This window comes from Ferrovum myxofaciens (assembly GCF_013181415.1).
GTDB lineage: Bacteria > Pseudomonadota > Gammaproteobacteria > Burkholderiales > Ferrovaceae > Ferrovum > Ferrovum myxofaciens.
The window spans coordinates 571,926-687,268 of sequence record NZ_CP053676.1 but is presented as its reverse complement, the minus strand read 5'-3'; the positions used below and the strand labels follow the sequence as shown (position 1 = coordinate 687,268).

The following is a 115,343-nucleotide window of genomic DNA, read 5'->3' as shown; positions in this document are numbered from 1 at the left end:
GATGTTTCCATAGGAAGTATAGGTAGTCATTCCGGTCAAACCTGCGATATTTTGATTTCCTGGGTTTACTCCGCCCAGCAGAATCCCCCCAGGGTATGCCCCTTGAACTGTGGCCGTTGTACCATTGGGGTTGTATCCATTCATGGCATCGTGGGTATAGGTCGTGGTATATACCTTGTTGTCGATTTTCCAGTCGCCAAAGCGGGTTTGCAGACCAATATAGTCGAAGTTTGTAGTGAAGTTATCGTTGTTATACCCAACGTAGGCACTGCTCAGGGGATTCTGGTTCAATCCGTAGTGAGAACCATATTGGGCTATCTGTGGTGCTGTGGCTCCTGGCGAATCATTCTGGTAGGTGTGATTTTGCATGGCCACCACGGTGATGGCGGTGTTTTCACCGAGGGGTTTGATGAACTTGGCAAAGATGTTGCCCCGCCGTTCATTGTCATTAGTCAAGGCACCATCGGTCTGGTAATGGTTGTAGTCGATGAAACCGCTGGCATCCCCGTAGTTCTGCATCACCCCCGTGTCATACTGAAACCCCACCAGGCGCGAGTTGAAACTGCCGATCTGGCTCCGTACCGTTGACGTCGGGTCCCCCAAAGGATCGTTGGAGCGAACCGCAATGGTCCCCCCATAGGTGGCATCTCCCACTGTGCTGGCCTGTCCTGGGCCCCGATCCACCGTCACTTCCCCCGTATCCTGAGCCAGGAAGTAACTGTTGACATGGTGTGTGAAGTTGGCACCATCGACAAAGGGAATTCCGTCAAAGGTGACATTGTATTGTCCATCGACGAAGGAGCGTAGGGTCAGGGCGGGGTTCTCATTGCCTCCGGGACCGTTGGGGCTATAGGCCCAGACCCCCGGTGCAATGGCCGCACTATCCACATAGGTGGAGGCCCCGGTTTGGGTATTCTCGATGTAGTTACGGTTGATGACGGATTGAGGTTCGGTGGCGGTCAGGGATCCCTGGGTGGGGGCGTTGGCCGAGGCCGACTCGGCGGGCGGGATGGCTTCGTTGCTGTTGCCTGCACCGCTGGATACCGAGCCCAGATCGTAAGCCCATAGGGTTCCCGGCAAGGCCGTTAGCATGGAGGCGTGAAACAGTCCGGAGATGAGCGGCTTCAGATGAAAATTCTTGTACATGGTGTATTCCTGTCAGTCATGTGAATGGGCGGGACATGCCGCTCTTGATTTGCAAATGATATTCATTATCATATAGCAAATAAGAATCATTATCAATAACTAACTAAAAAATCCGAAACACAAGGGATAACGAATAAGGTTAGATCGTGCGCAAGCCACGATCTGAACCTGGGGTTACCAAGTGAGGTGAAGGGTGGTTCCCAATGAAGAGGATGAGATGTGCAGAGTAATTCCCAATTGTTGGGCGCGGCGGTAGAGGTGCGGTAATCCACGTCCTGGTCGCGTGGTTACAGTATCAAAGCCCTCCCCGTCATCGCGGACTTCCAGATGATGAGCGCCTACACTGAAAAACACATGGCAGGCATGGCTGTGTTTGGCAATATTCGTGAAGATTTCCTGAACCATGCGCATCAATTGCAACGTGTTGGAGGTGCTGGGGAAAGGTAGCCTGGGTGAATCCTCCACTTGCCAATGCAAAACAGCTCCACTGGATTCCATGAGAGATTCCAGGCGTTCGCGCAGACTTCCCATCTGAGTCGCAAGATCCGTGGGGTCCCCATCCAGGGAATCGATCATGAGGCGCAAATCTTCCAGGGCAGAGCGCAAAGTCTGTTGAAGAGGCACTAATAGAGGCGGATGACGTTCAGCCTGAACCAGAGCACTTACCAGATAACCACCCAGTCCGTCGTGCAGATCGCGCATGATGCGCTCTCTTTCTCCAAATACAGCCTGACGCATCTCCAGGGTCTGGCGTTCCTGATAACTTTGCGCCAGAGTTCGGCTCTTTTCTGCCACCATGGAATTCAAGTCGCGATTCAAGGTTTCGAATAAAATCAGGGAACGGTCAAAGCGCAGGAGCAGGAGGAATGCAATGGCGATTCCCAGAATGGTGGAACCCCAATAAAAGATGAAGACCGGGATCTCATGCTGGGCATGGAGCATATAGGCCAAGTCATGATATCCCGTCAAGGCAGAAAACAGGATGGAAAAGAACAGAAGCCAGGTTTCGCTGGGCAGGCATTGATGGCGATACCGGTAAATGGTGAACAAAATGTACAGGGAAATCGCGCTATACCCCAGACCCAGCAGACCGAATCCGCGAAATAGATAGGACGGAGGGATCAGTAAGATCAGAAATGGGCCCACGATCGTATAAATCAGGAAAAACTTTTCGAGAGAAGTGCGCTGAACTTTGACGAAACGGTGAATCAGGAGCATGAGGCAATAGATGTAACACATGATGGCGGTCAGTTCCATCCATAACCATTGATGGTGGGTCAACCAAGGGACTTCCTGAATGAAGAAAACAGCTGTGTAGAGGGTACAGAATCCCCCACACAGAGCGAACATGAGGTAGAGGGTTTCATGACGTCGTCTCAACCAGATGATGAACAAAATGAAAGAAAGCAGCAGGAGCAGGGTGAAGGAGATGGTGGGGACAATGACCGCGCGAAAATACAGAGAATTGTAGGTGGGTTTCAATGCGGTGGCGGGACCTATCTGGAAGGTGCCCAGACCGGATTCCTCCTGGGCGTAGCCAAGGAGATTCAATGCGATCTGATTCTCTCCGGCGTGCAGGAGCAGTCCTGGAAAAACAAAAAATAGAGGGCGATAACTGTTGTGGCTGACGGGTTCGGTAAAGCTTCCTCCTGAGCCGACCAATTGTCCATTGATGAATACCCGGGCATTGACGCTTAAATGCGGAAGATAGATGGCCCAAAGGTCATCGGGTGAATGGTCGAGCGTGAGAGAAAACCGATACCAGCCGAAGCCCCCGCGGAAGGGATGACTCAGATCCCAGTTGTCCGGTAATTGGATGGGCGTCCAGCGGAATTGGGGCAAGGCGGGGGGAGTCTGGCTTTGATCAAAGATAAACTCCCCATGATCCAGTTGTTGCGACTCTGCTTTGGCGTCCGACAGCAGTAGACCCATGACGAAAAGGAAGCCCAAAAGAGGGCCCCAATAGAAGAGACTTGCGGATGGCTTTCTGGACATCTTTGTCGGGACCGGGTTATCTCCTGTTTTTGATGAGTCCCAGTTGTACCGCTTCCTGAGTGGCTTCAATATTCGAGTGCACAGAGAGTTTCTCATAAATCCGGCGTATATGGGTACCGACGGTATTGTTGCTGATGTTGAGCAGAGAGGCTATCTCGTTGCGTTTATACCCCTTGGTGATCAGATTGAGGATATCCTTTTCCCGTTCTGTCAGAGTTACCTGGGGAGTCGTAGGAGTGGATTTTTCCCATTCACCAAACTGACTGAGAAGGAAACGGGCGACCTTGGGGTTGATGGGACTTCCGCCGTCGATCAGCATGAGTAAATTATCGGCGATGGTGGTGAAGGAACTGTCTTTGAGAAGGTAGCCGCGCGCGCCCGCTTTGAGGGCATTCACCACATGCTGTTCATCACCGAAAACAGTCAGGACCAGGGTCTCCGTCAGACTCTGGCTGTCATGAATCTGACGAATTAGGTCGAGCCCCGAGCCATCGGGGAGTCCCAGATCGATCAGTGCGACGCGCGGGGGGTGTGCAAGAAAAGCTTCCTGTCCTGCGCGCAGTGATCCTGTGGCAGCAATGACTTGAAGTAGTGGGTGAGCGCTGATGGCCTCAACCAAACGCTCTCGGGTGATGGGTTCATCCTCGACGATCAGGACGGAATTGCGTTGGGTGGGCGGGATCATGACAGAAGTCCAAAGAGGGAAAATGCAGTTGGTAGAGGAAAAGCATAATGGCTCAATGACTTTCTGACCATCACCGGAACAGGTGATTCGAAAAATTTTGGTCAAACGGCCATGGGTGCCGTCAAGGAAGGATGATGCTGGTATGCTTCCAGTATGAAATCTTCAGGTTGGATCTGCTCCAGCCATTCAGGCGTGTACTGTCCCGTTTCGGCATAGGAAGGAATGCGTGGGGAAAGAGATAGACGAGGAGCGGGGTAGGGCGCTCGTTTCAGTTGGGTTTCCAGCATGGGCAGATGATTTTCATAAATATGTGCATCTCCAATGAAATAGGTGAACCAGCGTGGGCGATATCCGCTCAGATGGCCCATCAGAGTCAACAGGGCTGCGCCCTCAGCCAAATTGAAAGGTGCGCCTAATCCTAGGTCATTACTGCGGATATACAGACAAAGGGAGAGTTCACGGGTTTCGGGGTTGGCTAGAAACTGATAGAGCAGGTGGCATGGAGGGAGCGCCATTTCGTCCAGTTGCGCCCAGTTCCAGCCATGGAACAGGATACGGCGGCTGGTTGGATCGGACATGAGCGTATCAAGACAGGAGCGTAATTGATCGATAGCCTTGTAGAGTAGGAGGCGGGGATGACCCGCAGGATCGGATAGGGTACATAGAGGCTGGAAACCCTGAGCCTGGGCACGTTGAGTTTGAGCTTCATGTTGCGGATGGGTCAGGTCGATTTCCTTGTACGCAGGCCAGGCACGCCATTGAACGCCATAAAGAGGGCCCAGATCATCCACCCCCAGGCGGAAAGGGTTATTGAGCCAGAGGGCATTGTCATTGGCATTCTGGTCCCATACCCGACATCCCAGGGAGCGAAAGTTTGCTGCATTGCGGTAGCCTCGTAAAAACCCCACCAATTCTCCCATGGCCGAACGGAAGGCCAGTTTGCGAGTGGTCAAGGCAGGGAATCCCTGAGTCAGGTCAAAACGCAACATGGCCCCCGGCAAACTCAAGGTGCGGATACCTGTACGGTTGGACTGCCAGGTTCCCTGGGCCAGAACGGTACGAATGAGGTCAAGATAAGACTGCACGATGGAACCTCTTGTCATGGATGTGCCCATGATACCATTGGCAATCATTCAGAATCCTGTGGTTGCCTGCCATGCCCCTGTCTCACGTTTCACCGACTGCTGATTTTTCCGTCCTCCCTGAATTGAATGGATTGACCAAAATTCCTCATTTTACGGTGGCCCCATGGACTCCGGTGGAGTGGGCGAAACAGGGCGTATTCCATGTTCTGGTCGTATTGCCTGCCGCGCCAGAGGATGGGGGGACTGGTCCGGGTCAGGAGACTTTGAATGCACTGCTTCAGCGGCGGGCCCAGTCAGAAGTTTGCGCGCATCGCAAAAACAAAAAGAAGGGATTTGAACCCCATGTGGCCATGTTGCCGGATGGAGTCCTTATCTCCTGGGTATGGTTGGCAGGAGCATCACAGAACTTTGAACGGCATACCCGGCTTCGGCGGGCTCTCCATCCCTTGCTCGAAGAGAAACCCACCCACCTAGCAGTTTGGTTCAGTGGTCAGGAATCCTCTTCCGAGCGGGAAGAGATACTCTATACCCTGACGCTCAATGGTCGATCTTTACCGACCGCACAACGGGACGCCTGGGGCGGGGTAAAAGCGTGGTTTTTGCTGGGCTCAACTCCCTCCCCTGATTTTTCTGAGCGTCCGGTTTCCCTGGCGCTTGCCAATACCCTGACGCGGGCCTTGACGGTTCTGCCTCCGAATCGGCTGACTCCGGCAAACTATCGCGAATTCCTTCGACAGTGGGCACTGGAAGAACATTGGGACTGGGAAGAATATGGGATGGAACGTTTGCAGACCTTGGGGGCAGGGGCATTTTTGGCAGTGGCACAAGGCAGTGCAGAAGCCGATGCGGCGATTGTTCATTTGGCATGGTCTCATCCCCAGGCAACCCATCGGGTAGCTCTGGTGGGGAAGGGGATCTGTTTTGATACCGGTGGTCTCAATCTTAAACCGGCACGTTACATGCAGGGCATGCATGGGGATATGAATGGTTCGGCTGTAGTCCTTGGGATCATGCAGGCCATCACCCGCCTGCAGTTGCCACTGGTGGTAGACGCCTGGTTGGCGATTGCCCAGAATTCCGTGGGTCCTCGGGCTTATCGCCAGAACGAAATCGTGACGACGTTGGAGGGAACTACCCTGGAAGTGGTTCATACCGATGCGGAAGGACGAATGGTTTTGGCGGATACCCTGACCTTGGCTGCACGACAGAAACCCGACTTGATCGTGGACTTTGCTACTTTAACCGGGAGTATGCATACCGCATTGGGAAGCCGGTACAGCGGGTTGTTCACCACGTCGGAGGTACTTGCCCGTCTGGCGGAAGAGGCGGGAAAGAGCAGTGGTGAGCGTGTATGGGTATTTCCTCAGGACGAAGACTATGATGAGGCATTGGAAAGTTCGGTGGCTGATCTCAAGCAGTGTACTTTGGAGGGGGAAGCCGACCACATTCTTGCTGCCCGCTTTTTATCGCGCTTCACGGCACAGTTGCCTTGGGTCCATGTGGATCTCTCCGCTTCGCTCCATCCTGAGGGGCTGGGTGCCGTGGCGACGGAAGTGACGGGCTTCGGGGTGCGCTGGGGGGTTGAATTTCTGGACAAGTGGATACAAAATCCTTTATAATCTCTAGGATTGAGTAGGGTGGTGTCTCTGCAGTGGGCCTCGGGCCCTTTTTTTATTTGTGTGATTTTAGGGAATAGGTTACCGAACGAACATGGATCTCGTGGGATTAGTGGAAAAAACCGTGACAGGGCTGGGCTATGAGTTTGTGGAACTCGAACGCGCAGGTCGAGGTTTGTTGCGTGTTTTCATCGATCATTCCAATGGGATTGGTGTAGAGGATTGTGCTACGGTCAGTCATCAATTGACCCGTCTGTTCGGTGTGGAAGAGGTACCCTATGAACGGCTCGAGGTATCCTCCCCCGGCTTGGACAGACCGTTGAATAAAACCGCCGATTTCGAACGGTTTTTAGGACGGGAAGCCAAAGTCAAACTGCGCATTCCTTATGCAGGTCAGAGAAATTTTTCGGGGCGTCTTGAAGCAGTGACTGAACAGACCCTTACCTTGGCAACCTCGGCAGGGTTGTTGGATATGGCGCGCGAGGATATCGAACGTGCCCGTCTCGTGCCGGAATTGTGAGTGGAGAGAACAGAATGAGCAAGGAAGTACTGTTGTTGGTCGATGCGTTGGCGCGGGAGAAAAACGTTTCCCCCGAGATCGTGTTTGTGGCACTGGAACAGGCTCTGGCGTCGGCTACCCGCAAAAAGCATGGGGAGGAAGATATCGATGTGCGGGTCAGCATCGATCGTCATACCGGTGATTTCCAATCCTATCGGCGCTGGCGCGTCGTGGAGGATCAGGAATGGCTGTCTGAATTCCAGGAATTGCCTCTGTCACAAGTCCGTGCAAACAATCCGGAAGCGCAAGCCGGGGAGATCATCGAAACTTCTTTGGAGCCCATCGAGTTTGGGCGTATCGGGGCACAAGCTGCCAAGCAAGTGATTTTTCAGAAAATCCGGGATGCGGAACGGGAACAGATTCTGGCGGATTTTCTGGAACGACAGGACAATCTGGTCAGTGGTCTGGTCAAGCGTCAGGAACGTGGGAATTACATCGTGGAATCCGGTCGGGTTGAAGCTCTGTTGCCCCGCGATCAGTTGATTCAACGGGAAAATTTGCGTATTGGAGATCGGGTGCGTGCCTACTTGCTCCGGGTCGAGCGGGGAGGGCGGGGGCCACAGGTGATACTGTCCCGAGTGGTTCCGGAATTTCTGATCAAACTGTTTGAACTGGAAGTGCCGGAAATCGAAGAAGGGTTGTTGGAAATCAAGGCGGCGGCTCGTGATCCCGGGATCCGCGCCAAGATTGCCGTGCATTCTCGGGATCGACGTATCGATCCCATCGGAACTTGTGTGGGGATGCGGGGATCACGGGTGCAAGCCGTGATTTCAGAACTGGGAGGAGAACGCGTAGATATCATCTTGTGGTCGGAAGACCCCGCTCAGTTTGTGATCAATGCGCTGGCTCCTGCGGAGGTCAATTCTATTCGCGTGGATGAAGAGGCCCATAGCATGGACGTGGTGGTGGACGAAGATCATCTGGCGCAGGCAATCGGCCGGAATGGACAGAATGTTCGATTGGCTTCGGAATTGACAGGTTGGTCTCTCAATATCATGACCGAAGATCAAGCCCAGGAAAAAGACAAAGAGGAAACGCTGCGCTTGCGCAATTTGTTTGTAGCCCGCCTGGATGTGGATGAAGAAGTGGCAGACATTCTGATTCAAGAGGGATTTTCCAGTTTGGAGGAAGTCGCTTATGTACCTAAACTGGAGATGCTGGCGATTGCTGCCTTCGACGAAGATACAGTGAATGAGTTGCGGAGCCGGGCGCGCAATGCTTTGCTGACAGAAGCGATTGCCACAGAAGAAAAGGTTGAACATGCAGTGGAAGATTTGAGACATATGGCGGGAATGGATCCCGAAACTGCGGTTTTATTGGCTTCAAAGGGAATTCATACGGTGCAGGATCTGGCAGATCTGGCGGTGGATGAACTGGAAGAATTGACGGGACTGACGCAAGAACGCGCCAGCGCCCTGATCATGGCGGCGCGCGCTCCGCTGTTTGAGTAATCAGGAGACATCAACCATGACGCACTCCACCGTGACGGATCTGGCTACAGAATTAAAAATGACGCCCTCGGCGTTGCTCGATCAATTACAAGCGGCGGGTATTCAAAAAACGGCGCAAGACACGCTGACCGAACGAGATAAGGCCGTTTTGCTGGAACATCTACGCGAGCAGCATGGTCGCGCAGAGCCAAAAACACGGATTACCCTGACACGACGTCAAACCAGCGAAATTCGCAAGGCAGATAATACGACGGGTAAGGCACGCACCATACAGGTGGAAGTTCGAAAAAAACGCGTCTTGATCAAACGGGATGTGGCAGAAAATCAGCCAGAAGATGTTTTGGAAGTTTCTGAAAGCATTCCCCCTGTCATGGGGAGCGAGGAAGAGACATCGGATGTCGGGATGGAATCGTCACTGCACGAAGAAGTGCAGGTCACAGAATTGCCTGAAGTTCAGGACACGGATCTTCCTTTGCCGCTGATTTCGGAGAGTGAGGAAGATAATAAGAAGGAAGAAGAAAAAGAAGAAGAAGAAGAAGAGAGTCAGGGCGTGGACACGGTGGTGTCAGTTCCTGATTTGGAAGTTCCTCCGGAAGAAGAAGTTGTTTCCGTACCGACTCCTGCCGAGCCTCCTCTGTCACAACGGACGCTCCGTATTTCGCCCATCGATGAGGAACAGCGAGCCATTCGAGAAATGGAAGCACGTCGTCAGGCTGAATTGCGTTCCAGGCAAGCGGCTGATGCACTGGATAAAATGGAACGGGTACGGATCCGCAAGGAGACCGAAGAAAAGGCCGAGGCCACCCGAGTGGCCGCTTTAGCAGCCAGCATCAAGCCAGTGGTGGTGGAGCCGTCCCGTTCTGAAAAAACAGGAACCCTTCATCGACCTGCGGTGGTGGCTGCAACCACGGATGCGGGCGGTGTGCGTAAACCGGCAAAGAAAACAGAAAAACAACCGGCCACGGCTTGGACCGATGATGGCGCCAAACGTCGAGCGCTCAAGACGCGCGGAGAAACCGGAGGGACGGGGTGGCGTGAACCTCATGGTCGGCATGGTAAGGGACATAAGGGGGATTCCTCTCAATCCCATGCTTTTTCGGCGCCCACTGAGCCCATCATCCATGAAGTTCTGGTGCCTGAAACCATCACTGTTGCTGTGCTGGCACAAAAAATGGCTGTCAAGGCCGCCGAAGTGATCAAGACGCTGATGAAAATGGGCATGATGGTGACCATCAATCAGATACTGGATCAGGAAACGGCCATGATCGTGGTACAGGAATTAGGTCACATGGCCAAACCTGCCAAGTTGGATGATCCGGAAGCACTGCTTGCGGAAACCGGGACTGTCCATGTAGATGCGATCCTTGAACCCCGTGCTCCGGTCGTCACCGTTATGGGACATGTGGACCATGGCAAAACCTCGCTTCTCGACTACATTCGTCGGACCCGTGTGGCCAGTGGTGAAGCAGGAGGGATTACCCAGCATATCGGGGCATATCATGTGGAAACACCGCGCGGCATGGTAACTTTTCTGGATACCCCAGGGCATGAGGCATTTACAGCGATGAGGGCTCGGGGTGCCAAGGTTACGGACATCGTGATTTTGGTGGTGGCAGCAGACGATGGAGTCATGCCCCAAACCATTGAGGCCATCCACCATACCAAGGCGGCACAAGTGCCTGTGGTGGTGGCAGTTAACAAAATGGACAAACCCGATGCAAATTTCGATCGGATCAAGAATGAGTTGGTCACCCAAGGGGTGCTTCCCGAGGAGTATGGCGGTGATGCACAGTTTGTTGCTGTTTCCGCAAAATCCGGCATGGGAATCGATGAATTGCTCGAATCCGTACTGCTTCAGGCCGAAGTTCTGGAACTGAAGGCTCCTCGCAACACCCCCGCCAAAGGGATCGTCATCGAAGCTCGTCTTGACAAGGGACGCGGTCCCGTGGCGACAATTCTGGTGCAATCTGGTCAATTACGGCGTGGGGATATGGTTTTGGCCGGGGCGGCATATGGGCGGGTACGGGCCATGTTGAACGAAGCAGGACAGCCGGTGGATAGTGCCGGACCTTCGATTCCCGTAGAGATTCAGGGATTGACCGAAGTGCCCGTGGCCGGTGAAGATGTCATGGTTCTGAATGACGAACGTAAAGCGCGAGAAATCGCCCTATTCCGTCAGGGTAAGTTCCGTGACGTGAAGTTGGCCCGTCAGCAGGCCGCGAAGTTGGAAAACATGTTTGAGCAGATGGGAGAAGGTGAAGTCAAGACCCTGTCGCTCATCATTAAATCTGACGTGCAAGGGTCCTACGAAGCACTTTCCCAATCCTTGCTCAAGTTGTCCAACGAAGAAGTCCGGGTCAATATCGTCCATGCGGCGGTGGGCGGGATTACCGAGTCGGACGTCAATCTGGCTCTGGCCTCCAAGGCCGTGATCATTGGCTTCAACACTCGTGCGGACACGACGGCGCGTAAGTTGATCGCTTCGGCGGGGGTGGATGTGCGGTACTACGACATCATTTATAACGTGGTGGACGAAGTCAAGGCCGCGCTCTCCGGGATGTTGGCGCCTGACCGAAAGGAAAATATCCTGGGATTGGTGGATATTCGCGAAGTGTTCCGTATCTCGCGAGTGGGAACTGTGGCTGGATGTTATGTTCTGGAAGGCGTGGTCAAGCGGGGTGCCCAGGTTCGATTGCTGCGGGATCAGGTGGTGGTTCACACCGGCGAACTGGACTCTCTCAAACGCTTCAAGGATGATGTTCGTGAAGTCAAAACAGGCTTTGAATGCGGTTTGTCCCTGCGTAACTATAACGATCTTCAGGTGGGGGATAAATTGGAAGTCTTTGAAATCGTAGAAGTCGTGCGGAGTCTGTGAGTTCGGTATGAAACATTTTCCGCGCCAGATACGGGTGGCCGATCAGATTCAGAAAGAGTTAGCTGATTTGCTCCGACGTGAATTCAAGGACCCGCGCGTGGGCATGATTACCTTCACAGCGGTGGAGGTGGCGGGGGATTATGCCCACGCCAAGGTTTATGTCAGTTCGCTTCAGGGGGAGGAGGTATTGGCCCGTTCCCTGGAGGCATTGCGCGATGGAGCGGGGTTTCTGCGTCATCACCTGGGACGGCGTCTGACCTTGCATACCCTGCCTCAGTTGCATTTTTTGGCAGACACTTCGGCGGATCGGGCCTTCGTTCTGACCAATCTGATCAATGCCGCGCGGGCGGCCGATGAAGCATTCCCAAAATCCTGAACGCTCGGAGCGGCGTGCGCTCACCGGCGTCATTCTGTTCGACAAGCCGTTTGGCTTATCGAGCAATCATGCCTTGCAGCGCGTGCGCCGTCTTTTTCAGGCGCTCAAGGCAGGACACACCGGCACTCTGGACCCCCATGCCACGGGATTGCTCCCTCTTTGTTTTGGAGAAGCCACCAAGTATTCAGGGTGGATCCTCGATGCACCAAAGACTTATCACGCCACCCTGACTTTGGGCCAGACCAGCAGTACGGGGGATGGAGAAGGTGTATTGAATCCCGGGCGCCCGTTTCTGGGGAACGAGATGACCCTGAATGCCACACTTGATGGGTTTCTGGGCACTCAAACCCAGTTACCCCCCATGCATTCGGCCCTCAAGGTTCAGGGGCAGACGTTGTATCAGTTGGCCCGCGCCGGTAAGGAAGTGGAACGTACCCCTCGAGCCATTCATGTTCATGAGATACGTCTTCTCTCTTGGCAGGAGGATCAGGTGGTTATCGAGACCAAGGTTAGCAAGGGCACCTACATTCGGGTCTTGGCCCAGGATATCGGTATTGCCCTGGGGTGCGGTGCCTACCTGAGTGGTTTACGGCGGACGGCCACCGGTCCCTTTGACTTGAACGAAGCGGTGACCCTGGAAAATCTAGAGGGAATGACTCAAGCCCAGCGTGATGCCTGTCTTCAACCAGTGGACAGTCTGCTGGCTGGATTGCCACGCCTCGATCTGCCCCTGACTCAGGGGCGTTCCCTGAGTCAGGGGCAGATCGTCATGGGGAATTTCCCCTGGCCAGAATCGCTCTATCGGGTTTATGCCAAGAATCAATTTTTGGGATTGGCCGAGTCGGATGCCACGCACAGCAACTTGGTGCCACTACGCATGATGGGTGACTTGCCTTCCTTGTGTTTTCAGGAATCTGGTACCCTGTGAGACCTCATCCCCCCTCCTCTTCATCTTCCGTACCCCATGCGTTTGCAGCAGGAGATTGGCGTGCCATTCGTGGGCTGATGCCGTATTTACTGGCATTCAAGGGAAGGGTTGCCTTGGCGTTGTCCTGTCTGGTGCTGGCCAAGGTGGCCAATGTGGGCGTACCCTTGCTGCTCAAAGAGATCATCGATCGTCTGGCACCCGGAAAAGGGGTACTCATGGTTCCGCTGGCCTTAGTCCTGGCCTATGGGGCATTGCGCTTTTCGACCACCCTGTTTAATGAGTTACGGGATGGGATCTTTGCCAAGGTGACACAGCGTGCCATTCGAAGCATTGCCCTGTCTGTGTTTCAGCATTTGCATGCCCTGAATCTGCGTTTTCATCTGGAACGCCACACAGGGGGGCTGTCCCGCGACATTGAAAGGGGCACGCGCGGCATTGAGAGTTTATTGCGTTTCACCCTTTTTAGTATTTTTCCTACCCTGGTGGAAATGGCCATGGTGGCGGGTATTCTGGCCTGGAAATACGATATCTGGTTTGCCTTGATTACCTTGGTGACGTTGGTGATTTATATTGCGTTGACGGTGGTGATCACCGAATGGCGCACCCATTTCCGGCGGCGCATGAACGAACTGGATTCCAAAGCCAATGCCCGCGCCATCGACAGTCTGATCAATTATGAAACGGTCAAATATTTCGGGAATGAGGCCTGGGAAGCGCAACGCTATGATCAGAACTTGGCTCGCTGGGAAGAGGCAGCGGTCAAAAGCCAAACTTCTCTGGCTTTGCTCAATGGAATTCAAAGTCTGATCATCGGGGTGGGCGCAGTCGCACTGATGCTGCGGGCAACGGCAGGGGTGTCTGCCGGACGCCTGACCGTGGGTGATCTGGTGTTGATCAACGCTCTTTTATTGCAACTCTACATGCCCCTGAACTTCCTGGGGGTGGTGTATCGCGAAATCAAGCAGTCCTTGGCGGACATGGATCGCCTGTTTCGATTGTTGACGGTGGAAACTGAGATTCGTGACTGTCCCGATGCTCAACCCTTGAAAGTTGGGGGCGGTGTCGTTCGTTTTGAAGCGGTGGACTTTGCTTACGACGAACGACGCGCCATTCTGCATCATGTGGATTTCGAGATTCCGGCGGGACATAAAGTGGCGGTGGTTGGGTCGAGCGGGGCCGGAAAATCTACGCTGTCTCGTCTTTTATTCCGCTTCTACGATGTGCAACAGGGGCGCATACTGATCGATGGTCAGGACATCCGCCAGGTCACCCAACAGTCTTTGCGTGCCGCGATCGGTATCGTGCCTCAGGACACGGTATTGTTCAACGATACGATCTATGCCAACATCGCCTATGGACAACCTGACGCTGCCCGCGAGGACGTTCTGCGCTGTGCTCAAACCGCTCATATCCATGCATTTATCGAAAGTTTGCCCGAAGGGTATGAAACCCAGGTGGGGGAACGGGGTCTCAAATTATCCGGGGGGGAAAAGCAGCGCGTCGCAATCGCTCGTACCCTGCTCAAGGCTCCGCGTATTCTGGTATTCGATGAGGCTACCTCGGCACTCGACTCTCACTTCGAGCGGGAAATCCAGGAAGAGTTATCCTCCATGGCGCGGCACCATACCACTCTGGTGATTGCTCACCGTTTATCCACCATCATCGATGCTGATCAGATCATGGTCATGGAAGCGGGGAACATCCTGGAACGGGGTACACATCTCGAATTATTGTCCAGGAATGGACGATATGCGGAACTATGGGCCCTGCAGCAGTCGGAAGAGGTTCAATCCGGGTAAAAAGCAGAGCAGAAAAACCAACGGCTGGACACATCAGGTCACCAGACCAGTGACCCGGATTTAAAGGGCAACGCCCGATTTTTGAACGGGTTTGGCCGACAGCAATCCCAAAGTGGTCTGATCCTGGACTTCCAACCAACGCCGTACCCGATTGGCATCAGAAAAGCGGGCATGATGACCACGGGAATCCAGCAGGACGATGATAGTGGGACGCTGATGGATGGTGGCTTGCATCACCAGACATTGTCCCGCTTCGTTGATGAAACCGGTTTTGGACAGACCGATTTGCCAGCCTTCCTGAGCGACCAAGGGATTGGTATTGTGCAAGGTAACCAACCGCCCCCCCCGACCGATGGGAACCTGAATCTCGGAGCGGGTAGTGATCTCGTGAATCAGGGGGACTTTGACGGCAGTACTTACCAGCACGGCCAAGTCCTGGGCCGTAGCGACATTGGCGCCGTTCAGTCCACTGGAATCTTCAAAATGAGTATCCTTCATGCCCAACTTCTGGGCTTGCAGATTCATCTGTTGAACAAAGGCCGCGGTGCCCCCAGGAAAGTTCCGGGCGAGGGCGGCGGCGGCACGATTTTCAGAGGCTACCAAAGCCATGCGCATGAAATCGAGACGGGTCGCCTGAGTACCCACGCGCAGGTGGGAATGACTGTAACGCAACGTATCCACATCTTCCTGACTTACGGTCAGGATTTCTTCCATATTCTGATGATTTTGAATGACTACCAGTGCCGTCATCAACTTGGTGATGGAAGCGATGGGGTGGGTAGGTTCGGGATTTTTGGCATAGACAACTTTCTGGGTCTGTTCATCCACGACCAGAGCCGTGACCGACAGGAGTGCTATGTGCCGGGGGTCTGGATCGACGGGGGCCCCATGATGGTGGTGATGCAGGTGGTGGTGTACCTGTGCTTCTGCCAATGGAACATGGGCGACGAAGAGGGCCATGAACCCTGTGAGGACCCAAGAGCGCAAAGCAGAAGAGGATAAAAACATGGGTGAACTCCAAGGTAGATGATACATTTCAACGATACAAAAAAAAACCTTGAAATGCAAGGGGATTATCCTGATTTACCCAACTTTTCCCAGATTTTTTCAAGACGGGGTACGGAAACGGGGTGAGGCGTTTTCAGTGATTGGGCAAAGAGTGCACAATGCAACTCTTCCAGCAGCCAGCGAAACTCTTCCAACTCCGGACTGGGTCCCCGCCGCTGGAGGGTATCTGTCCAGCGCCGTTCCAGGCGCGTCAGATCGGTATTCTTGCGGATATCTCCGGCAAGATCGCGGGGTAACTTCTCCAGACGAATTTCCATGGCGTGAAGGTAGCGCGGAAAATGGGCCAGTTTGGCGGGAGGAGTGGTGCGCAGCGTGGTGAAATTCATCAGACGTTGACGACGATGCTCCAGTTCTTTCAAGGGACCTGCCAGGTCCGGTTGGCGTGACAGTTGAGTCAGACGTTGGACTACATTCCGATGCCGTGTGAAAATATCGTGGAACAAGGCCACCTGGATTTTCAGGGATTGACCCAGATTTCCCTTGAGGGACTGGAGACGATGCTGGAACTCGGTGCGCGTGTGTGGCGGAACACCTTCATCCGGCAACCATTGGCGCAGCACCTGCTGCAGCAACAGTTCAAAGAGGGTGTCTGCCGTGACCGGATCCCCATTTTGAGTCAGACGGGCAAACTCTGGTAGGAGGGGTAGGAGGTCGGGTAGGGTATTTTGCCCTTTGAGTCGTAGCGGAGCCAAGCTCAAATGGGCCAATCGGCGGATTCCCGCACGGGTACTGGTGAGTGCTTCTTCCTGATCATCGAAGGCCATCAGGTCCACAGTTTGACCCCGATCCACCAAACCGGGATAGACCGTAAGGATGATGCCTGCACGCACCAGCGTCTGTGGGCCGGAAAGTTCTTCGAAATCCCAACGGGTCAGTCCCTTTTGTACCCAGTCCGGGTCTTTTTCGGGACTCAAAGTGCGATGGAGCGGGTTGTTCCATTGAGCCCGCAGCAGGTCGAGGTCACGGCCACTGGCGATTTCCTGGCCCATTTCATCGGTCAGGCGCAGACGCATTTTCAGGTGTTCTGGGGGTGTGGCCCAATCCTCGGGGGATACCGCCTGCCCACTGCGCTGGCGGACAAACTGATTCAGTTGGGGAAGAAGTGCGCCTCGAGAGGGATCATGACGCTCCAGAAAAGTCGTGACGGTAGGCGGCAGGGGCACCAGAGTGCGACGCAGGGTGCCAGGCAGTTTTTTTAAGAGAAAGGTGATTTTTTCGCGGATCAGTCCGGGTACCAACCAATCCAGCGGAGCATTGTCCAACAGGGACAGTACGGGCAAAGGCAGGGTCAGGGTGACTCCATCGAGGGGATGCCCGGGCTCAAAACGATAGGTCAGAGGCCAGTCTTGGCCCCCCCAGGAAAAGTGGTCAGGAAATTGAATTTCAGTAATGTCTCCAGCGGCATGGCGCATCAGAAATTCACGGGTCATGAGCAGTGGGTCTGCGTGACCCGGAGTCCGTTCGCGTAACCAATGGGTCAGACGTTGAGCGCTCCATACCTCGAGAGGCAAACAATCTTCATAAAAGGCGCAGAGGTCTTCTTCGGGAATTAGAACACCCTGGCGCCGCCCCTTATGTTCCAACGCCAGTACTTCGGCCATGGCGGCCAGGTTATGCACCAGAAAAGGAGGCGGTGTCTTCAATTCACCCGCGACGAGGCCATGCTGGATGAAGACTCGCCGCGCTTCGTGGGGCGCGATGGGACCATACCGTACAGGGCGACGGGCCACCAGAGTCAGGCCATAGAGTGTCACTTTTTCGTAGGCATTGACCTGCTCGCCCTGGGGGTCCCAGTAAGGATCGCCATAGCTGCGTTGAACCAGTGATCCGGCGGCGGCTTCGATCCATTCCGGTTGGAGGGGGGCCAGCAGACGGGCCTGGATGCCTTCGGTTTCTGCCAGTTCGGCGGCCATGACCCAGCGCGGACGTTCCTTGCCCCGCACACCAGAGGAGACCCGAAAACGAATACCCCGCGGGCCGAGATAATTCTGTGCTTCTCGATCCCATTGTCCGATCTGGCCCAGTAATCCGCAGAGCAGGGCGCGGTGGACATTTTCTGGCGGGGCAGGGCTTTCGTTCGGCAGCCACTGTCGTTCAGTTATCAACCCCACCAGTTGACCGTGTAATTCGCGCCATTCGCGCACCCGTGCCGGGGAAAGGTAATTGCGCTGGCAGAAGTGCACCAGTTGGCGTCCTGATTTGCGGTGTCGAAAGGCTTCCTGTACTTTGTCCCAGATTTGGAGAAGGGCCAGGAATTCTGAACCGGCTTGGAGGAATTGGGCATGGTGGGCATCGGCTCGACTGCGATCATCGGAGGGGCGCGTGCGCGGATCTTGCACGCTCAGGGCTGCCACCAGGACCAGGATTTCTCGCAGGCAACCCAGGTCACGAGCGGCGAGAACCATGCGACCCAAACGCGGATCGAGGGGGAGAGGAGCCAGTTCACGGCCCAACGGGGTGAGTGCGTGGGCTTCGTCCATGGCACCCAGTTCATGCAGGAGTCGATAACCTTCTTCGATGGCGCGTGGGGTAGGACTGTCGAGCAGAGGAAGGGTATCCAGACAGCCCAAGCCCAGGTGGGCCAGACGCAGGATGACGCTGGCAAGGGAGGTACGAAGAATTTCGGGCGTAGTGAAGGGCGGGCGGGCAGAAAAGTCTACCTCGTCATACAGCCGAATACAGATTCCGGCCGCCACTCGCCCACAACGCCCGGCACGTTGGCGGGCTGCAGCCTGGGAGATCTTTTCCACGCGCAACTGGGTAACCTTGGTGCGCAGACTGTACCGATTGACGCGGGCCAATCCCGTATCGATGACAAAATGGATGCCCGGCACGGTCAGTGAGGTTTCGGCCACATTGGTGGCCAACACGATGCGTCGTCCCGTACCCGCTTGAAAAACCCGATCTTGCTCGGTTTGAGATTGACGGGCGTAGAGTGGCAAAATCTCTGTATGTGGTGGATGGTGTTTACGTAAGGCTTCAGCGGTTTGTCGGATATCCCGTTCTCCCGGCAGAAAAATCAGAATGTCCCCCCGTGCATGCAGATCTCCCAACTCGTCCACAGCATTCAGCAACGCCTGGAGGCTCTGGTCTTCATCATCGTCGGTTTCTTCCTCGGTGGGTGCCTCGATGGGCCGCCAACGGATTTCCACCGGCCAGGTTCGCCCTGAGACCTCGATCACTGGAGCTTGGTCGAAGTGGGCCGACAGTCGTTCAGCTTCGAGGGTGGCGGAGGTCAGAATTACTTTGAGGTCGGGGCGACGGGGGAGCAGACATTTCAGATAGCCCATCAGAAAGTCCATGTTGAGACTACGCTCATGCACTTCATCGAGGATCAGGGTGTCATAGCGACGAAATTCTGGATCATGGGCGATTTCGGCCAACAGGATTCCTTCGGTCATGACCTTGATGAAGGAACGGTCCGATACCTGGTCGTGGAAACGAACCTGATAACCCACGGCTTCGCCCAGACGGGTTCCCAGTTCCTGGGCAAGTCGTTGTGCTACGCTGCGCGCCGCTACACGGCGTGGCTGCGTGCATCCGATCAGCCCCCCCACCCCCCGCTCAAGAAGCAGGCAGAGTTGGGGGAGTTGAGTGGTTTTCCCCGATCCGGTTTCTCCACAGATAATGGTGACGGGATAGCGAGACACGGTGGACAGTATTTCTTCCCGTGCCGCCAGCACCGGCAGATCGCTGGTCAATGATGGACGCGGCAAGGTCTCCCGACGCCGGGCTTGAACGGCGGGAGAAAAGGGTTTGTACCTCATCGGGCCGAGCGGGTCAGGAGGAGGAATCGTTCATTCCGGTCCCCAGGACGTTCTGCACTCCAGCGCAGGTGCCAACCTTTGGGCACCAAAAAGGCATTCTGCCCATTGGATTGCACCAGCCATAGGGAACACTGGACACTAGGATCCAGTTCGCGCCGTTCAGTATGAAGGTCGAGGGTATCGTCCAGCAATCCGCGCTGGGGTTCGCCCAGTCCTGTACTCATGATGCAGCCATGGGAGTGGGGCAGTGCTTTTCCCAGGGAAAGCATGACGCCCTCATAACTGCGTGAAGCTTCCACATAGGGCAACCAGAGGGACATGACCAGCATCCAGGAAACCGTCATGCCCACCGACCAGTTGATCAGTGCGCGTCGAGGAGAAGGATGGGAATGAAAAATAGTGAAGGCCCAAAGTAACGTCAGAAATAGGGAGAAAGCAAAGGGCAGTGCCTGGAAATGCGTGTGAAAGTCAGGAAGTTGGGCATCTAGGTAATGTATGATGCCAACAGGCCAACCCGTCATCTGGGCAATCCAGCCCAACCACAGCAAGGTGGTCAGAAGCCCGAAAGTCAGCATGCCGAACCAATCCAGTGCGCTGGTGGCTCCCCGTCGCAATCCGTCCAGTCCACCTGTCGCCAGCAAGGTAAAAGGAAGGAGGAGGGGAAGGGCATTGCCTTCACGGGGAGAAGTGCATAAACCCAGAACAAGTAGCCAGAGCCCCAACATCAGCAACAGAAAACGGGTCTGAGGTTTTTCCCAGGTTCGTTTTCCTCCGGTCCATAGTACCCCCAGAGCCAAAGGGGCTGCTGGCCAGGCAAACCAACTGGAAACGACCAGATAGTATAGGGGGGAAGCATCGGCGACCAGCCATGTCTCTGGATGCAGGAAGGGGCCGAACAACAGGGGTTTCCAGAGAACATAGGTGGCGGGATGATCAAGCGCCAGAAGGGTAGGCCAGATGACCAGAAAGGGAATGGCTCCTATGGCCCAGAAAAGTGTAAAACGTCCTGCCTGAGGAGGACGAAATTCATGAATCAGAGCGGGGGCTAGAATCAACAGGGGCAAGAGCAAGGGGAACGCCAATGTGCCCTGGGATAAAAACGCCATGCCGAATCCGATTCCCCCCATCAACCCCCCCCGGACGGTTTGAGTCCGTCCCATGGGAAGAGCGGCCACGACCCATGAAACACCCGTCAACCAGGACAAATCTGTACTCATTTCATGGGCGCGGATGACCAACCCCACGCTTCCGATGAAGATCAGGATGGCTAATCGAAGGGTTCTGGGACCGTAGAGATGACGGGCGGCCAGGGCAATCCCCGCAAAGGTTCCCACCATGAACAATCCACTGGCCAGACGTGCTGAATCGTGAGGAGGCACGAGATGGAAGGAAAAGCGTACCAGAATCGCCCCCAGCCAATAGTACAGGGGAGGGTGCGCAAGGTAGGGTTCACCCGCCAGGGTAGGAGATAACCAGGATCCTCCACGCAGCATTCCGTGGATAATCCCTTGGCTGACGGCTTCATCGTACTTCCAAGGGGTATGTCCTGTCAGGCCCGGAAGAAGCCAAGCGAGACAGATGAGAATAAAGAGTACGATCTTTAGAGGTGTGGCGGTCCCGTCGAAATTGAGGGTTTTATCGATTAACGATCCGGAAGCCACAGTGATCCCTTTGCATTTCCACCCCCAAGTCTCAATGATGAGGCTTGGGGGGATGGATTACTTGCGGGCGTATTTTTGACGGAATTTCTCGACCCGACCGGCAGTATCCACGATTTTCTGTTTACCGGTATAGAAGGGATGACAGGCTGAGCAGACTTCCACGGAAAGGGCTGGCTTGCCCATCGTGGAGCGGGTGATGAAAGAGTTACCGCAACTGCAGGTTACGGTGAGGTCATTGTAGGCGGGGTGAATATCAGCTTTCATGAGCGTTCCTGTACGTGAGCCGGGGTATACGGCACCAAACCCGAAATTATGCACCAAAACTAGATTCTATGCAAGTCATTGGCGGGCGGTTAACCGCGCCGCATGGAGTCGAAGAAGTCGGCATTATTCTTGGTGGCTTTGATCTTGTCGAGCAGGAATTCGATGGCTTCCATTTCATCCATGGGATAAAGCAGTTTGCGCAGTACCCAGATCTTTTGCAAGACGTCTTGCTTGATGAGCAACTCTTCTCGTCGGGTTCCCGAACGGTTCACGTTGAGTGCCGGGTAAATGCGTTTTTCTGCCATGCGTCGGTCAAGATGGATTTCCATGTTTCCCGTGCCCTTGAACTCTTCGTAGATCACGTCGTCCATGCGGGATCCGGTATCGACCAAGGCGGTGGCTATGATGGTCAGCGACCCTCCTTCTTCGATATTGCGTGCCGCGCCGAAGAAACGTTTGGGACGTTGCAGGGCGTTGGCATCCACACCACCCGTCAGTACCTTGCCTGAGGAAGGAACCACCGTGTTGTAAGCACGGGCCAGACGGGTGATGGAATCGAGCAGGATGACGACATCGCGCTTATGTTCCACCAGGCGCTTGGCTTTTTCGATCACCATTTCGGCAACCTGGACATGGCGGGTAGCGGGTTCGTCGAAAGTGGATGAAACTACTTCACCTCGCACCGAGCGTTGCATTTCCGTGACTTCCTCGGGGCGCTCGTCGATCAGCAATACAATCAGGGTAGCATCGGGATTGTTGGCCGAGATGGAATGAGCGATATGTTGGAGCATCACTGTTTTTCCACTCTTGGGACTGGCCACCAGCAAGCCCCGTTGTCCCTTGCCGATGGGGGCGACGATATCGATGACACGCCCCGTAATATTTTCTTCGGCACGGATGTCCCGTTCCAAGGTCATGGGCTGAGTGGGAAAGAGAGGCGTCAAGTTCTCGAATAGGATTTTGTTCTTGGCATTTTCCGGAAGTTCGCCATTCACCGAATCGACCTTGACCAATGCAAAGTAACGTTCCCCTTCCTTGGGTATTCGGATTTCTCCTTGAATGCTGTCCCCTGTATGCAGGTTGAAGCGGCGGATCTGGGAGGGGCTGATATAGATATCATCCGGACTGGACAGGTAGGAGGTTTCTGGCGAACGAAGGAAGCCGAAGCCGTCCTGAAGGACCTCCAGTGTGCCTTCTCCGTAAATGCTTTCGCCTCGTTTGGCTTGGTTCTTGAGCAGGGCAAAAATCAACTCCTGCTTGCGCATACGATTGGCGCCTTCAATTTCGAATTTGGTAGCCATGTCCACCAATTCGGTGACATGGTGGGTTTTAAGATCAGAAAGGTGCATGGATCAGGTATCAGAAAGGGAAATGATTCGGTGGATGTGCACTGGGGGCCCCGCAGGAGCGAGGTACAGAGCGAGTTTGGTGAGGGTGGTGGAGCATTATACACGTGCGCCACCTGAGTGATCTCAGGGGCGCAGAGTAACGCGTTTAGAGGTGACTGTCAATGAATGCGTTCAATTGTGACTTGGAGAGTGCACCGACCTTGGTGCCTTCTACGCTTCCATTCTTGAACAGCAACAGGGTAGGAATACCCCGCACGCTGTACTTTCGTGCCGTTTCCGGGTTGTCGTCCACATTCAGTTTGGCGACCTTGACCCGTTCGCCATAATCTTTCGCGGCTTCTTCCAGTATGGGGCCTATCAATTTGCAGGGACCACACCATTCAGCCCAAAAGTCCAGTAATACGGGAATGGGAGACTGCAGAACGTCCTGTTCGAAGGAACGGTCGGTGACATGATGCACATTACTCATGGAAAACCTCAACCAGATTGGGATGAAAATTTTTACAACGTCAAGAACGACCAAAAATCATTGGGAGATCCGTGAAGATATCCTAAACCAAAATTCGGCGAAACGCAAAACCAACCTTACCGGTTCTTGAACAGATCAGTTAAAATCACATTCTTTTCGTCGGTGGATCATTCTAACCAAGGAGACTCTATGACTTATGTAGTGACCGAATCCTGCATACGCTGCAAATATACGGATTGTGTGGATGTCTGCCCGGTGGATTGTTTTCGGGAGGGGCCGAATTTTCTCGTGATCGACCCGGACGAGTGCATCGACTGTACCCTTTGCGTGGCTGAATGTCCTGCCGAAGCCATCTTTGCTGAGGATGACGTTCCTGAAAACCAGCGCGCTTTCATCGCCATCAATGCGGAACTGGCCAAGAACGAGCGCTGGAAACCCATCATCGAGCGTAAGGAAGCCCCAGTCGATGCGGATGAGTGGAAAGGGGTGATGCCCAAAGCACATCTGCTCGACCGAGGGTGACCCACCTCGTCCGAAAGGCTCGTTTTGATTACTGCTCGGGCTTGCGTGCGATCATGCCGATGAGCGCCGAAGGGCCATGGTGTCCTGAGCCTTCACTGAGGGTGTCTTCATACGTTTCCAGATATTCGATGGTGTAATCCTTCCATGCTTGGCGCAAGATTTCTTCCGTATAGAGGTTTTCTACGGCAGAAGGTCCCCCGGTTTTATATTCCAGTTGCTTGGGAGTATACCCCTGCAACAGTATCTGTCCTCCCGGTTTCAGCAGTGTGCGAATTTGTTCAAACTGGCGCTGACGCAAGACCGGAGGAGCAAACTGGATGAAAATTCCCACTACCCAATCGAACAGGGCAGGGGTCTGAGGGGTTCGCCACTCCTCCGTCAGCATGTCACCACAACAAAAATCCACGGTCACCCCGCGCATTTTTGCCAATCGACGTGCTTTTTCCACTGCGACGGCAGAAATTTCCACAGCACTGACCTGTAGTCCCTGGCTGGCCAACCACACGCTGTTACGACCTTCTCCATCGGCTACGGACAGGACTTTTTCGCCTGGGATAAAACGCTCCTTCTGGTTGGCCAGAAAGTGATTGGGTTCGGTGCCAAACAGAAAATTTTGTCCTACTTCTTCATAGCGGGTACTCCACATCCTGTTTTGTTCTGCAACAAAGTCATCGTTCATGGTCAGGGTCTCGTTAAAAAAGTTGGTTTCTTCAAAGGAACTCCATCATTTTCCCTAATAACGGGCTTCTTCGGTCCTCTATCGCCGGATTTCAAGAATTCTATATGAATATCATTCATGGTTCGAATTTCTGACCTGGAACAATCCCTTCGGTTTTATTGCGATGCACTGGGTTCCTATATTTCCCTGCACATTTTTAGCAGCATCTGAAGCCGTAGTGTGCGGTGTCGCACAGACGCCACAGGGGGGAGTGACGGACAATCCCGGAAGAGATGGAAGTAGTGATCGTAGCGGGATTTTTGGTCAGTGGCCGAAGAGTCCAATCGCACAGGAGCAACGTAGTAATTGTGCGGATATACAACCAATTACAATTTATTAGGGGTGTATTGATGAAAGCTCAAAAAATATTATCTGTCCTGCCATTGGCAGTGATCGGCGCGCTTTATGGCGCTTCGGCATGGGCGACACCTTTTCTGGGCTCGGATTTGGCAAGTTTTACGGTTCTGGGTTCCTCGACAGTGACCGATGTACCTACGAGCGCTATTGACGGGAGTGTGGGTGTCTGGTCAAGCGGGGGGGCAAATGCAATCACGGGCTTTAACTCATCCCCCGGCGTTGCCGTGTCAGATCCACAAGTGACTGGAGGCACGGTACAGGCAGGCGGGTCTGTGGCGCAGTTGGCCCAGTCTCAACTCACTACTGCTCTCACAAATCTTGGTTCTCTGGGGCCAGGCACCACCCTCTCTGCGGATCTGACAGGACTCACGCTTGGGCCGGGCGTTTATACAGTTCCTGCGGGAACGACCAATTTGTCGGGGGCGCTCACGCTTAACGGTGGGGGTAATGCCAACGCGGCCTGGGTTTTCGAAATGCCGAGTACCCTGATCACCTCGTCCAACTCGGTCGTGAATGTGATCAATACCGGTTCAGGTGCTGGCGTGTATTGGGATGTCGGTAGTTCCGCGACCATCGGTACAAACACGGCATTCCTGGGGAATATTCTCGCACTCACCAGCATCACCATGAACACCACCGCAACAGATCTTTGCGGTAGAGCCTTGGCGAGCACTGGTGCCGTAACTTTGCAGAAGAACAGCCTGTCCGGCGCTTGTACAGGCGTGATGGCAGGAAGCAGTGGTCTGAGTGGCGGCCTTTATTATGCTTCTGGCAGTAGTGCAGCCACTTTTCTCCCGTACGCCTCTGTCAATGGGACTGTTCCAGAACCCGCCACACTGCCACTGTTGGGACTGGGGCTCGTGGGGCTTGGATTGACAAGTTTACGTTGGCGTGTTTGAGGTAAATTCATCAAAAATTATTTTCGGTGGAGAACGCCCGTTCACGGTAATAACTGGTCAGACATTTTGTCTGATGAAGAACTTCCGTTGCGCTCAGAATTATTTAGCGCAGAGCAGATGGCGCAGCATGGAAAAACTTGTGCAGCATCGCACCGTTTGGCTTCGGGGTATGGATCGGATCAACTTCTGGCCCGGCTGACGGAAAACGAGAGCGCGCTGGTTGGCGTGTGCAACTTGCTGACGGGGGCGGTAACATCGAAGCGCCGTATTACGCCAGCCGGGGAATGGTTACTCGACAATTTCCATCTCATCGAAGAACAGATCAGAACAGCCAAGAGACACCTGCCGAAGGGGTACAGTCAGGAACTTCCCTGCCTGGCATCCGGCCCATCGGCTGGGTACCCGCGGGTATATGCCATTGCTCTCGAGCTCATTGGGCATGGTGATGGTCGGGTTGATACGGAAAGTCTCTGTAATTTCGTGACCTCCTACCAGACCGTTACGGACCTCAAATTGGGTGAGTTGTGGGCTATCCCGATCATGCTGCGATTGGCAGTCATCGAAAATCTCCGTCGGGTCAGCATACGGATCGCCGCACGGTGGCATGAGCGAGACAGGGCTGATTCCTGGGCGGACAAGATGACGGAGACCGCAGAGAAGGATCCGAAAAGTCTGATTCTCGTGATTTCCGACATGGCACGTTCAAACCCACCCATGGTCAGTCCGTTTGTCTCGGAACTTGCACGCCGATTGCGTGGACGAGGGCCAGCTCTGGCTTTGCCCCTGACCTGGATTGACCAGAGTCTCTCCGAATCAGGACAGACCATCGATCAGTTGGTACAGTCGGAAAACCAGCAGCAAGCTGGCGATCAGGTTTCCATCAGCAATTGTATCGGCAGTCTACGGGTTCTGGTTGCGATGGACTGGCAAGAATTTGTGGAGAACATGAGTGTCGTTGAGCAGATCCTTCGTGAGGACCCTGACGGTGTCTACAGCAGGATGGATTTCTCCACCCGTGATCGTTATCGCCACGCAACAGAAAGGATAGCGAAGAAAGGTCGTCGCACGGAAAGGGAGGTGGCTTCCATAGCCATCGATTTGGCGCGCACCAGTAGTGTATCCACGCTTGTTGAGCGTGCGCGGCATGTCGGCTTTTATCTGATCGACAAGGGAGTGCCGAAGTTGGAGCGTGCGGCCGAAGTTCGCTTCTCCAGATTTGAAACCTTCACGAGAGCGGTGCGTCGGCACCCCTTGTGCCTCTATCTGGGCGGCATCGCTCTGATCGCAATGACACTCACGGGGATCTTGTCATTTCAAGCAGTTGCCAATGGAATGCCGGCTTGGATGCTGGCGCCCCTCTGTATTCTATTGCTGCTGGTTTCCAGCCAACTGTCCGTGGCCTTGATGAACTGGCTGGCAACATTACGGGTAAAGCCCGAAGGGTTGCCAAAAATGGACTTCTCCAAAGGAATCCCTCCGGGGTGCCGAACGTTGGTGGTAGTTCCTTCACTCCTGACGAGCGTTCAGGATATCGAGAAACTGGTTGAAGCACTGGAAGTCAGATTTTTAGCAAACCGCGATGATCACCTGCATTTTGGCCTATTGACGGATTATTGTGATGCACCACAGGAATTTCTCCCGGAAGACAGTTCCCTGGTACAACGGGTACATACGCGAATAATCGAACTAAATGAAAAATACAGCAGTGTCGGTGATGGAACCAAGAGCAATATTTTCTTTCTGTTCCATCGTCCGAGACGATGGAACCCGCAGGAACGGATCTGGATGGGTTACGAACGCAAGCGTGGCAAACTTGCGGACTTGAATGTTCTGCTGCGCAGTAGCGAGTCGGGTGTTTCCGGGGATACTTTTTCACTCGTCGTCGGGGATGTCTCGATTCTGTCCGGTGTGAAGTTTGTCATAACTCTCGATGCAGATACACAGTTACCGCGCGATGCTGCATGCCAGTTTGTTGCAACGATGGCGCATCCGCTCAACCATGCTCACTATGATGAAAAAAAACAGCGCGTGACGGAAGGCTACGGCATTCTGCAACCGCGTGTGGCGATCAGCATTCCCGGAGTGAACCGATCACATTACGCCCGACTGTACGGAGGTGAACCCGGGATTGACCCCTACACCCGCGTCGTTTCCGACGTCTATCAAGACCTTTTCGGAGAGGGTTCGTTCATCGGCAAAGGTATATACGAGGTCGATGTTTTCGAGCGCGCACTCAGTGGACGCTTTCCGGAGAATCGTATCCTCAGCCACGATCTTCTTGAAGGGTGTTATGCGCGGGCAGGGTTATTGAGCGATGTACAGTTGTATGAAAGTTATCCATTGCGTTACAGCGCCGATGTAAGTCGCCGTCACCGCTGGATACGCGGAGATTGGCAGATTGCGGGATGGCTGCTGCGCTATGTGCCCAAAAACCGGGCGGGTGACACTCGTTGCAATCGAAAGAATAGGTTGTCTCGACTGTCGCAATGGAAATTGTTCGACAATCTTCGGCGTAGCCTCGTCCCTCCGGCATTAGCATTGCTGTTGTTGTTGGGGTGGATGCTGCTGCCGTGGGCCTGGTTGTGGACCTTGTCAGTTCTGGGTAGTTTATTGATTCCTATATTCTTTTCTTCGGTCTTCGACTTGTTTCGCAAACCGGAAGAGGTGTTGTTGAGGCAGCATCTCAGGGCAGTTACTCGCTCGGTTACTCGACGTTTTATGCAAGCCGGATTTGAGCTTACGTGCCTCCCCTATGAAGCGTTTTTCAGTTTGGATGCCATTGGGCGCACGACTTGGCGGATCTTGGTGACACACAGACGACTGCTGGAATGGAATCCCTCCTTTGAAGTCGATCAAAAGTTGGATAAACAGGAGCACAGTGATCTCATTTCCTGCTTCCGGGAGATGTGGATTTCCCCCGTGGTTGCCGTTTCAGCGGCGATTACCTTGATCGCATCGACCCCTGCAGTGCTGGTGCCGGCAGGGCCGATTTTATTCTTGTGGAGCATCTCGCCCGTCATTGCTTGGTGGATAAGCCTTCCTCTGGCACGTCGCAAGGCCGCCTTGACGAATGAACAAATGCTTTTCCTGCGCATGCTTGCACGCAAGACCTGGGCCTTTTTTGACCACTTTGTGGGGGAGGAAGACCATTGGCTCCCTCCCGACAACTTTCAGGAGTATCGTCCTGTCTCGGTGGCTCATCGCACATCACCGACCAATATCGGGTTGGCGCTATTAGCCAATCTGTCCGCCTATGATTTCGGATATATTTCGGCTGGAAAACTGATCGAACGCACGAACGATACCCTGCGTACGATGGAAGGTTTGCAGCGTTATCGAGGGCACTTCTACAACTGGTATGACACGTTGACTTTACAACCGCTGCTGCCCTTGTACGTATCGACGGTGGATAGCGGAAATCTGGCTGGCCATTTGCTGACGTTGCGTGCAGGTTTGCGCGTTCTTGCGGATGACAGAGTTTTTGGAATGAAATTGTTGGATGGTCTGCAAGATACCCTGATGATTTTTTTGGATACGATGAATGGGAATTCTGCGGATCTGATGGCAGAGTTGCGGAATGAACTGGAAACTCTGGCCGCTGCACCACCCAACACTACTGGGGAACTGCGCGCGTATCTATTGCGGTTGGAGGCTGGTGTTTTCATGCTCGTCAAGGGAGCCGAGGTCGATACCGAGGGAGAGAGCGAATCGTCCTGGTGGGGGCAGGCCCTGACCCGTCAAATCCGTGCAATCCTGGATGAGTTGAACCATCTCATTCCGTGGGTTTTGCTGCCGGAAGTACCGGGTGGGTTGGAAGCGTTTGCAAATCTGGACAGAATTCCGACATTACATGAACTGGCACGGTTGGACGAAGATCTGCGTCCAGTTATCGAGTTTTGGCTCAATGAGGGACTCACTCCTTCCCAGTACGATTGGCTCACCGACTTACAACGGCAGATTGGCAAAGGGAGCCTGCGTGCCAGAAACAGGATGGCTACCATCGAATCCCTGATCTTTCAATCCGAAGATCTAGCCCGCATGGAGTATGAATTCCTGTTCGACAGGAGGCGCCATTTATTGACCATTGGCTATAATGTGAGTGAGCGGCGGGTGGACCCGGGTCACTACGATCTGCTGGCTTCCGAGGTGCGTTTGTGCTGTTTCGTGGCCATTGCACAAGGGCAACTACCGCAAGAAGTCTGGTTTTCTCTGGGGCGTCTGCTGACTGCTGCCGGAGGGGAACCGGTTCTCTTATCGTGGAGCGGTTCGATGTTCGAGTACCTGATGCCGCTCCTGGTCATGCCCACCTATGATAATACCTTGCTCGATCAGACCTGCAAGGCGGCAGTGAGCAGTCAGATCGAGTATGGAAGGCAACTCGGCGTGCCTTGGGGTATGTCGGAATCGTGCTACAACACGGTGGATGTGCACCTCAATTATCAATACCGTGCCTTCGGCATACCTGGCCTGGGGCTAAAGCGTGGACTGGCCGAGGATACGGTCATCGCTCCTTACGCCTCGATGTTGGCGCTGATGGTTGCACCTGAGGAGGCGTGCGTGAATCTGCAACTTCTCTCGACCGAAAGGCTGATCGGGCGGTTCGGTTTCTTTGAGGCAATAGATTACACGCCGGCACGGCAACTACGTGGACAAGTCGGTACGGTGGTCAGATCCTTCATGGCCCACCATCAGGGAATGAGTTTGCTCTCTTTGGCCTATCTGATTCTGGACCGGCCGATGCAGCGGAGGTTTGAATCGGAGCGGATGTTTCAGGCGGTTATGCCCCTACTCCAGGAGCGAATTCCCAAGGCCACGGGGTTGTTTTCACATACGACGCAACTATTAGGTGCTCGTTCGGTGTCAGTTGCCACGGAGATGCCGGTTCGTGTCTACGGAACGCCTGACACGCCGGTACCCGAGGTTCAGTTGTTATCCAATGGTCGTTACCATGTGATGATTACCAGTGCTGGCGGTGGTTACAGTCGCTGGAAAGACATTGCTGTTCTGCGTTGGCGTGAAGACAGCACCTGCGACAATTGGGGTTTGTTCTGCTACATCCGCGCAGTGGCGAGCGGGGTATTCTGGTCGACGGCGTATCAACCGACGCTCAAGCGTCCCAAGAGTTATGAAGCGATTTTCTCCGAAGGCCGCGCCGAGTTTCGTCGTCGTGATTTTATCGGGGTGGACGACGGCGATTTCGAAACGCATACCGAGATCGTTGTCTCACCGGAAGATGATATCGAATTACGCCGGACCCGCATCATCAACCGGTCGCGACAAAGCAAGGAAATAGAGATCACCAGTTATGGCGAAGTGGTGATCGCTTCACCGGCTGCGGATACGCTCCATCCAGCCTTCAGTAATTTGTTCGTGCAGACGGAAATCTTGCGGGAACGTCATGCGATCCTGTGCACGCGTCGTCCCCGTTCTCTTACTGAACAGACACACTGGATGTTTCATTTGATGACTGCCTATGGCGCAAAGATCATCGAAGTGTCCTACGAAACTGATCGCCTGCGCTTCATTGGGCGCGCAAGAAGCGTCGTCAATCCTTTGGCCATGAGCAGCAATTCAGCAGCGCTCTCAGGTACCGATGGCTCGGTGCTGGATCCGATCGTGGCCATCCGTTATCGCATCATGCTCGATCCCGAACAGTCAGTTACCGTGGACATGGTATCCGGCATTGGTGACAACCGGGATATGGTCTTGAATTTGATCGATAAGTATCAGGATCGGTACCTCTCCGATCGTGTCTTTGACCTGACCTGGCCTCACAGTCAAGTGGTATTGAGGCAACTGAATGCCACCGATGCTGATGCTCAACTCTATGCAAGACTGGCTGGTTCCATCCTCTACGCCAATGCTTCCTTGCGTATCGATGCGGCCGTAATCATCAGGAATCGTCGTGGTCAGTCAGGTCTGTGGGGTTATGCCATCTCCGGAGATTTGCCAATCGTCCTGCTACAGATCGGAGACGAGGCCAATATCGATCTTGTGCGCCAACTTGTGCAAGGCCATGCTTATTGGCGCATGAAAGGTCTGGCGGTGGACATGGTGATCTGGAATGAGGATCATCTGGGGTACCGTCAACGATTGCAGGAACAGATCATGGGACTGATCGCATCGGGCATCGAAGCCGCTGTGATCGATCGGCCAGGGGGCATATTCGTAAGGACAGCAGAACAGATATCCAGTGAGGACCGTATTCTGCTTCAGTCGGTTGCGCGCATCATCCTCACGGATGGACAAGGAACGCTGGCGGAACAACTTGGTCGTCGCAGCCTTGTGGTACCGCGCATGCCTAGGTTCAAGCCGACACGTCTGCAGGATCCCGATATTTCTCCCGATATTGTGATGCCGCGCACGGATCTGACTCTGTTCAATGGATTGGGAGGTTTTACTCCGGACGGACATGAATATGTCATTGTGCTTGAGTCTGGCGCAGTGACGCCCGCACCCTGGGCGAATGTTCTGGCCAACCCATATTTTGGAACGGTCCTGTCGGAAAGCGGGGTTGCTTATACCTGGAGTGAAAACGCGCATGAATTTCGTTTGACACCGTGGTACAACGACCCGGTGGGTGATTTGAGCGGAGAAGCGCTTTATCTTCGTGACGAAGAATCCGGATATTTCTGGTCACCCACCCCGCTCCCTGTTCGTGCATCGGCACCTTATGTTGTCCGCCATGGATTTGGTTACAGTGTTTTCGAACATAGATCGGGCGGGATTTACTCGGAGTTGTGGGTTTACGTGGCGATGGACTCTTCCGTCAAGTTTTCCGTATTGAAAGTGAGAAATGAATCAGGCCGTACGCGCAAACTCTCGGCCACTGGCTATGTCGAGTGGGTGCTGGGAGATCTTCGTGAAAAATCGGCCATGCATGTTGCCACTGAAATCAATGCACGGAACGGCGCACTATATGCGCGCAACCCCTACAACACAGAGTTTGCCGACCGTGTAGCCTTCTTTGATGTGGATGACGCTGCGCGCGGAGTAACTGGTAACCGCATGGAATTCATTGGACGCAATGGTTCACTGAAAAATCCTGCAGCCATGCATCGGTCAGGCCTTTCAGGCAAAGTGGGGGCTGCTCTGGATCCTTGCGCCGCGCTTCAGGTGAATTTCGATCTGGCCGACGGACAACAGCGTGATATCGTGTTTCGACTTGGGGTTGGTCGTAATGTCGAGGAGGCTGACCAACTCGTGCAGCGGTTTCGCGGTGATTTGGCTGCACGCAGTGTGCTTGAAGGGGTGTGGCACCACTGGAACCACACATTGGGTGCGGTACAAGTCGAAACGCCTGATGCATCCCTGAATATACTCGTCAATGGCTGGTTGGTCTACCAGACATTGGCTTGCCGTCTTTGGGCTCGTAGCGGTTACTACCAATCGGGGGGTGCCTTTGGTTTTCGCGACCAATTACAGGATGTGATGGCGCTCGTTCATGCCGAACCAGAGTTGGTGCGCGAACATTTACTTTTATGCGCGAGTCATCAGTTCGAGGAAGGAGATGTACAGCACTGGTGGCATCCACCATCCGGTCGAGGGGTGCGTACCCATTGCTCGGACGATTATCTCTGGCTCCCTTTGGCGGTCTGCCGTTATGTGACGAGTACGGGAGACCGGGGTGTGCTGGATGAACTAGTGCCTTTCCTGGAAGGTCGATCCATCGGACCCGAAGACGATTCCTACTACGACTTGCCTGGGCAGTCCACCGATGTGGCCAGCCTTTATCAGCACTGTGTCCGGGCCATCCGGCGGGGAATGAATTTCGGCGAACATGGATTGCCTCTGATCGGTTCCGGCGATTGGAACGACGGCATGAATCTGGTGGGAATACATGGCAAGGGCGAAAGTATCTGGTTGGGGTTTTTTCAGTGTGAAGTGCTCAGGCAGTTTGCTGCAATAGCAGAGGCGTATGGGGACTCCGCATTTGCAGACCTATGCCGGGAGACGCGAGTTCGGCTGAGCGTCAGTATTGATGAGCAGGGTTGGGATGGAGAATGGTACTTGCGTGCTTACTTTGACGATGGTACTCCTCTAGGATCCGGGAGCAATGAGGAATGCCAGATCGATTCGATTTCTCAAAGTTGGTCCGTGCTGTCCGGGGCAGGGGACCCAATTCGTTCCAGAAAAGCCATGAATGCCCTGGACGAACGGCTCCTACGGCGCTCTGACGCACTCATTCAATTGCTTGACCCACCTTTCGACAAGTCGAACCTGAATCCGGGATATATTCGTGGGTACACCCCCGGAGTGAGAGAAAACGGGGGGCAGTACACCCATGGGGCCGTCTGGGCTGCCATGGCCTTTGCCGAATTGGGTGATGTCAAGCGTGCATGGGAGTTGTTGACCATGATCAACCCGATAAACCATACGAACTCAGCCGAAAAAAACGCGGTCTATAAAGCGGAACCCTACGTCATCGCCGCGGATGTTTATGCCAGTACACCCCATATCGGCCGTGGGGGATGGAGTTGGTATACGGGTTCAGCAGGCTGGATGTATCGGCTGGTTGTGGAATCCTTGCTGGGTCTCAGGGTCAAGGGGGACACGTTGAGTTTTTCTCCTCGTATGCCTGAAGGTTGGCAGTCCTTCAAGATGCACTACCGGTATCGCGAGACTGTCTATCACGTCACTGTATCGCAAATGCGTGCCAATGATGATCCATCGAGTACCGGGGTGAAGGTGATGTTAGATGGTGTCGATCAAGGGGACGGAATCATTTCCATGGTAGATGATCATTGCGATCATCTGGTGGAAATAATAGCTTTGACCCCTTTACCCAACTGAAGCAAGGATGGGCATATCTGCCAGCATTTACCCTCCGGGGCACAACCGTTTCGAAAAAAACCGCATTGATCAAGGCGTGCGTTACCGCACAGAGTTTTTTTGACCTAAGAGCGACAATCACACGGCATGTAGTAAGTCGAACCTAGATTTTTGGAGTGTGAATCTGCCCGAGTTAGTGGGCAGGCCGAGGAGTTTCAATTTGTTATCTGGTCTGGAGTAGAAAAAATGCTCGAAACTGTTGCAGTCATCTTGATTGTCCTCTGGTTACTGGGTATAGTTTCCTCGTATACCATGGGCGGGTTCATACACATTCTCCTGGTCGTGGCGATTGTGGTGATATTGATACGCGTTGTTCAGGGTCGTCGCCTGTAGTGTGGCTCCTGTTGATTTTTTCCTTCAGCACACTGCGGGTCGTGGCTTTGAATTTTTTGGTCATAAAAGAATAGGAATTCACCATGAACACGATAGAGTTGGAACCAGAGAAAAGCATGAAAAAATTATCCGATGAAGTCACCAAGGAGCAACTGATTGCTGATTTCATGGTGGTATTAGCGGATGCCGAAGCGTTGCTGAAAGTTTCTGCCAATCAGGGTGGCGAAAAACTGGCTGAGGTTCGCGCCAAGGCTGAAGAGTCATTCAGAATGATGAAAGCCAAGATGTCTGGGACGCAGGATCTACTGCTTGCCAAAACCAAAACGGCCACTGATGCAACGGACGCTTACGTTCACGATAATCCTTGGAGCGCCATCGGCGTCTCTGCCGGTATTGGCCTGTTGATCGGCTTGCTCATTGGTCGTCGCTAAACAGGGCGCGTCATGACTGAAAAGACATCCGGCGCACGCGCCGGGCTGTTCACTTCCCTGAAAGTTCTTGTAACAACGCTGATTGCAGTCGCACATACGCGCCTGGATTTGTTGTCCACAGAACTGGAAGAGGAACGAGAGTATTTTCTGGCGCAACTGATTTTGATCCTGATGGCACTGTTTCTCCTCGGGGTTGGAGTGGTTCTGGCAACGATCCTGCTTGTAATCGCTTTCTGGGATACACATCGTCTCCTTGTGTTGGGCCTTTTTTCCGGATTTTTTCTAGTGGCTGGCATGATGGCGTGGGGCGCAGCTTGGCGCAAAGCGAAGGTAAAGCCAAAGCCATTTTCAGCAAGTTTATCGGAGTTGTTCAAAGATCGACAACAGGTTGATATTCGTTGATGCATGATAAATTAGCCAGACTGGAAAAACGTCGCGAAAGCCTGGTTGCCCAGGCGATAGTGCAACGCAGGATATTGACGCAGAATGTCAAGCCGTGGCTTGTACCTTTGACGCTGGCTGATCAGGGGCTGTCCGTTCTGTATTTTGTCAAGAAGCACCCTGTTTTGATAGTCGGCGGCGTTCTGCTTTCGGCGTTTCGTTCTAACCCCCTTGGAAAATATTTGAGACAGGGCTTGGTAACGTGGCTGGCCATCCGTAACCTACTGTGATTTAAAGACGGGGTTAAGTTGCAGAGGGTGCGATCAATGCCAGAATTCGATCACCGCTCACCGGAGCAATAGTCTCATCGGCATGTAGTACGCGCAAAATATGCTCCCCAGTGATCATGAAGAGGGGTAGGAAGCCGGCCTTGTGTTGTTCCTGGTAAGACACCCAGGAAAAGTTTTCGCTCAGGAGAGTGGTATGGATTTTCCAGCCGTTATCCAAAAGTTGGGAGAGTCGTGAGTAGGTCACATCTCCCCCAAAAAGATAACTTCCTCGGTAGGGTGCTGCCACCTGCTGTCGGTCGCGCCCAACCATGGCGTTTTCGTCGGTCAGGATAAAGACATGGTCCAGGCCAAACTCTGGTTTATAACGCATACTTGCAATGATGTTGAGGGAGTGATCTTCGGCCAGGCCGAGCATGTAGCCAAAGTCGAGTAAATCGAGATAACGATCTGCTTGCACGGAAACAGGATGGGCATAAAAAGTGTTGATGCCTGTTGCGCGTGCTTTACGGATTTGAGCGAAGTCATTATCCAACAACAGGCAGGCAAAGCCCGCCTGATCCAAGGTTTTGGCAATGATCTGAGCGACAGAATTGGCACCAATGATGAGGATGCTCTGTGGTTCTTTCTCGTCCACATTCAGTAATTTGGCCAAAGGTCTGGCCGTGAGGCTGGGCAGAAGGACGCTGGCGATAATGAGCGCGAAGGTCAGGGGAACGAAGAGCGAAGCATGGGGATAGTGGACCGCCTGCAAGGTTTGTCCGAGCACCGCCGCAGTGGCCGCAGCAACGATGCCGCGCGGTGCGATCCAGGCGACGAGGACCCGTTCCCGCCAATGCAACTCCGATCCCCAGGAGGCGAGGGCGACCTTGATGGGTTGTGCGACGACTTGGATGACCACGAGCAGACCGAGTCCGGGCCCCAGCACCGCACGAATCTCCGTGAGATTCAAACGTGCCGCCAGAATGATGAAGAGCAGGGAGATCAGCAGGATGGAGAGGCTTTCCTTGAAATCCAGGATATTGTCCAAGGGTACGTCACGCATGTTGGCGAGCACCATTCCGATGAGGGTGACCGCCAGCAGGCCAGAATCTTTGACCAAGACATCGGACAAGGCAAAAATCATGAGCACGCTTGCCAAGACGAGGAAGGGGTGCAGATAGTCTGGTACTACCCGGCGTCGTAGTACCCATCCCAGAGTGAAGCCACCTGCCACCCCTAGGGTGGTACCCGCTGCCACGATGCGCAGAAAGTTCAAGCTGGCCTCCCCCAGGGATGCGGTGGCGGAATTGTGGGCTACCAGCGCTTCGAATACGATCACACTGAGGAGTACCCCAATGGGATCGATGAGGATGCTTTCCCAGCGTAATACCTTGGCAATCTTGGCGTTCGGGCGGACGCTACGCAGGATGGGCGCAATGACTGTGGGGCCGGAAACTACGGTGACCGCACCAAAGAGAACAGCCATGGGCCAAGGGAAATGCGCAAGCCAGTGGGTAGCGATACTGATAATTGTCCAAGTGCTGAATACGCCCAAGATCAATAGGCGCTGGATGACCGTGCCGAGACCACGGAGTTCGCTCAAACGCAGCGATAGGGCACCCTCAAAGAGGATAATGGCCACGCACAGAGAGACGGCGGGGAAGAGCAGTGGTCCAAAAATCGCATCTGGTCGTAGCCAGCCGAGAATGGGTCCAAGCAGAATGCCCAGTATCAACAAAAAAAGAATGGCGGGTAATTTGATCCGCCAAGCGATCCACTGGCTGAGAAGACCGAGGAATAACAGACTGGCAATGAGGAAAACAACGCCAAAGTTGACGTTCATTGATGGTGTGTTGGCGCCGACCGAAACTCTGAAAGACGCCGCACCGCATCAAGGCCTACCTTCGCCTTGAACTCGGGGGTGTGAACTTTCCTCTTCTTCGCTTCGCTCATTTCGCTCATCCTTTATGACAGCGTACAGCATAAACTACTGTCTTGATTTCAGGGTCCACCATAGTTTGCACTCATCTAACTTAACCTTAACGCCAGAATAGAAAGCACTTGAGGGGAATGGGTGCGATCACGCGGTTACTTGGGGAATCTCTGCCCAGTGGGTGGTGTAATTGGGGGATTTGAAACCGCGCCGCATGCGCCAACTGTTCTCAATCCCCGAGGAGGCCAGTTTTAGTGTGTCCTGCCCCATGCGATGGTTGATGGTGTCCATGACTTTCATGAGTCGGGATGAACGGGTTTCTGCTGCGGGATCATCAAATAGGGTGGGGTGCAGGGTGGCCTTAGCTTCCAGTGCCATCAGGACCACCCCGGCCTTCTTGTATTTGAATCCTGACCGGTAGAGGTGCTGAAGTCCATGCAGGGCCGCTTGAGTCAAATAGCGCGTGTCATCCGTGGACTTGACCAAGGGGACCACCTGAGAAGGATGGTACTGGGGTGCCTCTGGGTTGAAAGGGTTGGTCTGGATATGAACTCCGACAATCCCTGCCACGGAGTGTTGGGCGCGCAGTTTCTCGGCAGCTCGGCTCATATGGCTGCTTACGGCCTCCCTCAGATTTTCCAGAGTTTCCACGGGTCTGCCAAAGGATCGGCTGGAAATGATCTGTTGCTTGTTGGCACTTTCTTCTTCCAGTTCGATGCAGGGCAGGCCATTCAGTTCGGCCACCGTGCGCTCCAAGGTGATGGAGAACTGTTGGCGAATCCAGCGTGGGTCGGCATGCTTGAGTTCCTGCACCGTTCTGATATTCAGGGTCTCCAGACGGGGGGTGAGTTTGCGTCCCACGCCCCATACCTCGGAGACTGGGAGGCTTTTCAGAAGATCGTCAAGTTCCCGAGGGGAGAACCGACCAAAATCGCAGACCCCTCCATAGCCCTCCCGTTTCTTGGCCACATGGTTGGCGAGTTTGGCTAGGGTTTTGGTGGTGGCAATGCCGATACTCACGGGAATGCCCGTGCCTTGCTTGATCCGGCGGCGGATTTTTTGACCATAAGCGATGAGATCCCAGTGTTCAAAACCAGCCAGACCTAAAAAACACTCATCGATGGAATAGATTTCCTGCTGGGGAGAGAACTGGCTCAATAACTGCATGACTCGGGCTGACATATTCCCGTATAAGGCATAGTTGCTGGAGTAGGCGAGGATGCCATGGCGTTTGGCCATCTTTTCGATCTGGAACCAGGGTACTCCCATGGGAAGGCCCAAGGCTTTGACTTCATTGCTCCGGGCCACAACGCACCCATCGTTGTTGCTCAAAACGACAATGGGTTTGCCTTCCAGTTTTGGGTTGAACGCCCGTTCACAGGAGGCATAGAAGTTATTGCAGTCCACCAGAGCGATGGAAGACACCATGACTCTCCTCAGTCGAACCTGCGAATGGTGGAGGTGACCACTCCCCAGCATAAAAGCTCCTGGCTGTCGCGGAGAACAATATCCTTGAAGTGGGGATTCTGGGCTTTCAGCACGGCGCGCCCGTCCTCGAATGCCAGACGCTTGACGGTCAACTCTCCATCGATGACGGCAACGATGATTTTGCCGGGCACGGGTTCCAGGCCACGGTCCACCACCAGCATATCGCCATCAAAAATTCCAGCTCCCGTCATGGAATGGCCTTTGACCTTCACGAAAAATGAGGTGGCCTTATGGGGAACCAGGTATTCGTTGAGGTCGAGGTTGGTCTCGATATAATCATCCGCGGGGGAGGGGAACCCGGCCGGGACCTTATGGGCATACAAGGGTAATGCTTGATGCGCAGGTTCCGGGGCGGGATGAAAAACCTCGGCGGAGGCAAGAACCTGACTCAGGCGGTGTTGGGCCTGACGGAACGACAGAAATTCCTTGATTACGCCCAGGGTGCTAACCGGGATACGAATGGTTTGGGTGGGTTCCCCGTAGAGACCGGTTCCGTGCTTGCGCCCAGAACCGGAACGGGTGCCACCCCAAGTAGGCGATTTCTCTTTCATATCGCTATTGTGACGATAATCAAGATGGCTGGCAAGAGGAGTGTGATGTTTCAACCTCCTCCAGTTGTGATCACCATGGACAGGTTCTCCCTCGGGTATTTTGTACTGTGGGACCTAAAATGCAAATGACTACAGGCGACCGCTTTTCATCCAAGGCGGTTGTCCGCTGGATGATATAGCGGGTCTTCCAATACGTTCACCTCGATCATGCCTTTAGCTTTGTTGAGCAATTCCAGGCAATCGGGACTCAGGTGGCGCAGGTGCAACTTCTTTCCTCGTTGAGCGTAGCGAGCAGCCAATAGGTCGATGGCTTCCAGTGCAGAATGATCTTTGACGCGGGCATTCTTGAAATCAATTACCACCTCAACAGGATCGTCCTGAGGAGAAAACAGCGCAATAAAATTTTGTGTCGATGCGAAGAACAGTGAGCCATGCAGGTCATACACTTTCCAGCCATCCCTAGGTGTCAGGATACATGTCGCCTGAAAGTGTGATTTTTTGACAAAGACCAAGGAGAGCCGGTCTGGAATTTTTGGACAGGTCGTTAAGTGATGATATTGAACATTTCTTGCCTATCCGGTTGTTTCCCACGCTGGATGATGCTATGATTTTTACCCATGACAATGGACATCCATCAACGTGACGATCTGCCGTTCCCGCACTCGCTGCCGGAATTCCAGCGGCTTTTTCCAGATGTTGGGGCGTGTGCTGCTTACCTGGAGAAGTTGCGTTGGCCGGACGGTTTTGTTTGCCCGCATTGCGAGGCAGGCGGTGAGCCACTTCGGTTTGCGAACCGTCCAAACGTGTTTCGGTGCCGCGAGCGTCGCAGGGATACCAGCTTGAAAGCCGGAACCGTGATGGAGGGGTCGCATACGCCGCTTAACATCTGGTTCTGGGCTGCCTATCTGGGTTACCAGCCAGACGCCCGGCATGTCTGCCGTGCAGTTCCGGCGGCAACTTGGGCTGCCCAGGTATGAGACGGCATTCCAGATTCTCCACAAGCTCCGGGCAGGCATGGTGCGCCCCGACCAGGATCGGCGGCAAGGCCCATGAACACGTAGAGGTCGACGAAACCTATGTCGGCGGCAGGACGCGCGGCAAAGGCAGTGGCGTCCACGACATGAACCTTGTCGCTTGTGCTGTTGAGGTGCATCAGCGCAAGCCGGGCGGCAAACTCGACAAGCGGAAGAACGGCAGGTACGCGGGGCGAATACGGCTCGCTGTCGTGCCGGACCGCACCACCAAGTCGCTTTGCGGCTTCGTCGAAAGGTCGGTTATGCCGGGCACGCTTATTGTTACCGATGACTGGAAAAGCTATTACGATCTCCCCAACAGAGGGTACAAGCACATGCACGTCGTCGAGCGCGGCGACCCGCAGGTTGCCGATGAGTTCCTTCCGATGATCCACACCGCCTTCGCCAACTTGAAGTCCTGGATTAACGGCATTCACCACGGGGTAAGTGATCAGCATTTACAAGCGTACCTCAATGAATTCACGTTTCGGTTCAACCGGCGCTTTTACCCGTTCAACGCTTTCCGCTCCCTGATGGGCATCGCCAGAGAGGTTGCTGCTCCTACATACGCCGAACTTTATTCCGGTGTTTGGACTCATCCTGGTGCTAATGAACGTGGCGGGGAAACAACCGGATAGGCAAGGAACATTTGTCCGCGCATTCCCCTTGCTAGGTGAGTTCCGATGCCAGAGGCACGCACAGCGCCCAGCATTGCACCAGCAGGGGGTCAAGCGGACGATTTTGTTTTTGACGTGGCTTTTGCCGCTGATTTTCTTGCGTGTTCTGCCGTTCCTTGAGCGTCCACGTAGGCCCGAACTGTCTCAAGCGTTGCGCCACCCACTGAGCCTACGAAGTATGCCCGGTGCCAGAATAGTGGCTTACTGTCCGGGCAGTATGCCCCGATAGACCAGCAATACAGCCAGTTCAAGACCGAACTCACACCCTGGTTGTCCGAAGTGCCCGGCGTCGTGCTGCGCAATGGCGCAGTGTTGTGGAAACAGGCTTATGGTCGATACTTCTCCAAGTTGGGCGGTCGCCCGGTTATTCACCAGCGGCACGGCAAGCAATCGGTGTGGCTCACTTCGGAAGTGTTCAAGTTTGTACCAGTCGTGGCTACCGACACTGGCGAAATCACCGGGTATCAGTTGCATATCGGCACCAGGAAATTTCCGGTAGGGGTTTTGGCATTCAAAGCGCACAAGGATTTCAAGATTCCTGCCTCGCTGCATATCAGCATTCATTCCGGACGTTGGCATGTCTCGTTCAACTACGATGATGGTATTCAAGAGCCGACCGAAAACTGACCCACCCTGCCGACTGAATATTGACCCAGGACCGATCGTTGCTTTTTAAAGTCCCCTATAGGGGATCCGTAAATCCCTCGCCTTTAGGCGAGGGGCGTTAACCCGGACACTGGTGAGGTTGAGTAAGTTATTGGATCGGTGTTATGCGGGTCACTTGGTACTGATCCTTCGCAGACTGGACCAGATCAAACTTGATCTTCTCGCCTACGATGATCTGATTGAGTTGTTTCTCGTTCTGCACAGCAAATGTCATGGTCATGGCTGGCCACTGAATACTGGGGATAGGTTCATGGGAAATGGTGATCCGGCTATTTGCCGTATCCACCTTCCGGACGATTCCAATCGCATGATGAACTTTATTGCTCATCGGTTCAGCCATCGAGTCCGACATTGGCATGTTATTCATATTCATCCCATTCATATTCATGCCGTCGGCATGAGAAAGAGGCGTAACGGACAGCAAGGTGAGCAGGGCAAGCGTGGTTGAAGGCATTGTTTTCATGGTGGGTCATTTCCTTTTGGTTGAGTTGGTCGTGCGGTTGAATAAAGTCCATCGTCTGCCTGGACTGCGTGGCGAACGCAGCAACTGGTAAGCGGCCGGGATGATGAACATGGAAAGCAATGGGGCGGTGAGCATGCCCCCCGCCATAGGGGCCGCGATGCGGCTCATGATTTCGGAACCCGTTCCGCTCCCCCACAGGATAGGCATGAGCCCCGCCAGAATGACCGCCACGGTCATGGCCTTGGGACGTACCCGGAGCACGGCACCCGCACGGATGGCCTCCTCGAGAACCGTGCGGGTCAGGGGAACATGGGTCGTCAAGTGTGCATCCAGTGCTTGCCGAAGATAGAGCAGCATGATGACGCCAAACTCGGCGGATACCCCGGCCAGCGCGATGAATCCCACCGCGGTGGCGATGGAAAGATTGTAATGCAAGAGATATAACAGCCAGAAGCCGCCTGTTAGAGCAAAGGGCAAGGTGCCCATGATCAGGATGGCCTCATCGATACGCCGAAATGTGAGGTACAGCAGCACGAAGATGATCATCAGAGTAGCCGGCACAACCACCTTCAAACGTGCATTGGCACGCTCCATAAACTCAAACTGACCCGAATAGGCGACGCTCACCCCTGGAACCAGACGGACATCATGGGCTATGGCCCGGCGCAGGTCCCTCACCACGGAAGCCAGGTCTCGATCCCGCACATCGATATAAACCCAACTGGTCAGCCGTGCGTTCTCGCTTTTCAGCATGGGTGGGCCTTCAGCATACTGGAGATCGGCTACGGTCCCCAGCGTGATCCACTGTCCACCAGTCGTGACAAAGGGCAATTGACGCAACGCTTCCAGAGTATTTCGATCAGAACGAGGATAGCGTACGTTGATGGGATATCGGGCCGTCCCTTCCACGGTTTCCCCCACCACTTCGCCGCCAATGAGGTGGCTGACCACGGACTGGACGTCACGGATGTTGAGTCCATAACGTGCAGCCCTCTCCCGGTCGATATCGACCGTGATATAACGACCTCCGGAAAGCCGTTCGGCAAATGCGGAAGAAACTCCAGGCACCGATTTGGCCACTTGTTCCACCGCCAGTGCAACGCTTTCGATGGTGGCGATGTCGGAACCGGAAATCTTTACCCCGATGGGACTTTTGATTCCGGTGGCGAGCATGTCGATGCGATTGCGAATGGGGGGGACCCAGATATTAGAGAGCCCTGGCACCTGAACGACCCGGTCCAACTCGGCCACCAGCGATTCCGGGGTCAATCCCGGACGCCATTGGTCACGGGGTTTGAACTGGATCGTGGTTTCGAACATTTCCATGGGCGCCGGGTCAGTGGCGGTTTCAGCGCGTCCTGCCTTGCCAAACACATGAGCCACTTCCGGCACGGTCTTGATCAGGCGGTCCGTCTGCTGGAGCAGTTCGGCGGCCTTGGCTGCGGATAATCCGGGCAAGGCAGAAGGCATGTAGAGCAGGTCTCCTTCATTCAGAGGGGGCATGAATTCACCCCCCAGTTGTGAAATCGGCCACAGCGTGGTAGCCAGAAACCCCAACGCGATCAGCAAAGTGGTTCCGGGGTGGCGCAGCACCGCATCCAACAAGGGACGATAGGCCGCGATCAGCCAACGATTGAGAGGGTTACTCTCTTCATTCGGAATATGACCACGGATCAAATAGCCCATCAGGATGGGAATCAGAGTCACGGCCAACCCGGCTGCGCCTGCCATGGCATAACTTTTGGTAAAAGCCAGAGGTGCAAACATTCGACCTTCCTGGGCCTCCAGAGTGAACACGGGAAGAAAGGAGAGGGTGATGATGATCAGACTGAAAAACAGTGCGGGACCCACTTCTACAGCGGCATCGGTGACCACCTGCCAGTGTTCCGGCCCTTCCAGAGCATGCCCTGGGTGCTGCCGATGCCAGGCTTCGATTTTTTTATGGGCATTTTCGATCATGACCACTGCCGCATCCACCATGGCACCCACGGCAATGGCAATGCCGCCCAGAGACATGATATTGGCGTTGATTCCTTGATAACGCATCAGAATGAAGGCGGTGAGTACGCCCAGAGGGAGCGAGATGATGGCCACCAACGCAGATCTGAGGTGCCACAGAAAGAGTCCGCAAACTGTCGCTACCACGATAAATTCTTCAATCAGTTTGTGGTCAAGATTTTCCACGGCACGATCGATGAGTTGACTGCGATCGTAGGTGGTGACGACCTCTACTCCTTGGGGCAAACTTTTTGCGAGGGCAGCGAGTTTGGTTTTGACGGCGGCGATAGTTTCTCGCGCATTCTTGCCGGAACGCAGGATGATCACGCCCCCCACCACTTCACCCTGACCGTCCAGTTCGGCAATACCTCGGCGCATCTCCGGACCCAGCCGAACCCGTGCCACATCGCCCAGATACACCGGGATGCCGGACTTGGGCAGGGCCACCGGAATGTGGCGAAAATCCTCCAGAGTTTTTAAATAGCCGGTGGCGCGCACCATGTATTCTGCCTCGCCCTGTTCCACCACGCCCCCGCCAGCCTCCTGATTGCCGTTGCGGATGGCCTCGATCAACTGGTCGGAGGTGATATGGTAAGCCGCCAGTCGCCCGGGGTCAGGCACGATCTGGTACTCGCGCACCATGCCACCCACCGAAGCCACTTCAGCCACATCCGGAACACTTTTCAATTCATACTTGAGAAACCAGTCCTGCAAACTACGCAATTCGGCAAGATCGTGCCGGCCAGTCCGATCCACCAGCGCATATTCAAAAATCCAGCCCACCCCCGTGGCATCCGGTCCAAGTGCGGTCCGCGCTCCGGTGGGCAGTTTTCCCTGGATCTGATTGAGGTATTCCAGGACCCGGGAGCGTGCCCAATAAAGATCCGTTCCATCCTCAAACAGCACATAGATGAAGGAATCTCCAAAAAACGAATAACCGCGCACCGTTTTGGCCCCCGGTACCGAGAGCATGGTGGTGGCCAGCGGATATGTGACCTGATCTTCGACGATTTGAGGGGCTTGGCCCGGCCACGAGGTACGGATGATGACCTGTACATCGGAGAGGTCTGGCAGCGCATCCACTGCGGTCGTGCGTACCGACCACACGCCCCAGGCGGTCAGGGCCAAAGTGGCTAGCAATACCAGAAAACGGTTGCGCACGGACCAACGGATGAGATGGGCGATCATTCTGGTTTTCCCGACTTTTCCATGCGTGCCAACACCCCTTTGAGGCTGGCCTCGGAGTCGATCAGGAACTGGCCTGAGACCACGATTTGTTCCCCAGGCTGCAGTCCGGCAAAAATCTCCGTTCTGCCGCCATCTTCGTGGCCCACCATCACTTCCGCCGGACGAAAATGCCCCCCTTCCTCAGCCACGATGACCACATTCCGTTGGCCTGTGGCAATGATGGCTTCAGAAGGGATCAGCAACCTGTCGGGCCCCAAGGCTTTCTGGAGATGGACCTGGGCATACATGCCTGGGCGCAACCTGCCCTCCGGGTTAGACCATTCCGTCCTGACTTGCAGGGTGCGCGTATCCTGTTCCAGAGCTGGCAGCAAGGCACGGATCTGGCCTGTGAACACGCGTCCCGGCCAGGTCGTGAAAGTGGCCGATACCGGTTGACCCACGGCCAATCCTGCCGCTTGCGCTTCCGGTACTTCGGCATCCAGCCACACACTGTTCAGGCCATTGATGCGTGCCAATGTCTGGCCGGGCAGGATGGTCATGCCGGCACGGAGGTCGAGTTCCAGCAGTACCCCGCCCTGCGGTGCTGTTATGGTCACCACAAGCCGTGGTGACCCGGATTTTTCTATTTGAGCCACCAGAGATTCACTCATGCCCAATTGCAGCAATCGCGTGCGCGCCGCGCCCGTCAATCCGGGGTCCCCGGACTGGCGCAGAGACAGGTATTCCATCTGGGCTCCATACCACTCTGGTACACGCAGGTCGGCAAGGGCGGCTCCGGCCGGGATCACATCGTTGGGGGCGCGTGCGTATACCCGCTCCACCAGTCCTCCCGTGCGTGCTTGTACCACCGTCACCAGACGATCATTGAAGGCGAGTATCCCGACGACTTCCAGTCCGCGCGCAAGTCGGCCTTTCTCTACCGTGGCCAGCCTTACCCCCGTGTTCTGCGTCAATCGGGAGTCGATGTGTACGCCACTGTCCATCATGTTTTCCCCGCCATACATGGGAACCAGATCCATATCCATGAAGGGAGATTTACCAGGTTTGTGAAAATGTTGATCCGGCTTCATGGGATCGTACCAATACAGAACGGAGTGTCCAGAGGCCTCTGCAATGGGCGTTTTTGCAGGTCGGGTCATGGCGAATCGGTAACCTGCGCCGGCTCCCAAGGCAATCAAAGCCACAACGCTAGCGCCCATCAAAATCGTTCGTTTTGGATTCATGGTTGCATTTCCTCGGACAGATAACTCAACTCTGTTTCTATGGCAGCGCGCCGTGCCGCCAGATCAATGCGTTTCATGCGGGTATCGATGAGAAACTTGCGCGCATCAAGAACCGAGGTCAGCGGTTCCTGCCCTGAACGATACTCTGCCAGAGTCAAATCGACTTTCTGTTGTCCCAGCGGTAACCAGTCTTGATCAATTCGATCGATCTGGCGCACCAATGCGGTCTGTTCTGCCAACAAGGCTTCCAGTTGGGCCATATGATCACGCACCATGCTTTCCCGTTCGGCACTGACGCGTTCGAGTTCTTGCTCACGAGCAGCGATTTGAGGGTTCTGACGGGTCTTGGCAAAAATGGGTAGGTCGAAGGTAAATTGAATCGAAATCATGTCGCCAAAGAGGGGGGCGCGATGTTCATAATCCAGTTCTACCGCCCAGTCGGATTTTTTGGCTGCTTTAGCCAAGTTCACTTCAGCCCTTCCCGAATCTTCCTGGATCCCGAAAATGGCTATATCGGGATGACGATCCAGATTATGTCGTAAATGTTCCGGATTGGGGGTATATGCAGGGGGAGGGCCGGTCAAGGGTTCTGTGGCAATTGCACCCACCCAGCGGGCCAAATCGGCGCGTGCCTTGCTCAAGTCCCGCTCCAGATCGTCGCGCCGGTCCTCCAGAGCGATGGATTCCTGACGAGACTGCAAACTATCGCTCCCCTTGCCTTGCCCTGCGGCTAACCGCGCCGTAACAGCGGTGCTGAGCATATGATTTTCTGCTTCGATCTGGTCCAGAAGAGCCTGCTGCTGCTGTAAAAAATAGACCTTGAGCCAAGCCAGTCGGGTTTGACGCTTGACAGACAACCGTTCAATCTCCAATTCGGCGTCAGCCCGGGCGACCTTGGTATCCGCCAACTGTCGCACGGCCTCGCGCTTGTCGCCATTGGTGACTTCCTGCATAACTCCAACGCGCTGCATGGTCATGAAGTCACGGGTGGTGCTCCAGGCCTCGGAGCCCTGCACTGGCAAGTTATCCACACCCATCACCAGTTTCGGGTCAGGCAATTCCCCTGCCGAGATGCGTGCTGCCTGGGCAGCAGAAACGGTATTTTGGCGGGCCTTCAGTTCCGAAGCGCGGGATTCCGCGATATCCAGGGCTTCCTGGTAGGTCAGTGCATGGCAGACCGGGGCCCAAGTCGCCAGCAGAATTGCCGGCACGAGTGGCCAGCGAGGGGTAATCCATGATTTGGACATGATGATCTTGTCTCCAACAAGCAACAGAAATTCGTGTCGCGAACCGATGCGACACGACCTGAACCTGCAGGGAAGATCTAGATTCGAAAAACCTGATACTGGATGCGGAGTGGCGGAGAGCCCTCCGTCAAGAAAAGAAGAGGAGGGTGAAGCAAGGGAGCGGACAATGAGCCACGGGAGTCCACTGAAGAGATTTCAAAAAGCGCCACCAGACTCACCGAGGGAAGGTCAGGAACGGATGCTTGATGTGATTGCGAAGATTGTTCACAATGGGCGAGACAGCACTGAGAGGGGGGGGTTTCTGTCCCGGATGAATCACCCATTCCATTGCAGTCGGCCCGCTGGGTGGCAGACATTTTAACTAGATCGCCTGCCGCAGGCGACAGCCGGGAACAGGCATGCGCCGCAACCATGAACTGGCTCCAAGCCAGCAGTATGATGGCGAATAGTGAAACTTGTAGACTAATTTTTTTTCTGCGCATTGTGGTGAATAGTATAGCAGAAATTCAATCACAATCCACTCCTTCATAAAAGTACCCCATGTTGTTTGCCATGAGGTAACTCTACAGGGCTCTATGCTCCTACATAAGGGTGGGTCATTTTTATTGGCCACAGATGGGTCAGTTTACTTGGCCACTGACAGGAGTCTTGCCAACCTAGTGGCATTGTTGCGCATGAACCTGTTTACTCATTGCCACTTGACGGACTGGCTCGATCAACCGTTTACCACATCACCCGATCCTCAGGATAATCCACAAACCGATTTGGCTTTTGTTTGATCTTGGACAGCATAAGGAGGCACGATTTTGAAAACTGATTTTTACCCGCCCAGAACCCGCGTCAAATCAAGGGGGCGTCCAATGAATTTGTCCTGTTTCGGACAGCAGTGACGAAAAATCTCTAATGAACAATTTGGGATAAACTGAACTGAAACGGTTTGGTCTGATTGGAGTTGATCACGCACACCATCATCCGACGGCCTCCACTCGCCCCTTACACTGGAGTACCCATGAAAAAACTGGCTTATATCAAACGCAGCAATGGTCGTCACTGGGTCGGTGATGGATTCCCCGTACAGAACATCTTTTCCTATCACGACATCGCGGAAGACATCTCCCCGTTTCTGATGCTGGATTACGCGGGGCCTGTTAACTTTCCTCCGACCCAGAAAAAACTGGGAGTGGGACAACACCCTCATCGGGGGTTTGAAACGGTAACCCTGGTCTATGCCGGGGGAGTGACGCACCGCGATTCCACCGGGGCCGGTGGCACCATTGGTCCCGGCGACGTGCAGTGGATGACTGCTGCGTCGGGAATTCTTCACGAAGAATTTCACAGCGAAGCCTATGCCAGACAGGGCGGTCCGTTCGAAATGATTCAACTCTGGGTCAATTTGCCCCGTCACGACAAAATGTCCCCACCGGGCTATCAGGATATCTCCGCCGCTCAAATCCCTTCCATCAACCTGTCAGACCAAGCAGGGACGGCACGCATCATCGCCGGCAACCACGGCTCAGTCACCGGAGCGGTGCATACTTTCACCCCCATGCAAGTCTGGGATTTGCGCTTGAAAGTGGGGCATACCCTGTCCATCGAACTGCCCGACAACCACACCACCGCGCTGTTTGTTTTACACGGCCAGTTGCAGATAGACGCGCAAGCCATACAGGCCGCAGAAATGGCAGTCATGGAACGTGCCGGAACCCGACTGCAAGCCGCCATCGTCGAGGACAGTATTGTCCTGCTCCTGTCCGGCCAACCGCTCGATGAATCCATTGTCGGTCACGGACCTTTTGTCATGAACACCCAGGCGGAGATCGTCCAGGCCATGGAAGATTTCAACAACGGGAAATTTGGACGAATTCCTCACTGACTTGGAGGCAGCGGGCAACCCAACGCAGTTAATCCTCCCTTCTTTCACTCAAATCCCGGAATTTCATCATGAGAATATTGCATACCATGCTGCGCGTCGGTCACCTTGAACGTTCCATCGCCTTCTACCGAGACGTGCTGGGCATGCAGGAATGGCGTCGTCGCGACTACCCGGAAGGCCGCTTCACGCTGGTATTCATGGGCTATCAACCCGAACAGGAAGGAGCGGTTCTGGAACTAACCCACAACTGGGACACTCAACAGTATGACTTGGGAAACGGCTACGGACATATCGCCGTCGAAGTTCCCAATGCGGCCGCCGCCTGTCAGGCGGTGCGTGAAAAGGGAGGGAAAGTCACTCGTGAAGCGGGGCCCATGAAACATGGAAACACAATCATTGCCTTTGTCGAAGATCCCGATGGTTACAAAATCGAATTCATTGAACGCCACCGCCCAGAAATTCACTGAGCCCTTGCCCATGCGATACAACTCGCCCTATTTATCTTGGTCATGGTTGGCGTATTTACTGGTATTGCTGTCATTGCCTGCCCTTGCTGCCAGTGGCCCCCTGCAAAACGACTTGACGCATCTCAGCGATCAATGGACCTATGGCAGTTATCAACTCCCCCCGGATCAACGCGATGATTTCTTTGCTTCCCTTCAGCCAAAAGCCCATCAGTTGGTCATGGCCTATCCCGGACATGCCGAACCGTTGATCTGGGAAGGAATCATCACGGCCACCCATGCCAAATATCAAAACCCGTTTTCCGCCCTATCCAGCGCACGACAGGCGCGGGATCTCTTGCTTCAGGCTATCTCACTTGATCCCAAGGCCATGGATGGTTCCGCTCTGATCACCTTGGGTGCCTTGTATTTCAGGGTCCCCAAACTGGGCTCCTTCGGTGATACTGACAAGGCCAAACAATACCTGAACCAAGCCTTGACCCTCGATCCGGACAATATCGATGCCAATTACTTTTACGGTAAATTTCTGCTGGAACAAGGCGACCATCAGGCCGCATTGCCCTATCTCAAAAAGGCCGCTGCCCTTCCTCCGCGCCCGCAAAGCCTGACAGCCGACCGCTTCCGTCACGATGAAGTTGTGCAACTGCTCAATGGTGGCGAAACCCCGGAATGATTGGCCCCCCACTCTTTTTCCACCCGGCTTGCTCATGCATATTCTGATTACTGGCGGAACAGGCTTGCTGGGAACCGCTCTGATCGAGTACTGGCTGGAGCAAGGCCATCAAGTGACATTCCTCACTCGTCGCCCGCAACGTGTCCATGCCCTATGGCAAGGTCAGGTTCGTGCCCTGACCACATTGAGCCCCAAGCAACCCGATCCACCCTATGATGCCATCATCAATCTGGCCGGGGCTCCAATTGCAGATCGACCCTGGAGCCAAAGCCGTCAAGCCATCCTGCGCAGCAGTCGAGTCACCTTTACGCAGCAATTAGCGGAATCACTCAGCCACTGGACCCGTCCTCCGTCGGTATTGCTCAGCGCTTCTGCCATTGGCATTTATGGCGCCCTTTCTCCCATAATCACAATGGACGAGGCCACTCCGGCGGGACATGATTTTGCGGCACAGTTATGCCGTGACTGGGAGAATGCCGCCAGCATGGTCCCTGCAGGTCGATGCTGTCATCTGCGCACCGGCCTGGTCTTGAGCCCAGCGGGTGGCATCCTGCAACGCCTGATCCTACCCGCGGGTTGGGGGATACAGATGGGTGCAGGCACGCAGGGATTCAGTTGGATTCATATCAGCGACTGGGTCAGCGCCGTGGACTGGTTACTCCATCATAGCGCTGCACAGGGACCCTATAATCTGACGGCGCCACATCCTGTATCCATCATGGCATTCATGGAACAACTGCAACGATCACAACATATCCGACAAACCCTCAAGCTCCCGGTTACGCTGGTCAAGGCACTGTTTGGTCGGCGTGCCGCCTTGCTGCTCGAAGGACCGCGGGTTCTCCCCCAACGGTTGTTGCAAGCGGGATTTGCGTTTCAGTATCCCGATCTGGAGAGCGCGTTACCCGTCCTGTTGCCGCGGTAGTTCACATTAGTCCGGTTGCCACCCCATTCTTGATGAGGCTCCACCCCATGTCTACGATAAACCATCACACCCAAACGCCAAATTTACCCCGCATTTTCCTGATCCGGCATGGAGAAACCCAGTGGTCTCTCACCGGGCAACACACCGGACAGACCGATATTTCATTAACGCCCCACGGCGAAACAGAGGCTCGCCAATTGGCTTGTTTACTGACCAATATTTCGTTTTCTCAGGTGCTCTGCAGTCCGTTAAAACGCGCACGCCAGACCTGTATGGCCGCCGGATTGGGAGAAAACCCGCTCACCGTCCCCGAACTGGCCGAATGGGACTATGGGGATTACGAGGGGCAACGTTCCGCCGATATTCATCAACAACTCCCCGACTGGAATGTTTACCAGGATGGCTGTCCCCGGGGCGAGAGTCCGGAACAGATTTCGGCACGAGCGGATAAACTCATTGCGCGCCTACGCCAGTCGGAGGGAAATATCGCGCTCTTTACCCATGGACAAATAGGTAGCGCCATAGCTGCTCGCTGGATCGGCCTAGCAATCATTAACGCACAACACCTGTCGCTTAGCACTGCCTCGCTCAGCATCCTTTCCTTTGACCCTCATCACCCAAGTGTACCCATCATTGCACTATGGAATGCAACAGCCCTCAGCATCACCCCTTAATCCGGAGACATAACCGAGGCTATCTGTGAAAGAAAATGAAAGAGGATAGCTGACCGGAAACTGATCAAGCCCAAAAATCCGTCCTGCCCCCATGGGTTGTCATCCTTATCCGCAGACTTGTCCACAGATTTTGTGGGTAAGTACCGGGGCGCGCCAGCTGCAACAATATCCGGCGTGAACCCATATCTAGCCCATCTGTTCGAACAACTGAGTGAGCTCCGTGCCCGTCATGGGAACACCGGATTCTCCGGCACCCGCCAGAATTCCTTGGGCCAACTCTTTCTTGCGTTCCTGCAAAGCGAGAATCTTTTCTTCCAGGGTACCCTCGGTCAGCAGTTTGTAAACGAATACTGGGTTTTCCTGACCAATGCGATGTGCCCGATCCGTGGCCTGATTTTCCACAGCGGGATTCCACCATGGGTCATAGTGAATCACAGTATCGGCTGCCATTGGAATCAGCAGCGCGCCTGAAAACATCTACCAGTTACCTGAATCCGTGTTCGTTATTGAAAAACTTTCACCCAAGACCGAATCGACATGAATTTGACCGGCCAGTCTTTCAAAACCTCAACGAATTTCCATTCGGCTGAGTTTTTGTCGCCCGGTTTTTGTCTTCAGATCCGTAGTTTCTGGTCAAAATTCCCATTTTCATCTATTCAATTCAGCATCACTCCTTCCCGTGTAAGGAATTTGAGGGTACTTCATGGTTTTCCTCGATTACCGTGGTCAGGTTTACCCGTAGGACACCGCCTTTTTCAACAAGGCTTGCAATTCCATGAAGATATTGGCGTGCACAGCCACTCCACGGCCAAAATCCAATATGATTTTGCGGGCATGTTCGATCATTCTGGCGGCCCGATACATGATTTCCTGCAATACCGTCTTCAGTCTCCTGCGCTTGGCGGGGTGCCGGATGGGGGAAATCTCTCCGGTCAATCCCAGTTGTCCCAGAAAACGCAGACAGTTGTAGGCAAAAGAAGCCAGATGCACGATGGCATCGTTGGTGTCGAATTTGCCCGAGGGCAAACGCTCCAGGTCCAGATCGCTTTTGAATTCGGAATGAAATTGCTCATGGGTGCCATGGTGCTTGTAGAGTTCGATGACTTCCGCCGTAGGCAAGTCCAGACTACTCCACCATCCTTCCAACTCGATCTCCGGCACCAACAGGTGTTGCCCCCTCTTGTCGATGGTGCGCTCGATCACGCGCACATGCAAGACGAAGTCACGCTGACTCCCCTGCCAGGCACGAGTGACCGTCATCTTCATCAGGGCCACCCGCTTTCCGGGGCGTTGTTCTTCAAAGGCCCCCGCTGCTTCAGCCTTATCCACCCACTCGTCCTTGTTTTGTTTGCGGGGGTTCCACTTGGTCAGAAAGTCGAAATGCTGTCCCTTGAGTGCCCAGCGATCCTTCTCCTGCGCTTTCATAAACAACAGCCGGACCGAATCAAAACCACTGTCATCCCGCCACAGAACGCTTTCCCCGCGGCAACACAGGCGTTGAACCCGCGGAAAAACCCGTTCCAGGAAATAGTCGGTTTCGCAAGCCGAGTGTTGGGTCCCCGCGCGCAATTCCAACCCGATGTTCCAACCCTCATTCCCAATATATGCAGCAATCGGGGTATACCCATCCACCCCTTGGTAGGTCCGACCCACTTCTTCCTTCCGGGTGTTGCTGTTGTCCATCACAAAAGTATCGAGATCAACACTATAGTGGACCCTGAAATCAAGACAGTAGTTTATGCTGTGCGCTGTCATAAGGGATGAGCGAAATGAGCGAAGCGAAGAAGAGGAAAGTTCACACCCCCGAGTTCAAGGCGAAGGTAGGCCTTGATGCGGTGAGAGGGGTAAAGACGATCAACGAAATTGGTCTGGATTACGGAGTTCATCCGGTGCAGGTAGGGCAGTGGAAGAAGGAAATTCAGGAGCAAGCCAAGACGCTGTTTGAAGGAAAGCGAGGGCCAAAGCCGACGGCTGAGCATCGTGAGCCGGAACTGCTGTACAGCGAGATTGGCCGGTTGAAGGTAGAACTCGATTGGCTTAAAAAAAAGTCCGGGATCAGCCTGTCATGATACGGCAGGGGTGGATTGACCACGGTGATGGGGTGTCTGTGGTGGGGCAATGCGCTTTGGTGGGGGTATCCCGCGCCACTGTCTATGCCCACCAGAAGCCGAAGATGGTGGACGAAAGTGACCTGCTGTTGAATTGTCTGATTGACGAGGAGTACACACGGCATCCGTTTTATGGCAGCCGCAAGATGGTGATATTTCTCAAGGGGCTTGGCCACACCGTCAACCGCAAGCGGGTACAACGCCTGATGCGAGGGATGGGGTTGGCTGGCATGGCACCGGGGCCAAACACCAGCAAAGCGCATCCTGAGCATAAGGTATATCCCTACCTGCTGCGTGGTGTCGCGGTGGTCAGACCTAACCAGGTCTGGAGTACGGATATAACCTATGTCCGGCTGGCGCATGGCTTCGCCTACCTGGTGGCGATCATCGACTGGTACTCGCGCCGGGTACTTGGCTGGCGGATCAGCAACAGCATGGAAGCGGTATTCTGTGTCGATTGCCTGGAGGAGACTATGCGCACCCACGGCAAGCCGGAGATTTTCAATAGCGATCAAGGTTCGCAGTTCACCAGCGAAGCCTTCACCAGCGTATTGAAGCGCGAAGGCATTGTCATCAGCATGGATGGGCGGGGGCGAGCATTCGACAATATCTTTGTTGAGCGGCTCTGGCGTAGCGTCAAACATGAGGATGTGTACCTGAAGGGCTATGCCTCGATGGGCGAGTTGATGGTGGGCCTGACCGAGTACTTTGCCTTCTACAACAGTGAGCGACCGCACCAATCGTTGGGAAACAGGACGCCTGATATCGTATACCGAACCGCGAAGGGTGGTGGGGCGGTGATCGTAGATAAATTCAGTGGCCTTGAGGGGGACACCTCTGTTCCACCACGACCCGCAAAGTGTTCTGCCGTCAAGGAACCCGGATCATCAGATGAAATAGTGAAAACCAAACCAGATGCAAAATCGGGGCAGCGCCGTCCAGCTGCGAGTGAAGTCGAATGCACAACTTAAACTCAAGGCATTATTGTCTTGACACAGGGGTCCACTTCAGATTTTCTGCTTTCCGATAAATCGCCGGGATCCTGTATGGATATTTCCACTTTCGATGGTTTTCTGGCAGCCGTCGTACTCAATCCCGATGTAATCCTTCCCAGCCGCTGGTTACCATGGGTATGGGATATGGACAATGGCGAAGAATCTCCCGAATTCGACACGCTGGATGAGGCGAGCCGCATCTCGAACCTGATCATGCGCCATTACAACACGGTAGCAACCACAATCGACGAGGACCGCTTCGGCCCCCTGCTATTTGTACTACCTCAACCTGACAACAGTGAGTTTTACGATGCTGAAGGCTGGTGCGAAGGATTCATGATCGGTGCCGCGGTATTTCTTGAACCCTGGTGGCGATCCATCATGAAGGATCGCACCGAACTGGTTGCACCCATGGTGCTCCTGGGAACCGAGCCGGGTTGGGAGATTCTTTCAGAGAGTGCCGACGAGAAACGCGCGATTCAGGAAGCCTATGATTCCATTCCCGATGCCATAGTGGCGCTGCACGCTTATTTCGAGCCCCTACGCATGCAGGCAATTGAGTCGCGTATCGGGAATATTCGTACTTCAAACGATGATGAAACACAGCCCTTTCGCCGAAGCGACGCCAAAGTGGGACGCAACGACCCGTGCCCGTGCGGTTCCGGCAAGAAATTCAAGAAGTGCTGTGGATCCGATGAGTTATTCCATTGATTGAGACGGTACTCTGCACCGCTTGCCGTCCTTTCGTATTTTTCGGCTACGCCTCCCATGCTGAATCCAAGAATTCCGCAAGAAACCACCAGCGAACATGAGCGCCTGGCCGGTCTGGTCGAGCGCGTCACCTTCCATAACGCCGAAAACGGCTTCTGCGTCCTGCGCCTCAAGGTCAAGAGAGAACGCGAACTCGTCACCCTGATCGGACATACCCCCATGATCTCTCCAGGAGAATATGTCTCGGCATCCAGAAACTGGGCCATAGACCGAGAACATGGTAGGCAATTTCGCGCCATCTTCGTCAAAGTCTCTCCCCCCAATACCTTGTCCTGAATAGAGCGCTATCTGGGTTCAGGCATGGTCAAGGGCATCGGTCCGGTATATGCAGGCAGGCTAGTCAAGGCTTTCGGCGCAGAAGTTTTCGACATCATTGATCAGATGCCGGAACGGTTGCGCGAAGTAACCAAGCCCTATGTTTTCTAGGGATTGATAGCATCAGTCGTTTTGGCTCATCGGTCTTCGAATTTGTTTTCCATGCGCCTCCGATAGACAGCACGAGCCCATGCAGGGTAGATAAGGTATGTTGCACCCGTGCGCGCATCACGGATTGACGGAATAAACTCATCAGGTTGTAGTCCAGCATGGCAAATCCAAGAGCGGATTCTGTCGCCCAAAAGTCCCTGAGATTGAATGCATCCAGACCGAAGTCGGCTTTCAATTCCTTGATTCTGTTCTCGCAATCCGCACGTCCGCGATAAGTGCGCCAGACCTCCGCAACTGGGAGTTCCAGAGTAGTGACAAAAGCCCCGTAACGCCATCCTTGAATGTCAGGATCATCCTCGAAGAGGGGCAAAGTTTTCCCGGAGCATTTTTCCTTTGTCGGATGCTTTGTCGTACCACGATAACCCGGCGTGGTTGGCTCCAGCATGCCGCTTGATAACTAATTTCCGTCAATTCTAATCCGGGCTCCAGTGCCCACCAACCCGTGACCTGATAAAGCCCCCGTTGCAATACCTGATTCAGACGTGCCGCAATAATGTAAGGGATTCTCTTTTCTTCCAGAACCTTCAGGAAAACATCATCGAAAAAGCCGCTATCAGCACGTAACAACCCAACTTTTTTCTCCCCAAGACGGGCTAATGTGGCCTCAAGAAATTGCAGAACATTGTTGGCGGAGTGTGTATTTCCCGGACGTAGCCAGAAGTTCGCCACCATGCGCGCCTCAGCCATAAAAGCCAACAAGGGATGGTGACTGGCCCGACCACGCCGCCCCGGGTTGTACCCTCGGACCGCCCCTTCTTGCTCCCCATTGCGCGTGATCACGGTAGAGTCCAGATCCAGAGTCACGCTTTTCAACGCGTGAATTTGATCAAACAGCCAGCGATAAATCTCGCCCTGCACCTGCTCGTTACGGATCATGTCAAACCGATTGAAAAAACGTACCAAAGCCTTGTGCCCAGCCGCTTTCGTCCAGCCAAACAAACGTACCAGCGTGTTATCCATACGCACCATCTCAAGATGCGAAAACCGACAGGCACCACACCATATCGATACGAGAAATTGTTCCACCAACTGCCTCGGGTCGTATCCCCGATTGGAACCAGGTTCGGGGAGCCCCCAGGTCGTGACTGCCTCAGAAAACCCCATACTGTCGAGCATTTTCTTGAATAGGGCCAGTCCACCCCAGGCAGTCACCTCGCGGTCACTGAATCCCACGGAAAAATCATCGCCAGAAAGAATTTCAGATTGCGCCATTTGCGGTAACCACATGATAAAAAGGAATATCTCTAATGATGTCCATTAGAACCTTTGCAACCATGACCCCCTCAGTCAATGGCCTTGGTAGTTTGCCAGAAATCAACCCAAATCTCTAATGAACAATTTGGGTTTAATCGTAATCGACGAATTGGGATACCTGCCGATGAGCCGACAGAGCAACCATAATCTGTTTCAACTTATCCATGCCCTGTATGAGTTCAGATCAATCATCCTGACCACCAACAAGGACTTTACACGCTGGGGAGATTTCTTTATTGATGAAAATGTGGTCGTACCAATTGTTGATCGACTGATACACCATGCCCAAATATTCATGCTGGGGGGTGAAAGTTACCGTCTGAGGCAAAAATTAGGCGGTGGTTCTGGGGTGGGTCAAAATTAATGGCCAAAAGTGGGTCAAATCTGTTGGCCATTGACAATCACTTATTTTCCGACAGGCAAGAAGTTGCAATTGCCGCAGTTTTTGAAACAAATTTATTTCCTTTATCGAATCTCGTAACTCTTGACAGTAATTCGTTTATAGACGAAAATTAACCATGTACGAAATCCGACACTATCTAACTACGGACGAGAAGGATATCTATCTCGACTGGCTTCGAAAATTGCGCGATGTGACTGCAAAAATTGCGGTGAATCGACGAGTGACGCGCATCGAGCTTGGCAATTTTGGCGATCATAAATTTTGTCGTGATGGAGTATGGGAGCTACGCATTGATGTTGGTTCTGGCTATAGGGTGTATTACGCGGTTTCTGGTAAAGAAATTGTTTTGCTTCTGTGTGGCGGCGACAAGCGAACCCAAGATGCAGATATCGATAGGGCATGTGGATACTGGCAAGACTGGCAAAGGAGATCAAACGATGAAAGATAGAGCGCATGACGAGGCAATGGCCGAGATGTTCCGGGATGATCCCGGCTATGCGATTCAATTGCTCAATAGTATTCTTGAGGACGGCGATCAGAGCGAACTTCTAATTACCCTACGTCAAATGACGAAAGCCTTTGGCGGAGTGCAAACCGTAGCTGAAACTGCTCACTTGAGCACGACACAACTTTACCGCACCTTGTCACCAGAGGGTAATCCTGTGCTTAGCAGCCTGTCTGCCATTCTCAAAGCAATGGGTCTGCGCCTAGCGGTGCAGTCTGTCCAGACACCGCACGCACACGCCTAAACCTTAGGTTACAGACCTTATTACTTGCGATGATAAGTATCGGTTTAAACGAATCTGAAAATTTCGTGGATTAGGGCTTATAACCCCGATTTAGGTTTGGATGTGATCAACCCTTGGGTTGATTGACCCCGTTTGGTGGTCTTTCACGGGATGTTTTGCCATCCCGCACGGAAATCGAACGCGGGTTCGGTTCCGTAATGCACCACCAATAATGAAACCTCAACCGTTCTCGGTTGGGGTTTTTTTATTACAACATTTACGCTCTGTTCCACATCAAAGCCAAGCACAATCAGCATCATTTTTTTCGTTCTTTCTGAACACTTATGGCACAGTGCGCTCCGACTCCTTGTCGTTACCCAAACTGCCGTAAATTGGTTGTGAAACCGGGCTATTGCGAGCAACACCTGCGACAGGTTCGTAAACAATGGGATGGCCATCGAGGCAACGCCTCGGCGCGCGGTTATGGCTCGCGGTGGCAAAGGGCTCGTGCAGTATTTTTGTCTTACCACCCGCTTTGTGCCGAGTGCAATCGTCAGGGTCGGGTCACACCGGCTACCGTGGTGGATCACATCCAGTCGCACCGGGGCAATCAGGAATCGTTTTGGGACGAGAGGAATGTCCAGTCGTTATGCAAGCACTGCCATGATGCCAAGACCGCGCGGGAGGATGGAGGATTTGGAAATAGGTCTGTTCAGAAGTCTGTGACGGGCGTTGGAACAGTCACTCAAAAAGATCTGCGTGTGTTCCTGCCCTGACAAATACAATCACACCATGTTTACTGTGGGTTGTGAGTTGATAGATCAGCAGGAAGTCACCTCCGATGTGGCACTCGCGGTAACCCTCCCAATCACCACCCAGAGGATGATCCAGCCATTCCGGATCAAGTGGTCCCGCATTGGAGATCAGGAGCATCATGGCCTCCTTGAACTGCTTCATGTCATAGCGCCCAGAATGAGACAATCGTTCCCAATCCTTCAGAAACGGTTTGGTGTAATCAGCGGCTCTGGGTAGAGCAGTTCGTTTACTTGCTGCGGTTTTTTTCGAGGTCATCAAACAATTCGGCGGCTGTATCAAAGCGTGCTTGGTGTGTTTGAGCGATCGCGCTGGCTTCGTTCATGGCAGCGCGTGTTTCGGCATTTGGTGCCCTGAGCGCAAATGGCAACTGCTTGTCAGCGACCACTCGGGTAAGAAAAACTCGTACCGCATCGGAAACGGAAAGTCCCATCGAAGCAAGAGTTTCCGTGGCCTGCGCTTTGATGTTTTCGTCCACACGAACATGGACCATGGTTGTAGTCGCCATGATTTCCTCCTGACAATTCAAATTGAGATACATTGTATCTTATTCGATCGCATGATCACAAACTTATCCCTTTGTAACTTGCTCACTGTCGCCCTCACTGGCATGTGGGGGGGATAATTCCTTCGGGCCACCCGGTGCCAGACCGCGCGCGTGCCCAAATTTTTGCGCGTGCAAAATAAGATAGGGGGTCCCCCCATAGGATCAGGAATTCATGGCTGGACGCAAACCACTACCCACCGCCGTCAAAAGGATCAAAGGGACGTTGCAGAAATGCAGGACGAACCTACGGGAGCCAACAAAGCCAGAGGGCGATTTGGTAGAGCCTCCGGACCATCCCGAGAATTGATTTTTTTTGGAATACGTCGATTGCCATCGACATCTATCAATACAAATGCTTCGTCAGTGGAATCGGTGGGTAATTGTAGCCGGTTTTCAACCTGAATTTCCATCTTCAGACGACTTCATGAGGAACCGATAGAACTTCCGGCATAAGGCATCAAAGGCGTCTTGCTCCTGCTCGGTGATTCGAGGCCAGATGAGTGAACCACCGTCTTCTTCGAGTAGCGCAAAGGTTACTTTCTAGACAGGCTGTCGGCAAAGGGTAGATCCTCTTGGCAGCGGCGGATCACTTCGCCTCCCCAGCGTCACATCAGTTTCGAATATTTCGACTATTCGTTTATTTCGGTTATACTTCGTCCGATGATGCTGATTCAAACTTCCTGGAGGTTGCTATGACCACACTTTCACCCACTCATTCGTTACCGACGACCGAAGAAGTTTCCATCGCTCGTGAGAGCGGTCGGGCGTTATCTGCTTACCTGCAGACCCGTGCGGAAACCCAGCAGATCGAGATCGTTGATGACAAAGGCACGGCCCATCCTGTTCGTATCCCGGTATCGGCGCTTAGACTGCTCGTGAATGTCCTGACCGAAATCGGTGAAGGCAATGCGGTCAGTATCATCCCAATCTACGCCGAACTGACCACCCAGGATGCGGCGGACATCCTCAATGTGTCACGCCCATTCTTTGTGCAACTGCTGGAGCGTGGCGAGATTCAGTTTCACAAAATTGGCACGCATCGTCGCGTCCGTTACCGAGATGTGATTGAGTACAAAGAGCGAATCGATGCGGAGCGCGGTAAAGCCCTCGATGCACTGACCGAGCAAGCCCAGGCTCTCAAGATGGGGTACGAATGAATGAGTTCAAACTTCACCGTCATCTACGACGCGTGCGTGCTCTACCCTGCCCCTCTGCGTGACTTCCTGATGCGCTTGGCACTCACTGACCTGTTCCGGGCCCGCTGGACGGACATGATTCACGATGAGTGGACACGTAATGTTCTCAAGCAGCGACCGGACTTGAAAGCTAAAGATTTGGAACGTACACGCTCATTGATGAACGCCCATGTCCGGGACAGTCTCGTTACCTGAAGTGGACCCCTGTGTTGAGCGGAATCAAGATAAATGAGGGCAGGTTCCCGCTTTTTAATCAAATTGAGTGATGGTAAGGGCGAATTGACCATCACTTATCGTGATTACGATTTTTCTCTTGTAATTTATAAGGTTACAATTAGTTCCGGTGGTATGTTTCTTGCATGAATACTGGTTTCCGCATGGTAGACCGCCTTGCAGATTGGAATGTGTCAAGGGCGTGCGAAGCACGACGCAGTGGACCCTTGACGCGCTCCAATCTGTGCAGCACGCTACCAAATGGCTATGCACAGGGCTCTTCATGGGCATAGCATGGCTACATTGGCCTTCCTGGCATCGCCACGGCACTTAATCTGAAGTCAATTGCAACCAGTGGTCAACCACCAACACCAACCCTCGACCATCACTTATCTTGCAAATCAAACCATCAATTATCTTGATTTCGCTCAGGGCGCAATCCAGCGCACTGCCAGGCAAGGCATCCTTTAATGGCCCAAGCCAGAATGCCGTCCCGTTCTGCAAGCAGTTTTTCGGTCAATTTTCCGTCGCGCCGTTCGGGTGGAATGGTGACCGTGAAGGGAATCAGGTGAAGCCGCCGTTTCATGGCCTCATCGACATTTCGTATCGACGGCTTATGGTTACCGACGATGATGGGTTTGAATTGTGGGGTGTACTCAAAGAAGTCCTGACGCATGAATCGGGCAGAAATTTTGTCGCCCCCCGTGATGGCCTTGACTTTGGATTCGTTCCAGCGGCGTCCCTGCTCGGTTTCGATGGCCGTCACAAAACGCGCACCACGCAGACCCGCCAGATCAGTGGGGTGTCGATCTCCCCGGGTTTCCACAAAGGTATCCATTGGCGCAGTCGATGAATAATCTCCTAGGATGCTGGTCAGCGTGTTGACGAACACTGACTTGCCATTGGCGCCGGTGCCATAGAGGAAGAAAAGTGCATGGGCGCTGGTGGAACCCGTCAAGCAGTACCCAACCATGCGTTGCAAGTAGCCCTGCAGATCCTTGTCTCCGTCCGTGACATCGTTCAGAAAGGATAACCACCGGGAACAGGGACCGCACGGCGTTGCTGTGGCGATCTTGGTCATCCGGTCGTGCCGGTCGTGGGGGCGGATTCGTCCGGTGTGCAGATCCACCACCCCTCCGGTGGCGTTGAGAAGCCAGATGTCGGCATCCCACTCGTCCGTAGTGGCTGCATGGTGCCGATCAGAGCGGGCGAGGCGTTCCACCCCGCTGATGGTGCTCGAACCCGCGAGTTTGGTGGCCACCTTGGGGTTGTCTGCCTTCAAGGAAGCGTGTCGACATACATGGCGGATCAGAATCGGTCGACGCCAGGGTGTCCTCGGTGCGCCAACGCTGACCATCCCAGACGAGCCATTTTCCCCACCCTGACACATAGCGCCAGTTCTGGTGATAACGCCGGGTAAATGCCAGCGCTAGGGCATCTTCCGTACCCCACACGGTTTGTTCTGAATCTCCGAGACTGGTGCCAGCGCCAGCGCCAGCACCGTTATTCACTGAAGCCTCGTCTGGAAGATGGATCTGCATCCGTGGACCCTGAGTCAGAAACCCCGCCACATCAAAGTCGCCAGCAAGCGCATCCGCTGCGTCCCATCCTTCCGGGTGGTCCTCGGGCGGATAGAGAATGTGACAACTGATCGCACCAGCAGCCAGAATGGCCTGAGACGCGCGATCGGCATATTCCCAGCCGGGTTTATCATTGTCGGGCCAGATCAGCACGGCTTTGCCGGACAGGGGCGACCAGTCGGTTTTGTCCGTCGGTGCATTGGCCCCGTGCATGGCGGTGGTGGCCACAACCCCTGAGTCGATGATGGCTTGAGCGCATTTCTCGCCTTCCACCAGAACGGCTTTGTCTGAGGCAGCAAGCCCGGGCTGGTTATACAGGGGGCGTGGACTGGGGGGAGCCATCTTGCGGAGTTTGGCATCCCAGGGTCGAAACTCCTTCTTGCCACCCGGGGGATCGTAACGGTACACCACGGCAATCAGGCTGCCCTGAGCATCCCGGTAGTCCCATTTGGCCGTGACAGGTCCCAGTTCATACACAGGCGCAGTTGGTTTATTGGCCTTGGATACCTTGACGGGTGGGGTGCACCCCGCCAATTCAGAGGATCGTTGCAATAGCCGTGGAAAGTCGGTGTGCGCATCGATGCCGTAGTGGCCGCCGATCAAGGAGAAGATATCCCCGCCTGAATTGTCGGCACGATCAATCCACAGCCCTGCCTTCTCGCCTTCGAGCACCACCTCCAGACTGTCGCCGGGGTTGCCCAGAATGTCGCCGATGAGAAACTTGTCACGACGAATCTTGCCTGCGGGAAACAAGGTGGAGAGCACAGACTCCAGATTAGCCAAAAGCGCTGTGCGAGTATTTTCCCGGAGTGTGACGGGATGAATCGATTTTGCCTGGGGGAGATCATTCAAATTGATCATGGGATTCCTCCTGGCTCGCCTGCTGGCGATACTGTGCTGACCATGATTCAAGTTCTGACATGCGAAACCGGATTGTTCTGCCGATGCGGTAGAAAGGAATCTGGCGGTGCTGTCTGCTCTTTGGTTTGGTGAAGTAGTAGAGAGGCAAATTCAGAGCGCGCGCCGCATGTCGGGCATTGACCATGGGCTCTACTGCCGGGGGTTGAGGCAGAGAATGCTTCATGTTTGGGTCCTCCAGCAGCGTTCGTTAGCGAAGATGATTGGAAGTGCCATCACTCCACCTCCGCCAGAGTGGATTTGGTTGCCCCGATGATTCGCAGTACACCGCTATCACGGGTTGCACCCGCAGCGAGCGCGAGATCGCGCAACTCCTTCAATGCCCGGTGTCGATGCGTATCGGCGGCAATCTGGGTCGAGAGTAGTGTCAGGTGCGCCTCGAGTTCGGCGAGAGTGGCCTGAACCAGCGGCTTATAAATCACTCCCTCGTCGTCGCCATCAGCGCCAGCGGGAATGCTGATGGCGGGCGGCAACCGGCTGGCCAGCGCTTCAGGCACGCCAGGCAGCTTCATTTGCGAAGGCGACTCGCGCTGTTGGCAGTTGTGCTTGAGTTCGCGCCGGGCGAGGTCAGTCAGGGCATCCTCAGCCAAACGCCCGCCGAGCGCGGAGATGATTTCCGGGTGGGTGGCGCAGACCTGCCGGGCAATATCGCGGGGCCTGGCAAAGCCCACGGCTTTGAAGGCCTGTACAATTTCAGCGCGCACGGCTTCCCGCAACTGGGTAAGATCAGGATTACGCATGGCTTTGGTTCCAGAGTTGGTTCAGTTGATTGAGGAAAGGCACTGCGCGAGCCAGCCAGGCGGTGACATTCTGTTTTTGATAGGCCGGGATCGAGGCGAAAGCCTCAATCGGTGGGAACGGCAGGGTGCCAAGGGGTTCGAGCCCTTCGCGCAGGACGAGCCAGCGCTCGAAGCGGGCGTTCTCTTCGGGGTCCCCCGGCGCCGTGTGGTAGCGACCATCGGAAGCCAGCACCATCAACCCTGGATCACCCGCGATGGCGATGCGGCGTGCCTCGGATGGCGTGGGGAGATCGGGAGTGTCAGCCTTGATGGCATAGACCACGGCACACTGTTCGATACCGGTGAGTTTCTGCTCTTGGGCGACCCTGTCAAAGATACGCACCGCCGAAGGGCCTGTGACCCCCGCTTCGTGGATACGGGTTTTAAGGTCGCGGGCGATAGTGCGGATTTCATCAGGGGTGCGACGCACGATTTCTTGCTGTGTCGGTTCCGGTAGACGCGCGACAGCGGCTGCGGCCGAGACGGAGATATCGCCTTGCTCTACGGCGCTGGCGAGTTCTGGAATCCCGCTGGCCTGAACTGTTCGCGCATGACGTAAACTACGTTCCGAAACATTGAGCAGATCAGCCGCAGCGCCTTGCCGGAGCGTTGGTATCGGCAAATTTGCCGATACCACATGCTGGTTCCCATGGAAGTGACCTCGTTCAATACTTGCCAGTTTGGCGGCGACCATCGCCCGTTGACTCTCGGACAGATGCCGACGGTGCAGATTGAGGCTGATCACAAGGGCGTTCAGAATATGCGAATCACCATGACTGCGAAAATGGCCGTCGATTACTCTCCTTTGCCATCCTGTTCGGAAAATCAGGTTCAGTATTCATGACAGTTGCAATTCCATGGAGCCGTCATGAAAAATATCGAACTCACGAACCCGTCCAGGATGTCTGGGGCCACCAGAGTTGGCGAAATTACCGCCATCCTTGCGGCGGCCATTATTCGCACCATCACGGGAGAAGATCAAAAACAGAGAGAGATTGGCCTTGGCTTTATGCCCGACCAGCGCGTTCATACAACCTCCTATCAACCGGAGAATTTGTCATGAACAATCAACAAGAGTCCGTCGCGGCCCGTATATCAGCCCTGTCCAGAATGCCGATTGCGGAACTTTGGACGATCTGGGATCGGTATTTCAAAAGTCGCCCGGCAAATCCCAACCGGGTATTCATTGAATCCCGGGTTGCCTATAAATTGCAGGAAGAAGTCTTGGGGGGATTATCCCCGGCCACGCGCCAGCGGCTCGAAGCCATCGGGGCAAAGCACTCGAAAATAAAACTGCGCGCCAGCCCACGAGAACTCAATTTTGCACCGGGGACTTTATTGCTACGAGAGTGGGGCGAACGGGAGCATAACCCGCCTTTAACGAAATAAGCGAAAATATCGACAATTTTTCCGAATTAATTTCTATAATGCATTGATTATAAAGTATTCGCGTTTTTTGTTTTTGACGATATCTCTGTGTAGTGCCATAATATTTTGCAATGTTCACTAAAACCCCTTGCTTTTCTGGTAGCATCGTAGAATGTTTATTCGCCAAACCAGAACCAACAACAAAGCCACCGGGGAGTCCTACTTCACCCATCGACTCGTGCGCACGGAGCGCATCGGTGGCAAGGTGCGTCAAGTTACCTTGCTGAATTTGGGGAGGCATTTTCCCATCCGGCAGGAAGACTGGCCTTTGCTGTGTCGGCGTATTGAAGAATTGATTGGTGGTCAGGCCGTCATGATTCAGGACACTGTTCCGGAAGCCATCGAGAAAGCCGCGCAACGCTATGCTGGACGCCTGATTGAGATGCCACAGGATATAGCAAGCGAATCGGGGGCGGCCACGGATACTCCTAGGCACGATTTCCAGGAAGTGGATATCGGCTCATTGCAATTGATGAAACCGCGTTCGGTCGGCGTCGAGAGTCTGGGGCTATATGCCCTGTCGCAACTCGGCTTTGTCGAGAAACTGAGCGAACTGGGGGTCAATGGTGTCATGCGCGCGGCGATTCTGGGCAATGTAATCGGACGCATGACCAAACCGGCATCGGAGTTGGCGACATGGAACTGGCTGCAACAGCACAGTGCGCTGGGCGAGTTGATCGACTTCGATTTTGAAGCCATGCCACACACACGCCTGTACCACGCTTCTGATGTATTGATGAAGCACCGCCAGGTCATTGAAGACCATATCTTTTCTGCCGTCCAGACGCTTTTTGGTCTGGATGAGACGGTAACCCTGTATGACCTGACCAACACCTATTTTGAGGGTGATGTCGAGGGCAATGAAAAAGCGCAACGGGGGCATTCAAAAGAGAAACGTAGCGACTGCCCTCTGGTGACACTGGGCCTGGTGCTTGATGGCAGCGGCTTTGTGCGCCGCTCCAAAACCTTTGCAGGTAATGTGGCCGAATGCGGCACATTGGAGGTGATCTTGAAGGGTCTGAATGCACCACAAGGCGCATTGGTCATCATGGATCGGGGAATTGCGACTGAAGCCAATGTCGGCTGGCTGATCGAACACGGTTATCGCTATTTGGTAGTCAGTCGTGACAGGGTGAGGCAATTCGACGAAACCCAGGTCATCAGCATTGAAACTGCGGGGGGGGTGATCCTTTGCGCATCCAGAAAGAGATCAGCGAGGACGGCAAAGAAGTTCGTTTATATTGTCACTCCCTGGGCCGCGAGAAGAAAGAAAGCGCCATGGTCGAGCGCTTTGCCACGGGCTTTGAGGCCGGGTTGAAAAAGATCGTCGAAGGGCTTGCCAAGCCGCGTGGCGAAAAGCGTTATGGCAAGTTGTTGGAGCGCATTGGTCGCCTCAAGGAGAAGAGCCGGGGAGCCAGCCAGCATTACCAAGTCGAACTTATCGCGGATGAATCTGGCAAGTTGGTCACGGGTCTGGCATGGAAAAAGGTGCCGGTGGATGGCACGATGGCGACGCATCCCGGCATCTATTGCCTGCGCAGCAACGAGACCACTTGGGACGAAGAAAAAACTGTGGCGTACCTATACGATGCTGACGGATCTGGAGAGCGTATTCCGCAGCCTGAAGAGCGAGTTGGGTTTGCGTCCGGTCTATCATTCGAAAGAGGATCGCGCAGATGGACATCTCTTCATCACCGTGCTGGCCTATCAGGCCGTACAGGTGCTACGAGCGAAACTGAAGAAAGCAGACATCCGCGACAACTGGGCCAGCCTACGCGAAACGATGAGCGTGCAGCGGCGCGTCACCGCCTCATTCCAACAACGTGATGGGCGCACATTGAATGTGCGAAAATGCACCGTAGCCGAACCGGATTTGATGAAAATTTACAGGGCACTGGGAGTTTCCCCGGCCCCAGGAGGAACGAAAAAACTGATCAGTTAAACCAAAATTACGAGCATGTAGTGCCACTCCGATTTTTTTGTGGTCGTAACAAACTGATAGTTAAAGAAATTAAATTCTCTGCGTTAAACATGGGATAAGGTCCTGGTTACCGCTGAAGGACTGTTTGAGTACGAGGGGAAGCCATTCAAGAGTCTGACGGCTGTAGCGCGGCAGATTACCCAGGGTGAATTTGCCCTCCTGTAAACGGCAACTAAAACCAGCTGGTTACCATGTAGGGCTGGACATTGCCGAAGACTTCCGGTATAAATCACCGAATGGAACCAACGAACCTCGCCAGCAAAGTGCTATCAGAGATCCAGGTACGCCCTGTGGAACGGGGCGAGGAGACGCGCTATCAAGAGCAGATGGTGCGCCACCATTACCTTGGAGGACTACCGAAGATCGGTGAAACGGTGTGGTACGTTGCGACTTGGCGGGAAGAATGGGTAGCGCAACTGAGTATATCGGCGGCGGCGCTGAAATGCGGCGTTCGTGACCGGTGGATCGGCTGGGACTTTCGCTCGCAGTATGGACGGCTCAAACTGATCGCCAACAATAGTCGCTTCTTGATTCTTCCCGACTGGCACCGGCCGAATATTGGCTCACGCGTTCTGTCGCTGACCGAACGCCGGGTCGTCACTGATTGGCAGACGCGCTTTGGTCATCCGTTACTGCTGCTGGAGACCTTTGTCGATCCCCGGCGCTTCCATGGTGGCGTGTATCGCGCAGCCAACTGGATCGAGTTGGGACTGACCCAGGGATATCGACGTACCCGAGAAGGCTACAGCGCGGAAGCCGATGCCCCCAAGCGGGTCTTTGTTCGCCCCCTGTGTCGCAATCCTCAGGGGCAATTGACCCATCCCAACCGAGCACACCTTCAACTCACAGGAGCCCCCAAGATCATGCTCAATGCCGAACAGATGCGCATGCTGCCGCAGTGTTTCACGATGGTTTCCGATCCGCGCCGCGCTCATGGGATACGTCATCGCCTGCCTGTCGTACTGGGCATTGCGGCGGGAGCAACGCTGTGCGGCATGCGCGGCTATAAAGCCATCTCTGATTGGGCCGATGCCTTGGGACAGAAAGCCCGCGAGCGGTTCGGTTGTCGGCGTGAGAAGGGAAGTTATGTCGTCCCTAGTGAATTCGTCATTCGCGACTGCCTGGTTCGCATCGAACCGGACGCGCTGGATCGGGCACTCAATGCCTGGAACGCGGCGTGGGGGAAGAAAGACGATGCGTTGGCACTCGATGGCAAGACCATGAAGAATGCCATTGACGAGGCGGGACATCAGGCTCATATCATGAGCGTTGTCGGGCATCAATCCAAAATCTGTCACGCCCAAAAAAAGTCGGTACCTTGCCCGTAAAGGGCAGTGATGAGCAGAAGCGCACGAACGAAATCGGCATGGCGATTCCGTTGCTCGACACCTGTGACCTCGCAGGTGTCGATATCACGGGCGACGCTCTGCTGACCCAGCGCGCACTGGCAAACTATATCGTTGAGCAGCAGGCGCATTATCACTTCACCGCCAAGGGCAACCAATCCCGGGCTGCAACGCGATATCGCGTTGCTGTTCGAGAAGCGCGGGCCCGCCGACTTCGTCGAGATGAGTTCTGCCGATCATGGTCGCATCGAGACGCGGCGTATTTGGTGCAGCACGGCGCTCAATGCCTACCTCGATTTCCCCCATGTTGGTCAGGTTTTTCTGATCGAGCGTGAATCCATCCGGAAAAAAACCGGGGATTATTCGCGTGAAATTGCACTGGGGTTGACGAGCCGCACTCCGCAAGAAGCCTCACCGCAACGGGTGCTGGCCGTCAACCGAGGGCATTGGAGCATCGAAAGCGTTCATTACATCATCGACTGGAACTATGATGAGGATCGCAGCCGTATCCATACCGGTTTTGGCCCGGAAAACATTTCCCGTCTGCGCCGCTTCGCGGTCGGGATACTCAAGTCATTCCAGAAACCCAATCAATCCATCGCCGAGTTGATGCGCAAACTCAGCTTCCGCACACGCCTCGTCTTCGACTACCTGCGGATGACAAACAATTCGGCAACTGTGTCGCTCAGAAATTGAGAACAAATTTACCGTGGCAGATTACCGGTACGCACTGGTCAGGGCCTCTGTTCTTCGGACTTTCTGACCGTGGTAATCAGGGAGGTGCGAGATGAGCACGACCCAACAAATTGTCACCAGCAAGCCACGCAAACGCTGTGCGGTCTACTGCCGGGTGTCCTCGGACGAACGGCTGGACCAGGAGTTCAACTCCATCGATGCCCAGAAGGAGGCGGGGCAGGCCTATGTCGCCAGTCAGCGGTCTGAGGGGTGGATTCCTGTCGCAGATGATTATGACGACCCGGGCTACTCTGGGGGAAATATCGAGCGTCCCGCATTAAAACGCCTGATGGCCGACATCGAGCGCGGACTGGTCGACATTGTGGTGGTCTACAAAATCGACCGCCTGACGCGCAGTCTGGCTGACTTTTCAAAGATGGTCGAGGTGTTCGAGCGCCATGGGGTATCTTTTGTGTCGGTTACCCAGCAGTTCAATACCACCACCTCCATGGGGCGGTTGATGCTCAATGTGCTGCTGTCCTTCGCCCAGTTTGAACGCGAGGTCACGGGTGAACGCATCCGCGACAAGATCGCGGCCGCCAAACGAAAGGGGATGTGGATGGGAGGCGTGCCGCCCCTGGGCTACGATGTCGACAATCGTTTGCTGATCGTCAACGAAGCCGAAGCAGAGGTGGTCAGAAGAATCTTTGAGGAAATGCTGACCATCGGCTCACCGACCAAAATCGCGAGCAACCTGACCGCCGAGGGCACCACCACCAAGGCGTGGACAACGCAGGAAGGGCAGACCCGGCCAGGGGCCAGGATCGACAAGAAGTACCTTCATAAGTTGCTGCGCAACCGGATTTACCTCGGGGAACTGTCGCACAAGGGGAACTGGTACCCCGGCGTGCATCCCGCGATCATAGAACCCGGTTTGTGGGGGAGGGTACACGAGGTGCTGTCCAGGGATGGCCATGTCCGGTCGGTGGAGACCAAGACCCGGTCGCGCACCGATGCGTTGCTCCGTGGTCTGTTGTACTCGCCCTCGGGCGAGCGGATGTATCCGACCTATTCCAGAAAAAATGGGTGCAAGTACCACTACTATGTGTCCAAGTCGGAGAGCCGGTTCGGCGCGTCGGAGAAAACTTACGAGCGCCTGCCCGCGCTGGAAATTGAGGAGGCAATTGTCGCCCAGATCCGGACGGTACTGACCAGTCCGGAATCCGTGGCATCGGTGGTTCGCCATATCCAGCGCCACGGAGTCCAGATCGATGAAGCATCCACCGTAATGGCCATGGGACGCATCAACAGGGTATGGGATCAGTTGTTCCCGGTGGAACGCCACCGGATCGCCAATTTGATGATCGAACGGATCGATCTGGTCCGCGCCGGTGAGGTCCAGGGTATCAAGGTGAAATGGCGGGAATTGGGCTGGAAGGATCTGATTGGGGAGTTCATGCCCGACAGTATCGGCACAGAACTGATCGAAATGGAGGGGATGGCATGAAAGGTGGCCTGGGAATCTTTATTCCCATGGTATTGCATCGTCGGGGTGTCCAGCGGATCACTGATGATAAACGCCATGTACACGATGTGACTCTGCTCGAAGGGTTGGCACGAGCCTTTTACTGGCAACATCTGCTGGACATCGGAGCGATGAAAACTGGCTCGTCCATTGCGCGAACTGAAAAACTGCATCCTTCTGTGGTCAATGAACTGCTACGTCTTACGATTCTCGCCCCCGACATCATTGAGGGAATCATGGTTGGAAAACAACCGCGCTGCCTGACTCTGATGTGGTTCCAGCGGAATCGCCTACCGGTGGACTGGCAGGTCCAGCGAGAAATCATGGGTACTTTTGAGGGGGATCTATGAGCCGGAAGCATCAAGGGAAAATCAAAGGCAATCCTGTTACTTATCAGATACCATCGCCAGCAGGCGGTGTTCAGATGGAAACCTTCGTGCCCTGGACGCTGGTAAAACGAGGGAACAAAAAGCAGGTCATCACCCCGTTGGATGTGCCACAAGAGTTCCTTGAAGAAGCACGCCAGAAACAGGATGCCCGCGAATCAGCGCAGGATACCTCCCTGATGCGGGCCCTCGGACTGGCGCATCATTGGCAACGATTACTGGACGAAGGAAAGTACCGGACGATGACCGAGATCGCCGCTGCCGAAGGAATTGACCTTGGCCAAGCCAGCCGAATTGGTCGACTCACACAACTGGCTCCAGAAACCGTCGAGGCATGCATGGCGGGTGAGGGGAACGGCCTGGTGCTGGAGCATCTCACCCGCCGTGTCATCCCTACGAACTGGGTCCAGCAACGACAGAAGTTGCCCACATCTTGCGAATAACGGCCATGGGCCGATGGCCGTCATTCGTGACGGGTAAAGGGCAACTTTCAGGTATGCAATTCATGCGGCAGAAGATCGCGAATGTCTAAAGTTCAGTTATCTTGATATTTCATCATAATGTATTTCTGCTTTTGCTAATTCATCTGGGGTATTCACATTAAAAAAATCCTCACTGTTAGGGAAACTCACCGCCACATGGCGATGAGTTTTTACCCATCCCAGCACTCGATGCTGACCACCATCCAGATATTTTTTCAGTGAATCCTTCAGGTGGGTGCGGCACAGTAAAAAAGCATGATGGCTGCATCCGCCTGATACCGGAAAGGCGATTTCGGCATCTTGGGTTGAAAGTGCTTGGGACAGGCGGGGAAGGAGTGTGTCCGGGAAAAAAGGAGAGTCGCAAGGAAGAGATAGGATCAAAGACGAAGTAGCGTGGGTCAGACCGGTATGCAAACCTGACAGAGGACCTGCCCCCAGATAGTCTTCTTCGTCCGCGATGACGGAGAATCCCCAACTCCGATAGAGCGCATGGTTACGGTTGGCACTGAGCAGAATCTCCGTGACTTGGGAACGAATCTTTTCCAACGCATGGATCACCAGAGGATAACCTCCTAAATTCAACAGCCCTTTGTCCTGTCCCCCCATACGCCGTCCCTGTCCTCCCGCCAGGAGTAGCGCGCAGACATCATGGCGGTCATGCGTTGTGCCAATCACCGGAATATCCTCCCGATTTTTCAAGCAGATGAATATCTCCGATTGTCATACCCCGATCCAGTCCCTTACCCATGTCATACAATGTTAGCAGGGCAACACTGACGGCCGTCAAGGCTTCCATTTCCACCCCGGTACGCCCAACAGTTTCGGTAGTGACAATACATTCCAGCCACACTTCCTCCATATTGGGAATGAAGTCTACTTGGGTATGGGTTAATGACAGTGGATGACAAAGGGGAATCAAGTCGGAGGTTCGTTTGGCCGCCATCAGTGCAGCGATTCTGGCCACGCTCATGGCATCTCCTTTCTTTAAAGTAACGTCGAGAAAGGCTTGCAGGGTCTGTGGTTGCATGCGGATTCGACCACTGGCCCGGGCCACACGCCGGGTTTCGCTCTTGTTCGCAATGTCGACCATTTGAGCTTGGCCCTGATCATCAAGATGAGTAAAGGATTGGGTCATAAGATAGTTTTCGAAAAGTGGTTAACGAAGTACTGTACCGGGGAATCGCCAAATCTTCTATAGGAGATTACCGCTAAAAATGGCACACCACATTATTGCACCAGACATCCGCCAGCACAGCATGGAAAATGATGGCTATTTTGGATGTGCCTCTCGTGGCTCAGCAGTTTTCGGGCATTGATCGTATCGAACAAGTTAAATTTCCCCGGGCTCTGTTAGGAAATCCTTTCGCCAGCGCTGCGCAACCTGTTCATCGCTGGTGCGAGCATCAACCCACACTTCTTTTTCGGGAAACTGTTCTTTTTTCCAAAACATGGCCCGCGTCTTGAGGTAATCCATAATGAACGCGCAAGCTTCAAAGGCTGGTCCCCGATGAGCGCTGGCCACGATCACCAGCACGATGGAATCACCTGGGGCTAATGCACCGATCCGGTGAATGACTCGTACTCCCAACAGGGTCCAGCGTGAGCGGGCTTCTTCCAGAATCGCTTCGAGAGACTTCTCTGTCATGCCGGGATAGTGCTCTATCCACAATTGGGTTATGGCAGCTTCTTCACTCATATCGCGTACCGTTCCCAAGAAGCTGACCAAAGCCCCGGCTCCTGGGCAGTGTCCCTGGAGTTGTTGGATTTCAGCGCCAATATCAAAATCTGAGGTTTGAACAGAAAGAGTCATTTGATTGGGTGAGTTTGTGATGATGAGAGATACTGTTATCTTACTTCCTCTCCCATGACAAAGGAATGGCATGGTCATTGCTTATCCTTTGGCATCATGCTCAAAATTCTCATTATCGACGAACATCAACAACCAACCGCTGATATCTGCGAACAACTCATCCGGGCAGGCTATCAGGTCGCTGCTGTTTTGCCTTCCTCTGATAATCTTCTGGACAAGGTCTCACAGTTTAAGCCAGATGTCATTCTGATCGACACGGATTCCCCCAGCCGCGACACTCTGGAACACCTCGCTGTGATGGATCGCACCGCTCCGCGCCCAGTCATCTTGTTTGGTTCCGATGACAATAGCGAAACAATCCATCAAGTGATGCAAGCCGGAGTTTCCACCTATGTGGTTGATGAACTGGACAGTTCCCGACTTAAACCGGTCATTGACATTGCCTGCGCCCGTTTCGAAATGATGCAAGGATTAAAGAACGAACTCGCCCGTGCTACTCAAAAACTGGATGACCGAAAAATCATCGACAAAGCTAAAGGGATTCTGATGAAACAGCGCCACCTCGAGGAGGATGAAGCCTATGCTTCCTTGCGAAAACTGGCCATGACACGGGGCAAGACGATCGCCCAAGTAGCCCGAGACCTGATCGACAGTGCCTTATTGCTGTTTTGAAGTTCTGAAACCGCACCAAAATAGTCTGTTTCCAAAAAATCCGCACCATTTCTGTGCGTGTTATTTCTGTGCCCTTTAATTACCTGCCATAAAAAGTCCTTGATCACACATATACCACCCTGAATTAATGCGCTAATACACTATTTTATGATCATATTTTAGTTGCACCATATTTTGGCATAACTATTGCTTAATTCTTTATGACACTTAGAACAATGGCGTTCTGGAGTGAGTGAGATCGAGTTCTGGACAACGGCGTCCGCGGCAATGGGAAGAGCAGTATTCCCAATGCAGCGCATGCCGTTTTTTTATTTTTTTCGAGTTTATAGGAGACCTTATGAATACCTGGCTGACAGGAACTGACAAACCAGAAATCAAAGAGGTTCACTTGGGCTTCATGCCTTTGACGGATTGCGCCAGTCTGGTGATCGCATCACTGGGACAATTTGATCGTCGTCATGGAATAAAAATCTGCCTGTCGAGGGAAAATAGTTGGGCCTCAATCAGGGACCGACTACTCAATGGCAGCCTGGATGCTGCACAGGGCCTTTATGGCCTAGTCTATGGAGTTCAGTTGGGAATCGGTGGATTGCAGCGGGATATGGCCGTACTCATGAACCTCAACCATAATGGTCAGGCCATCACCTTATCCCAGGCCCTGGCTGATCGCGGCATCACTGGAGGTGAAAGCCTGGCCAACGCCATCATCCACAAAAAACAACGCTTCACCTTTGCCCAGACTTTTCCCACGGGGACCCATGCCCTGTGGCTCTATTACTGGTTGGCTGCTTGGGGGATTCATCCCCTGCGCGATCTTCAAATTTCCAGTGTTCCACCCCCGGAAATGGTGGAACGCATGAGTGCGGATCAGATGCAGGGATTTTGTGCTGGAGAACCTTGGAACGCTCTGGCCGTTGAACGGGGTATCGGCGTCACAGTCACAACCAGTCAGTCCATTTGGCCTGATCACCCTGAAAAAGTGCTGACCACGACGGCCACTTGGGCTCAAAGCCATCCCCACAGCGCCCGTGCCCTGATTGCAGCCATCCTGGATGCCAGTCGCTGGCTTGATTCTTCCCCAGAAAATCGGGCCATCACTGCTGCCCTGATGGCCCAGCCAAATTTTCTCGATCTTCCTTCAGAATTGATCTTGGCACGACTCCAAGGACGATATCAGGACGGACTGGGTCACCAGTGGCAGGACTCGCACTCACTCAAATTTTTCGCCGATGGCGCCGTCAATTACCCCTATCTCTCCGACGGCCTTTGGTTCATGACGCAACACAAACGTTGGGGAATGCTGACCGAACACCCTGACTACCATGCCGTGGCGCAACAGGTACAACGGCTCGACCTTTACCGCGATGGCGCTGAAGCCGCTGCCGTCTCTCTTCCCGTCAGTCCATACCGTCGCTCCTGCCTTTTCGATGGCGGAGTATGGGACGGTCAAGACCCGAAGCGGTATGCCGATCAATTCACCCTCACTGCTTAGGAGTGACATCAATGACTGCTCACCCCCCCCTCAATAGCCTGCAACCGCCTCCAATAGCCGAGCGTACTCGCTCCAAACTGGTCATGGTAGGCAACGGCATGGCGGGAGTTCGTGCTCTGGAGGAACTGCTCAAGTTGGCTCCAGACAAGTATGACATCACCGTTTTTGGTTCGGAACCTCACCCCAACTATAACCGCATTCTTTTGTCGCCAGTGTTGGCGGGAGAAATGACCCTCAAAGAAATCATCCTGAATGATGTTGATTGGTACAAGGATAATGGGATCAAACTGAATACTTCAAGTCGCGTCACTCGAATTGACAGGATCTCGCGCCAGGTTTTCAGCGAAGATGGGCGGGTAGAAAAGTACGACCGGTTACTGCTGGCCACCGGTTCGACTCCCTTCATTCTGCCGGTTCCCGGCCATGATTTACCCGGTGTCCTGAGTTATCGCGATATTGCCGATACCGATGCCATGATCGAAGCCGCTTCCCGTTATCACCATGCGGTTGTGATCGGAGGTGGTCTGCTCGGCCTGGAAGCGGCCAATGGATTGCGTCAACGGGGTATGACCGTGACCGTAGTGCATGTCATGCCTTGGCTGATGGAACGCCAACTTGATCGTCCTGCCGCTGAACTGCTGAAAAAATCCCTGGAGGACCGTGGTCTGCAGTTCAAGTTGGGCTGTGAGACCTCTGAATTGATGCGCGGCGAGGATGGACGGGTCTGTGCCCTGCGTTTCAAAGATGGATCCACCCTCGCAACCGAACTGGTCGTGATGTCCGTGGGAATCCGCCCGAATACTGCCCTGGCTGAATCGGCTGGGCTATTTTGCCACCGGGGCATCGTGGTCAGCGACACTTTGCAAACCTTCGATCCCCGTATCTATGCCGTGGGCGAATGCGTCTCTCATCGCGGCATTGCCTACGGACTGGTTGCTCCGCTTTTCGAACAGGCCAAAGTTGCCGCCAATCACTTGGCCGAGTATGGTATTGCGCGTTACAAAGGCTCCGTAACTTCGACCAAACTCAAAGTAACGGGAATCGATCTGTTCTCTGCCGGTCAATTCATGGGAGCCAATGACAGCGAAGACATCGTACTCTCCGATCCTGCCGCTGGTGTCTACAAAAAACTGGTACTCAAGGGTGATCAACTGGTGGGAGCCGTCCTCTATGGCGATACCGCCGATAGCGCCTGGTACATGCAACTGCTCAAAGATGCCCAGAAAGTCACGGAATTGCGGCCCCATCTGCTATTTGGCCAACACCATCTGGGTGACAGCGGTCATAAAGGGGAAACCCAAGCGGCCAGCCTTCCCGATCAGGCGGAAATCTGCGGTTGTAATGGTGTCTGCAAAGGAACCATTATCAAGACGATCAAAGAAAAAGGGCTGTTTACCCTTGAAGAGGTGCGCCGGCATACCAAAGCATCCAGTTCCTGCGGGTCTTGTACCGGACTGGTGGAGCAATTGCTGGCCTCTACTGTAGGCGGAGCCTATCAGCCCGCTGAAGGATTGCACAAAACGCTCTGTGGCTGTACTGATCATACCCATGAGGAGGTTCGCAAGGCAATCCGCGAAGAACACCTGCTCACCATCCCTCAGGTCATGACTTTTCTGGTATGGAAAACTCCCAACGGCTGCGCCACTTGCCGTCCAGCACTCAATTATTACCTGATTTCCAGTTGGCCCCACGAGGCACGAGACGACCCCCAGAGTCGCTTCATCAATGAACGGGCTCACGCCAATATCCAGAAGGATGGAAGTTTTTCTGTAGTTCCTCGGCTATGGGGCGGTTTGACTACGCCGACCGAATTGCGCGCTATTGCAAATGCTGCCGAAAAATACGCGGTGCCCACCCTCAAGATCACTGGCGGCCAACGGATCGACCTGCTCGGCGTCAAAAAACAGGATTTGCCCCACATATGGGCTGATCTGGCGGATAGCGGCTTGGTCTCTGGCCATGCCTATGGCAAAAGCCTGCGCACCGTCAAAACTTGCGTCGGTTCCGAGCATTGTCGTTTTGGTACCCAACGTTCCATGGTCCTGGGTGTGCGTCTGGAAAAAATGCTGTTTGGAATGTGGAGTCCCCATAAAGTCAAGTTGGCGGTATCCGGTTGCCCGCGCAACTGTGCTGAATCCGGCATCAAGGATGTGGGCATCATCGGAGTGGACTCGGGCTATGAAATCTATGTCGCTGGCAACGGCGGGATCAAGACCGTGGTCGCCCAGTTTCTCTGCAAGGTCGCCAGTGACGATGAAGTCACGGAGGTGGTGGGCGCCTTTCTCCAACTCTACCGCGAGCAAGCGCGTTACCTCGACCGCACCGTGCACTGGGTCGAACGAATCGGTCTCGACTTCGTGAAAAAACAGGTGGTGGAAGATCTTGAGCAACGGCGAACCCTTCACGAACGTCTTCTGTTTGCACTTCAGGGTACTGGTGACCCATGGATGGAGATCGCCGCCAATCCCTCGCGTCTTCAGGAATTCGAAGTGATGTCCCTTTAATAAAGTCGGAGTTTGTCATGACCCAATGGAAAAGAATTTGTACTCTGGATGAGATTCCCCGTCTCGGTGCGCGTGTGGTTGAGCGTGAAGTTCCCCCCAATATCGCACTGTTCCGCACTGCGGATGATCAAGTATTCGCTCTGCTGGATAGATGTCCCCACAAACAAGGCCCGCTTTCCCAAGGGCTGGTCACGGACAGCCATGTCACCTGCCCACTTCATGGCTGGAAGATCAGTTTGGTCGATGGGCAAGCACAGGCACCAGATGTGGGTTGTACCGCGATTGTTCCCGTACATCTGGAAGATGGTTGGATCAGTCTGGAGTCAGGGCACGAGTCGCACTAACTTTTGCTGCAATGGGGCAGTTTCATTTTTAAATCAGTTGGTTTGGTCAATGGAATGACGACATGGACATGAAGATATTTCTGAAGTCGGGACATACCCCGACCTTGCTAGCTTCGTTTCTCTACTTTGATATCTCCTTCATGGTATGGGTGATGCTGGGACCTCTTGGCGTCAATATTGCCAATGACCTCCATCTCGACCATCTGCAGAAGGGTTTGATGGTGGCCACGCCCGTGCTCTCGGGGGCTTTGCTGAGAATCGTGATGGGGCTTCTGGTGGATCATCTTTCACCGCGCAAGGCCGGCATCATCGGCCAGATTCTGGTGCTGACGGGTCTTGGCTTCGCATGGATCCACGGCATCCACTCCTATCAGGAAGTACTGACCCTGGGAATATTACTGGGTGTGGCTGGTGCTTCCTTTGCCGCTGCCCTTCCTCTGGCATCGCGCTGGTATCCTCCCGCATACCAAGGTACTGCCATGGGAATTGCCGGTGCCGGAAATTCCGGCACCGCCCTGGCTGCCCTCTTTGCGCCAGGTTTGGCTGCCCTCTTTGGTTGGAATAATGTGTTTGGCCTAGCCCTGATTCCGCTCGCCATGGTGTTCGTACTCTTCATTGTGCTGGCCCGGGATGCGCCCAATCCTCCACCCCCTAAAACTTTGACCCAATATCTGGCCGTTCTCAAGGATCAGGATGCATGGTGGTTCATGTTCTTTTATAGCGTGACCTTTGGCGGATTCGTAGGCCTTGCCTCCTCTTTGGTCATCTATTTTAATACCCAATATGGCCTTGATCCAAAAACTGCCGGCCTGTTTACTGCTGCCTGCGTATTTGCAGGATCTCTGGTGCGCCCCTTGGGCGGGAATGTGGCGGATCGGGTAGGGGGCGTCAAAACCCTCACTGTCATGTACGGGATTGCCGCCCTGAGCCTGTTTGTCGTCAGTTTTGGGCCTGTCCACGCCTGGATGGCCCTGATTGTCTTCGTAATCGCCATGCTGGCTCTGGGGATGGGCAATGGGGCCGTCTTCCAGTTAGTACCCCAGCGCTTTCGCAAGGAAATCGGGGTAATGACCGGACTGGTTGGAATGGCTGGAGGGGTAGGCGGCTTTTATCTGGCATCATCTCTTGGTTACTCGCGTCAAATGACGGGCAGTTATCAGACGGGGTTTCTGATCTTCGCTACCCTGGCCCTGTTGGCACTGGCTGGCATCAGCAGAGTCAAGAGCCGTTGGCGTACCACTTGGGGGGCCAGTCATCTGACCGATGCAAGAATCTGAGTCAGGGCGCGACATGAAAACTTTCGAAGAAAACTCGGGACACCACCGATCTCAACTTGAGGTTACGATGGGCGGAACTAGCCGCATCGGTGGTCGTGCCGATAATCAGGACTTCCTCGCTTCGACCCTTCCTCAGGGTGAAACCTTGGAACAAAAGGGAGCACTCTTTGCCATCGCCGATGGAGTCGGTGGCCATGCTCTAGGGCGAGAGGCCGCCGAATTTTCAGTACGGAGCCTGTTGTCGGATTATTACTCCACGCCAGAAACTCTAGGTGTAGGCCGTTCTCTGGATTTGGTGCTGAATGCCACCAACCGCTGGCTTGTGGCACAGGGGCGGCGTTGTCGAGAATATGCCGGGATGGCCACCACCCTGACTGCCGTCGTCCTGCGTGGCAGTCGCTTCCATTTAGCCCATGTGGGTGATTCTCGAGCCTATCTGTGGCGCAATGGTCAACTGACCCAACTGACGGAAGATCATGTCTGGCCTCATCCTGAATTGACAAATGTTTTGAGTCGCGCCGTCGGACTCGATGAGCATTTCAAATTAGACCATCTGGAGGGTGAGATTCAATCTGGCGATCGTATCTTGCTGGCGACCGATGGAACTTGGAGTGCGTTGTCCAAGGCCCAGATCGAGAACCTGCTGGCGAGTAATCCCGATCCCCAAGCCGCCGCCGATGCTCTTGTCGACCAGGCGGAGACTGAGGGGAGTCGTGACAATTGCAGTTGTCTGGTAGTCGCTATCACATCGGTTCCCGGACCTGGCTTCGATCATTGGCTGGAAACCGCCTTGCAGCGCCCCCTGCCCCCAACCCTGGGGGTTGGCCAAAACATCGATGGCCTCACCGTCGAGGCACTGCTTCATCAATCTCGGGTCACCTTGTTATATCGGGTCTCACGCCCGACACCACAGGGTCCGGAAAAGTTGGTTCTCAAGACGCTCCGCAGTGCAAGTGGCGATGACGGGGCACGGACTGCGCTCAGTCATGAGGAATGGTTAGCACGACGGGTAGTCAACCACGCCTTTCCGCAGGTGGTCAGTCACCCCGAGCGTAGTTACCTCTACTACCTGATGACCTGGCATGAGGGCGAGACCCTTGCGTCGCGCCTACAACGGGGTCATCGCTTCGATCCGGAAGAGATCATGACCCTGGGATCTGGTCTGCTCAAAGGGCTGGGGTACCTCCATCGCCTGGGAATTCTGCATCGCGACATCAAACCTGACAATCTTCACATCGACACGGAAGGCCATCTGCACATTCTGGATCTCGGAGTTGCCGCTTCAGAAGGCAACCTGCTGGCTGAAATCAATAACCCAGGCACCCCCTCCTATATGGCTCCAGAACTGTTCACCGGAATCTCATGTAGCGAGTCGAGTGACCTTTACGCTGTCGGAGTGACACTCTACAACTTGCTGACCCGCAAATACCCATACGGCGAAATCGAACCCTTCCAACATCCTCATTTTGGCTCCCCGGTACCGCCCACCCGATATCGCCCAGACACTCCGGAATGGTTGGAAAATATCCTGCTGATGGCCTGCGCCCCTCACCCCAAGCACCGTTTCGAAACTTCCGATGAATTTTTAGTCGCCCTCGAGCGTGGTGCTCATCGCCCCTTGACTCGACCTCGCTCCATACCCTTGGTAGAACGTCATCCAGCCATGGCGTTGAAGATTTTTGCAGGATTGTCGCTGTTCGCCAATTTGGTATCCCTCTACTATTTTTCTCGACTACTGACGGGATTACGATGAACACAACGAATTCGCGCACCGCGGATGTGATGGCAGCGAGCCCTTCTTCCTTACGCAGTACCGCCGCCACTTGCCCTTATTGTGGCGTCGGTTGCGGCGTTTTGATTGAGCATGATGATCGTGGGTTGCGTCAGGTCATAGGCGATCCGACCCATCCGGCCAATTATGGGCGGCTTTGCACGAAAGGGGCCACATTGCTTCAGTCAGTTCGCCCCGAAGGGCGTCTGTTCACCCCTGAATGGCGCCCCGATCGGGCTCAAGTGCCCATCCCTGTCACCTGGCCCGATGCGCTTGACAGAATTGCCCACCAATTCGGCCAGATCATCCGTGACCATGGCCCCGATGCTGTCGGCTTTTACCTGTCCGGTCAACTGCTGACAGAGGACTACTATGTTTTCAACAAGTTGGCCAAAGGTCTGATCGGTACCAACAATGTCGATACCAATTCACGGCTATGTATGTCGAGTGCCGTGGTCGCCTACAAGCAGACCTTAGGAGCCGATGCTCCACCCTGTAGTTATGAAGATCTGGAACTGAGCGACTGCCTGCTGATCGCTGGCAGCAACATGGCCTACGCTCATCCAGTACTTTACCGCCGCATCGAAGCCGCGCGCGAAAGACAACCCAACCAGCGCATCATCGTAGTGGATCCGCGCCGTACCGAGACCGCTGCGGCAGCCGATTTGCACCTGGCAATCTTGCCCGGTACTGATATCTGGCTCTATAACGCCATGCTCCATGTACTGATCTGGGAGGGATTGCTGGATCATGATTTCATCCGCGACCACACCGACGGTTTCGAAGCCCTACGCCAGCATGTTGCAGAGATCACTCCTGCCGTCGCCGCCGACATTTGTGGGATCTCTGCGGAATACATCATCCAGGCGGCTCGTTGGTGGGGAAAATCTGTGGCCCCCATGAGTTTATGGTGTCAGGGGCTCAATCAATCACATCATGGTACCCATAACGGCACAGCCCTGATCGCCTTGTCCCTGGCGACCGGCAAGATCGGCAAGCCGGGGTGTGGACCTTTTTCCCTGACCGGACAACCCAACGCCATGGGGGGACGGGAGGTAGGGGGACTCTCCAACCTCCTGTCCGCCCATCGCGATCTCGCCAACCCCCAACATCGCGCGGAAGTAGCCCAACTGTGGGGGATTCCCTCGGTACCCGCCCAACCCGGTTTCTCCGCTGTAGAGTTGTTCGAGGCCGCACGAGCAGGCCAAGTCAAAGCGTTATGGATCGTTTGCACCAATCCCGCCCACTCGATGCCCGACCAAACCCTGATTCGGGAGGCATTGACCCGTTGTGAACTGGTGGTGGTGCAAGATGCCTATGCCCATACCGAAACCACCGCCTATGCCGACTTACTGCTGCCCGCCTGTACCTGGGGTGAAAAAGAGGGTACGGTCACCAATTCCGAACGCTGTATCACCCATGTCAGACCCGCTTTGGCCCCGCCTGGCGACAGTCGTTCCGATTGGCGCATCGGTCGTGATTTTGCCCACGTCCTTGGACGCGAATTGGGACGCGGTGAAGAAGCAAAACGCCTGTTTCCCTATGAACATCCCCGCGAAATTTTTGAGGAACATTGCCGTACTACCGCAGGTCGGGACCTTGACATTACCGGATTGAGTTACGATCTACTTGATCAACGGGGACCGCAACGCTGGCCTTTCCCTCAGGGAGCCACCCAGGATCGCGTGCGTCTCTATGGCGATCACTGTTTTGCCACTGCCAATGGTCGCGCCCATTTTGTGGTGCCAGTCTCCTCGCTCACCGCGGAGAGTTGCAATGCGCGTTATCCCTTTCACCTCACCAGTGGTCGTTTGCGCGATCAGTGGCATACCATGACTCGCACAGGTCGGGTTGCCCAACTTGGCAATCATGATCGCGAACCCTGCCTGCAACTCAATCCCGCCGACATGACGCGACGGGGCCTGGCCCCAGGGTCTCTGGTCAAAGTATCGAGCCCACGGGGAAATCTGGTGATTCGCCTCCAGGCTTCTCTGGAAGTTGCCTCGGGGCAGGCTTTCATGGCGATGCATTGGGGCCGCAACCGACTCAATAGCCACGGTGTCAACGAACTGACTCTGAAAACTTTCGATCCCTATTCCAAACAACCCGAACTCAAACATGCAGCGGTTCGGATCGAACACGCCATACTCCCCTATACCACGGTGATGATGGGGAGTGCCGCCGACAGCGAGCAAGCCCGGCAATGCACCCTTCAATGGCTCGACCAGATTCCTCCGCTACTGTCCCCCTTTGGCTATGCCAGCGTCTCTCTGGTGGGTCGAAACCATCCCGCTGTGATCCTGAATCTGGCTCACGACGAACCGATTCCTGCTACCTGGCTGGAACCACTAGACCAACTTTTTGGACTGGTCAGTGGAGTCTGCATGGAATACCATGATGCTCGCGCCCATATTGCCAAAAAAGTCCTTCTGGTGGATCAGCAACTGATTGCGGCGCGTTTGACGGGTGAGACAGTGGCAGCTCCCTGGCTGGAAAGTGCGCTCCTGGAGAAGCAAACGGTGGCCGAGATTCGGCACTGGCTGTTGGCGCCTTTGTCGGCTCCCCCGGCTTCGATTCGGGTTTCAAGCCGAACGGTTTGCAATTGTTTGGATGTCAGTGAAGCAACCTTGCAAGCCACGATCCAGAAGGGTGCTACCCTCGCCGATTTACAGGCTTCCCTGCGCTGCGGCACCCAATGTGGTTCCTGTCTGCCAGAGATTCGACGGATGCTGGGTCAACACCAAAACGAATCAACTGGCCCAGGATGAGGTTACCCGCCCGTCACCGGGGGGATCAGGGCGACTTCGTCCTCATCGTGTAATACCACGGTTTCCTCGACGAGGATGGTCTGGTTGAGGGCAACCCTGAACGGACGGCTCAGGGCTTCGCAAGTCGCCGGACTACGGGCTCGTAACTCGTCCAACAACTCACTCACGGTCTGATTGGGGTGTCTCGAGGGCATTATCTCGGTTCTGCCAAAAATATCCTGAAGACGCCCAAAATAGAGTATTTTCATATCAACAATCCAGAAAACGGCATGAAACGGACGGTGTCTCCTCGAACAACCTGACGCCCCATGGGTATTTCCACCAGCCCATCGGCCTGAACCAGTGAGGTCAAAGAAGCTGAACCCTGATTCGCCACCAGGGTCAGGAAGGTGCCTTCCTCATCGTTATGTAACTGCGCCCGCAACCACTCGGTCCGTCCCTTTACCTGGGGCCATTCGAAGTTGGCTCGAATTTGGTAGGTCTGGGGTTTCCAGTCCAGGGCACCCTGGCTGGAGAGGATGAAGGGACGCACAAACAGACAAAAAACGACAAAAGCCGAGACGGGATTGCCCGGCAAGCCCAGAAAAGGTACCCCGTTCACCTGCCCAGAAGCAAAAGGTTTCCCCGGTTTGATGGCCACTCGCCATAAGTCGATCTGGCCGATTTGTTCCACTGCCGTGCGCACATGGTCTTCTTCCCCCACTGAAACCCCACCGCAAGTCAGTATGATGTCGGCTGCAGATGCGGCCTTCGTGAGGGTGGATAGGGTCTGATCCAAATTGTCTGGAACTACCCCAAGATCCACGACATTGCAATGGAGCGCTTCGAGCAAACCTCGCAAAAGAAAATGGTTGGAATTGTAGATTTGTCCTGGTTCCAGGGGATGGCCGGGTTGCACCAATTCGTCTCCGGTAAAAAATACGGCGAGGGACAGTTTGCAATAAACCACCACTGACTCAATCCCGACGGCCGCCAGCAAGCCCATGTCCTGAGGTCGGACCCGGCTTCCGACACGCCGGACGACATCCCCGATGCGGGCATCCTCACCCCGCAGACGAATATGTTGCCCCAGGTGCGGCCTGTGGGTGAAACGCACTTCCGAACCTTCCAGCGCACTGTCCTCCTGCATCACCACTGCGTCCGCTCCCAGAGGGAGACAGGCCCCGGTAAAGAGACGCGCTACCGACTGGGGGGCTAAGGGCTGGGCGCTCCGACCTGCAGGAATTCGCTGGGAAATCGGCAAGGAACGATCATCGAGGTCGGTAATGCGAACAGCATAACCATCCATCATGCTGACATTATCCGGGGGTAAATCGCAACGAGCACACAGATCCTCGGCCAGCACCCGCCCCTGACTTTGTTCCAGAGGAATGATTTCAGTGGCTGGGCGAGTCCGAATGCTGGCGATCAATCGTTCGAGTGCAACCTCAGGAGACAGGGGATTCATCGTTATAATTCCAGTCGTTGCGCAATGAAAAGAGCCATGGGTTCGGGTTGGTTCAAGTTGAATTGTGGCAGAGAACTCACTACAGGACGATCCGTTGCCACAGCGACAATGTTTGAATCGTCGGGGTGAAGCAGTGGTTTTCCGGTGATTGTGCGCCAAACTTCCAGTTTTGGCATGGACCCGTGCTTGAAGCCTTCCACCAGCACCAGGTCACAGGGAGAAAGACGGGCGGTGAGATCTTTCAGATCGGGTTCTGAGCGTTCCCGGTTTTCGTGCATCAGGAACCAGCGTTGGGAGGTGACCAGCAATACTTCCTGGCTCCCTATTTCACGAAAACGCCAACTATCTTTGCCAGGCTGATCGAGATCCACCTGATGATGGGCATGCTTGATCACCGACACTCGCAATCCCTGCGCCTTGAACCAAGGGATCAATTTTTCGATCAGGGTGGTCTTGCCGCTCCCGGAATAGCCAACGATACCAAACAGTTTCATTTTTTTGGGCGGAAAGCCGCGATGACTTCGGACCGGGTCTCCAGACGTGGTCCTCCGATCAGATCGATGCAGTAGGGCACGGCCGCAAAAATACCATCCAAAGTTTGCTTGATGGCTCGAGGTTGCCCCGGTAAATTGAGAATCAAGGTACGCCCTCGAGTAGCCCCGATCTGGCGCGAGAGGATGGCAGTCGGAACATAGTGTAGGCTGACGGCGCGCATCTGTTCGCCAAAACCGTCCAGCACACGATGAGCGACATTGCGAGTGGCATCCGGGGTGACGTCGCGCAGAGCCGGTCCGGTTCCGCCGGTAGTCAAAATTAGAGCGCAATCCTCCCGATCACAAAGTTCGATCAAGGTCGTCTCAATCAGAAGTTGTTCATCGGGAATCAAACGGTTCAGGGCCTGCCAGGGTGTGGTCAGCGCTTCGTCGAGCCATGTTTGCAGGGTTGGCAAACCACGATCTTCGTAGATACCTTGGCTGGCGCGATCACTGACACTGACCAATCCGATCCGAACGGGAGTGGGAACTGACATGAAATAGAAAACTCCTGTGATTCAAAATAAAATGGGTGGTCAACCGCCCGTGGATGACATGAAGCGCATGATTTTTTCAGGAGCTTCCCTAAATTCATGACGCTCTGGTTTGAGTTCGATCGCTGCGCTCAAGGCCAGTGCCAGTTCTTCATCGCTGGCCCCTGAGCGCATCAGGGTGCGAAAATCGACCCGCGCTTCCTGACCCAGACAGAGGTGTAATATTCCATCCACCGTCAGGCGTACGCGATTGCAGGTGGCGCAAAAATGACGTGAAATCGGCGTGATGAAACCCACATTGAAGGTCCCTTCGGGATCTTGCAGATAATATGCCGGACCACCACCGGGAATCAGAGCAGGCACCAGATCGAAACGTTGCGTCAGGCGCCGTCGGGTCTCCTGCAAATCATAGGGGGTGATGGCCCGCCCGCTATTCCCCATGGGCATGGGCTCGATCAAGCGTAGAATCAGTCTGTGCGCTCGACAAAAAGCCACCATGTCGTCGATTTCTCGGTCGTTGACACCAGGCACGATCACCATATTGATCTTGATGGGAGAAAACCCTACCTGCCGGGCCGCGCCGATGCCAGCCATGATTTTTGCGAAGGCATCCTGTCCAGTCAGGCATTTGATCTGTTCAGGTATGAGGGAATCGAGACTAATATTGACGCGACTTACCCCCGCATCTCGCAAGGCTTGGGCATGGTCTTCGAGTTGTGTCGCATTGGTACTGAGAGACAATTCTTCGAGCCCCGGCAAAGTTGCCAGACTCCGGGCCAGAAGAGGTAACTGGGCACGCAGCAACGGTTCTCCTCCGGTCAAACGGATGCGGCTCACCCCAGATGCGACAAAAACCGCCATCAAACGTTCGATCTCAGCGAAGGTCAACCAATGGTCAGGAACTTCAAACCCTTTGAACCCTTTGGGAATACAGTAGGCACAACGCAGATCACAACGATCGGTCACCGACAGACGCAGATAGGAAATCTGACGGCCAAAACGATCTATCAGTGCGGCAGAAGTCTTCATCGGATTTTTATGTTTGATTAAACCGGCGTTTTTCAGGATGGTTGTCATGTCGACCAACTTCGAGTCACTAACTGAACCAGTCCTTCAAGGTTCAATTGGGCAACACCTGCGGGATCCCAATGACGGGCGACACTCCTCGACCAGTGCATGGACTCCTCGACTTGGCCTCTTGATTCACCACAGGATGCTTGGTCAGTATCCCATAATCTTCCCTCCGATGTCACTGTGAATCAGAATAGCAATCGAGTTGTGATAACCCATCCACTTCCAAAGGTGCTGAATCCACTCATGTTGGCCGTCTGATAACCGACACCCAGAGTAAGTTTGATTCTTCCATCAAGGGGAATCCGACCGAAATTGATACCGTAGGTGACGATTAACTGATCTTTCCCGGAAAATGCACCCCCTTTCCAATGGGTTAAACTGGTTTCGATTTCTGGCCAGAAATAATTGGAAAAATGACCTTGAAAAGCGGTATTCCAGACGACAGGCTCCCCTAGGTAATTCTGGTTTCCAGAGGGAAAACTTTCGCTAAGCGTGCTCATTACAGCCACACCTTGCCCCCGGGTTCCCCAACCTTTTCCAACTGCCAAGGTTGGGGTGGTCACGGTAGCGTTCTGAGTAAAAGGCGTGTTCCCTGTCGGAATACTAACCCCCATGAAGCCAGAGACGACGTAATTGCCATTTTCTTCATTGGCAGCCAGGAATCGGTATTTCACGAGTAGTGATTCATCTGTCCAACCTGATATCGTGGTTTTAGGAGTTTGGAGATTCATGTAACCAGGCTGTCCAATCAAGATTTCAACATGCTCGGAAGGAATCAATTCCAGTCCTCTGACCCCCCCTCCGTTGTTGGTCAGCGTGATTCCTCCTACCTTGTTTTGCGCGATTTCATCGTAGCGAAATTCTTCTACCAGTTGTGGGAACACAGTCACCAACGGGCACACCCAATGGGGTTGTTCCTCCAGAGATTTATCGACAGTGGCAAACCAACCACTGTTCGTGTTGGATTCGGAAGAACCTGGGAGAGTGACATCTGCACGAGCTGTTCCGTCTACAGCTGCCATTGCTGCAATTACGAGTAACGATTTTCTCATTTCCACTCCTGGGGTTGTCAAAAACCGACTGACAGTGATGTGGCCAAAAAATAAAAAAACGGCGTACGCGGCATTGGGAATGTTTATTTCCCCTTTGCCGCGGACGCCGTTGTCCGGGTTGCAATCACACTCACTGCAGAACGTCTTTGTTCTGCAGTGAGTGTGACTTAAGCAATTGTTATGCCAAGTTATAAGTTATAAAAACAGGATAAGGAAACAGCGTTGTTGACGCTTGGGTCTGGAGCGCAGAAGGGTGACTAGGGCTTTGTACGGCAGGCATTCCGAGACATTAAGAACAAAACGAGCAGAGAATAGACAGCGCGGCTTTTCCAGAACAGGGATTCCAAGAATCCGAGGGATCCCCTTAATATTTTCGAGGAAATGAGCCAATACAGTGCTTCTTATGACGTATCGCACTGGCTTGGTGCTCGGCATTCTTCCCTGTTCGTGGATAATTTTTCATCACGCAGGGCGCGTGCACAGCGTAAGTTCAGAGTTGCGTTGCTGTGCCGCATAGTGCGCCGAAACTCTGATGTGCCAATCTACAACACCTTGCAGATTGGCACGACTCCGTAAGTATTACGAAGTTCCAGTACCATGCGTACTGCGCATTCGCAGACTTCTGGGAAAACCTATTTAATTTTTTGGTTCTTTGTGACATAGTGTGGGCGCAGACTCAAGTTCGAAGTGCAACACCTGATGTGATGGTGGTGTAGCGTACCTTTTTACCGAAGAATATCTCTAATGGCGTTCTGAACCCAAGTACTTTTCTGGGCCTGAGGTTGAGACGATCCACAGCCTGCCATTCTCTGTTTCGGTCGCCTGTGCTCGACCAATTCATGATCATAACCAATGGGCCTGAAACCCGCATGAATCCTGGAGGCGACCTCTTGAGTGCTCAAGAGGCCAACGGAGAACAGAGAGAAGAAAATGAGGAAAGTGAGGCCGGAAACACGGATGGTGGCGTAGTAACGCTCAAGAGAAAAACTGCCGGAACCCCGCCAACAGGGGCGTTCCGGGCAAAAAAATCCCAACCGATAAGGGTTGGGATTTAAGGTATTGGTGGTGGAATACGGAACCGAATCCGCGTCCGCTTTCCGAGCAAGATAGAAAACATTTCCCGTAAATGGCGTTGGTTCGAGTATCTGGCCATTTGTATGTACCGATGACTTGCCATGCTGGAGTCGGGTGTGGCGGCAAAAAACCTGTCGGAGATTTCTGAAATTGAGGGGGATCGAGTCCACGAGAGACTGGACGAATTCTTTGGCGACTATGTGACATCGAGGCATTTGAGGATGCATGCCTGAGCGACATCCGGCCATTTCACAGGGGGGAGCCTAGACCGAAAGCTCTCCAGTCGGGAGAAAGTTGCCCACCGGGTCTTCCTGAAGGCTTATGTATTCCAAGCGCCATTGGTCCACCTTCCTGAGGTCCGCCAATGTCATGAAAGTATCAGCAACGGCGTTGCAGGACTCAAGTGCGATTTCCGTTGCTGCATAAGCGGTTCCGTATGCCTGTTCAAAGAGAGAGTTAAGCTCATCTGCAACATTTTCAGCCACTTCCCTTGCGTGCTGTCCGCCCTCTGTAGCATCGTATACGACTGAGATGGAGAGAAAGTATGCCTCTCCACCTGGGAGTTCGACTGTTCTGTCCTCACCAAGGTCGAAGAAAAGCGCCACCAGATGCGAAGATGCCGGCTCCAGAATCTTCGCGATGCGGTGTTCGACAGACTTCTTCTGAACAATCTTCCGCAGTCGAGTCTCGAAGGCACTGGGAAATGCTGGGCGCCCATATCGGGCAGCAAGCCACTGCTTCAAGGCGCGCTTTTCATCGGTTGGCAGAGCAAAACTCGAGTCTCTAGCTCCGAATTTTGAAAACTCAATTTTTTTCACTTGCCGTCGGTTTGCATGGTGAAGTTCGATGTGAATTTCTTCGCCGTCCTGAGTTGTGAATCTTACATGCAATCGACGCGGATTCTTTGCGTTTACAAGCATCGCGTTAGGCGCATCAACCTTCGAGCCAACGATGACCTCGACGAACTCCTCAGTGTCGTTTGGCAGGTCGCAGTCGTGAGAGATCACCACAACGCGGCTGCCTGAGCCGAGCGCTTCCACCAGTTTCAGTGCAAGCGCCGCCCCGTCGGTTAGCAGGTTCCCCTGTCGCCATTCGGTATCCCGACTGAGCATCCGCGACTCCTCTTTTATGTGCGCTCAGAGGAGCCTGGAATAGAAATGGAGGACTGCCAATCACCGGTAGGTTTGGACTTTGTGGCAGCCAAGCCGGATAGGTTGTACGACGACTCCATAGCCATGGCTTCTGTGATCAAGGTGGTAATGTGCTTGTGGCGGTTTTCGCCGGACTTAATGAGATCCATCAAGGACCGTCCGCCGAAAGTTTTCATCTTCAACAAAGTCCCCGCACGTGATACGCCTGCTACATAAAATGCGTCCGCGATCCGGCTGAGTTCGTGAATTCTCGCGAGCTTATTTTCTTCAGGGGTCGAACTGCCAGCCAACCACTTGTAGATAGCCTGGCGAGAGACATCAAACAGACTGGCGAGATCGGCGACAGGCGGATTCAGCACGTTTCGAATATTCTCGATATGCTCGGCAGCCGTCCGAACATCAAGGCGTTTTGCGCTATCTGCGGTTATGTCCGCTGCATCGAGGATAAACGGCACGCGAGGCTGGATATGGTGCCGCCAAAACTCGGTGCGATCGAGACCGTAGACGCTACCGGTACCAAATAGAACTGTGCCGATCACCGCAAAGGCGACCTTTGTTGCCGGTTCCATCGGTTGAATGGGGCGGGTGGAAATTGGAATGGAATACATCTTCTCCCCTCGTCTATTGTCAGGCCCAGGTCGCGCGGGCGTGATCGGTAATCGTTGCGTCGAACACTAGTTTAATAGTTGCATGCAGAGCCGATAATTGCTCTCCGAGCTTGTCGAAATTTAGAGGCATTCGCCCTTCTACGAAGTGATCTGTGTCAATCACAGCATGAGAGCAAACATCATTTATTGCGAACTTGGTCATCTGCATCAGGCCATTAGGAACCATGTCTGGCGGGTACCCTAGAGTTGAGGTCATTCGGTGAACGCGGGCGACTAAGGTTCCCATGGGCAACAAGGGGCCTGATTCTGTTTCGAACACAGACTCATTCAGAGCATATCGCTGTTTCGCTCCGAACTGAACACCGTGAAGACCGCCCGCAAGATACTGATCAACCATCTCATCCGGCTTCGGCAAGACAGCATCTAGGTAACGAAGCCCCAGTCGACCGACATGATCTAAATTCACCACTGCATGTATGGCTCTAAGCCCGCGCAGCAGTTCCGGGATGAATTCATTGCTAGTTTCGTAGTGAGTCGTATGAAAGGTGATCGAAGATGCGTTCAAAATGAATCCTGAAGTTCGATCTCCCTTCGTAATGAGCCAAGATGTCGTATGGGCAACTTGGGGCTCGGTAAGCGATTGGCCGTGCGCAGCAGTGAGTTGCAAGTGGGTCACTTGCTGAGGCTCAAATAAAGTGTAGCTCTCCTGTCGGAGATGGTCCTGCACCTCATCAATGTACTTTGCCATGGCCGCGACAGGGTTGAACTGCGCTTGGGCCAAGGCGTAGTAGACGGGTGCATTCGACATCTTATCGCTCACGGCTCCGCTCCTGAAGTTGCTGGCGCGTGTGAATGCGCCAGTTGGTTGACACTAAGGTTGTCAGTTTACACCACGGTTGACGCCAAGGGCAAGCGCAGAGCCAACGTCAGACTTCCTGATCTAGCAGGATGTGAGTTTGGCACCTCATACCAATTTGTAAATCATTCTTGCACCTGATTCGGGATGACAAAAAGCGAGCCGCGTTAATTCTTCAAGGAGGCTCGCAATCGCCTTGTCATGAGCAGGATTTGCCATCCGATGAATTTTGATGGTCAGTGTCTGTGCGGCATCATCAGGCTCAATGTCACCAGAAGACACGAATAACTCCCGCACCAGCGCTCGCGCTTCGTCTTCCTTTTTCAAGTGACGTCGCAATATCGCCACCAAGGCGGTCTCAGCGCGGTAGGCGATCATCTTTACCACATCGGTCAGCATTTTATTCAACGGCAACAACTGAGTTACTCTCAACTCCTCGGGCAAACTGTCCAGCGTTACTTTTCGGGGCATATCCCGTCGCTCGGCACGAAGTCGTGCCAGTTCAATCTGCACGGTCTGAAGTGCTTCGACGGATTCGGCTTTTTTCTGAATATCCACGCTGTCCATCAGGGTGTGTCTGGTCAGTTCTGCCTGAAGTTTCCTCTCGGCTTGATGTGCTTTTTTGACCTGTTTGTCGAGTTCGCGCCATGTGGGGTTGATAGTCAATAAGGTGCCAGGAAGACTTTCCGCGCCATACTCAACAAGTCCATCAATATCATAGTGTTCCATCATGTAGCCGAAGAAGTTTTCCTGGCACCACCGGGAGAACATACGGCCCGCAATGACCCCATTTCCCAGATGCTGCGCGCTGGTGATGATGGCCGTCTGATGCCCCGTCAAGGTCAGACGACGCACTTCGGTGACCGGCATTGAGTCCTTGCCTGAAACCAGCCGGGTTTCCCGCATGGCCAGTTTCATTCGCGTACTGCCACCGCCAGGCTGAGGAACCTCCTGTTCAATAAATTCATCTTCCGGCCACACCTCTTTGACATTCTTGCGATAACTCAGCGCGCCAATGCGCTGCTTCCAGAGTTCAGAGAACAGACTGTACGTAGCACCTTCCCGATCAAACACCATGACGAAACGGTGCAAACGCAGATCCTGACTCAACGCCTCCATGGTTGGTTGTCCGGGAACGCTGATTAACAGTTCGGGTACGATGTCTTTAATCAGGCAATCCGCCATCCCCTCATTGAGGACCTTCGATACGACAAAGAAGGGGCGACCCAACGCATCGTTTACCCAGTAATCGCTGGTGCCACGCAGGCACAGTTTCTCGCGTGAGACGAATCGGCGCGGTAGATTAGCCAGATCACCGTGGTATACCCGCACATGACCATCGACATAAAGGTAGCCCGCTTCATCAGGATCGTTCTCCATCCAACTCTTGCTCAGTTCCTTCATCCAGGCTTGCGGATTACCTGTGCGAGCCATCGTGGTAATCTTTTCACGCAGGGTACGCACTTCCGGCACACGATCCAGTCCGATGACTTTACCAAACTCCCCCGGTGGAATGTGACGCAATCCTTCCGGACGGCGTATCCGGGCAAGCGCCATGAAGCCCAGTGTCAGCAGAATATGCAAAACACTATAAAACCCTTTCGGCAACTTGAGATGACGATCTATCCCGCTGAGTAAGCCGTTCGCGCACAGTGCAGGCAAGGCCGTCAAAAGCCCCGCCATCTGAACATCATGACCCACCTCGAATCGAGCGCTTGCAGAGCCGGCCAAGCCCATGGCTGCGGCAACACGTTCATCGGCTCGCGTGCAGGCCGTACCCATTGCGCTGGCAGCCTCCGCATCGATACGGCTGCGCTCACTTTTGCTGACAACTACAGGCTTGGTCAGACCTTCATCCAGCACGCAGGGCAACTGTGGAATCGCATTGCGCTTCAGCGCCTTGCGCAAGGTCGACTCATTGATCCCCTGCCCGTCTGGCAACTTCCGATGGATGAATACCCTCTGCAAGAATCCTTGCGCATTCTGCAATTTTATCCGGGGTGATCACGCGTGGCGCAGCACGACCGATTGTGCGATAAAACGAGCAAGGACCGTCCTGCCGGTACTGTTTCGTCCAATTCATCAGGGTGCGGTGTGGAATCAGCAAGGGCGATCCTTCAAGGTCGCGCGCTCGAACGTGACCGTTTGCCATCAGGCTCGTCAGTGCAAAACGTCTGCTTTGCTCATCTCCTGCCGGGTGTGAAAAATAATTATCACCACCCACAAAATATGTCACTTGATCCTCTTTGGTCAGGATGCTCAGTGAAGTTCCGATTTTATCTGCACCATCAGGAAAGCCGGGAAGAAGTGATTGCTTGAACATATCAACTTTCAGGTTGTAAATACAACGCCAATTTTATACCGATTTTCCAATTCATGAAAAAATAAAGTGCTAAACTCAAATCCTGAAAAAATACTCAAAATCCGGTCGGGATCAGGAAGTCTGAACGTAAGCAGTCGGTCAAAAGAGAGGGGGCACCAAAAAGTCCGCAGTCCGCAAGCGCGATCCGATCAAGCAGTTTGCTGAAAATCAATGGGTTGGCGATGTGCTTGAGCGAGGCGATTTGCCGTTTCCGCGCTCTCTGCCGGGGTTTCGGCGCCTTGTTTCCGAACGAAATAGAGCGCACGCACCCTATGCCGAGTTCTACGCAGAAAAATCACGCACCACTATATCCAGTGGTTGTGTGTGATAACCAGATAAGCACGGTATCAAATTTCGACTGCCGTTGTAATCAACTTTCGTGTCCCCAAAAAGAAAAAACTTTTGGGAACATTGGGGACAATCCTCACCGGCTCTACATTTGGCAGAGTTGTTCAAAAATTCAGCGCAGAGATAGTCGTTCCGCCAACTTCGACCAGCGCCGGTCAGTTTGTTTGCTCTTTATCGCGATGGCCAGTGCGCGCATCTGGCCCACCAGCACAACTAATTTTCTGCCACGCGTAATGCCAGTGTAGATCAGGTTGCGCTTGAGCATGGGGTAGTGCTGCGTGGATACCGGAATCACCACGACCGGAAACTCCGACCCTTGGGATTTGTGGATGGTGGTGGCATAGCACAGCGCCAGTTCGTCCAGTTCTCCGAAGGCATAGACGACTTCTCGTCCGTCGAAATTCACGCTGAGTTCCTGCTCTTCCAGATCGATCTTGCCGACATACCCGATGTCGCCGTTGTAGACATCCTTGTCATAATCATTCTCGGTCTGCATGACCTTGTCGCCGTGGCCGAAGCGATACCCAAACTTTTCGATGCCATGATCACCAGGGGGATTGAGCGCCTGCTGCAGCATCTGGTTCAGTCCGCGTGCGCCAGTCAGGCCACGGTTCATGGGACAAAGCACCTGGATGTCACGCACAGGATCGATCTTGTATTTTCTGGGGATCCGGGTCTTGACCAGATCGACGATAGTTTGGGCGATGGTTTCGGGTTCGTCCACCGATACCAGATAAAAATCCGATTCCTCACCTTTCTGCGGCAGACTGGGGAATTCGCCCCGGTTGATCTGGTGGGCGCTACGCACGATACGCGAAGAAGAAGCCTGCCGAAACACTTCGGTGAGTCGAATGACAGGAACCTCACCAGACTCGATCAGGTCGGCAAGAACCTGACCGGGACCGACAGAAGGCAACTGGTCGATGTCGCCGACGAAGATCACCGCTGCTGCACGGGGAATTGCCTTCAACAGTTGATTGGCCAGTAACACATCAATCATGGAGCATTCGTCGGCGACGATCAGGTCGCAATCAAGGGGATGGTCTTCGTTGAATTTGAACTGCCCATTCATTGGGTTGATTTCGAGTAGGCGGTGTAGGGTCTTGGCCTCCATCCCGGTTGTCTCGGCCAATCGCTTCGCGGCCCTGCCAGTCGGTGCGCACAGTAGCGCCCTGACGTGCTTGGCGCGCATGATCGTGAGGATGGCGTTGATCAGCGTGGTCTTTCCCACGCCGGGTCCGCCAGTAATTACCAGCAGTTTTGAAGTCAGCGCAAGTTCCAACGCTTTCTTCTGGCTCTCCGCGAGAGTGACGGAAAGTTTCTGCTCCACCCAGGGAATGGCCTTGCCGACATCGAAATCCGACCAGGGTGGATGACCGGTCTTGAGACGGTGGACCTGAGTGGCGATTGAGCATTCGGCATGAAATAGCGGTGCCAGAAATATACAGTCTTGCCCTTCAATGGTGTCAAGGCAGACCGCTTCTCCGGCAATTTCCTGTACGACGGCCTGCCGGATGATTTCTGCGGGAATCTCGAGGAGTTTTTCTGCGAGGGTGACCAGTTGTTCGTAGGGCAGACCGCAATGCCCTTCAGAAGAGGCTTCGGTCAGCGCATAAGAGATTCCCGCCTGCGCACGAAGCGGAGAATCCCTAGCGATGCCAATTTTCTGTGCAATGGTGTCCGCCGAAAGAAAACCGATACCGCGAATGTCCCGCGCCAGGCGATAGGGATTCTCCTTCACGATATCAATCGCATTCTGGCCATAGGTCTTGAAAATCCGCACGGCGCGCGAGGTGGAGACGCCGTGGGCGTGCAAAAACACCATGATCTCGCGGATGATTTTCTGGTCTGACCAGCCGGATGAAATCTTTCTGGCGCGAATCTCGCCGATACCTTCTACTTCGCGCAACTTTTCCGGCATCTGATCAATGATGTCGAAAACTTCTGCGCCGAAAGCCTTGACCAGCCTGCTCGCATATACCGGACCGATGCCCTTGACCATACCTGAACCCAGATAGCGCTCTATTCCGGACAAGGTATTGGGGGGAGAGACTTTGACGAAGATGGCGCGAAATTGCCTACCATGTTCTCGGTCTATGGCCCAGTTTCCGGATGCCGAGACATATTCTCCTGGAGAGATCATGGGGGTATGTCCGATCAGGGTGATGAGTTCGCGTTCTCCTTTGACCTTGAGGCGCAGGACGCAGAAGCCGTTTTCGGCGTTGTGGAAGGTGACGCGCTGAGCGAAATCAAGATAATTGATGGTTTGATTTGCAAGATAAGTGATGGTCGAGGGTTGGTGTTGGTGGTTGACCACTGGTTGCAATTGACTTCAGATTAAGTGCCGTGGCGATGCCAGGAAGGCCAATGTAGCCATGCTATGCCCATGAAGAGCCCTGTGCATAGCCATTTGGTAGCGTGCTGCACAGATTGGAGCGCGTCAAGGGTCCACTGCGTCGTGCTTCGCACGCCCTTGACACATTCCAATCTGCAAGGCGGTCTACCATGCGGAAACCAGTATTCATGCAAGAAACATACCACCGGAACTAATTGTAACCTTATAAATTACAAGAGAAAAATCGTAATCACGATAAGTGATGGTCAATTCGCCCTTACCATCACTCAATTTGATTAAAAAGCGGGAACCTGCCCTCATTTATCTTGATTCCGCTCACGCGCTCGACCAGACCGGCCAGGCGCTCATGTTCGCTGGTCGTTTCTTGCGGAATTATTGAATTCAGCATGGGATGCGTAGCCGAAAAATACGGAAGGACGGCAAGCAGTGCAGAGTACTGTCTCAATCAATGGAATAGCTCATCGGATCCGCAGCACTTCTTGAATTTCTTGCCGGAACCGCACGGGCACGGGTCGTTGCGTCCCACTTTGGCGTCGCTTCGGCGAAAGGGCTGTGTTTCATCATCGTTTGAAGTACGAATATTCCCGATACGCGACTCAATTGCCTGCATGCGTAGGGGCTCGAAATAAGCGTGCAGCGCCACTATGGCATCGGGAATGGAATCATAGGCTTCCTGAATCGCGTGGTTCTCGTCGGCGCTCTCTGAAAGAATCTCCCAACCCGGTTCGGTTCCCAGGAGCACCATGGGTGCAACCAGTTCAGTGCGATCCTTCATGACGGGTCGCCACCAGGGTTCAAGAAATACCGCAGCGCCGAGCATGAATCCTTCGCACCAGCCTTCAGCATCGTAAAACTCACTGTCGTCGGGCTGAGGTAGTACAAATAGCAGTGGGCCGAAGCGGTCCTCGTCGATTGTGGTTGCTACCGTGTTGTAATGGCGCATGATCAGGTTCGAGATGCGGCTCGCCTCATCCAGCGTGTCGAATTCGGGAGATTCTTCGCCATTGTCCATATCCCATACCCATGGCAACCAGTGGCTGGGAAGGATTACATCAGGATTGAGTACGACGGCTGCCAGAAAACCATCGAAAGTGGAAATGTCCATACAGGATCCCGGCGATTTATCGGAAAGCAGGAAATCATCCAGTTCGTTGATTTCATCATCGGTAAGAGGCTGGTTCACATTCATCGGAGAATCCCTTATCGAATAGTGCTGGCAGTTTCGAGTTTTCGGTTCAGCACCTGACGGTGGCTGGCGTAGCGCACCGCACCGTTACTTCGAATAATACTTCATGCGGGTAAACAGTGACTGAGCGGCGTTATTTTCAATTCCCGCTGGCGATAGCATACTCCTCCCTGATTGATATGGGAGGAGTTACGAGTGGGGATTGTGGGTGCTGCGGGATCATTTGATAAAAATCGCCGGACCTGTCGTGCACCGCATAGGTGTTTACATTGGCGATGCGATGATAACTGCTTAAATAGTTTTACTGGTTCTTGACGGAGGCGGATGTGCATCTTCAGCACGATTTTTTTGCACATTTTTCGGTGATGGTTTTTTTGTGCAAAATCAGTGTGGTTTCACGCTAATCAAGCACGGATTCAAAATCCAAACGTAACCCGATGGCCGCTTGGTGGAGCGCCCCACCAAAAACATCTCAAAAGGTGTCTCGTTCTGCCAGTTCTGACCACACACTGTACACTGTCCCATGATGAACTGACGCTTGGTCCTGCCCAATGGTGGAAGTTTCCTTGCCATTCCTGCTCCAGGAGGAGAGATGACTATGAACCAAATTACGAACGCACCTGACGCGCTGCTCACCCTCGCAGAAATGCTTGCCGCAGCCGCCGGTGACTATATGTCTGCACGACAACTGGCATTCTTCCGCGCACGTCTCTGCCAAGAGCGCGATACGTTGCTCGCCGCCGCCAGCGAAACCACGCGGCATCTTCAGGACTTCGTGACCACCCCAGATCCTGCTGACCGCGCCTCTCTCGAAGAGGATCACACGCTTGAGTTGCGTGTGCGCGACCGGGAACGCAAGCAGTTACACAAAATCGACGAAGCCCTTGCGCGAATCGAAAATGGTCGCTATGGCTGGTGTGAGGAGAGCGGAGAACCGATTGGCATCAGCCGACTGCTTGCCCGGCCAACTGCAACCTGCTGCGTAGAAGTCCAGAATCAACATGAGTCTTTGAGAAAGAGGTGTGGCGAATGAGTGGCGGGGTTGATTTTCTATTGTGCGGGGGGAATGATGCTGGAAAACCCATTCAAGCACGGTTTCCAGTGATCGGAATCTGAATAATTGACGGTTTGATTTGCAAGTGCAGATGGTTGAATAGGGGTAGCCATCGCAATTTGCTCATGACTGAGCCCAGCATCGAGTTTTAATCGAAGAACATCCTTGATCTTACGCATAGCAATCCTTGATGCGGGCATGCTGGCTCCAAAAACTGGTCAGCATACCCATTCAGTGGGTCCATGCGTAACACCATTACCCCATCGTACAACGCCATTCCGGCATCGTGACCGAAGATTCCGGAAACCCGCCAAATCGGTCACGATAAATCAGAATGACCGGTCACGATGCCGGAATGACCGGTCACGTTGGTCCAGAATACCCAACTTGCTGGGCTTGTCCAACAAACGGTTCAGATCGTGGCTTGCGCACGATCTAACCTTATTCGTTAAGCGCTGGCTGATGGGCACGCACCAAGGATCCTTCGAGGAGGAACACCTGCAGGCCTATCTCGACGAATTCGCGTTTCGGTTCAACCGCCGCAAGTCCACGCATCGGGGCATGCTCTTCTACAGGTTGATCGAACAGTGCATTTCCATGCATCCTATGTCCTTCCGTGAGCTTGTAGCTAATCCCAAGCCAAAAGTTGTGGCGCATGAGTTCGCGGTGTCAGCCAAGCTTCGCCATAAAGCGCCAGCTTCGCTGGATATTTCTGTGCCTTCGCACCCATGGAGAAGCTAGGCACAGCACTAAGCTGAATACCCCACAAAGTTTTTGTAGAGACAGGGAGTTGCCTATAGTCGGTGAGTGGTATTCAGAGGTTAGCCGGAAATCCCGTGTTGCATGGCATAACGTACCAGGTCGGCAATGCTGTGGAACTTCATTTTTTCCATCAAATTGGCCTTATGGGTACTGACCGTTTTATTGCTGATAAACAGTTGACTGGCGATTTCGTTGACGCTCATGCCGACCACGAGCAACCGTAATATCTCCAGTTCACGAGTCGAAAGCAGGGTGTGGGGGAGTAACTGCGGATACGCGTTATCGAATATCATCTTTTCGGCCAACTCCATCCCGATATATTTACCTCCACTGCTGACCTTGCGGATGGCTGATGCCAACATTTTTGGGTCGCTGTCCTTGGTAAAATAGCCCGAGCATCCCGCGTTGAGTGCACTGGTCGCCATGTGGACTTCGTTGTGCATGCTATAGACAAGAATGAGCAAGGTTGGACGGCAGGTCTTGACCCGTTCGATCAGTTCTATCCCGTTGATTCCTGGCATGTTCAGATCAAGCAACAACAGATCAAATTCAGTGTTACCTACCTGTTCCAATACCTCCTGACCGTTGGTGGCCTCGCCAGTGACTTTGATGTCTTCTGTCAGCATCATCAGTTGCCGTAATCCTTCCCGGACGATGGCATGGTCATCTGCGATCAGCAGACGAATCATGATTGATCCTGGCTCGGTTCGGTGGGCACGACGATGGTAACTGATGTCCCCTGACCCGGTGTGCTGAGAACTTTGACATATCCTTCCAGGGCAAGGGCTCGTTCACGTATTCCCAGCAGGCCAAATGACTCGTTGATGGTGGTGGCCTCAGTGTCAAATCCCTTGCCATCGTCACGCACTTGCACATGGAGATCACCGGCTTGTCGCGACAAGTGGATTTCAACATTGTTGGCAGCGGCATGACGTGCCACGTTGGTCAACAGTTCCTGCACGATGCGAAATATGGCCACAGAGCGATCCTCATCCAAGTCGATATGTTTTTCCACCGTATGAAGAACACAGTTTCTTCCAGTATGAGCGGAAAATTCATTGCATAGCCACCCAATCGCGGGAACCAGTCCTATATCCAGCGCGGTGGGTCGCAAATTGGAGACGATATTGCGCACGGCCCGGCTGGCCTGATCCAGCAAGGCATTCATTCTCTGCGTCTTCGACACCAATTCCTCATTTTGTTCGCCAAAACTCAGATTGATCCAAGTGATGTCCATGCGCAATGCCGTCAGGATTTGCCCCAGTTCATCATGCACTTCACGCGCGATATATTTTCGCTCATCTTCCCGCAACAATTCGTTCCTCTTCGCCAGTTCCCGCATCAACTGGCGTGATTCTCTGATTTCCTTGCGCAATAACTGGCGTGATTCTCTGATTTTATTTTCCAATTTTTTGCGTTCTGAAATATCTTGCACAGTCGTAAGCAGGAATGTTTCCTTGTCCAATTCCATGCGGATCAACTGCACCTCGGAGGCAAATGTCTGACCGTCTGACCGCTGGTATTCCCATTCAAACAGGTGTGAGCCCTCGCGCATGGCGATTGAGATCATCTCCTGTGCTTTATCGCGGGAGAGTCGTCCATCTGGTTGCTGTGATGGCGAAAGATCCCAGGGTCCGATCGCAGTGAGTTCGGTTACGCTGGTTGCGCCGAACAGTTGTAGTGTTGCCTTGTTCGCCGAGGTGAAGTGCCAGGAGGGTGGAGCCAGGGTCATCAGTGCATTGCGTGAATTTTCGAAGAGCAGTTGATATCTGAGGGCACTTTCGTTCAGTGCCTTCTTTACCCGCTTGTGATCGGTGATATTCGTGAGTGCGATGCGCACCGAACACTCGCCGTGAATGGACTTCATGCGCAGGCAATCGATTCGCGTATCAATGGTGGTCCCATCTGCCCTAATGAGGGATAGTTCAAAATGTTTCGCCTCGCCCAGTTGCAAAGCGCATAAGATACGACGATACCAGTAGTCTCGTTGCTCGGGCACGATGAATTGCGCGAAACGGCATTGCAATAGTTTTGAACGGTCCATCTGGAGCAACGCAGCGCCGGTGAGATTCACCTCGAAAATCAGCCCTGCATCGGTGAGCGTAAAGCAACCTATGGGCGCAAAGTCATACAGATACATATAACGATCACGGGACTCCTCCAAGGTGAGTTGAGTCTGCTTCAAGGTTTCGTTTTGCATCTCCAATTCGATTTGATACACATGAAGTTCGTGCAGAACATCCTCGATCGGGCGAGTCCCTACGGCTTGGGGTGGCGTGCAGTGAGCAAGTTTTACCTCGGCGATCGCGCGCAATGAGTCATGCTCTCCGGGATTATTGCTCATGCCAGTTCATCTATTGCCAGCAGAATCATCGGCTTATTCAAAGACTTTCCGACGAGGCAGCGGGCATTGAGAACCAGTTTGCGATGACCGATCCCGAGAAAATCCTGTTCTACCCTGTAGCCTTCAAATGCCAGATTTTTTGGCAGGATATTCTCCAGCATGCCGCGCAATTCCGGAATATCCCATTGTCGCTGACCCAGTTCGTAAATCGGACGACCAATGGTGCCTTCCTCCGTGGCCTGAAAATAGTGGTAGAAGGATCGACTGGCAGTGACCACCTGCAATTCGTCATTCAGCACGATGAGCAGTTCATGTATCGTATCGAAGATGCCTATGGTCAGTTCACGGGCTTCGTTTTCTGCCATCTGGGTTCGAACGAGTTGGCTGATATCGCTGAAGGTCAGTACCACGCCATTGATCATGCTATCCAGCGTGCGGTAAGGCTGAATACGCGCCAGATAATAGGCCCCACCGGTCGTACGGACTTTAAGTTCGAAGGGAACCAAGGTATCCAGCACGGACTGCGCATTAGAAAGCATATCCTCGCCTTCGATATTCGACTTGATGTCACTCAGTGGGCGACCCACATCTGAAGCAACCAGACGATAAAGATGCACAGCCTCGCGGGTATAGCGCTTGATGTGCAGATGGTTGTCAAGAAACACGGTGCCAACGTTGATGTTGTCGAGCAAATTTTTCATGTCATTCTGTATGTCGGACAGTTGCTCAATCTTGGCTTGCAGTTCGGTATTCACCGTAACCAGTTCCTCATTGACGGATTGCAGTTCTTCTTTAGAGGTTTCCAGTTCCTCGTTAGTGGATTGCAATTCTTCGTTGGTGGATTGCAATTCTTCGTTGGAAACCTGTTGCTCCTCAATGGCGGCTTGCAGATTCTCCTTGGTATAGGTCAGTTCTTCATGACCCGCAATGGAACCTTTGCTGCGGCACGCTTTCGCGGGTGCTGGATGCACCCCATCCTGGAAACTGATTAGCAGGAATTTTCTTTGTGACTCATGAGTGGGTAGAGAGCGCACACTGAAATGAACGATCTGCAGGTCACCGTTGTTGATCTTGACCCTGACCATCTGATTCGGGGTAGTGGTAGAGGTAGGCGTATCCTGTTTGACCTTGTTCAAGGCGAGGCGTAGTTCACTTTGCAATCCCTCGCGCGCCATTTCAACGATATTGAGCGTTGCTTGTCCGGGTGCCGGACGCAGGTATTTGCCGGTGTCGCCATGCACATACAGGATCGTTCCTTTGTCATCAGTCAGCACGGAGGCGGGTGCGTAGGATTGCAACAGGACTCGCTTGGTTAGTTCAGCAAAATCGGGTTCCCGGGTCTTCCCGATCGTTTCATCAGGCTCTTTCGCGTGGTGATTTCCGGCCCAAACCAGTCCAGCGGACATCAATACGCGGGAGGAGGAGGAGGTGTCGACAGCGCTGTAAAACTTCCATTTGCGATTGAGTGCCATGAATAAACCAGGGTGTCTTCCGATGCTCTCCGTTGGCGAGAGGAACAGCACACCGTTTGGCTTCAGTGCGTAGTGAAAAACCTGGATGAGACGATTCTGCACCTCGGGTTCAAGATAGATCAGCAAGTTACGGCAACTGAGTAGGTCGAGTTTGGCGAAGGGTGGATCCTTGATGACATTATGTATGGCGAACACGATGGTTTCGCGAATGTCCTTCCTGACATGGTAGCCTGCGTCATCCTTGATGAAGAAGCGGCGTAGCCGTTCGGGACTGACATCCTGGACAATATTGGGTGGATAGATACCAGCACGCGCAGTGGCGATGGCATCATCGTCAAGATCGGTAGCGTAAAGCAGTATCTTGAATTCGCGATTTGCCTCGTCCATGAATTCACGCAGCAGGATGGCGATGGAATAGGCTTCCTCGCCGGTGGAACAGCCTGCAACCCAAGCACGAAACACAGTATCATCGGGTTTGCTCTGCATGAGTTGTGGCAGGATTTCCTGTTTGAGCGCGTCGAAGGCCTCCTGATCACGGAAAAATTTGGTGACATTGATCAACAATTCCTTGAACAACATGATTATCTCGGCCGGATGCTCCTTCAGGTAGTGCGCATAGTCCTCCCGGTCCTTCATCTCGAGCAAGGACATGCGCAGGTCGATGCGTCGACCTAAGGTACTCTTCTTGTATTGGGAAAAATCGTGGCCGGTCACTCGGCGCAACTGCATCAGGATGTGGTTCATTTTGCTCGCTGCAGAAGCAACTTCCGAAAGGTATTTCGGAGCGCATATGCCGGTCAGCAAGGCATTCGGCATTTTTTCCACCGGCAGTACCAGGGTAGCGTAACCGGCTTGAATGGCGCTGTTCGGCATGCCGTCGTATTTCGCCGAGGCTGGTTCTTGCACCAGCGTGGCGCCACCAACTCCGAGTATGGCGCGCAGTCCCAAGGTGCCATCAGTACCGGTACCGGAAAGGATGATGCCGATGGCTTTTTCGTTCTGATCTTCAGCCAATGAACGCAGGAAGGCATCAATGGGCATGCGTTGGCCACGAGGTTGATTCGGTACACTCAGTTGCAACGCCCCGTGAAAGATCGCCATGTCGCGGTTGGGCGGAATCACATAGACGCAGTTGGGCATCACCGCCATCTGGTCCTGCGCCTCGACCACCGACATAGAGGTGGTTCGCTGCAGAATTTCGGTAAGAATGCTGGCGTGACCCGGGTTGAGATGGGATACCAGCACAAAGGCCATGCCACTATCGGTATGGGTATGGCGGAAAAACTGTTCAAAGGCCTCCAACCCACCTGCCGAGGCACCGATGCCAACAATGTAAAAAGTACGCGCTACGGTTTCAGGCATCATTTGAGCGTTGGCAGGTTATCGTAGTGGTTGAGTGTATCATTTATCACTGATACCGACATATTTATTCTAATACATTCAATTTGTTAGGTGTTTGTGATTCTTTTCGTTCGGAATTAATATTTGTAATATGTTGATGTTGTAATATTGTAACTGCTCGCCCCTGCAAAAATAATTGAAAAAGTGCTTGACAGGTTTTTGGGTGCTCAAGGCGAGCAGTTGACGACTTGGGCATATTTGCCACAGCAGTGCAGTTTTAAGCGCCGCCAATTGATGTAAATTTTGATTTGGTCAATTCGGGTTGTTTTTTCAAAAATAATTGACTTAAGGCACCTTAAAATCGGTCGAAAAAACGCATGTTATCATTCTGTTATTCAAAATGATGGCGTGAAAAATGGCAAGTCTGGATAAGACCTCGGTACGTAGCCAGGTAGAAAAAGTCAGGAAGGATTTTGAGCGACTTCGCTCTGACGGCAAAGTTTCGCCCGAAGTTCAGGCAATCATGAGCAGCATGCTCATGATTGTCGAACTTATCCTTGCCATTTTTTTGGAGCGCACCACCAAGAAGAATAGCGCTAACTCCAGCATTCCTCCCTCGCAAACCGACAAGGACAATTCGTCGCCCACCGATCCGGGCAGCAAGGGCAAAGGTAAGAAGGCCGACGGTGAAACGGTGAAGAATCGGCGCACAATCGAAACACTGACCATCGTACCGGTCGATTACTGTGATAAGTGCGGTGCTGATCTGAGGCAGGTTGGTTGCACCCATGAGCGCCGCACCAAGATCGACATCATATTCGAGAAAGTCGTCGAACATGTGGAAGTGGAGATCAAGCAGTGCCCCTCCTGCGAACGAGTTATCAAAGGCAAATTCCCGGTGGACATGCCCGGCCCGTTGCAATATGGTCTGGGTGTGCAGGCGTTTATCATCAACCTGCTGGCCTGCCAGATGGTTGCGCTCAAACGCGCGCAAGCTTTGGTTTACTCCATCATTGATGTGGTCATCGCCGAAGCCACTATGTTGCAGTTCATTCTGCGTTTGCATGCCGCATTGGAAAACTGGGAGGTACGGGCAACCGAAAAGTTATTACTGGAAGCGGTCATGCATGTCGATGAAACCTCGTTACGCGTCGACAAGACAAATTACTGGATTCATGTGCATTCGGCGGGTGGCATCACCCTGAAAAAATTGCACCGAAAGCGGGGGATAAAGGCCATGGAAGAAAATGATATTATCCCGCGATATATGGGCAAGCTTATCCATGATTGCTGGGCATCCTATTTCAGTTACTCAAACTGCGGGCATGGCCTGTGCGGTTCGCACCTGTTGAGAGAACTGACTTTCGTGGTGAAGACCAATCGTTATTGATGGGCGCGCCGGATGAAACGCCTGCTGCAGGCCACCTACAAGCGCGTTTCTGATTGCGAGAAGAAATGCCTTGATGATGGGGAATATGCCAGATTGCTAAAATGCTATCGAAAAATTCTGGAACTGGGCACCTTGGAAATGCCTGCTATTCCAGATAAGCCAGCAGGAAAACGCGGTAGAATCGCCAAGTCGGACGCGCATAATTTGCTGGAGCGACTGCAAAAACATGAGGCTTCCGTATTGCTCTTCGCCAGAGACCCACTGGTACCGTTCACCAATAATCGCGGTGAACGCGACTTGAGAATGAGCAAGGTCAAGCAAAAGGTGTCTGGCTGCTTCCGCTCTGAAATCTATGCCCATGCCTATTGCCGCATCACCAGTTACCTGCAAACCATGGCTTACAAAGGGGTCAATCCCATGATTGCCATTCAAATGGCTTTGGCTGGTGAATTAGGGGGCGAGTAGTTACGTAATATTTTTTATAACAAGGCCAAACTTAAGATTTGTAGGGGCGTATAGAACTCATCATCTGATTTTAGTTGGTTCTTGAAAAGGGCGACGAGCGCGCAAACAGCAAAGGCAGCCCAGACTTGTTCACGGACGATTTGGGAAATTTTTTTTCAAGTAACTCAATTGCACGAAGGATTCTTCGGCCACCGGTTCGCTGAACAAATAGCCCTGATGGGCATGACAGCCATGGTTGTTCAGAAAGGCCAGTTGTTCTTCGGTTTCCACGCCTTCAGCGATGATTTCCAGATTGAAGTTATGTGCCAGATCAATGATGGATTTGACCAGTGCGGCATCATTTTGATCAATCAAAACGTTTTGCACGAAAGTTTGATCGATTTTCAATTGATCCAAAGGCAGTTTTTTCAAATAAAACACGGAAGAATATCCGGAACCAAAATCATCCAGGGAAAGAGAGATTCCCAGTGATTTGATCGCCAACACTTTCTTTATGGAGTCTTCAATGTTGGTCAATATCAAGCCTTCAGTCAGTTCCAGTTTGAGAAGAGTTGGATCGATGCTGCTATTTTTTACGATCTGCGCCACCCGTTGTACGAATTGGGGTTGGTGAAATTGCCGTGAACTGACATTCACCGCGAGTTTCAGTGATCGGGTCAGGTCGTTGGACTCCCAAGATCTGAGTTGCTCACAGGCCGTTTCCAACACCCAGTCTCCCATCGTAATGATCAATTCTGATTCCTCCGCCACCGGAATAAATTGATTCGGAGGGATCCATCCCATTTCAGGAGAGTCCCAGCGCAATAAGGCTTCTGCTCCAATGGCATGACGCTCGTCATCCACCTGCACCTGATAATGCAAATGGAGTTGTTTGTGACTGATAACCCGGTACAGTGCCTTGCCGATTAGATTATGCATATCCAGAGTGGCCTGCATATTCTGGTCAAACAGGCGAACCGTGTTGCGTCCTTCTGCCTTGGCGCGATACATGGCCATGTCGGCACGCTTGAGCAATTCCGTTACAGGAACTTCCCGGCCCATGAATGGGGTAACACCAATGCTCGGCGAACTGTAATAGTTGTGGTGGTCGAGTTGGAACGGAACCTTGAAGAGTTCCAGGATGTGATAACTGAGCAACTGGGCGCGAGTGATTGCATCAATCGTGTGATGTGCATGACTTGAACAGATGATCACGAATTCGTCACCGCCCAACCGAGCCACCGTATCCTCTTCATGAACACAGGTTTTCATGCGGGCAGCGACTTTCTTCAGGAGCAAATCACCGGTGGCATGACCAGCAGTGTCATTGAGTAATTTGAAGCGATCCAGGTCTATGAAAAGCAAGGCTCCTGGGCAACCCTGGGAGGAACTGTCAGCCATCGCCTGTTCCAGACGAACCATCATCAGTCGCCGGTTTGGAAGTTCGGTCAGCGGATCGTAATAAGCCAGTCTATGGACCCGTTCTGTGGCCTGTTTATGAGAAGTAATATCCTGTCCAATGATGATCATGCATTTGCGCTGGTTTTCCGGGGTAAACAGAGGAATTTTTCGGACAACAAAAATACGCTGGTTGCCATCGTCATCGATCACTGTTTCCTCGAATAGAGTGGGGGCCCCACTACGCCAAACATTTTCGTCGTCTCTCAGACAATTTTCATAAGAAGTTCGATATATTGGTTGCAGTTTCTTCAACTCTATTTCAGTTTTTCCTTGCCAGGAGATCGTGTGCAGATGAAAAAGTTGTTTTGCCAGTTCGTTGGCGAACAGCCAGCGCCCTTCAGCGTTTTTAAAAATTATTGCATCGGGAATGGCTTCGATGATGGTTTGAAGTTGTTCATTGGCATAAAGAATCTGTTCATAGGATATCTCAGTCTTTCCGTTGTGATTGAAATCATTCAAGGCACAGGAAAGGTCGAGACCCGTCTTCACCAAAACCTTGGTGTTTCTCCAGGCCGTTGTCTTGTTGAGCATCTTCAAGATGACCACCGCACTTGTCGTTCAGGATTCCATCGAACAGCACCGACGGGCTCCCAATCACGGGCAGGAGTAATACCCAAATTGTAAGGTTTTTGCAGCATCGTCGAGGATTTCATAGGCAGATAGCGCGCAAGTCGGAAATACAACGAAAACCAGTTACTGTTTACTACATGCGAGAATCACTTTGGTAAATGTATTCTGCCATCGCTCCAGGGCGTAGTACTCCACTCCACAGTCATTTGTTGATTCCCACACCGCCATGACCGGCTGTTGTCCAGAACGCGTTGGATGTACCGTGATGGTTACCACCATATCCGATCTCAAACCAATAATATTTTCTGCAAGGTATTCGATGCGTTCAGTCGAATTGAAATACTTGAAATCACATTTTTCCACGACTGATCTCCCATTCTCACGCCCGTTACTTATCCGTGCACATTACCGTAATGAAGCGAGAATAACTATGCCAGAACTGTAACCATGAACATATAAGGTGGGACTGATTTTGATCTAGGAAAATCTCGATGGAGAGAATTAGGAATTTCCTTAGTCGTCCATGAAAAATCCGTTTTTGGTTTCAATCACCTGAATTCATGTTTCAGGGAGCGGCATGAAACGCCTACGGGCCTCCCACCAGAACGCGGTGGAAAGGAATGTCTTGCGCCAGAATGAAAACGCTTGCCAATGATCAGTCGGGACTCCCACTTTGGCATAAAATGCCGCTGCGGGTGGGGGCATCCATCCCATTGCTTACGCTCAATACACAATAACTTTCCCGTTCGGGCAATTTTGTGGAATAGTACGCCCAACAATACGGGGCATTCCCGATCGGGAAATATAACTTGCACCATGACGAATTCTGGGGGATAATTTCCCGAACGGTAAACTAAATTCATCATGACAACCATTCGATCACCTCAACAACTCGGCGATGCACTTCGTGCCGCCCGCAAGCAACTTGTTCTGACGCAGCCTCAACTGGCTCTGGCGGCAGGGGTTGGTGTGCGCTTCATTGTCGATCTTGAGGCGGGCAAACCTACCCTGCGACTTGAAAATGTTCTGCGGGTCATTGATGCGTTGGGCGGAGAAATTACAATTGGCGGATTGCCCTCCGGAGCTGCCGAAGATCAACGCTCGGGCAACGACCATGGCGCATGAGCTGGAAGTCTGGTTATTCGCCGACCGTGCAGGCACCCTGGCGCTCGTCGCGGGACGGCTGACTTTTTGCTACGACCCTAATTGGTTGTCTCGGCCCCAAGCCGCAGCATTATCCGCCTCGTTGCCCTTGCAAGCGGAGCCGTTCGACTATCACAAAACTCGCCCGTTCTTTGCTGGTCTCCTGCCAGAGGGACAGATGCGTCGTCTGATTGCGCAGCAGTTCCAGGTATCAAACCAGAACGACTTTGCGCTGCTGGACCACATCGGCGGAGAATGTGCCGGGGCGGTGACATTCTTGGAGCCAGGGCAGGCCTTACCTGCATCAACCCAGTGCGAGGATATTCAATGGCTGAGCGATGAAGAAGTCATTGCCATCCTGGATGAATTGCCTCGTCGCCCCATGCTGGCAGGCAAAGATGGACTGCGGCTTTCCCTGGCTGGCGCCCAAGACAAACTACCGGTGGTTTTTGATGGTGCCCGCATTGGCCTGCCTCACAATGGCACGCCCAGTTCCCACATTTTGAAGCCACCCATCCATGCCGTTGAAGACAGTGTGGCCAATGAGGGTTTCTGCTTGGCGCTGGCCGATACCTTGCAACTCAAACCCGCCAAGGCCAAGGTTCACTCCATTGGAACGCGATCATTCTTGCTGGTTGAGCGCTACGATCGGAGTCTGGATAAAGTAGGGCACCGACTGCGCATTCATCAAGAGGATTTTTGCCAGGCATTGGGTGTCGTGCCTGAAATGAAATACCAAAACGAAGGTGGACCGGATCTGGCGCAATGCTTCGATCTGGTCCGCCGTGTCTCCCGCCCCAGCGCACCACAGGTGCTGCGCTTGCTCGATTATGTGATATTCAACGCACTGACCGGCAATCATGACGCGCACGCCAAGAATTTCTCTCTGCTGTATTTAATCGAGGGGCCTGTCCTGGCCCCGTTCTACGACACGCTCTCCACTGCGGTGTATCCGATGCTGACGCCCAAGATGGCGATGAAAATCGGCAGCAAATACAAGTTCAGCGAGACCCAGGCACGACACTGGGATCAGCTTGCTGAAGGCGCTGGACTGGCCAAGGCACTGACCAAAAAACGCATTCTGGAATTGGCAAAGTCGCTGCCGCCAACCGCACGCAAGATCCAATCCGACCCTGGGCATGGCTTTTCTGGAAATGCCGTGGTTGAGCGAATCATTGCTTTGATTGAACAACGCTGTGCCTTGACGATTCGTCGACTCACCGATCCTGCTGTTGACGATGAAGATGACACCGAGCCATCCTCTTGAACCACCGGACGGACGCGGATTCGATTCCGCAAACAGGATCGAACCAATGTTAACTTGGTCGGACCAGCCGGGATCGAATTTTCATTACGGCCATCGAAGCCAGTCCAGGTAATCGTGGCAGGCAACATAATCAGGAAACCAGCCGAGGAAATCAGCATGGTTCCTGAGATAGTACTTACCCGCCTGCGGTCTGGTATGCAAAGGTGCGTTCGTGATCATCGCATACCAACATCACCGCATTTACCCGGATATCCCGCTATAGGAATTTATGCCACACTGCATTGTCCAGCATAAAAATGAGAATTGCCGGTCCTACGATTCCAATGATTTCGATCCACGTGATCCACATAACGCCCATCGTAATCTCCTCGTCTCGTTGTCTGCGCACTGATTGGACCACTCCCCCTGAGCATGTCCGGCGCATGGTTCAAAGATACGGTAGATATAATGATCTATTTTGATCTAAATCAATTTTTATCCATTATTTTTGATTTATATCAATTTTTATCCATTTCCAAACTTTAGACATACGCCACTCCCAGCCGCCCTGGGTTTTGCTAGGCGTCGCTTCGCTCCGTCTCTGCGAACTGCTTTTCCATGGTGGTGAGGTGGGAAGAACACGACAACAGGACGATTCGACCGACCAGAAACGAATCGGGATGGTCAGCGCCGAACACAATCGGACCCCACCACGCCCAGATCCACTGTTGTTATGGGGATCGCCTGTGCTGGAAATGCCTGCATCAGACCAATCATCAGTGCAGGTCGGCTTCGTGCACATTGGCCGCATTCTCGACCATCTACATAGGACCAGTTCCAGCCTGGTTGCCCTGGCGTCAGTATGGTTGACGACCAACCCGATGGCCCTATGAACGAAGAGGCATCCGTTGAATTGAATAACGGAATTTCGAGGCTTGTCAGGGAGCCCGTTGTTCCGGAAAACGTGAGGCCATACAAAAATCCATTAGGTCCTGGAGATACATTATAGGAGAGGGAATCAGAATTTCCACTTCCGAAGGAGTTTGTTCCACTTATTCCACATAAGGTTTCACTAGTACAAGCGAGTATGGCGCTGGCATTGAAACTGGCCACTATGGACATCATCCCGCAAAAAAGCGCCACCTTAGTGGTTTTGAAACGCAGTTGTCTCAACCGTTCTTTGTGCATTTTCGGCTCCCCTTCACTCGTGACTTTAGTCCCGGAAAACATTTTTTCGATATTCCCTATTCCAAACAGCGATGGGGCATATCTCGTCTGAACTCCGGGCAATATTCATACCATAAATATTTTCTCATTATATACAACTGATTGAAAATAATGCCCGTATGAATATTGGCGAATGTGTAAATTTTTCCGACAAATCGCCTCATCCCTAGCCTTTGATTTCAGTCAGCCAGTGTTTGAACCTGAA

The 115,343-nt window shown here is 53.6% G+C and carries 95 protein-coding genes and 13 pseudogenes (1 of these 108 only partly in view); 51 read left to right on the top strand and 57 right to left on the bottom strand.

Going from position 1 to position 115,343, the window contains the following annotated elements:
• The 4 genes from HO274_RS03345 to HO274_RS03330 all read right to left on the bottom strand — a co-directional run.
• Positions 1-1,146, bottom strand: the 5' portion of a protein-coding gene (locus tag HO274_RS03345; protein WP_273121491.1) for a TonB-dependent receptor. Its footprint begins 1,080 nt before the window's first position; only the first 1,146 of its 2,226 coding nucleotides appear in the window; it begins with the start codon at positions 1,144-1,146; its stop codon lies off the left edge, out of view.
• 174 nt (positions 1,147-1,320) lie between these two features.
• On the bottom strand, positions 1,321-3,078 hold the full coding sequence (locus HO274_RS03340; protein ID WP_273121489.1) for a sensor histidine kinase: 1,758 nt from the start codon (positions 3,076-3,078) through the stop codon (positions 1,321-1,323).
• 79 nt (positions 3,079-3,157) lie between these two features.
• Positions 3,158-3,826, bottom strand: coding sequence for a response regulator (locus HO274_RS03335; protein ID WP_031598181.1), 669 nt, complete (start codon positions 3,824-3,826; stop codon positions 3,158-3,160).
• A 101-nt stretch (positions 3,827-3,927) separates the two neighbouring features.
• A complete protein-coding gene (locus HO274_RS03330; RefSeq protein WP_031598180.1) occupies positions 3,928-4,911 on the bottom strand; it encodes a thymidylate synthase in 984 nt (327 codons plus the stop codon).
• Positions 4,912-4,982: 71 nt separating this feature from the next.
• Here HO274_RS03330 and HO274_RS03325 point away from each other — a divergent pair, with 71 nt between their 5' ends.
• From HO274_RS03325 to HO274_RS03295, 7 genes are all read left to right on the top strand, one after another.
• The gene (locus HO274_RS03325; protein WP_082783176.1) at positions 4,983-6,530 is read left to right on the top strand and encodes a M17 family metallopeptidase; all 1,548 of its coding nucleotides are present in this window, start codon (positions 4,983-4,985) and stop codon (positions 6,528-6,530) included.
• A 91-nt stretch (positions 6,531-6,621) separates the two neighbouring features.
• Positions 6,622-7,047, top strand: coding sequence for a ribosome maturation factor RimP (gene rimP / locus HO274_RS03320; protein WP_031598177.1), 426 nt, complete (start codon positions 6,622-6,624; stop codon positions 7,045-7,047).
• A gap of 14 nt (positions 7,048-7,061) precedes the next feature.
• Positions 7,062-8,537, top strand: coding sequence for a transcription termination factor NusA (gene nusA / locus HO274_RS03315; RefSeq protein ID WP_031598175.1), 1,476 nt, complete (start codon positions 7,062-7,064; stop codon positions 8,535-8,537).
• Between the two features lie 16 nt (positions 8,538-8,553).
• Positions 8,554-11,412: a translation initiation factor IF-2 gene (infB, locus tag HO274_RS03310; RefSeq protein ID WP_273121485.1), complete on the top strand. Its 2,859-nt coding sequence runs from the start codon at positions 8,554-8,556 to the stop codon at positions 11,410-11,412.
• Positions 11,413-11,419: 7 nt separating this feature from the next.
• The gene (gene rbfA / locus HO274_RS03305; RefSeq protein WP_031598171.1) at positions 11,420-11,788 is read left to right on the top strand and encodes a 30S ribosome-binding factor RbfA; all 369 of its coding nucleotides are present in this window, start codon (positions 11,420-11,422) and stop codon (positions 11,786-11,788) included.
• Positions 11,766-12,716, top strand: a complete 951-nt coding sequence (truB, locus tag HO274_RS03300; protein ID WP_273121482.1) for a tRNA pseudouridine(55) synthase TruB — start codon at positions 11,766-11,768, stop codon at positions 12,714-12,716. Before rbfA ends, truB begins: the two co-directional genes overlap by 23 nt.
• A gap of 77 nt (positions 12,717-12,793) precedes the next feature.
• Positions 12,794-14,515 carry an ABCB family ABC transporter ATP-binding protein/permease gene (locus HO274_RS03295; protein ID WP_082783181.1) on the top strand — a complete coding sequence of 574 codons (1,722 nt, stop codon included), beginning with the start codon at positions 12,794-12,796 and terminating at the stop codon, positions 14,513-14,515.
• A 60-nt stretch (positions 14,516-14,575) separates the two neighbouring features.
• Here the strand turns inward: HO274_RS03295 and HO274_RS03290 are convergent, their stop codons facing one another.
• The 6 genes from HO274_RS03290 to trxA form a co-directional block, all read right to left on the bottom strand.
• Complete coding sequence (locus HO274_RS03290) at positions 14,576-15,523, bottom strand: serine hydrolase (protein ID WP_160171563.1); 948 nt, start codon at positions 15,521-15,523, stop codon at positions 14,576-14,578.
• Positions 15,524-15,588: 65 nt separating this feature from the next.
• Positions 15,589-19,350, bottom strand: coding sequence for an ATP-dependent RNA helicase HrpA (gene hrpA / locus HO274_RS03285; protein WP_273121479.1), 3,762 nt, complete (start codon positions 19,348-19,350; stop codon positions 15,589-15,591).
• Positions 19,347-21,011, bottom strand: coding sequence for an ArnT family glycosyltransferase (locus tag HO274_RS03280; RefSeq protein ID WP_273121477.1), 1,665 nt, complete (start codon positions 21,009-21,011; stop codon positions 19,347-19,349). Before HO274_RS03280 ends, hrpA begins: the two co-directional genes overlap by 4 nt.
• 57 nt (positions 21,012-21,068) lie before the next feature.
• Positions 21,069-21,275 carry a 50S ribosomal protein L31 gene (gene rpmE, locus HO274_RS03275; protein ID WP_031598158.1) on the bottom strand — a complete coding sequence of 69 codons (207 nt, stop codon included), beginning with the start codon at positions 21,273-21,275 and terminating at the stop codon, positions 21,069-21,071.
• Between the two features lie 89 nt (positions 21,276-21,364).
• Positions 21,365-22,624, bottom strand: a complete 1,260-nt coding sequence (gene rho, locus HO274_RS03270; RefSeq protein WP_031598156.1) for a transcription termination factor Rho — start codon at positions 22,622-22,624, stop codon at positions 21,365-21,367.
• Positions 22,625-22,769: 145 nt separating this feature from the next.
• Positions 22,770-23,093, bottom strand: coding sequence for a thioredoxin TrxA (gene trxA, locus HO274_RS03265; protein WP_031598154.1), 324 nt, complete (start codon positions 23,091-23,093; stop codon positions 22,770-22,772).
• Positions 23,094-23,282: 189 nt separating this feature from the next.
• Here trxA and fdxA point away from each other — a divergent pair, with 189 nt between their 5' ends.
• Positions 23,283-23,615: a ferredoxin FdxA gene (fdxA, locus tag HO274_RS03260; protein WP_031598153.1), complete on the top strand. Its 333-nt coding sequence runs from the start codon at positions 23,283-23,285 to the stop codon at positions 23,613-23,615.
• A 28-nt stretch (positions 23,616-23,643) separates the two neighbouring features.
• Here fdxA and HO274_RS03255 read toward each other — a convergent pair whose 3' ends face one another.
• Positions 23,644-24,294, bottom strand: a complete 651-nt coding sequence (locus tag HO274_RS03255) for an SAM-dependent methyltransferase (protein ID WP_273121472.1) — start codon at positions 24,292-24,294, stop codon at positions 23,644-23,646.
• Between the two features lie 389 nt (positions 24,295-24,683).
• Between HO274_RS03255 and HO274_RS03250 the strand changes: the two genes are divergently transcribed.
• The 6 genes from HO274_RS03250 (at position 24,684) to HO274_RS03230 (ending at position 35,856) form a co-directional block, all read left to right on the top strand.
• Positions 24,684-25,589 carry an ice-binding family protein gene (locus tag HO274_RS03250; RefSeq protein ID WP_273121471.1) on the top strand — a complete coding sequence of 302 codons (906 nt, stop codon included), beginning with the start codon at positions 24,684-24,686 and terminating at the stop codon, positions 25,587-25,589.
• 66 nt (positions 25,590-25,655) lie between these two features.
• Positions 25,656-34,382: a GH36-type glycosyl hydrolase domain-containing protein gene (locus HO274_RS03245; protein WP_273121469.1), complete on the top strand. Its 8,727-nt coding sequence runs from the start codon at positions 25,656-25,658 to the stop codon at positions 34,380-34,382.
• Between the two features lie 225 nt (positions 34,383-34,607).
• Positions 34,608-34,754, top strand: coding sequence for a lmo0937 family membrane protein (locus HO274_RS13515; protein WP_150112328.1), 147 nt, complete (start codon positions 34,608-34,610; stop codon positions 34,752-34,754).
• A gap of 116 nt (positions 34,755-34,870) precedes the next feature.
• Complete coding sequence (locus HO274_RS03240; RefSeq protein ID WP_031595131.1) at positions 34,871-35,185, top strand: ElaB/YgaM/YqjD family protein; 315 nt, start codon at positions 34,871-34,873, stop codon at positions 35,183-35,185.
• Positions 35,186-35,197: 12 nt separating this feature from the next.
• Positions 35,198-35,587 carry a phage holin family protein gene (locus tag HO274_RS03235; RefSeq protein WP_031595129.1) on the top strand — a complete coding sequence of 130 codons (390 nt, stop codon included), beginning with the start codon at positions 35,198-35,200 and terminating at the stop codon, positions 35,585-35,587.
• Positions 35,587-35,856: a YqjK family protein gene (locus tag HO274_RS03230; protein WP_031595128.1), complete on the top strand. Its 270-nt coding sequence runs from the start codon at positions 35,587-35,589 to the stop codon at positions 35,854-35,856. Before HO274_RS03235 ends, HO274_RS03230 begins: the two co-directional genes overlap by 1 nt.
• Before the next feature lie 13 nt (positions 35,857-35,869).
• On the opposite strand, the gene HO274_RS03225 is transcribed toward HO274_RS03230, so the two are convergent.
• The 4 genes and pseudogenes from HO274_RS03225 to HO274_RS03210 all read right to left on the bottom strand — a co-directional run.
• Positions 35,870-37,678, bottom strand: coding sequence for a cation:proton antiporter (locus HO274_RS03225; RefSeq protein WP_273121465.1), 1,809 nt, complete (start codon positions 37,676-37,678; stop codon positions 35,870-35,872).
• A 237-nt stretch (positions 37,679-37,915) separates the two neighbouring features.
• Positions 37,916-39,196, bottom strand: a complete 1,281-nt coding sequence (locus tag HO274_RS03220; protein WP_273121464.1) for a Y-family DNA polymerase — start codon at positions 39,194-39,196, stop codon at positions 37,916-37,918.
• A gap of 8 nt (positions 39,197-39,204) precedes the next feature.
• Positions 39,205-39,861, bottom strand: coding sequence for a LexA family protein (locus HO274_RS03215; RefSeq protein WP_273121462.1), 657 nt, complete (start codon positions 39,859-39,861; stop codon positions 39,205-39,207).
• A gap of 92 nt (positions 39,862-39,953) precedes the next feature.
• Positions 39,954-40,262: pseudogene (locus HO274_RS03210) on the bottom strand (STAS domain-containing protein); the annotation flags it as partial.
• Positions 40,263-40,424: 162 nt separating this feature from the next.
• Here HO274_RS03210 and HO274_RS03205 point away from each other — a divergent pair.
• Positions 40,425-41,458 (top strand): annotated as a pseudogene (locus HO274_RS03205) (IS1595 family transposase).
• 89 nt (positions 41,459-41,547) lie between these two features.
• Here HO274_RS03205 and HO274_RS13510 read toward each other — a convergent pair.
• Complete coding sequence (locus HO274_RS13510) at positions 41,548-41,760, bottom strand: transposase (protein ID WP_420537375.1); 213 nt, start codon at positions 41,758-41,760, stop codon at positions 41,548-41,550.
• A 16-nt stretch (positions 41,761-41,776) separates the two neighbouring features.
• Here HO274_RS13510 and HO274_RS03200 point away from each other — a divergent pair, with 16 nt between their 5' ends.
• Positions 41,777-42,124, top strand: a complete 348-nt coding sequence (locus HO274_RS03200; RefSeq protein WP_273121459.1) for a hypothetical protein — start codon at positions 41,777-41,779, stop codon at positions 42,122-42,124.
• Between the two features lie 127 nt (positions 42,125-42,251).
• Here HO274_RS03200 and HO274_RS03195 read toward each other — a convergent pair whose 3' ends face one another.
• From HO274_RS03195 to HO274_RS03180, 4 genes are read right to left on the bottom strand one after another with little or no spacing between them, the layout of a single operon-like run.
• A complete protein-coding gene (locus HO274_RS03195; protein ID WP_273121458.1) occupies positions 42,252-42,626 on the bottom strand; it encodes a copper-binding protein in 375 nt (124 codons plus the stop codon).
• A gap of 6 nt (positions 42,627-42,632) precedes the next feature.
• Complete coding sequence (locus HO274_RS03190; protein WP_273121456.1) at positions 42,633-45,812, bottom strand: efflux RND transporter permease subunit; 3,180 nt, start codon at positions 45,810-45,812, stop codon at positions 42,633-42,635.
• Complete coding sequence (locus HO274_RS03185) at positions 45,809-47,035, bottom strand: efflux RND transporter periplasmic adaptor subunit (RefSeq protein ID WP_273121454.1); 1,227 nt, start codon at positions 47,033-47,035, stop codon at positions 45,809-45,811. Before HO274_RS03185 ends, HO274_RS03190 begins: the two co-directional genes overlap by 4 nt.
• Positions 47,032-48,282, bottom strand: coding sequence for a TolC family protein (locus HO274_RS03180; protein ID WP_273121452.1), 1,251 nt, complete (start codon positions 48,280-48,282; stop codon positions 47,032-47,034). The genes HO274_RS03185 and HO274_RS03180 overlap by 4 nt, the downstream gene beginning before the upstream one ends.
• 1,009 nt (positions 48,283-49,291) lie before the next feature.
• Here HO274_RS03180 and HO274_RS03175 point away from each other — a divergent pair.
• From HO274_RS03175 to HO274_RS03155, 5 genes are all read left to right on the top strand, one after another.
• Positions 49,292-50,155, top strand: a complete 864-nt coding sequence (locus tag HO274_RS03175) for a pirin family protein (protein ID WP_273121450.1) — start codon at positions 49,292-49,294, stop codon at positions 50,153-50,155.
• Positions 50,156-50,223: 68 nt separating this feature from the next.
• Positions 50,224-50,622, top strand: coding sequence for a lactoylglutathione lyase (gene gloA / locus HO274_RS03170; RefSeq protein ID WP_031595117.1), 399 nt, complete (start codon positions 50,224-50,226; stop codon positions 50,620-50,622).
• Positions 50,573-51,292 (top strand): tetratricopeptide repeat protein, encoded by a 720-nt coding sequence (locus HO274_RS03165; RefSeq protein ID WP_273121447.1) that lies wholly within the window; start codon positions 50,573-50,575, stop codon positions 51,290-51,292. Before gloA ends, HO274_RS03165 begins: the two co-directional genes overlap by 50 nt.
• 34 nt (positions 51,293-51,326) lie before the next feature.
• Positions 51,327-52,217 (top strand): TIGR01777 family oxidoreductase, encoded by an 891-nt coding sequence (locus HO274_RS03160; RefSeq protein ID WP_273121445.1) that lies wholly within the window; start codon positions 51,327-51,329, stop codon positions 52,215-52,217.
• Positions 52,218-52,264: 47 nt separating this feature from the next.
• Positions 52,265-52,891, top strand: a complete 627-nt coding sequence (locus tag HO274_RS03155; RefSeq protein ID WP_273121443.1) for a histidine phosphatase family protein — start codon at positions 52,265-52,267, stop codon at positions 52,889-52,891.
• Positions 52,892-53,077: 186 nt separating this feature from the next.
• Here HO274_RS03155 and HO274_RS03150 read toward each other — a convergent pair.
• Positions 53,078-53,338 (bottom strand): annotated as a pseudogene (locus tag HO274_RS03150) (helicase-related protein); the annotation flags it as partial.
• 285 nt (positions 53,339-53,623) lie between these two features.
• Positions 53,624-54,646, bottom strand: a pseudogene (locus HO274_RS03145) (IS1380 family transposase); the annotation flags it as partial.
• A gap of 14 nt (positions 54,647-54,660) precedes the next feature.
• On the opposite strand from HO274_RS03145, the pseudogene HO274_RS03140 reads away from it, so the two are divergent.
• From HO274_RS03140 to HO274_RS03130, 3 genes and pseudogenes are all read left to right on the top strand, one after another.
• A pseudogene (locus HO274_RS03140) lies at positions 54,661-55,826 on the top strand (IS3 family transposase); the annotation flags it as partial.
• 162 nt (positions 55,827-55,988) lie between these two features.
• A complete protein-coding gene (locus HO274_RS03135) occupies positions 55,989-56,705 on the top strand; it encodes a UPF0149 family protein (protein WP_273121439.1) in 717 nt (238 codons plus the stop codon).
• A 57-nt stretch (positions 56,706-56,762) separates the two neighbouring features.
• Positions 56,763-57,173 (top strand): annotated as a pseudogene (locus HO274_RS03130) (YrrC family ATP-dependent DNA helicase); the annotation flags it as partial.
• On the opposite strand, the gene HO274_RS03125 reads toward HO274_RS03130, so the two are convergent.
• Positions 57,136-57,498 (bottom strand): transposase, encoded by a 363-nt coding sequence (locus HO274_RS03125; protein WP_273122262.1) that lies wholly within the window; start codon positions 57,496-57,498, stop codon positions 57,136-57,138. The pseudogene HO274_RS03130 and the gene HO274_RS03125 sit on opposite strands and share 38 nt — an antisense overlap.
• Positions 57,423-58,463, bottom strand: coding sequence for a transposase (locus HO274_RS03120; RefSeq protein ID WP_273121435.1), 1,041 nt, complete (start codon positions 58,461-58,463; stop codon positions 57,423-57,425). Before HO274_RS03120 ends, HO274_RS03125 begins: the two co-directional genes overlap by 76 nt.
• A gap of 133 nt (positions 58,464-58,596) precedes the next feature.
• Between HO274_RS03120 and HO274_RS03115 the strand changes: the two are divergent.
• The 3 genes and pseudogenes from HO274_RS03115 to HO274_RS03105 all read left to right on the top strand — a co-directional run.
• A pseudogene (locus tag HO274_RS03115) lies at positions 58,597-58,869 on the top strand (ATP-binding protein); the annotation flags it as partial.
• Positions 58,870-59,023: 154 nt separating this feature from the next.
• Positions 59,024-59,356, top strand: coding sequence for a type II toxin-antitoxin system RelE/ParE family toxin (locus HO274_RS03110; protein WP_273121432.1), 333 nt, complete (start codon positions 59,024-59,026; stop codon positions 59,354-59,356).
• On the top strand, positions 59,346-59,657 hold the full coding sequence (locus HO274_RS03105; RefSeq protein WP_031597379.1) for a helix-turn-helix domain-containing transcriptional regulator: 312 nt from the start codon (positions 59,346-59,348) through the stop codon (positions 59,655-59,657). Before HO274_RS03110 ends, HO274_RS03105 begins: the two co-directional genes overlap by 11 nt.
• A gap of 143 nt (positions 59,658-59,800) precedes the next feature.
• Here the strand turns inward: HO274_RS03105 and HO274_RS03100 are convergent, their stop codons facing one another.
• On the bottom strand, positions 59,801-59,956 hold the full coding sequence (locus HO274_RS03100; protein ID WP_156472722.1) for a hypothetical protein: 156 nt from the start codon (positions 59,954-59,956) through the stop codon (positions 59,801-59,803).
• A 78-nt stretch (positions 59,957-60,034) separates the two neighbouring features.
• Between HO274_RS03100 and HO274_RS03095 the strand changes: the two genes are divergently transcribed.
• Positions 60,035-60,412 (top strand): HNH endonuclease, encoded by a 378-nt coding sequence (locus tag HO274_RS03095; protein ID WP_273121429.1) that lies wholly within the window; start codon positions 60,035-60,037, stop codon positions 60,410-60,412.
• Here HO274_RS03095 and HO274_RS03090 read toward each other — a convergent pair.
• Both HO274_RS03090 and HO274_RS03085 read right to left on the bottom strand, forming a co-directional pair.
• Positions 60,378-60,707 carry a type II toxin-antitoxin system YafQ family toxin gene (locus tag HO274_RS03090; protein WP_035416887.1) on the bottom strand — a complete coding sequence of 110 codons (330 nt, stop codon included), beginning with the start codon at positions 60,705-60,707 and terminating at the stop codon, positions 60,378-60,380. The two genes, HO274_RS03095 and HO274_RS03090, sit on opposite strands and share 35 nt — an antisense overlap.
• Positions 60,679-60,957 carry a type II toxin-antitoxin system RelB/DinJ family antitoxin gene (locus HO274_RS03085; protein ID WP_273121427.1) on the bottom strand — a complete coding sequence of 93 codons (279 nt, stop codon included), beginning with the start codon at positions 60,955-60,957 and terminating at the stop codon, positions 60,679-60,681. The genes HO274_RS03090 and HO274_RS03085 overlap by 29 nt, the downstream gene beginning before the upstream one ends.
• 731 nt (positions 60,958-61,688) lie before the next feature.
• On the opposite strand from HO274_RS03085, the gene HO274_RS03080 reads away from it, so the two are divergent.
• Both HO274_RS03080 and HO274_RS03075 read left to right on the top strand, forming a co-directional pair.
• Complete coding sequence (locus HO274_RS03080; RefSeq protein WP_273121424.1) at positions 61,689-62,153, top strand: excisionase family DNA-binding protein; 465 nt, start codon at positions 61,689-61,691, stop codon at positions 62,151-62,153.
• Positions 62,154-62,384, top strand: a pseudogene (locus HO274_RS03075) (PIN domain-containing protein); the annotation flags it as partial.
• Positions 62,385-62,814: 430 nt separating this feature from the next.
• Here HO274_RS03075 and HO274_RS03070 read toward each other — a convergent pair.
• The 6 genes from HO274_RS03070 to HO274_RS03045 form a co-directional block, all read right to left on the bottom strand.
• Positions 62,815-63,666, bottom strand: coding sequence for a phage/plasmid primase, P4 family (locus tag HO274_RS03070; protein ID WP_273121419.1), 852 nt, complete (start codon positions 63,664-63,666; stop codon positions 62,815-62,817).
• The gene (locus HO274_RS03065) at positions 63,605-64,846 is read right to left on the bottom strand and encodes a hypothetical protein (RefSeq protein WP_273121417.1); all 1,242 of its coding nucleotides are present in this window, start codon (positions 64,844-64,846) and stop codon (positions 63,605-63,607) included. Before HO274_RS03065 ends, HO274_RS03070 begins: the two co-directional genes overlap by 62 nt.
• Positions 64,830-65,069: a MerR family transcriptional regulator gene (locus HO274_RS03060; protein WP_273121414.1), complete on the bottom strand. Its 240-nt coding sequence runs from the start codon at positions 65,067-65,069 to the stop codon at positions 64,830-64,832. The genes HO274_RS03065 and HO274_RS03060 overlap by 17 nt, the downstream gene beginning before the upstream one ends.
• Positions 65,070-65,118: 49 nt before the next feature.
• Entirely contained in the window at positions 65,119-65,643 is a 525-nt protein-coding gene (locus HO274_RS03055; RefSeq protein ID WP_273121411.1) for a hypothetical protein, read from the bottom strand.
• Positions 65,636-66,427: a hypothetical protein gene (locus HO274_RS03050; RefSeq protein WP_273121409.1), complete on the bottom strand. Its 792-nt coding sequence runs from the start codon at positions 66,425-66,427 to the stop codon at positions 65,636-65,638. The genes HO274_RS03055 and HO274_RS03050 overlap by 8 nt, the downstream gene beginning before the upstream one ends.
• 93 nt (positions 66,428-66,520) lie before the next feature.
• Positions 66,521-66,712 carry a hypothetical protein gene (locus tag HO274_RS03045; protein ID WP_273121174.1) on the bottom strand — a complete coding sequence of 64 codons (192 nt, stop codon included), beginning with the start codon at positions 66,710-66,712 and terminating at the stop codon, positions 66,521-66,523.
• Between the two features lie 29 nt (positions 66,713-66,741).
• On the opposite strand from HO274_RS03045, the pseudogene HO274_RS03040 reads away from it, so the two are divergent.
• The 4 genes and pseudogenes from HO274_RS03040 to HO274_RS03020 all read left to right on the top strand — a co-directional run.
• Positions 66,742-67,065 (top strand): annotated as a pseudogene (locus HO274_RS03040) (DUF2924 domain-containing protein); the annotation flags it as partial.
• A 157-nt stretch (positions 67,066-67,222) separates the two neighbouring features.
• Positions 67,223-69,052: pseudogene (locus HO274_RS03035) on the top strand (IS1634 family transposase).
• A 96-nt stretch (positions 69,053-69,148) separates the two neighbouring features.
• Positions 69,149-69,256, top strand: a pseudogene (locus tag HO274_RS03025) (DUF2924 domain-containing protein); the annotation flags it as partial.
• A gap of 71 nt (positions 69,257-69,327) precedes the next feature.
• Positions 69,328-70,419 (top strand): Druantia anti-phage system protein DruA, encoded by a 1,092-nt coding sequence (locus HO274_RS03020; RefSeq protein WP_273121401.1) that lies wholly within the window; start codon positions 69,328-69,330, stop codon positions 70,417-70,419.
• Here the strand turns inward: HO274_RS03020 and HO274_RS03015 are convergent.
• The gene (locus HO274_RS03015; RefSeq protein WP_273121398.1) at positions 70,386-70,574 is read right to left on the bottom strand and encodes a hypothetical protein; all 189 of its coding nucleotides are present in this window, start codon (positions 70,572-70,574) and stop codon (positions 70,386-70,388) included. The genes HO274_RS03020 and HO274_RS03015 overlap by 34 nt on opposite strands.
• A gap of 85 nt (positions 70,575-70,659) precedes the next feature.
• On the opposite strand from HO274_RS03015, the gene HO274_RS03010 reads away from it, so the two are divergent.
• From HO274_RS03010 to HO274_RS02995, 4 genes are all read left to right on the top strand, one after another.
• Positions 70,660-71,133, top strand: a complete 474-nt coding sequence (locus HO274_RS03010) for a hypothetical protein (RefSeq protein ID WP_273121395.1) — start codon at positions 70,660-70,662, stop codon at positions 71,131-71,133.
• A gap of 91 nt (positions 71,134-71,224) precedes the next feature.
• A complete protein-coding gene (locus HO274_RS03005; RefSeq protein WP_273121392.1) occupies positions 71,225-72,619 on the top strand; it encodes a recombinase family protein in 1,395 nt (464 codons plus the stop codon).
• A complete protein-coding gene (locus HO274_RS03000) occupies positions 72,616-72,987 on the top strand; it encodes a site-specific recombinase resolvase (RefSeq protein ID WP_273121390.1) in 372 nt (123 codons plus the stop codon). The genes HO274_RS03005 and HO274_RS03000 overlap by 4 nt, the downstream gene beginning before the upstream one ends.
• A complete protein-coding gene (locus tag HO274_RS02995; RefSeq protein ID WP_273121387.1) occupies positions 72,984-73,466 on the top strand; it encodes a hypothetical protein in 483 nt (160 codons plus the stop codon). Before HO274_RS03000 ends, HO274_RS02995 begins: the two co-directional genes overlap by 4 nt.
• A gap of 96 nt (positions 73,467-73,562) precedes the next feature.
• Here HO274_RS02995 and mobA read toward each other — a convergent pair whose 3' ends face one another.
• The 3 genes from mobA to moaE form a co-directional block, all read right to left on the bottom strand.
• The gene (gene mobA, locus HO274_RS02990; protein WP_273121384.1) at positions 73,563-74,180 is read right to left on the bottom strand and encodes a molybdenum cofactor guanylyltransferase MobA; all 618 of its coding nucleotides are present in this window, start codon (positions 74,178-74,180) and stop codon (positions 73,563-73,565) included.
• On the bottom strand, positions 74,161-74,640 hold the full coding sequence (gene moaC, locus HO274_RS02985; RefSeq protein ID WP_273121381.1) for a cyclic pyranopterin monophosphate synthase MoaC: 480 nt from the start codon (positions 74,638-74,640) through the stop codon (positions 74,161-74,163). The genes mobA and moaC overlap by 20 nt, the downstream gene beginning before the upstream one ends.
• 195 nt (positions 74,641-74,835) lie before the next feature.
• On the bottom strand, positions 74,836-75,315 hold the full coding sequence (moaE, locus tag HO274_RS02980) for a molybdopterin synthase catalytic subunit MoaE (RefSeq protein WP_273122258.1): 480 nt from the start codon (positions 75,313-75,315) through the stop codon (positions 74,836-74,838).
• Positions 75,316-75,411: 96 nt separating this feature from the next.
• On the opposite strand from moaE, the gene HO274_RS02975 reads away from it, so the two are divergent.
• From HO274_RS02975 to HO274_RS02945, 7 genes are all read left to right on the top strand, one after another.
• Positions 75,412-75,987 (top strand): ANTAR domain-containing response regulator, encoded by a 576-nt coding sequence (locus tag HO274_RS02975; protein WP_273121378.1) that lies wholly within the window; start codon positions 75,412-75,414, stop codon positions 75,985-75,987.
• A gap of 337 nt (positions 75,988-76,324) precedes the next feature.
• On the top strand, positions 76,325-77,479 hold the full coding sequence (locus HO274_RS02970; RefSeq protein ID WP_273121376.1) for a CmpA/NrtA family ABC transporter substrate-binding protein: 1,155 nt from the start codon (positions 76,325-76,327) through the stop codon (positions 77,477-77,479).
• 11 nt (positions 77,480-77,490) lie between these two features.
• On the top strand, positions 77,491-79,983 hold the full coding sequence (gene nirB, locus HO274_RS02965; protein ID WP_273121373.1) for a nitrite reductase large subunit NirB: 2,493 nt from the start codon (positions 77,491-77,493) through the stop codon (positions 79,981-79,983).
• Positions 79,984-80,000: 17 nt separating this feature from the next.
• Entirely contained in the window at positions 80,001-80,327 is a 327-nt protein-coding gene (nirD, locus tag HO274_RS02960; RefSeq protein WP_273121371.1) for a nitrite reductase small subunit NirD, read from the top strand.
• Between the two features lie 62 nt (positions 80,328-80,389).
• Positions 80,390-81,604 (top strand): nitrate/nitrite transporter, encoded by a 1,215-nt coding sequence (locus HO274_RS02955; protein WP_273121369.1) that lies wholly within the window; start codon positions 80,390-80,392, stop codon positions 81,602-81,604.
• A gap of 13 nt (positions 81,605-81,617) precedes the next feature.
• Positions 81,618-83,357, top strand: a complete 1,740-nt coding sequence (locus tag HO274_RS02950; protein ID WP_273121367.1) for a bifunctional protein-serine/threonine kinase/phosphatase — start codon at positions 81,618-81,620, stop codon at positions 83,355-83,357.
• A complete protein-coding gene (locus HO274_RS02945) occupies positions 83,354-86,143 on the top strand; it encodes a nitrate reductase (RefSeq protein WP_273121365.1) in 2,790 nt (929 codons plus the stop codon). Before HO274_RS02950 ends, HO274_RS02945 begins: the two co-directional genes overlap by 4 nt.
• Positions 86,144-86,145: 2 nt before the next feature.
• Here HO274_RS02945 and HO274_RS02940 read toward each other — a convergent pair whose 3' ends face one another.
• From HO274_RS02940 to HO274_RS02880, 14 genes and pseudogenes are all read right to left on the bottom strand, one after another.
• Positions 86,146-86,391 carry a MoaD/ThiS family protein gene (locus HO274_RS02940; RefSeq protein ID WP_273121362.1) on the bottom strand — a complete coding sequence of 82 codons (246 nt, stop codon included), beginning with the start codon at positions 86,389-86,391 and terminating at the stop codon, positions 86,146-86,148.
• Positions 86,388-87,590 (bottom strand): molybdopterin molybdotransferase MoeA, encoded by a 1,203-nt coding sequence (locus tag HO274_RS02935; protein ID WP_273121359.1) that lies wholly within the window; start codon positions 87,588-87,590, stop codon positions 86,388-86,390. The genes HO274_RS02940 and HO274_RS02935 overlap by 4 nt, the downstream gene beginning before the upstream one ends.
• Before the next feature lie 2 nt (positions 87,591-87,592).
• A complete protein-coding gene (gene mobB, locus HO274_RS02930) occupies positions 87,593-88,084 on the bottom strand; it encodes a molybdopterin-guanine dinucleotide biosynthesis protein B (protein WP_273121356.1) in 492 nt (163 codons plus the stop codon).
• Positions 88,081-88,620 carry a molybdopterin adenylyltransferase gene (gene mog, locus HO274_RS02925; protein WP_273121353.1) on the bottom strand — a complete coding sequence of 180 codons (540 nt, stop codon included), beginning with the start codon at positions 88,618-88,620 and terminating at the stop codon, positions 88,081-88,083. The genes mobB and mog overlap by 4 nt, the downstream gene beginning before the upstream one ends.
• A 39-nt stretch (positions 88,621-88,659) precedes the next feature.
• Positions 88,660-89,646 (bottom strand): GTP 3',8-cyclase MoaA, encoded by a 987-nt coding sequence (moaA, locus tag HO274_RS02920; RefSeq protein WP_420537385.1) that lies wholly within the window; start codon positions 89,644-89,646, stop codon positions 88,660-88,662.
• A gap of 230 nt (positions 89,647-89,876) precedes the next feature.
• A complete protein-coding gene (locus tag HO274_RS02915) occupies positions 89,877-90,749 on the bottom strand; it encodes a hypothetical protein (protein ID WP_273121346.1) in 873 nt (290 codons plus the stop codon).
• A gap of 670 nt (positions 90,750-91,419) precedes the next feature.
• Positions 91,420-91,551: pseudogene (locus tag HO274_RS13505) on the bottom strand (IS30 family transposase); the annotation flags it as partial.
• Between the two features lie 529 nt (positions 91,552-92,080).
• On the bottom strand, positions 92,081-92,929 hold the full coding sequence (locus HO274_RS02910; RefSeq protein ID WP_273121344.1) for a hypothetical protein: 849 nt from the start codon (positions 92,927-92,929) through the stop codon (positions 92,081-92,083).
• A gap of 14 nt (positions 92,930-92,943) precedes the next feature.
• The gene (locus HO274_RS02905) at positions 92,944-93,576 is read right to left on the bottom strand and encodes a hypothetical protein (protein ID WP_273121341.1); all 633 of its coding nucleotides are present in this window, start codon (positions 93,574-93,576) and stop codon (positions 92,944-92,946) included.
• Positions 93,577-93,595: 19 nt separating this feature from the next.
• Complete coding sequence (locus tag HO274_RS02900; RefSeq protein WP_273121339.1) at positions 93,596-94,396, bottom strand: TIGR04255 family protein; 801 nt, start codon at positions 94,394-94,396, stop codon at positions 93,596-93,598.
• 144 nt (positions 94,397-94,540) lie between these two features.
• Positions 94,541-96,340: a putative transposase gene (locus HO274_RS02895; RefSeq protein ID WP_273121336.1), complete on the bottom strand. Its 1,800-nt coding sequence runs from the start codon at positions 96,338-96,340 to the stop codon at positions 94,541-94,543.
• Between the two features lie 7 nt (positions 96,341-96,347).
• Positions 96,348-96,755, bottom strand: coding sequence for a hypothetical protein (locus HO274_RS02890; RefSeq protein WP_273120598.1), 408 nt, complete (start codon positions 96,753-96,755; stop codon positions 96,348-96,350).
• 499 nt (positions 96,756-97,254) lie between these two features.
• Positions 97,255-99,429: an SF1B family DNA helicase RecD2 gene (recD2, locus tag HO274_RS02885; RefSeq protein WP_420537384.1), complete on the bottom strand. Its 2,175-nt coding sequence runs from the start codon at positions 99,427-99,429 to the stop codon at positions 97,255-97,257.
• A gap of 514 nt (positions 99,430-99,943) precedes the next feature.
• Positions 99,944-100,687, bottom strand: a complete 744-nt coding sequence (locus HO274_RS02880) for a UPF0149 family protein (protein ID WP_273121334.1) — start codon at positions 100,685-100,687, stop codon at positions 99,944-99,946.
• Between the two features lie 595 nt (positions 100,688-101,282).
• Here HO274_RS02880 and dksA point away from each other — a divergent pair.
• Positions 101,283-101,717 (top strand): RNA polymerase-binding protein DksA, encoded by a 435-nt coding sequence (dksA, locus tag HO274_RS02875; RefSeq protein ID WP_420537374.1) that lies wholly within the window; start codon positions 101,283-101,285, stop codon positions 101,715-101,717.
• Positions 101,718-101,734: 17 nt separating this feature from the next.
• On the opposite strand, the gene HO274_RS02870 is transcribed toward dksA, so the two are convergent.
• Positions 101,735-101,917, bottom strand: coding sequence for a hypothetical protein (locus tag HO274_RS02870; protein WP_273121331.1), 183 nt, complete (start codon positions 101,915-101,917; stop codon positions 101,735-101,737).
• 265 nt (positions 101,918-102,182) lie between these two features.
• Between HO274_RS02870 and HO274_RS02865 the strand changes: the two are divergent.
• Positions 102,183-102,479: pseudogene (locus HO274_RS02865) on the top strand (IS1595-like element ISCARN11 family transposase); the annotation flags it as partial.
• Positions 102,480-102,559: 80 nt separating this feature from the next.
• Here the strand turns inward: HO274_RS02865 and HO274_RS02860 are convergent.
• From HO274_RS02860 to HO274_RS02850, 3 genes are read right to left on the bottom strand one after another with little or no spacing between them, the layout of a single operon-like run.
• Positions 102,560-103,189 (bottom strand): response regulator, encoded by a 630-nt coding sequence (locus HO274_RS02860; protein ID WP_273121328.1) that lies wholly within the window; start codon positions 103,187-103,189, stop codon positions 102,560-102,562.
• The gene (locus HO274_RS02855; RefSeq protein WP_273121326.1) at positions 103,186-104,844 is read right to left on the bottom strand and encodes a PAS domain-containing sensor histidine kinase; all 1,659 of its coding nucleotides are present in this window, start codon (positions 104,842-104,844) and stop codon (positions 103,186-103,188) included. The genes HO274_RS02860 and HO274_RS02855 overlap by 4 nt, the downstream gene beginning before the upstream one ends.
• Positions 104,841-107,681 (bottom strand): chemotaxis protein CheB, encoded by a 2,841-nt coding sequence (locus tag HO274_RS02850; protein ID WP_273121324.1) that lies wholly within the window; start codon positions 107,679-107,681, stop codon positions 104,841-104,843. Before HO274_RS02850 ends, HO274_RS02855 begins: the two co-directional genes overlap by 4 nt.
• Before the next feature lie 391 nt (positions 107,682-108,072).
• On the opposite strand from HO274_RS02850, the gene HO274_RS02845 reads away from it, so the two are divergent.
• Together HO274_RS02845 and HO274_RS13500 are read left to right on the top strand one after the other, a co-directional pair.
• Complete coding sequence (locus HO274_RS02845; RefSeq protein WP_273121322.1) at positions 108,073-109,047, top strand: IS66 family transposase; 975 nt, start codon at positions 108,073-108,075, stop codon at positions 109,045-109,047.
• 12 nt (positions 109,048-109,059) lie between these two features.
• Positions 109,060-109,512: an IS66 family transposase gene (locus tag HO274_RS13500; RefSeq protein ID WP_273121320.1), complete on the top strand. Its 453-nt coding sequence runs from the start codon at positions 109,060-109,062 to the stop codon at positions 109,510-109,512.
• Positions 109,513-109,641: 129 nt separating this feature from the next.
• Here HO274_RS13500 and HO274_RS02835 read toward each other — a convergent pair whose 3' ends face one another.
• On the bottom strand, positions 109,642-111,483 hold the full coding sequence (locus HO274_RS02835; protein WP_273122252.1) for a GGDEF and EAL domain-containing protein: 1,842 nt from the start codon (positions 111,481-111,483) through the stop codon (positions 109,642-109,644).
• A gap of 162 nt (positions 111,484-111,645) precedes the next feature.
• Entirely contained in the window at positions 111,646-111,885 is a 240-nt protein-coding gene (locus tag HO274_RS02830) for a hypothetical protein (RefSeq protein ID WP_273121318.1), read from the bottom strand.
• A 501-nt stretch (positions 111,886-112,386) separates the two neighbouring features.
• Between HO274_RS02830 and HO274_RS02825 the strand changes: the two genes are divergently transcribed.
• Together HO274_RS02825 and HO274_RS02820 are read left to right on the top strand one after the other, a co-directional pair.
• Positions 112,387-112,647 (top strand): helix-turn-helix transcriptional regulator, encoded by a 261-nt coding sequence (locus tag HO274_RS02825; RefSeq protein WP_273121315.1) that lies wholly within the window; start codon positions 112,387-112,389, stop codon positions 112,645-112,647.
• Positions 112,637-113,932, top strand: a complete 1,296-nt coding sequence (locus tag HO274_RS02820) for a type II toxin-antitoxin system HipA family toxin (RefSeq protein ID WP_273121313.1) — start codon at positions 112,637-112,639, stop codon at positions 113,930-113,932. Before HO274_RS02825 ends, HO274_RS02820 begins: the two co-directional genes overlap by 11 nt.
• Positions 113,933-115,343 lie beyond the last annotated feature (1,411 nt).

Excerpts from the sequence above, each read along its gene's own strand:
- HO274_RS02850 (WP_273121324.1), bottom strand. The coding sequence starts at position 107,681 with ATGATGCCTGAAACCGTAGCGCGTACTTTTTACATTGTTGGCATCGGT.
- nusA (WP_031598175.1), top strand. The coding sequence starts at position 7,062 with ATGAGCAAGGAAGTACTGTTGTTGGTCGATGCGTTGGCGCGGGAGAAA.
- HO274_RS02935 (WP_273121359.1), bottom strand. The coding sequence starts at position 87,590 with ATGAATCCCCTGTCTCCTGAGGTTGCACTCGAACGATTGATCGCCAGC.
- moaC (WP_273121381.1), bottom strand. The coding sequence starts at position 74,640 with ATGACCCAATCCTTTACTCATCTTGATGATCAGGGCCAAGCTCAAATG.
- HO274_RS02955 (WP_273121369.1), top strand. The coding sequence starts at position 80,390 with ATGGACATGAAGATATTTCTGAAGTCGGGACATACCCCGACCTTGCTA.
- rpmE (WP_031598158.1), bottom strand. The coding sequence starts at position 21,275 with ATGAAAGCTGATATTCACCCCGCCTACAATGACCTCACCGTAACCTGC.
- HO274_RS03165 (WP_273121447.1), top strand. The coding sequence starts at position 50,573 with ATGGTTACAAAATCGAATTCATTGAACGCCACCGCCCAGAAATTCACT.
- mobB (WP_273121356.1), bottom strand. The coding sequence starts at position 88,084 with ATGAAACTGTTTGGTATCGTTGGCTATTCCGGGAGCGGCAAGACCACC.
- trxA (WP_031598154.1), bottom strand. The coding sequence starts at position 23,093 with ATGAGTAATGTGCATCATGTCACCGACCGTTCCTTCGAACAGGACGTT.
- HO274_RS03295 (WP_082783181.1), top strand. The coding sequence starts at position 12,794 with ATGCCGTATTTACTGGCATTCAAGGGAAGGGTTGCCTTGGCGTTGTCC.
- HO274_RS03235 (WP_031595129.1), top strand. The coding sequence starts at position 35,198 with ATGACTGAAAAGACATCCGGCGCACGCGCCGGGCTGTTCACTTCCCTG.
- HO274_RS02835 (WP_273122252.1), bottom strand. The coding sequence starts at position 111,483 with ATGCTCAACAAGACAACGGCCTGGAGAAACACCAAGGTTTTGGTGAAG.
- HO274_RS03090 (WP_035416887.1), bottom strand. The coding sequence starts at position 60,707 with ATGACCTCGAAAAAAACCGCAGCAAGTAAACGAACTGCTCTACCCAGA.
- HO274_RS03220 (WP_273121464.1), bottom strand. The coding sequence starts at position 39,196 with ATGGTGTCTTCCATCGCTCTGGTGGACTGCAATAACTTCTATGCCTCC.
- HO274_RS02880 (WP_273121334.1), bottom strand. The coding sequence starts at position 100,687 with ATGAATGTGAACCAGCCTCTTACCGATGATGAAATCAACGAACTGGAT.
- HO274_RS03065 (WP_273121417.1), bottom strand. The coding sequence starts at position 64,846 with ATGATCAATTTGAATGATCTCCCCCAGGCAAAATCGATTCATCCCGTC.
- HO274_RS02905 (WP_273121341.1), bottom strand. The coding sequence starts at position 93,576 with ATGTATTCCATTCCAATTTCCACCCGCCCCATTCAACCGATGGAACCG.
- truB (WP_273121482.1), top strand. The coding sequence starts at position 11,766 with ATGAAGCATTCCCAAAATCCTGAACGCTCGGAGCGGCGTGCGCTCACC.
- HO274_RS03240 (WP_031595131.1), top strand. The coding sequence starts at position 34,871 with ATGAAAAAATTATCCGATGAAGTCACCAAGGAGCAACTGATTGCTGAT.
- HO274_RS03325 (WP_082783176.1), top strand. The coding sequence starts at position 4,983 with ATGCCCCTGTCTCACGTTTCACCGACTGCTGATTTTTCCGTCCTCCCT.
- HO274_RS03185 (WP_273121454.1), bottom strand. The coding sequence starts at position 47,035 with ATGAATCCAAAACGAACGATTTTGATGGGCGCTAGCGTTGTGGCTTTG.
- HO274_RS03175 (WP_273121450.1), top strand. The coding sequence starts at position 49,292 with ATGAAAAAACTGGCTTATATCAAACGCAGCAATGGTCGTCACTGGGTC.
- HO274_RS03055 (WP_273121411.1), bottom strand. The coding sequence starts at position 65,643 with ATGCGTAATCCTGATCTTACCCAGTTGCGGGAAGCCGTGCGCGCTGAA.
- HO274_RS02890 (WP_273120598.1), bottom strand. The coding sequence starts at position 96,755 with ATGTTCAAGCAATCACTTCTTCCCGGCTTTCCTGATGGTGCAGATAAA.
- HO274_RS03105 (WP_031597379.1), top strand. The coding sequence starts at position 59,346 with ATGAAAGATAGAGCGCATGACGAGGCAATGGCCGAGATGTTCCGGGAT.
- HO274_RS03020 (WP_273121401.1), top strand. The coding sequence starts at position 69,328 with ATGGAACCAACGAACCTCGCCAGCAAAGTGCTATCAGAGATCCAGGTA.
- HO274_RS02945 (WP_273121365.1), top strand. The coding sequence starts at position 83,354 with ATGAACACAACGAATTCGCGCACCGCGGATGTGATGGCAGCGAGCCCT.
- nirB (WP_273121373.1), top strand. The coding sequence starts at position 77,491 with ATGACTGCTCACCCCCCCCTCAATAGCCTGCAACCGCCTCCAATAGCC.
- HO274_RS03160 (WP_273121445.1), top strand. The coding sequence starts at position 51,327 with ATGCATATTCTGATTACTGGCGGAACAGGCTTGCTGGGAACCGCTCTG.
- rho (WP_031598156.1), bottom strand. The coding sequence starts at position 22,624 with ATGCACCTTTCTGATCTTAAAACCCACCATGTCACCGAATTGGTGGAC.
- HO274_RS02940 (WP_273121362.1), bottom strand. The coding sequence starts at position 86,391 with ATGAAAATACTCTATTTTGGGCGTCTTCAGGATATTTTTGGCAGAACC.
- HO274_RS02825 (WP_273121315.1), top strand. The coding sequence starts at position 112,387 with ATGACAACCATTCGATCACCTCAACAACTCGGCGATGCACTTCGTGCC.
- HO274_RS03010 (WP_273121395.1), top strand. The coding sequence starts at position 70,660 with ATGAGTTCTGCCGATCATGGTCGCATCGAGACGCGGCGTATTTGGTGC.
- HO274_RS02870 (WP_273121331.1), bottom strand. The coding sequence starts at position 101,917 with ATGCGTAAGATCAAGGATGTTCTTCGATTAAAACTCGATGCTGGGCTC.
- HO274_RS13500 (WP_273121320.1), top strand. The coding sequence starts at position 109,060 with ATGAAACGCCTGCTGCAGGCCACCTACAAGCGCGTTTCTGATTGCGAG.
- HO274_RS03225 (WP_273121465.1), bottom strand. The coding sequence starts at position 37,678 with ATGAACGTCAACTTTGGCGTTGTTTTCCTCATTGCCAGTCTGTTATTC.
- HO274_RS02995 (WP_273121387.1), top strand. The coding sequence starts at position 72,984 with ATGAGCCGGAAGCATCAAGGGAAAATCAAAGGCAATCCTGTTACTTAT.
- HO274_RS03110 (WP_273121432.1), top strand. The coding sequence starts at position 59,024 with ATGTACGAAATCCGACACTATCTAACTACGGACGAGAAGGATATCTAT.
- moaE (WP_273122258.1), bottom strand. The coding sequence starts at position 75,315 with ATGACTCTTTCTGTTCAAACCTCAGATTTTGATATTGGCGCTGAAATC.
- moaA (WP_420537385.1), bottom strand. The coding sequence starts at position 89,646 with ATGAAGACTTCTGCCGCACTGATAGATCGTTTTGGCCGTCAGATTTCC.
- HO274_RS02860 (WP_273121328.1), bottom strand. The coding sequence starts at position 103,189 with ATGATTCGTCTGCTGATCGCAGATGACCATGCCATCGTCCGGGAAGGA.
- rbfA (WP_031598171.1), top strand. The coding sequence starts at position 11,420 with ATGAAACATTTTCCGCGCCAGATACGGGTGGCCGATCAGATTCAGAAA.
- dksA (WP_420537374.1), top strand. The coding sequence starts at position 101,283 with ATGAACCAAATTACGAACGCACCTGACGCGCTGCTCACCCTCGCAGAA.
- gloA (WP_031595117.1), top strand. The coding sequence starts at position 50,224 with ATGAGAATATTGCATACCATGCTGCGCGTCGGTCACCTTGAACGTTCC.
- nirD (WP_273121371.1), top strand. The coding sequence starts at position 80,001 with ATGACCCAATGGAAAAGAATTTGTACTCTGGATGAGATTCCCCGTCTC.
- infB (WP_273121485.1), top strand. The coding sequence starts at position 8,554 with ATGACGCACTCCACCGTGACGGATCTGGCTACAGAATTAAAAATGACG.
- HO274_RS03155 (WP_273121443.1), top strand. The coding sequence starts at position 52,265 with ATGTCTACGATAAACCATCACACCCAAACGCCAAATTTACCCCGCATT.
- HO274_RS03100 (WP_156472722.1), bottom strand. The coding sequence starts at position 59,956 with ATGATGCTGATTGTGCTTGGCTTTGATGTGGAACAGAGCGTAAATGTT.
- HO274_RS02855 (WP_273121326.1), bottom strand. The coding sequence starts at position 104,844 with ATGAGCAATAATCCCGGAGAGCATGACTCATTGCGCGCGATCGCCGAG.
- HO274_RS02975 (WP_273121378.1), top strand. The coding sequence starts at position 75,412 with ATGCTCAAAATTCTCATTATCGACGAACATCAACAACCAACCGCTGAT.
- HO274_RS03080 (WP_273121424.1), top strand. The coding sequence starts at position 61,689 with ATGACCACACTTTCACCCACTCATTCGTTACCGACGACCGAAGAAGTT.
- HO274_RS03340 (WP_273121489.1), bottom strand. The coding sequence starts at position 3,078 with ATGGGTCTACTGCTGTCGGACGCCAAAGCAGAGTCGCAACAACTGGAT.
- HO274_RS03000 (WP_273121390.1), top strand. The coding sequence starts at position 72,616 with ATGAAAGGTGGCCTGGGAATCTTTATTCCCATGGTATTGCATCGTCGG.
- HO274_RS03230 (WP_031595128.1), top strand. The coding sequence starts at position 35,587 with ATGCATGATAAATTAGCCAGACTGGAAAAACGTCGCGAAAGCCTGGTT.
- HO274_RS02845 (WP_273121322.1), top strand. The coding sequence starts at position 108,073 with ATGGCAAGTCTGGATAAGACCTCGGTACGTAGCCAGGTAGAAAAAGTC.
- rimP (WP_031598177.1), top strand. The coding sequence starts at position 6,622 with ATGGATCTCGTGGGATTAGTGGAAAAAACCGTGACAGGGCTGGGCTAT.
- HO274_RS02950 (WP_273121367.1), top strand. The coding sequence starts at position 81,618 with ATGAAAACTTTCGAAGAAAACTCGGGACACCACCGATCTCAACTTGAG.
- HO274_RS03005 (WP_273121392.1), top strand. The coding sequence starts at position 71,225 with ATGAGCACGACCCAACAAATTGTCACCAGCAAGCCACGCAAACGCTGT.
- HO274_RS03195 (WP_273121458.1), bottom strand. The coding sequence starts at position 42,626 with ATGAAAACAATGCCTTCAACCACGCTTGCCCTGCTCACCTTGCTGTCC.
- HO274_RS03290 (WP_160171563.1), bottom strand. The coding sequence starts at position 15,523 with ATGTTTTTATCCTCTTCTGCTTTGCGCTCTTGGGTCCTCACAGGGTTC.
- hrpA (WP_273121479.1), bottom strand. The coding sequence starts at position 19,350 with ATGAGGTACAAACCCTTTTCTCCCGCCGTTCAAGCCCGGCGTCGGGAG.
- HO274_RS03335 (WP_031598181.1), bottom strand. The coding sequence starts at position 3,826 with ATGATCCCGCCCACCCAACGCAATTCCGTCCTGATCGTCGAGGATGAA.
- HO274_RS03190 (WP_273121456.1), bottom strand. The coding sequence starts at position 45,812 with ATGATCGCCCATCTCATCCGTTGGTCCGTGCGCAACCGTTTTCTGGTA.
- HO274_RS03060 (WP_273121414.1), bottom strand. The coding sequence starts at position 65,069 with ATGAAGCATTCTCTGCCTCAACCCCCGGCAGTAGAGCCCATGGTCAAT.
- HO274_RS13515 (WP_150112328.1), top strand. The coding sequence starts at position 34,608 with ATGCTCGAAACTGTTGCAGTCATCTTGATTGTCCTCTGGTTACTGGGT.
- HO274_RS03120 (WP_273121435.1), bottom strand. The coding sequence starts at position 58,463 with ATGGCGCAATCTGAAATTCTTTCTGGCGATGATTTTTCCGTGGGATTC.
- HO274_RS02910 (WP_273121344.1), bottom strand. The coding sequence starts at position 92,929 with ATGCTCAGTCGGGATACCGAATGGCGACAGGGGAACCTGCTAACCGAC.
- HO274_RS02970 (WP_273121376.1), top strand. The coding sequence starts at position 76,325 with ATGAATACCTGGCTGACAGGAACTGACAAACCAGAAATCAAAGAGGTT.
- HO274_RS03255 (WP_273121472.1), bottom strand. The coding sequence starts at position 24,294 with ATGAACGATGACTTTGTTGCAGAACAAAACAGGATGTGGAGTACCCGC.
- mog (WP_273121353.1), bottom strand. The coding sequence starts at position 88,620 with ATGTCAGTTCCCACTCCCGTTCGGATCGGATTGGTCAGTGTCAGTGAT.
- HO274_RS03045 (WP_273121174.1), bottom strand. The coding sequence starts at position 66,712 with ATGAACGCGCTGGTCGGGCATAAAGCCAAGGCCAATCTCTCTCTGTTT.
- HO274_RS03250 (WP_273121471.1), top strand. The coding sequence starts at position 24,684 with ATGAAAGCTCAAAAAATATTATCTGTCCTGCCATTGGCAGTGATCGGC.
- HO274_RS02820 (WP_273121313.1), top strand. The coding sequence starts at position 112,637 with ATGGCGCATGAGCTGGAAGTCTGGTTATTCGCCGACCGTGCAGGCACC.
- HO274_RS03085 (WP_273121427.1), bottom strand. The coding sequence starts at position 60,957 with ATGGCGACTACAACCATGGTCCATGTTCGTGTGGACGAAAACATCAAA.
- fdxA (WP_031598153.1), top strand. The coding sequence starts at position 23,283 with ATGACTTATGTAGTGACCGAATCCTGCATACGCTGCAAATATACGGAT.
- HO274_RS03180 (WP_273121452.1), bottom strand. The coding sequence starts at position 48,282 with ATGTCCAAATCATGGATTACCCCTCGCTGGCCACTCGTGCCGGCAATT.